Origin of the sequence: Mucilaginibacter phenanthrenivorans, assembly GCF_024721155.1 — a bacterium.
GTDB classification, from domain to species: Bacteria; Bacteroidota; Bacteroidia; order Sphingobacteriales; family Sphingobacteriaceae; genus Mucilaginibacter; species Mucilaginibacter phenanthrenivorans.
This window is the reverse complement of the sequence record NZ_JAHVAP010000002.1, coordinates 346,030-451,609: the sequence shown is the minus strand read 5'-3', so window position 1 is coordinate 451,609 and position 105,580 is coordinate 346,030. Positions and strand designations below refer to the sequence as shown.

69 protein-coding genes (1 of these 69 cut by a window edge) are annotated in these 105,580 nt (G+C 43.7%); 25 read left to right on the top strand and 44 right to left on the bottom strand.

Annotated features, from left to right (window positions below):
- Positions 1 to 118: 118 nt before the first annotated feature.
- Positions 119 to 454: a hypothetical protein gene (locus KXD93_RS06480; protein WP_258136115.1), complete on the bottom strand. Its 336-nt coding sequence runs from the start codon at positions 452 to 454 to the stop codon at positions 119 to 121.
- A complete protein-coding gene (locus KXD93_RS06475; protein WP_258136114.1) occupies positions 444 to 671 on the bottom strand; it encodes a hypothetical protein in 228 nt (75 codons plus the stop codon). The genes KXD93_RS06480 and KXD93_RS06475 overlap by 11 nt, the downstream gene beginning before the upstream one ends.
- Positions 672 to 1,102: 431 nt before the next feature.
- Here KXD93_RS06475 and KXD93_RS06470 point away from each other — a divergent pair, with 431 nt between their 5' ends.
- Both KXD93_RS06470 and KXD93_RS06465 read left to right on the top strand, forming a co-directional pair.
- Positions 1,103 to 4,261 (top strand): glycoside hydrolase family 31 protein, encoded by a 3,159-nt coding sequence (locus tag KXD93_RS06470; RefSeq protein WP_258136113.1) that lies wholly within the window; start codon positions 1,103 to 1,105, stop codon positions 4,259 to 4,261.
- Between the two features lie 211 nt (positions 4,262 to 4,472).
- A complete protein-coding gene (locus KXD93_RS06465) occupies positions 4,473 to 5,339 on the top strand; it encodes an OmpA/MotB family protein (RefSeq protein ID WP_258136112.1) in 867 nt (288 codons plus the stop codon).
- Between the two features lie 86 nt (positions 5,340 to 5,425).
- Here the strand turns inward: KXD93_RS06465 and KXD93_RS06460 are convergent, their stop codons facing one another.
- The 3 genes from KXD93_RS06460 to KXD93_RS06450 all read right to left on the bottom strand — a co-directional run bounded on the left by KXD93_RS06460 (position 5,426) and on the right by KXD93_RS06450 (position 8,115).
- Entirely contained in the window at positions 5,426 to 5,803 is a 378-nt protein-coding gene (locus tag KXD93_RS06460) for a response regulator (protein WP_258136111.1), read from the bottom strand.
- 116 nt (positions 5,804 to 5,919) lie between these two features.
- A complete protein-coding gene (locus tag KXD93_RS06455) occupies positions 5,920 to 6,999 on the bottom strand; it encodes a phosphotransferase enzyme family protein (RefSeq protein ID WP_258136110.1) in 1,080 nt (359 codons plus the stop codon).
- A gap of 69 nt (positions 7,000 to 7,068) precedes the next feature.
- On the bottom strand, positions 7,069 to 8,115 hold the full coding sequence (locus KXD93_RS06450) for a LacI family DNA-binding transcriptional regulator (protein ID WP_258136109.1): 1,047 nt from the start codon (positions 8,113 to 8,115) through the stop codon (positions 7,069 to 7,071).
- Between the two features lie 290 nt (positions 8,116 to 8,405).
- On the opposite strand from KXD93_RS06450, the gene KXD93_RS06445 reads away from it, so the two are divergent.
- The 7 genes from KXD93_RS06445 to KXD93_RS06415 all read left to right on the top strand — a co-directional run bounded on the left by KXD93_RS06445 (position 8,406) and on the right by KXD93_RS06415 (position 21,520).
- Positions 8,406 to 9,476 carry an aldose epimerase family protein gene (locus KXD93_RS06445; RefSeq protein ID WP_258136108.1) on the top strand — a complete coding sequence of 357 codons (1,071 nt, stop codon included), beginning with the start codon at positions 8,406 to 8,408 and terminating at the stop codon, positions 9,474 to 9,476.
- Positions 9,477 to 9,589: 113 nt separating this feature from the next.
- Entirely contained in the window at positions 9,590 to 10,897 is a 1,308-nt protein-coding gene (locus tag KXD93_RS06440) for a sugar MFS transporter (protein WP_258136107.1), read from the top strand.
- A 16-nt stretch (positions 10,898 to 10,913) separates the two neighbouring features.
- On the top strand, positions 10,914 to 12,248 hold the full coding sequence (locus tag KXD93_RS06435) for a Gfo/Idh/MocA family protein (protein WP_258136106.1): 1,335 nt from the start codon (positions 10,914 to 10,916) through the stop codon (positions 12,246 to 12,248).
- Positions 12,249 to 12,325: 77 nt separating this feature from the next.
- Entirely contained in the window at positions 12,326 to 14,611 is a 2,286-nt protein-coding gene (locus KXD93_RS06430) for a glycosyl hydrolase family 95 catalytic domain-containing protein (protein WP_258136105.1), read from the top strand.
- Positions 14,612 to 15,059: 448 nt separating this feature from the next.
- Complete coding sequence (locus tag KXD93_RS06425; protein WP_258136104.1) at positions 15,060 to 17,984, top strand: SusC/RagA family TonB-linked outer membrane protein; 2,925 nt, start codon at positions 15,060 to 15,062, stop codon at positions 17,982 to 17,984.
- A 10-nt stretch (positions 17,985 to 17,994) separates the two neighbouring features.
- A complete protein-coding gene (locus KXD93_RS06420; protein ID WP_258136103.1) occupies positions 17,995 to 19,521 on the top strand; it encodes a RagB/SusD family nutrient uptake outer membrane protein in 1,527 nt (508 codons plus the stop codon).
- A 145-nt stretch (positions 19,522 to 19,666) separates the two neighbouring features.
- Positions 19,667 to 21,520, top strand: a complete 1,854-nt coding sequence (locus tag KXD93_RS06415; RefSeq protein WP_258136102.1) for a glycoside hydrolase family 35 protein — start codon at positions 19,667 to 19,669, stop codon at positions 21,518 to 21,520.
- Positions 21,521 to 21,628: 108 nt separating this feature from the next.
- Here KXD93_RS06415 and KXD93_RS06410 read toward each other — a convergent pair whose 3' ends face one another.
- The 5 genes from KXD93_RS06410 to KXD93_RS06390 form a co-directional block, all read right to left on the bottom strand.
- Positions 21,629 to 23,941, bottom strand: a complete 2,313-nt coding sequence (locus KXD93_RS06410) for a hypothetical protein (protein WP_258136101.1) — start codon at positions 23,939 to 23,941, stop codon at positions 21,629 to 21,631.
- Between the two features lie 12 nt (positions 23,942 to 23,953).
- On the bottom strand, positions 23,954 to 24,481 hold the full coding sequence (locus KXD93_RS06405) for a hypothetical protein (RefSeq protein WP_258136100.1): 528 nt from the start codon (positions 24,479 to 24,481) through the stop codon (positions 23,954 to 23,956).
- 14 nt (positions 24,482 to 24,495) lie between these two features.
- Positions 24,496 to 25,044, bottom strand: coding sequence for a papain-like cysteine protease family protein (locus tag KXD93_RS06400; RefSeq protein ID WP_258136099.1), 549 nt, complete (start codon positions 25,042 to 25,044; stop codon positions 24,496 to 24,498).
- Positions 25,045 to 25,239: 195 nt separating this feature from the next.
- A complete protein-coding gene (locus KXD93_RS06395; protein WP_258136098.1) occupies positions 25,240 to 26,583 on the bottom strand; it encodes an APC family permease in 1,344 nt (447 codons plus the stop codon).
- A gap of 147 nt (positions 26,584 to 26,730) precedes the next feature.
- Positions 26,731 to 27,291 carry a peroxiredoxin family protein gene (locus KXD93_RS06390; protein WP_258136097.1) on the bottom strand — a complete coding sequence of 187 codons (561 nt, stop codon included), beginning with the start codon at positions 27,289 to 27,291 and terminating at the stop codon, positions 26,731 to 26,733.
- Positions 27,292 to 28,083: 792 nt separating this feature from the next.
- Between KXD93_RS06390 and KXD93_RS06385 the strand changes: the two genes are divergently transcribed.
- From KXD93_RS06385 to KXD93_RS06375, 3 genes are all read left to right on the top strand, one after another.
- Positions 28,084 to 28,704, top strand: coding sequence for a hypothetical protein (locus KXD93_RS06385; RefSeq protein ID WP_258136096.1), 621 nt, complete (start codon positions 28,084 to 28,086; stop codon positions 28,702 to 28,704).
- Position 28,705: 1 nt separating this feature from the next.
- Entirely contained in the window at positions 28,706 to 28,897 is a 192-nt protein-coding gene (locus tag KXD93_RS06380; RefSeq protein ID WP_258136095.1) for a hypothetical protein, read from the top strand.
- 79 nt (positions 28,898 to 28,976) lie between these two features.
- Positions 28,977 to 30,221 carry a Na+/H+ antiporter gene (locus tag KXD93_RS06375; protein WP_258136094.1) on the top strand — a complete coding sequence of 415 codons (1,245 nt, stop codon included), beginning with the start codon at positions 28,977 to 28,979 and terminating at the stop codon, positions 30,219 to 30,221.
- A 277-nt stretch (positions 30,222 to 30,498) separates the two neighbouring features.
- On the opposite strand, the gene KXD93_RS06370 is transcribed toward KXD93_RS06375, so the two are convergent.
- The gene (locus tag KXD93_RS06370) at positions 30,499 to 30,972 is read right to left on the bottom strand and encodes a hypothetical protein (protein WP_258136093.1); all 474 of its coding nucleotides are present in this window, start codon (positions 30,970 to 30,972) and stop codon (positions 30,499 to 30,501) included.
- A 932-nt stretch (positions 30,973 to 31,904) separates the two neighbouring features.
- On the opposite strand from KXD93_RS06370, the gene KXD93_RS06365 reads away from it, so the two are divergent.
- The 7 genes from KXD93_RS06365 (at position 31,905) to KXD93_RS06335 (ending at position 36,585) form a co-directional block, all read left to right on the top strand.
- Positions 31,905 to 32,468 (top strand): Crp/Fnr family transcriptional regulator, encoded by a 564-nt coding sequence (locus KXD93_RS06365; RefSeq protein ID WP_258136092.1) that lies wholly within the window; start codon positions 31,905 to 31,907, stop codon positions 32,466 to 32,468.
- Positions 32,469 to 32,588: 120 nt separating this feature from the next.
- The gene (locus tag KXD93_RS06360) at positions 32,589 to 33,125 is read left to right on the top strand and encodes a YceI family protein (protein WP_258136091.1); all 537 of its coding nucleotides are present in this window, start codon (positions 32,589 to 32,591) and stop codon (positions 33,123 to 33,125) included.
- Between the two features lie 11 nt (positions 33,126 to 33,136).
- The gene (locus tag KXD93_RS06355; protein ID WP_258136090.1) at positions 33,137 to 33,355 is read left to right on the top strand and encodes a tautomerase family protein; all 219 of its coding nucleotides are present in this window, start codon (positions 33,137 to 33,139) and stop codon (positions 33,353 to 33,355) included.
- Positions 33,356 to 33,359: 4 nt separating this feature from the next.
- Positions 33,360 to 34,094 carry an SDR family NAD(P)-dependent oxidoreductase gene (locus KXD93_RS06350; RefSeq protein WP_258136089.1) on the top strand — a complete coding sequence of 245 codons (735 nt, stop codon included), beginning with the start codon at positions 33,360 to 33,362 and terminating at the stop codon, positions 34,092 to 34,094.
- 73 nt (positions 34,095 to 34,167) lie between these two features.
- Complete coding sequence (locus KXD93_RS06345; protein ID WP_258136088.1) at positions 34,168 to 34,548, top strand: nuclear transport factor 2 family protein; 381 nt, start codon at positions 34,168 to 34,170, stop codon at positions 34,546 to 34,548.
- A gap of 11 nt (positions 34,549 to 34,559) precedes the next feature.
- Entirely contained in the window at positions 34,560 to 35,645 is a 1,086-nt protein-coding gene (locus tag KXD93_RS06340; RefSeq protein ID WP_308726281.1) for an NAD(P)H-dependent flavin oxidoreductase, read from the top strand.
- Between the two features lie 97 nt (positions 35,646 to 35,742).
- Positions 35,743 to 36,585 (top strand): SDR family NAD(P)-dependent oxidoreductase, encoded by an 843-nt coding sequence (locus KXD93_RS06335; protein WP_258136087.1) that lies wholly within the window; start codon positions 35,743 to 35,745, stop codon positions 36,583 to 36,585.
- Between the two features lie 46 nt (positions 36,586 to 36,631).
- Here the strand turns inward: KXD93_RS06335 and KXD93_RS06330 are convergent, their stop codons facing one another.
- Both KXD93_RS06330 and KXD93_RS06325 read right to left on the bottom strand, forming a co-directional pair.
- Positions 36,632 to 39,823 carry a glycoside hydrolase family 2 TIM barrel-domain containing protein gene (locus tag KXD93_RS06330; protein ID WP_258136086.1) on the bottom strand — a complete coding sequence of 1,064 codons (3,192 nt, stop codon included), beginning with the start codon at positions 39,821 to 39,823 and terminating at the stop codon, positions 36,632 to 36,634.
- A 21-nt stretch (positions 39,824 to 39,844) separates the two neighbouring features.
- Entirely contained in the window at positions 39,845 to 41,995 is a 2,151-nt protein-coding gene (locus KXD93_RS06325; protein WP_258136085.1) for a GH92 family glycosyl hydrolase, read from the bottom strand.
- 356 nt (positions 41,996 to 42,351) lie between these two features.
- On the opposite strand from KXD93_RS06325, the gene KXD93_RS06320 reads away from it, so the two are divergent.
- Positions 42,352 to 43,725, top strand: a complete 1,374-nt coding sequence (locus KXD93_RS06320; protein WP_258136084.1) for a sensor histidine kinase — start codon at positions 42,352 to 42,354, stop codon at positions 43,723 to 43,725.
- A gap of 75 nt (positions 43,726 to 43,800) precedes the next feature.
- On the opposite strand, the gene KXD93_RS06315 is transcribed toward KXD93_RS06320, so the two are convergent.
- From KXD93_RS06315 to KXD93_RS06300, 4 genes are read right to left on the bottom strand one after another with little or no spacing between them, the layout of a single operon-like run.
- A complete protein-coding gene (locus tag KXD93_RS06315; RefSeq protein WP_258136083.1) occupies positions 43,801 to 45,348 on the bottom strand; it encodes a serine hydrolase in 1,548 nt (515 codons plus the stop codon).
- Between the two features lie 8 nt (positions 45,349 to 45,356).
- A complete protein-coding gene (locus KXD93_RS06310) occupies positions 45,357 to 47,951 on the bottom strand; it encodes a M1 family metallopeptidase (RefSeq protein ID WP_258136082.1) in 2,595 nt (864 codons plus the stop codon).
- Positions 47,952 to 47,959: 8 nt separating this feature from the next.
- Positions 47,960 to 49,636, bottom strand: a complete 1,677-nt coding sequence (locus KXD93_RS06305) for a M56 family metallopeptidase (RefSeq protein ID WP_258136081.1) — start codon at positions 49,634 to 49,636, stop codon at positions 47,960 to 47,962.
- Between the two features lie 12 nt (positions 49,637 to 49,648).
- Positions 49,649 to 50,041, bottom strand: a complete 393-nt coding sequence (locus tag KXD93_RS06300) for a BlaI/MecI/CopY family transcriptional regulator (RefSeq protein ID WP_258136080.1) — start codon at positions 50,039 to 50,041, stop codon at positions 49,649 to 49,651.
- Between the two features lie 560 nt (positions 50,042 to 50,601).
- Here KXD93_RS06300 and KXD93_RS06295 point away from each other — a divergent pair.
- The 4 genes from KXD93_RS06295 (at position 50,602) to KXD93_RS06280 (ending at position 54,669) form a co-directional block, all read left to right on the top strand.
- The gene (locus KXD93_RS06295; protein WP_258136078.1) at positions 50,602 to 51,552 is read left to right on the top strand and encodes a pentapeptide repeat-containing protein; all 951 of its coding nucleotides are present in this window, start codon (positions 50,602 to 50,604) and stop codon (positions 51,550 to 51,552) included.
- 297 nt (positions 51,553 to 51,849) lie between these two features.
- Positions 51,850 to 52,740 (top strand): SDR family oxidoreductase, encoded by an 891-nt coding sequence (locus KXD93_RS06290; protein WP_258136077.1) that lies wholly within the window; start codon positions 51,850 to 51,852, stop codon positions 52,738 to 52,740.
- 60 nt (positions 52,741 to 52,800) lie between these two features.
- Positions 52,801 to 53,730 (top strand): NAD(P)H-binding protein, encoded by a 930-nt coding sequence (locus tag KXD93_RS06285; protein WP_258136075.1) that lies wholly within the window; start codon positions 52,801 to 52,803, stop codon positions 53,728 to 53,730.
- 12 nt (positions 53,731 to 53,742) lie between these two features.
- A complete protein-coding gene (locus KXD93_RS06280; RefSeq protein WP_258136074.1) occupies positions 53,743 to 54,669 on the top strand; it encodes a helix-turn-helix domain-containing protein in 927 nt (308 codons plus the stop codon).
- A 357-nt stretch (positions 54,670 to 55,026) separates the two neighbouring features.
- On the opposite strand, the gene KXD93_RS06275 is transcribed toward KXD93_RS06280, so the two are convergent.
- The 7 genes from KXD93_RS06275 to KXD93_RS06245 all read right to left on the bottom strand — a co-directional run bounded on the left by KXD93_RS06275 (position 55,027) and on the right by KXD93_RS06245 (position 63,370).
- Positions 55,027 to 55,803 (bottom strand): polysaccharide deacetylase family protein, encoded by a 777-nt coding sequence (locus KXD93_RS06275; protein WP_258136073.1) that lies wholly within the window; start codon positions 55,801 to 55,803, stop codon positions 55,027 to 55,029.
- A 237-nt stretch (positions 55,804 to 56,040) separates the two neighbouring features.
- The gene (locus KXD93_RS06270; protein WP_258136072.1) at positions 56,041 to 57,054 is read right to left on the bottom strand and encodes a zinc-binding alcohol dehydrogenase family protein; all 1,014 of its coding nucleotides are present in this window, start codon (positions 57,052 to 57,054) and stop codon (positions 56,041 to 56,043) included.
- Between the two features lie 11 nt (positions 57,055 to 57,065).
- Entirely contained in the window at positions 57,066 to 57,401 is a 336-nt protein-coding gene (locus KXD93_RS06265) for an L-rhamnose mutarotase (RefSeq protein WP_258136071.1), read from the bottom strand.
- A gap of 15 nt (positions 57,402 to 57,416) precedes the next feature.
- The gene (locus KXD93_RS06260) at positions 57,417 to 58,430 is read right to left on the bottom strand and encodes an aldo/keto reductase (protein ID WP_258136070.1); all 1,014 of its coding nucleotides are present in this window, start codon (positions 58,428 to 58,430) and stop codon (positions 57,417 to 57,419) included.
- Between the two features lie 18 nt (positions 58,431 to 58,448).
- A complete protein-coding gene (gene fucP / locus KXD93_RS06255; RefSeq protein WP_258136069.1) occupies positions 58,449 to 59,717 on the bottom strand; it encodes an L-fucose:H+ symporter permease in 1,269 nt (422 codons plus the stop codon).
- A gap of 45 nt (positions 59,718 to 59,762) precedes the next feature.
- Positions 59,763 to 61,718, bottom strand: a complete 1,956-nt coding sequence (locus KXD93_RS06250) for a glycoside hydrolase family 97 protein (protein WP_258136068.1) — start codon at positions 61,716 to 61,718, stop codon at positions 59,763 to 59,765.
- A gap of 5 nt (positions 61,719 to 61,723) precedes the next feature.
- Positions 61,724 to 63,370 (bottom strand): alpha-L-fucosidase, encoded by a 1,647-nt coding sequence (locus KXD93_RS06245; RefSeq protein WP_258136067.1) that lies wholly within the window; start codon positions 63,368 to 63,370, stop codon positions 61,724 to 61,726.
- A gap of 330 nt (positions 63,371 to 63,700) precedes the next feature.
- Here KXD93_RS06245 and KXD93_RS06240 point away from each other — a divergent pair, with 330 nt between their 5' ends.
- Positions 63,701 to 64,582, top strand: a complete 882-nt coding sequence (locus KXD93_RS06240; RefSeq protein WP_258136066.1) for a helix-turn-helix domain-containing protein — start codon at positions 63,701 to 63,703, stop codon at positions 64,580 to 64,582.
- Positions 64,583 to 64,725: 143 nt separating this feature from the next.
- Here the strand turns inward: KXD93_RS06240 and KXD93_RS06235 are convergent, their stop codons facing one another.
- The 20 genes from KXD93_RS06235 to KXD93_RS06140 form a co-directional block, all read right to left on the bottom strand.
- Complete coding sequence (locus KXD93_RS06235; protein ID WP_258136065.1) at positions 64,726 to 65,757, bottom strand: RagB/SusD family nutrient uptake outer membrane protein; 1,032 nt, start codon at positions 65,755 to 65,757, stop codon at positions 64,726 to 64,728.
- A 6-nt stretch (positions 65,758 to 65,763) separates the two neighbouring features.
- Entirely contained in the window at positions 65,764 to 66,342 is a 579-nt protein-coding gene (locus KXD93_RS06230) for a RagB/SusD family nutrient uptake outer membrane protein (RefSeq protein ID WP_258136064.1), read from the bottom strand.
- A gap of 23 nt (positions 66,343 to 66,365) precedes the next feature.
- A complete protein-coding gene (locus KXD93_RS06225; RefSeq protein ID WP_258136063.1) occupies positions 66,366 to 69,503 on the bottom strand; it encodes a SusC/RagA family TonB-linked outer membrane protein in 3,138 nt (1,045 codons plus the stop codon).
- Positions 69,504 to 70,075: 572 nt separating this feature from the next.
- On the bottom strand, positions 70,076 to 72,415 hold the full coding sequence (locus tag KXD93_RS06220) for a PDZ domain-containing protein (RefSeq protein ID WP_258136062.1): 2,340 nt from the start codon (positions 72,413 to 72,415) through the stop codon (positions 70,076 to 70,078).
- Positions 72,416 to 72,470: 55 nt separating this feature from the next.
- On the bottom strand, positions 72,471 to 74,609 hold the full coding sequence (locus KXD93_RS06215; protein ID WP_373417348.1) for an alpha-L-fucosidase: 2,139 nt from the start codon (positions 74,607 to 74,609) through the stop codon (positions 72,471 to 72,473).
- An 11-nt stretch (positions 74,610 to 74,620) separates the two neighbouring features.
- Positions 74,621 to 76,291 carry a GH35 family beta-galactosidase gene (locus KXD93_RS06210; RefSeq protein ID WP_258136059.1) on the bottom strand — a complete coding sequence of 557 codons (1,671 nt, stop codon included), beginning with the start codon at positions 76,289 to 76,291 and terminating at the stop codon, positions 74,621 to 74,623.
- A 145-nt stretch (positions 76,292 to 76,436) separates the two neighbouring features.
- Complete coding sequence (locus tag KXD93_RS06205) at positions 76,437 to 78,845, bottom strand: glycoside hydrolase family 2 TIM barrel-domain containing protein (RefSeq protein ID WP_258136058.1); 2,409 nt, start codon at positions 78,843 to 78,845, stop codon at positions 76,437 to 76,439.
- A 68-nt stretch (positions 78,846 to 78,913) separates the two neighbouring features.
- Positions 78,914 to 81,361, bottom strand: a complete 2,448-nt coding sequence (galA, locus tag KXD93_RS06200) for a beta-galactosidase GalA (RefSeq protein WP_258136057.1) — start codon at positions 81,359 to 81,361, stop codon at positions 78,914 to 78,916.
- A gap of 70 nt (positions 81,362 to 81,431) precedes the next feature.
- On the bottom strand, positions 81,432 to 83,477 hold the full coding sequence (locus tag KXD93_RS06195; protein ID WP_258136055.1) for a beta-galactosidase: 2,046 nt from the start codon (positions 83,475 to 83,477) through the stop codon (positions 81,432 to 81,434).
- A gap of 90 nt (positions 83,478 to 83,567) precedes the next feature.
- On the bottom strand, positions 83,568 to 85,157 hold the full coding sequence (locus tag KXD93_RS06190; protein WP_258136054.1) for a GH39 family glycosyl hydrolase: 1,590 nt from the start codon (positions 85,155 to 85,157) through the stop codon (positions 83,568 to 83,570).
- 60 nt (positions 85,158 to 85,217) lie between these two features.
- Positions 85,218 to 87,305, bottom strand: coding sequence for a beta-galactosidase (locus KXD93_RS06185; protein ID WP_258136053.1), 2,088 nt, complete (start codon positions 87,303 to 87,305; stop codon positions 85,218 to 85,220).
- Positions 87,306 to 87,524: 219 nt separating this feature from the next.
- Entirely contained in the window at positions 87,525 to 87,761 is a 237-nt protein-coding gene (locus KXD93_RS06180; protein WP_258136052.1) for a hypothetical protein, read from the bottom strand.
- Between the two features lie 95 nt (positions 87,762 to 87,856).
- Positions 87,857 to 90,022 carry a glycoside hydrolase family 3 C-terminal domain-containing protein gene (locus KXD93_RS06175; RefSeq protein WP_258136051.1) on the bottom strand — a complete coding sequence of 722 codons (2,166 nt, stop codon included), beginning with the start codon at positions 90,020 to 90,022 and terminating at the stop codon, positions 87,857 to 87,859.
- 3 nt (positions 90,023 to 90,025) lie between these two features.
- Positions 90,026 to 90,586 (bottom strand): helix-turn-helix domain-containing protein, encoded by a 561-nt coding sequence (locus tag KXD93_RS06170; RefSeq protein WP_258136050.1) that lies wholly within the window; start codon positions 90,584 to 90,586, stop codon positions 90,026 to 90,028.
- 238 nt (positions 90,587 to 90,824) lie between these two features.
- Entirely contained in the window at positions 90,825 to 92,393 is a 1,569-nt protein-coding gene (locus tag KXD93_RS06165; protein WP_258136049.1) for a cellulase family glycosylhydrolase, read from the bottom strand.
- A 57-nt stretch (positions 92,394 to 92,450) separates the two neighbouring features.
- Entirely contained in the window at positions 92,451 to 93,923 is a 1,473-nt protein-coding gene (locus KXD93_RS06160; protein WP_258136047.1) for a glycan-binding surface protein, read from the bottom strand.
- A 23-nt stretch (positions 93,924 to 93,946) separates the two neighbouring features.
- Complete coding sequence (locus KXD93_RS06155) at positions 93,947 to 95,533, bottom strand: RagB/SusD family nutrient uptake outer membrane protein (RefSeq protein WP_258136046.1); 1,587 nt, start codon at positions 95,531 to 95,533, stop codon at positions 93,947 to 93,949.
- A 27-nt stretch (positions 95,534 to 95,560) separates the two neighbouring features.
- Complete coding sequence (locus KXD93_RS06150; RefSeq protein ID WP_258136045.1) at positions 95,561 to 98,719, bottom strand: SusC/RagA family TonB-linked outer membrane protein; 3,159 nt, start codon at positions 98,717 to 98,719, stop codon at positions 95,561 to 95,563.
- A gap of 611 nt (positions 98,720 to 99,330) precedes the next feature.
- Complete coding sequence (locus KXD93_RS06145; protein ID WP_258136044.1) at positions 99,331 to 103,530, bottom strand: hybrid sensor histidine kinase/response regulator transcription factor; 4,200 nt, start codon at positions 103,528 to 103,530, stop codon at positions 99,331 to 99,333.
- Between the two features lie 291 nt (positions 103,531 to 103,821).
- Positions 103,822 to 105,580, bottom strand: the 3' portion of a protein-coding gene (locus KXD93_RS06140) for a glycoside hydrolase family 31 protein (protein ID WP_258136043.1). Its footprint extends 575 nt past the window's final position; 1,759 of the gene's 2,334 nt are visible here — the last part of the coding sequence; the start codon falls outside the window, past its right edge — the gene reads right to left on this strand; it ends in the stop codon at positions 103,822 to 103,824.

The following is a 105,580-nucleotide window of genomic DNA, read 5'->3' as shown; positions in this document are numbered from 1 at the left end:
TAACTTTTCAACAAAAATCAGTGTTATTAACAAAGAAAAAGAAGCAAAAAGAAAGCTTCAACAATAATAATAACATATTAATTCTTATTGAAGCTAATCTAAAGGTAAGTTTGTTTTGTTAATGGCCTATTGAAGATAATAAAGATTTCAGCTCTGATTCAGTAATAGTGCCCTGTTCACCTTTATCGTAGATCTTTAACAAGTAAAGTGTCTGGTTTTCAATAGTGATAAGCAAATGTGTTATCACCCTGGCCCCTCCGCTTTTTCCTTTGCCCTTGCTTGTAATAGCGAGGCGTATCTTAAAACAATTCTTTCCTATGGGCGTACCTAATTGAGGATTAGCTTCCATTTTATCTAACAGATCGGCGTAATCATGTTTAAGGGATGGATATTTCTTTAACAGCTTCTTCAACTCCTTTTCAAAACTGCTAAGGGGTATGACATTAAAGCTCATCAAGTAACTCCCTGGCGGTTTTTAATTGTACTTTACCTTCCTGGTGAAGCTTAATTTCATTAAAAGCTTCTTCCAGGTCTTTTTTCATTTTTTTTGCGGCAGGTGATAATTTATGAACATCCGGTTCTATCAGCTTAACTTTTCCGCCCAATTTTGAGATCACTTTCAAAATCATTTCGGCATCTTTTTCAGGAAGTTTGATCTGCGCGGTTATCATAAAACTAATTTTAATAAATATAACACAAATATATAAAAACAAAAAGGCGCTTCAGAAACAGAAAGGCATTTTAAAAATCTCCAAAACCATTTTCACCTTTTCTTATTAAATGATAAATACTGCCTTCCTGCATGTTGATGAAACGGCGGGGATCAACGCAAGCTTGGTAACAGCGCTTCTAAAAGTGAACAGAACAGGGTAAAGAATCAGGTGTTAGTTAATTATAGACAAGTGATTAGAGGTTAGGTAAATGGTGCTGAAACGAAGTTTCAAAAACTTCGCAAGTTTGGTGGGTTCGCAAGTTTGCCGCTGCATCTTACTATTTTGCAAACGTTTGCGTTGACTTTCGCAATGTATTTTTGTTCGATTGCTTATTAAAGTGGTAATTTTCATCTGCCAATTATATCCGGGCATTTAAATCCGCTTGATCCATGTTCAAATCGACAAAAAAAATTCTTCTAACTGCAATTATAACTATCAGTCTATTACATGCATTCGGTCAAAAACCGGTTGTTGATCCGAAGGTATTTTGGTCGGAGAGTTTTAAGACCAATAAGCTGCCTGATGGATGGAAAAATGTTGACAACAGCGGGCAAAACCTGGAATGGCTGGTAACCAATCAGCCTTATCCCGGTTCGTACCAATACCAGCAGCAAGCCCCTCCTATCGCCTCAAAAAGCCGGGGTTATCACCTGCAGTTCCAGGCGGGTTATTTTGTTGACGAGGATCAGCCAACATGGATAAAAAAGAACTGGCACCCGGATACCTGGATGCAGACCGGGGGTATAGATTGCTCAGGCAAATCATCTGTGATATTACGCTTTCAGCAAACTTTCAGGTATAATAATGACTCTGCCGCGCCCGGGGCAGGTTTATTCGTCGGCATCAGTACCGATGGTGAAAAATGGACAGATTTCAATGTGATGAACAACGCCCCGACAGCAACGGATATGTTCACGCCCATTTACCAGGAACTGAACATCACTAAAATAGCAGCAAATCAGCCGAAGGTATTTGTAAGATTTTACTGGAAGGGCTATTACAGCTGGTATTGGATGATAGACGATATTCAACTGGCAGAAGGTTATAAAAGCGACCTGGCAATTGGCCGCCTGCAATCGCATAACGAAGCAGACAATATTTTTAAAAAGGAAGATGTGTTAGCCGTTACAGTTAAAAATAGCGGGATAGAAACAATCAGATCAGCTTTTAAGCTAACCTGCAATCTCGATGGCAAGAAGGACATTTCTATTGATGTACCTGCAAACGAAACGGGAATTGCCCCCGGCGAGGAAATCACCGTTAAATTCCCGGCTACAGACCTAACAGGCAGACCAACCCATAGCCTTAAATTTAATCTAAATTTAGCAGGTGACGAAAACCCGGCGAACAATAAGCTGTCGATAAAAATTGACGCCAAAGAATCGCGCGTGGGGAACCTGACGGCTTTTAAAGCAAATAAAAATGAATTTGACGTAAAAGCAGGCCTATCCGCCTTTAAGGTTATTTTTTATGCTGATGATATTTTCCGCATCTGGATGACACCAGATGGTGAATTTACCAATCCCGCAGGTAATGATATTGTGGTAGATTACAATATTAAAAATCCAACGCTAGCGTCAACCGACAAAGGCAGCTATTACCAAATAAAAAGCAAAAACTGTGTAGTAAGGGTTTACAAAGCGCCATTACGCTTTGCAATGTATGATGTTACCGATACCCGCCAGATCTGGGAGGAAGCTGAGCCATTATCATTCGGCGCACATACCAAACAAATTATGAAACGCCAGACCAATGAATACTTTTATGGCTGCGGCATGCAGAACGGCTACTTTTCGCACCGGGATAAGGATATTTTGATTGAGAAAGGGAATGGCTGGGATGATGGCGGGCGCGCAAACCCTGCGCCGTTCTACATGTCGACCGCCGGCTATGGGGCATTCAGGAACACATTTGATGCGGGTGTATATTCATTTAAAAAGCAACTGGCATTTAGCCACAACGAGAACCGTTTTGATTGCTTTTACTTTTATGGGCCATCCTTAAAAAAGATCCTGGATGGCTACACCCAAATTACCGGCCGGCCATTTTTGATGCCGCGCTGGGCATTGAGCATGGGCGACGCCAACTGCTATAACCGCGGCATGAAGGGAAATGCCACCAAAAACTACACCGGCTCGGGTATTAACGGAACAACGCCGGATGTAATTAAGCTGGTAGCAGATAAATACGTAGAGAATAATATGCCGCGCGGCTGGATCCTGCCCAATGATGGCTATGGCTGCGGGTATGTAAAACTGGATTCAACCATTACGGAACTGCACAAGCGCGGCTTTTATACCGGTTTATGGACAGAGAACGGTGTAGAAAAGATAGCGAAGGAAGTTGCCCAATATGGTTCACGGGTAGCAAAGCTGGATGTTGCCTGGGTAGGGCCCGGTTACAAATATGCACTCGACGGCTGCAAGGCCGCCTATGAAGGCATCGAAAACAATAGTAACGCACGCGGTTTTATCTGGAGCGTTATGGGCTGGGCTGGTACGCAGCGTTACTCTACCGTTTGGTCGGGCGATCAGAAGGGGAATTGGGAGTATATCCGCTTTCATATCCCTACGGTTATCGGTTCTGGTTTATCCGGCTTTAATGCAGCCACAGGTGATGTGGACGGTATTTTCGGCGGCAGCGATTCCACCTACACTCGTGATTTGCAATGGAAATGTTTTACTCCTGTATTAATGGTGATGAGCGGCTGGGCAAAAAAGGATAAGCAGCCTTATGTTTATGGTGAACCTTATACTACCATCAACCGCAAATACCTGCAGCTAAAAATGCGCCTCACCCCGTATATGTACACCTATTGCGAGCAGTCGCATGAAACCGGCGTGCCAACAAGCCGGGGAATGGTACTCGAATTTCCGAAGGACAGCGTGACCTGGGGCAAGAAAACGCAATACCAGTTTATGAACGGCGAATGGCTGCTGGTTGCCCCTGTTTATAAAAGCGGGGCAAAACGGGATAGCATTTACCTTCCCAAAGGCACCTGGTACGATTACTGGAACGGCAAAAAACTTAATGGTAACGGCTGGTTGAATAATTACCCTGCATCCTTGGATAAACTGCCTTTGTTTGTAAAAGCAGGCGCAATTATACCTATGTATCCGCAAATGAATTACGATGGCGAGAAGAAAACGGATAGCTTAACGCTTGATATTTATCCCTTCCAAAAATCATCATTCAACTTATATGAAGATGATGGGTTGACGCGCGAATATAAAACCGGCGCATTTGCTAAAACTTTGATCGAGGTGACCGGAAGCAAGAATGTAGTGGTTAAAATCAATGCTGCAAAAGGCGATTTTAAGGGAAGAAACAAAACAAGGGTTTACTTATTGGAAATTCACCAGGACAAAACTCCCTTATCTGTAAGTTTGAACGATTTGAAATTAAAAGCTTTTACCAACAAGGAGCAATTTGACAAGGCTAAAACGGGCTATTATTTTGATAAAGACAACCGGAATGGTACTGTGCACATTAAAACAAATTATCTGAGTACGAGCGCCGGTCAACTTGTGCGCATAGCAAATGGCTAAATTCCGGCGCTAATTATTAATGGCCGATGCTGATTGGAATTTTTCATTGAAAAAACACGACCGCAAAAAGCTTGTTTTGATTAAATGAATGGCGTTTTACCCCATTCTACAACCTGAACGAGTAAAAAATGTAAACTTTTCATGACATCCTTTGTTAATCGTTTGTTGATCATAAATAAATTGTGATCCATCATTAACAAAATCGAATCTTATGAAAATTAAATTTTTGCTGCCGATAATCCTGTTGGTGGCGGTAGTTGCACAAAGTTGCGTTAGCAATAAAAAATACCAGGAACTTCAAACAAATTATAACAAATCAATTGACACGAACAGCAAGTTGAAACAAAGCTGGCAGGTTACGCAACAGGAGCTTTCGGGTTCGCGAGCAAGGGTATCAAGCCTTGAAGAGCAGATAGCACAAGCGAAGGCAAATTCCGCCGCTTTGCAAAACGCACTGAACCAGTGTTTGGCAGGTAACAACCAGGGTAATGTTAATATAGCCAAACTGGCAGACCAGATCAGCGCATCGTCGAAATACATCCAGGAACTGGTGACATTGAAAAATAAAAGCGATTCGCTTAACCTAATCCTGACGAACAATCTAACCCGCTCCTTAAACCAGGACGAGGTAAAGGATGTTGACATTAAGGTGCTTAAGGGCGTAGTCTACGTATCGCTGTCTGATAACATGCTCTATAAATCAGGTAGTTATGAAATTTCTCCAACTGCAGGTGATGTATTGAGCAAGGTTGCAAAGATCATCAACGATTATTCAACATACGATGTATTGGTTGAAGGTAATACGGATAACGTACCCATCAAACAAACAAACATCCGGAACAACTGGGATTTGAGTGCATTGAGGGCATCATCAGTAGTACAAACGCTGCAGACCACCTACAATGTGGATCCTAAGCGCTTAACTGCCGGCGGACGAGGTGAGTATAACCCGATAGCTGATAACAGCTCACCATCCGGTAAATCGCAAAACAGGCGCACACAGATCATCATCACACCAAAGCTCGACCAGTTTATGGGCCTGATTGGTAAGGACCCGAATAAGCCTGCAGGTCAGTAATTTAACAACTTGCAGTTCGTGATAAACAAAAAGGCCTCTCAATTTGATTGAGAGGCCTTTTTGTTAGCATGTTAGCTATAAATAATTTAAGCATGTGCCATCCGGCTTTCCAGGCAGTCCTTTACTTTTCGCAGCAGAACGGCAATATCGAACGGTTTTGCTATAAAGGCATCAGAGCCATAGTTCCCTAACGAATCAAGCACTCGTGGAAAGGCTGAAAGCATAATTACAGGCAGGCCACCATACTCTTTGTGCATTTTTATCTCGTGGCAAAGCTCTCCGCCGTTTATACCCGCCAACAAAAAGTCCAGCAGTACCAGGTCGGGCTGATGCTGGGTAATACTGTTGATAATAGAGTCGGTGTAGTTTAGCGCTGTTACCTCGTAGCCGTCCTGTTGCAGAACATCGGTTAAAATACCGAGAATATCGTGGTCATCTTCAACGATAAGGATTTTGTTAGACATAGAATTTGTAATTGGTACGGAATCAACAATTGCCCGGGAGATTTGTTTTTGCAAATTGAGTAATTATCTATGTCGTTAACATTAGCTCACGGTGAAGTTTAGGTACCGCAGAACGCTCATCGGGCGTTAGTACCGGCATAAACTTTCTCCAGGTCGTGAGCGGCTTGCTGCAAGGAGTTCTCCGATTCAAGATAACGCTTCAGCAAAGTGAGTTGATTTTGTGTGCGCAGCAGATTATGACCGGGATAAGAAGTATGGTAATAAATATCGCCGTTTAAAAAATCGGCTAAAAAGCGGATAGCCTGCATATAGATCATGAATTTGCCCGAATAAAAGAACAGGCTTTTTTCTGCGGGAGTTAACACGTCCCCCATTTCCTCCATGTAGCCCTTATAGATGGCGATAAAATAGTCTTCCCTTATCTTTATTTTATCAAGATCCCTTTCCTCCTCGTTTGCTGCTGACAGATAGGTGCGCATCATATCGCCCACATCGCTGATATAATAGCCCGGCATAACGGTATCCAGGTCTATCACGCAAAGGCCGTTGTTATCATCATCAAATAACACGTTGTTTATTTTGGTATCATGATGGATCACGCGTAAGGGAATCTGCTGATCACTTACTATTTTTTTATAGATGTCGGCTATCGCGATATGGGCTTCCACCTGCCTGATTTCTTCAGCCGCCTTTTCCAAAACCACCTTATCAGCATTAGCCAATGCGGCTTTAAATTGCTCAACGCGCAGGTTCAGGTTATGAAAATCCGGGAGGGTATATTTTAATTGCCGCGGATCAAAACCATTTAACAGCCTTGTAAATTTCCCAAACTGTTTGGCTGCCTCATAAGCCTGCTGCCCCTGGGTAATAAAATCGACCGTATGTGAGCCCCCGATAAATGGCAGCAGCCGGTAATAATTATCGCTGTCTTCAACTAATAGCTTACCGTTTAAAGCAGGCAAAGGAGCAGTAAAAAGGTAGCCGGGAGAAGTTCTTTTTAAGTAATGCTCAAGCGCAGACAGGTTGTCGGCAATATCCTGCGGATTTTTGAACACATTTTTATTAATGCATTGCAAAATGTACCGGCCCCGTGGTCCGGAAATCTCCCACGTGGAATTGATAAGACCTGAACCAAATGCTTTGGTGTGATAATCGTTATGGTTTAAGCCAAACGCGTCAAGAATATTCGGAGACATACTCAGTTAATAAAAATCAAACTTAAGCATTTAACACTGCAACAAATAGCGCAAACGTTTGCCTGTTTTTTATTTGGATCTCCCCGCATCTGTCCTATTGTTTTCAATCAACTGCGATTCAATAATAATTTTGTAATAAGCGGTTTGTTCGTCTACTCCCTGGTGCTTATGCCAAAGCAAGTCAAGTAATATATCTGCTGCCTTTTGCCCCTGCAAATACGGAAATTGCTCAACCGAGGCCGAGGGAATACTTTCCATGTAATTGATAAGTGGTAAATTGGCATAGCTAACAAATTCAAGATCTTTATTTACAGCAATCTTCAGATCTGTTGCATGCTTAATGGCAAAAAGTGCAACATAATCATTAAAGGTAACTACGGCGGTGGGCTTACGCTTGCTTGCCAGCAACTCATTCATAGCCGCTTTTGTCCCTTCTTCGGTTAAATCACACGGGACGATGAGCGATGGGTCAAACTTCAACCGGTTTTTCGTCATGGCCTTTATGTAACCTTCTTTACGTTCGCCGCTGGCAAACAAGGTTGCCGGGCCGTTTATCATTCCAATGGAACGATGTCCTTTTTTCAGCAGGTAACTTACCGCTTCGATAGTACCGATTTCCATGTTGCATGCCACGTAATGAATGTTTTGCATAGCAGGTATGCGATCGAAGAATACAACGGGGATATTATATTTCTTTAGATTTTCGAAGTGTTGATAAGATGAGGTGTTTTTACCTACGGAGACCAGCAGGCCGTCAACACGGTGATTTTTCATCTTCTCTACCAATTGCTTTTCTATGTGTTCATCGTCGTGCGATTGTGCCAGTAACACCGTATAGTTTCTTTTATAAGCGGTATCTTCAATAGCGCTGATGGCTGATGAAAAGAACGACTCGGAAAGCTCCGGCAATATCACGCCGATAGTAAGCGTGCGGCCTTGCTGTAAAAATATGGCAGTTTGGTTGGGCTCATAATTGAGTTCATCAGCCAGCTTTCTTACCTTTTGGCGCGTGGTGAGCCCAATGCTCGGATGATCGTGCAGGGCCCTCGATACCGTCGACACAGATATTTTCAATAACTGTGAAATCTCCTTTATAGTGGCCGGTTTATTACGCATTTACAGATGTCTTATATTTCTTATTTAGCTATCGCAACAGGCTATTAACACCTGCTGGCTGCTTTAGTTTATTTGATTTATATAATGATCGACAAAAATAGGTGGTAAAAACGAGTTTATGCAAACGTTTGCGTAATAAAACAGGCGATACTTAAGGATACAAAGTCATATTTTCATAAAAATTAAGGGATGAAGTAAAGGGTATTTGTAGATCGCCCCCGTCTTTTTTACCAACAGTAAGGGGAAGAAAATTATTATATAGAACATTACACAGGCTCGAACAATAAAGAATGAATCATTTATTAACTGAAACTAATTATTGGGGAACTATAGATAACCAGGAGATCTGCCTGTATCACCTCCGCAATGCGAATAACCTCCAAATTTCCATCGCTAATTTCGGCGCAACAATAACAGAAATAAACGTACCGGATAAGAGCGGCAACTTTGCTGACATCGCCCTGGGGTACGATGATCTTCAAGGATACATTAATGACCCTTATTATATGGGTGGGATTGTTGGTCGGTTTGCCAACCGCATAGCCGGCGGCTGGGTAGCCCTGGACGGAAAGGCATACCGCCTAACCGTGAAACCCGGCGGATATCATCACCATGGGGGAGACATTGGTTTTAATAAAAAGGTTTGGAACGCTAAGGCGATAGCAAATGAGGGCTTTCCCGCTGTAAAAATGCAGTATTTAAGCGTGGACGGCGAAGAAGGCTTCCCCGGAAATTTACTGGCAACTGTGATCTACACCCTGAACGATCAAAACCAACTGATAGTTGATTTTTCAGCTACAACCGATAAAACAACCCTAATTAATTTAACCCAGCATAGTTATTTTAACCTTGCGGGACAAGGCAGCGGGGATATTTTGGAGCATAAACTAATGATGCCCTTAACAGCGTACCTACCTGTAAATGAAAGCCAGGTACCTAACGGCGAGATAGCGCCTGTGGCGAATACGCCTTTTGATTTTACAGAAGCGAAAACCATCGGCGAACGGATAGATGCTGATAACGAACAATTGATATTAAGCGCCGGGTACGACCACAGCTGGGTAATAAAAGCTGAAGATTCGGATGAACTAAAACTTGCTGCCTTAGCGTCTGATGAGAAAAGTGGGCGAACCCTTAAAGTTTATACAACCGAACCAGCTGTGCATGTGTATACAGGAAATTTTTTAGGCGATGCGGCGGGCAAGGGCGGATATACTTACCCGAAACGAAGCGGTTTTTGCCTGGAAACTCAACATTACCCGGATGCGCCAAACCGCCCTAACTTTCCAGGCACAGTTTTAAAAGCCGGCGATACATTTAAGAGTACATCAATTTTTGAATTTGGAGTTGAAAATAATTAACGAAAATAAGCAAGGTGAATATGCAAACGTTTGCGTAGTATTAACCGGCTTAGTATGCAATATATAGGGAGTTTCGTTAAATTCATCGCTATAAAAATTAAATTTTAAAAAGCATGACTGAAGTAATTACCAACAGAAAAGAAAAGAGTTCGGGCATCAGCCCTATTTACATTATCGGTGCACTATTTTTTGTGTTCGGCTTTGTTACCTGGCTAAACTCGGTCCTGATTCTCTATTTAAGAATCGCCTGCCAGCTTAATAACTTTGAATCGTACCTGGTGGTGTTTGCCTTTTACATTGCCTACCTGGTTATGGGAGTGCCGTCGTCATGGGTATTAGCCAAAACAGGTTTTAAAAACGGCATGGCCGTGGGCTTATTAATCATGGCAATTGGCGCATTGATCTTTATCCCGGCTGCTTTAACCAGGATGTACCCACTTTTTTTAACCGGCCTATTTGTGCTGGGAACAGGGATGACCATATTGCAGACGGCATCAAACCCCTATATAACCATTTTAGGACCAATTGAAAGTGCCGCCAAGCGCATCAGCATTATGGGGATCTTTAATAAGGTAGCAGGTTCTATTGCGCCAATTATACTGGGGGCAATGATACTAACAGATGCAGACGGAATAAAAGCTCGCCTACTCACCATGACATCGGCACAAAAAGAAATTGAGCTTAATATGCTGAGCCACCGGGTTATTTTACCTTATGTGGTTATCTTAATTGTGCTGGTACTCCTGGCGGTATTTGTTTACTATTCAACCCTGCCCGAAGTTGAGGCCCAAAAGGATGATGACACTGCTGCACCGGCAGAGAGTGCGCAAACCAGCATATTTCAATTTCCGCATTTGCTGGTCGGTGTGCTGGCCTTGTTCTTGTATGTTGGTGTGGAAGTTATGGCCGGCGATTCTGTTATCAGTTACGCATCCAGCCAGGGGATCCCGTCTGCAATAGCTAAATATTTCACCACTTGTACGTTGATCTGCATGATAGCCGGTTACATTGTGGGCATTATTTGTATTCCTAAATACTTTACACAACAGAAGGCGTTGAAAGTATCGGCGTTTATCGGTGTGTTATGTTCTTTAGGGGCAATTTTTACTTCAGGCTATACATCGGTATTATTTGTATCGCTGCTCGGCATCGCTAATGCACTAATGTGGCCTGCCTTATGGCCGCTTGCCATAAACGGACTGGGTAAGTTCACCAAGATCGGATCATCATTGCTGATCATGGGGATCGCAGGCGGCGCGGTTATCCCTTTGCTATATGGGTTTATCGTCGACAAGCTGACTACCGGCGGCCAGCTAAAGAACATTGCAGCTACCGAGGGCTACTGGATCCTGGTGCCCTGCTATGTGGTAATAGCTTACTTTGCAATTGCCGGGCATAAATTGAAACCAAAAACTATTTAAAACTAATATACTAATTATGGAAAGAAGAGAATTTATAAGAGCAGGCGCAATAGCCGCAGCCGGTTTTGCAATTTTACCGTCAGGCAGCCTTTTTGCCAAATCGAACGGGAAGGTAAGATTGGGATATATAGGCGTTGGCGCCCGTGGTATGAGCCATATCTCGGAAGGTTGCCTGCGCGATGATGTAGAGATTGTAGCCATTTGCGATACGCAGGAGACGTCGTTAAAAAGATGCCGCGAATACATCGCTAAAAAAGGCAGGCCGGCAGCGAAGGAATTTACCGGCGGATTAGATGCTTATAAAGGATTGCTTGACATAAAGGATATTGACGCGGTGATCATCGCCACGCCATGGCAATTTCACCACCCACAGTCTATTGATGCCATGAAGGCTGGTAAATATGTAGGCTGCGAGGTTATTGCAGGCCTATCAGTTGAAGACCATTGGGACATTGTGCACACTTCCGAAAAAACAGGAATCCCCTATATGACTTTGGAAAACGTGTGTTACCGCCGCGATGTGATGGCAGCGTTAAACATGTCGAGACAAGGATTATTTGGGGAATTAGTACACGTGGAAGGTGGCTACCAGCATAACCTGCGGGAAGTTCTATTTAACGGTGCCGACCATGTTACCTTCGGACCGGATGCTACCAGCGAAGCGCAATGGCGTACGCAATTCAACATCGACATTGATGGCGATATCTATCCTACCCATGGTGCAGGCCCTTGTATGCATTACATTGATATTAATGCAGGGAACCGCTTTACCAGCCTGTCGTCATTCAGCTCAAAGGCGAGGGGACTTGCGGCTTTTGTAGAGGAAAAATCGCCCGGCAATAAAAACGCGAAGATCAATTATAAAAACGGCGATGTGATCCAAACGATGATCAACTGCGCCAATGGAGAAACTGTGTTGTTAAGTCATGACACGCACTTGCCCCGCCCCTATTCATTAGGCTTCAGGGTACAGGGAACGAAAGGGCTTTGGATGGATGTGGCGCAAAGCGTTTATATCGACCACAAATCAAAGGAAGATGATAGCTGGGACCCGGCACAACAGTGGTTCGAAAAATATGACCACCCGCTTTGGAAAAAATTTGAAAAATATGCCGAGGGCGCTGGTCACGGCGGTATGGACTGGTTTGTTTTTAACGCGTTTGTTGAATCGGTTAAACAAAAACGGCAAACACCTATTGACGTTTACGATTCTGTGACGATGAGTGTGATCACACCTTTATCAACAAAATCATTAAAAGAAGGCAATGCCCCGCAGGAATTCCCTGATTTCACCAAAGGAAAGTGGAAGCAAAGGAAAAATACCTTTGCACTGGACGATAGTGGGTTTTAAGAAATAAAACAAACCATACAATTTGTCATCCTATGCAAACATAGGATGACAAATTGTTTAAATAATTAGCGTCTTCCATGAAAAAACTCATCCTGCTCCTTACGCTTGTCCTGGCATCAATAGCCACATTCGCCCAACCCACCAACCACGACCTCCATTTCACTAAACTGGCAACACGATGGGATGAAGCAATCCCATTGGGTAACGGGATGATAGGTGCATTGGTCTGGCAAAGATCGGATCATTTGCGCTTTTCATTGGACAGGGCAGATCTCTGGGATCAGCGGCCGATGAAGGGATTGCACGGACCGGAATTCAGCTATCAGTATGTGATCGATCATGTGAATAGCAAAGACTATGCGCCGGTACAAAAGCACCTTGACGAACCATATGACAATGAGCCTGCCCCATCCAAGATCCCCGGCGGCGCGTTGGAGTTTGATACGAAAAGCTGGGGTGAAGTGCAATCGGTCAACCTGCATTTACCAGATGCGTTATGCGAGGTAAAATGGACAAATGGCGTTACCCTGAAAACATTTGTGCATGCAACAAAGCCGGTTGGCTGGTTCAGGTTCGAAAATATAAAAACTGGCTTTGCCCCGCAATTGATATCACCAAAATACCAGGGCGTAGTTAAAATAAAAGGCGACCCGGTTGGTGGCGATGATCTTTCAAGACTGGGATATTCACAAGGGACAATAAAGCAGTCGGGCAACAGCATAACCTATACCCAACAAGGCTGGGGCGGCTTTAGTTACCAGATAAATGTAAGCTGGCACAAAGTAAACGCCACTACTATCGAGGGCGTTTGGAGCATTTCATCGCAAAATGCCGGTAAGAAAACAAACACTACCGCCAGCGTAGTTTCAAAGGAAGCTTTAACTCATGCTTACACGAAGGATTATATTTCCCATAAAGCCTGGTGGCAAAACTTCTGGAGTAAGTCTGCTATTCACATCCCCGATACCTTGATAGAAAAGCAGTGGTATTTGGAGCAATATAAATTCGGCTCTGCTTCGAGACCTGGAGCACCGCCGATCTCCCTGCAAGCAGTTTGGACGGCAGATAATGGCAGATTGCCGCCCTGGAAAGGCGATTTTCACCACGACCTGAATACACAACTCAGCTATTGGCCTGCCTATAGCGGAAACCATTTAGACCTGGCAATGCCATACCTTGATCATCTTGATGCTAACAAAGCCAATTATGAGCGCTATACAAAAATGTATTTCAACAAGCTCGGGCTTGCCGTTCCGGGTGTCACCACGTTGAACGGTACAGAAATGGGCGGCTGGATCCAATATTCCCTGTCGCCTACGGTGTCGTCATGGCTTGGGCAACATTTTTATTTGCAATGGAAATACAGCATGGATAAAACGTTCCTGCAAAACCGGGCTTATCCATGGATAAAAGGTACAGCTACGTTTTTGGAGAATTTAACGGTGATAGATGAGAAGGGCCACCGCAAGCTTCCCATCAGCTCGAGCCCGGAGATAAATGACAATGACCTTACCGCCTGGTTTCATCAAAACACCAATTACGATCTGTCGCTTATGAAATTTACGTTTAAGGCGGCGGCTGAAATGGCAACAGTGCTCGGCAAAAAAAGCGAGGCCACACATTGGCAAAAAATCCTAAGCCAGTTTGATGATTTTGCATTAACCCCAGCTAACCAGCTGATGTTTTCGCCGACGATGGCTTATAACCAATCTCATCGGCATTTTTCACACATGATGAGCATTTATCCATTGGGACTGATCAGGTGGGAAGATGGCGCAAAATCTCAGTCTATTATCAGAAATTCCATTCATTTATTGGATAGCATCGGTCCTGATTATTGGTGCGGCTACTCCTACTCATGGCTGGCCAGTATGAAAGCCCGTGCTAAAGATGGCGATGGCGCGGCAAAAGAGCTAAGTATTTTCGCAAAGGCATTTTGCTCGGTTAACAGCTTCCATTTAAACGGCGATCAAACAAAATCGGGCTATTCAAAATTCACTTACCGCCCCTTTACGCTGGAAGGCAATTTTGCCTTTGCATCCGGCTTACAGGAAATGCTGCTGCAAAGCTATGCCGGGTTTATAGAAGTGTTGCCTGCAGTGCCATCCGCCTGGAAGGATCTATCGTTTGAAAACCTACGCGCTGAAGGCGCTTTTTTGGTGAGCTTAAGGCGAGCCGGCGGACAAGTTGAAGAAGTTAGGATCGTCTCAGAAAAAGGCGGTAATACCAAATTAAAATCACCATTTAAAACCTGGATCGCAGTCACAAAACAAGGCGTTACAATCAGCAATACCAATGACGGCTTTGTTAATTTAAGCTTTAAACAAGGCGGCGTACTTGTTTTGAAGAATGGGTATGAATGATTTTTTATAGCGATGGGTTTAAAACCCATCGCTATGGAAGAAGCTAATAACTAATATTTGTAGACCACCATTCTCTCCTTCCGCGCCGCCGATCCCACGCGCATATGTATTAAATGTTGTACCTGTAATAGATGACTAATTTCGGAGCCTTTTCCGGAACTATTTTCAATAGCAGTCTGTATTTTTCATCCACCAACAAACGTTTGCGTAACATTAATGCCATAACAGTTTAAATTCCAGGTTAACATTCTTTAGTTAAATAGATAACTAACTTATTATAAAGTATTTAAAAGAAAAATAACTCACTTTTCAGTAACTACCAATCAAACGTTTGCGTTGAGTTAGCACCTCCATTTATTAGGCTTTTCCTGCTCCCCTCACTACCTTGAGATCGGATTAGCAGTTGCTGATCAGCACATTATCTCATTAATCAACCATTCTTTAAACTATGACCAAATTGTACAAAAGACAAGCGTTCCTTACCTGCTTGCTGTTGATGTTTGCATCACTGGCTTTCGCCCAAACCCGGGTTACAGGTATTGTTAAGGACGCCGACGGCCAGCCGATGCCGGCCGTTACAGTTACTATCAAAGGCACCACAAATGCCGTAAGCACCTCAATTGATGGTAAATTCAGTATTAACGCACCTGCCGATGGTGTTTTAACATTTTCATTTATCGGCTACACCTCAAAGGACGTTAAGCTTGACGGGAAAACAGATCTGTCAGTCGTGCTCTTACCAGCATCAAAAGCCTTAAACGAAGTTGTGGTTGTGGGTTATACCTCAAAGCAGGTATCGCAATTATCAAGTTCTGTATCAGTTATCAGTGGCGACAAGCTGCGGGATGTAACATCTAACGATGTGGTGAGCTTATTGCAGGGCAAGGCTCCCGGCGTGGTAGTTTCTTCCGCATCCGGCGACCCTACATCAACCTCAAGCATCCTCATCCGCGGGGCAAGCAGTATCAATGCCAGCACCAGCCCGCTATTTGTTGTGGATGGTAACATTGGTGGAACCTACAATGCTTCTGATGTTGAGTCGGTAACCGTTTTAAAGGATGCAGCGGCTACGGGCCTTTATGGTTCACGTGCGGCAAACGGCGTTATTATTATTACCACCAAGACAGGTAAGGCCGGCCAAACAAAAATTGACATGAGCTCTGTTGTTGGATTTAACACCAAAACAACCGGTAATTTCCATTTGATGAATTCGCAGCAGTTGTATGATTATCAAAAAACTTTCGAAACTGTTACTCCCTCTGACCTGGACCACAACACAAACTGGTTTGACGTTGCATTCAGAACCGGGGTTACGCAAAACCATACCCTGTCTGTTTCCGGAGGCTCTGATAAAACACAATATTATATTTCAGGCAACTACTATAATGAGCAGGGAACTTTAATTGATAACGGTAACCGGAATTATAACTTCCGTACCAACATCACTACCAAATTAAATGACAAGTTAAAGCTAAGCGTGTTATTGAACACCATTTACACCCAGCAAACTTATCCAACCGATAATCTACTCTACGACGCTTATTTAAACCTGCCTTACGACCCGGCATTTAATGCAGATGGCACGCCGACTGATGGCCGTACCTACCCGGGATGGCAGGGCCGCGATAAAGAAAACCCTTTACAGGGCCTGCAGTATAATTTTTCAAACAGCCGCAGTATCAGTAACAACGGCGACTTAAATCTTGATTATAATATCACAAAGCATTTAAGTTTTGCCACCTATAACAGGATAACGCTGTACAATGATAAGTACATCAGCTATTACGATGCCCGTACCAAATCTGGCGGTGCAAATTCCGGCGAATTATACAACCAGGACGATTACAGCAGCACGCTGTTAACGTCAAACAGGTTAAAGTACGACAATAGCTTCGGCCAGCATAATTTAAGCTTATTGGCTGTAGGCGAAGGCCAGACGTATCATTTTGATGATGCATTGCTAAATGGCAAGGGGTTGCCTCCGGGCCGGCCAGTTATGTCGACCGCAAGCGATATTGTAAGCGACCCGAGCGGAGGTACCGACAATTATAACTTCAGAAAATACCTGGGCCAGGCCGATTACAACTATGCCGGCAAATACTTTGTGGTAGGCTCATATGTGCATGAATACTCATCACGTTTCGGAAGCAATAACCCAAGCGGTAACTTTTTCCAGGCAGGCGCATCATGGATCTTAACCAAAGAATCCTTTATGGATAATATTAAGCCTGTAAGCTTTTTAAAATTGCGCGCCAGCTATGGTACAACAGGTAACGCCGAAATTGGCAATTACCAGGCACTAGGATTATATTCCATTGATCAGTCGGCCAATTATGGCGGTATTCCGGGAGCCTATCCAACACAAAAGGCCAATCCGAATTTAACCTGGGAAAAAATAAAAACAGCCAACATCGGGCTTGATTTTGGTTTATTTCATCGAATTGATGTGAGCCTGGATATCTATCAAAAAACATCAAGTGCTCTATTGTTCCAGGTGCCGCTTCCTGCAACATCAGGCTACGATTATGAATTTGAGAACGTAGGTTCCGTACGTAACAGGGGGCTTGAGATCAACGTAACTTCAAAAAACCTGGTAGGCGAATTTAAATGGGAAACCAATTTCAACATAGCCTTTAACCGTAATAAAGTAATTTCGCTGGAAGCCGGCGAACCGTCTGTTAACCCGGCAGGCCCGCTTCCGATAGCAGTTGGACATGATATGAACGACTGGTATATGCCTATTTGGGCCGGCGTTAATCCTGCCAATGGCGATCCGCAATGGAAACAACAGGTTACCGATGCCAATGGCAAGGTTACCGAACAGCTAACAAATTCTTACGCCAACGCAACAAAGGAATTTACAGAAACTTCCGCTTCACCAAAGTTTACCGGCGGGATAACCAACACTTTTTCTTATAAGGGATTTTCGTTAAGCACTTTCTTCAATTTTGTGTACGGAAACAAAGTGTATAACGATAGTCGCGCATATTTTGACAACGATGGTTTATATGACAGCTACAACGCAATGGTTGCACCAAGCGGATGGACCCGCTGGACAAAACCCGGCGATATCGCTACCGAACCAAAAGCTGTACAAGGCGGTAACAATAATTCAAACCAGCAGTCAACACGCTATCTTGAAAACGGAAGCTACCTGCGCCTGCGCAACGCAACTTTAGGCTACCAGCTACCCGCAGCCTTTACCAGCAGCCTGAAAATAAGAAGCGCCAGGATCTTTATAAGTGGCGATAACCTGGTAACGTTCACAAAATTCTCGGGGGTTGATCCTGAGGTAGATCTTAGCTCAGGTACATCAAGCTTTAAATACCCCATCAGCAGGAAGCTATTGTTTGGTATAAACGTTGGATTTTAATTAAACAGACATGAAAAATATAAGATATATAAAATTATTAGCTACCATGTGTATTGCAGCAACGCTGTTTAGCGCATGTAAAAAAGTTGAGCCTTCAACAGCAATTGACGAACATTCGGCATTAACTAACCCTGCAGATATTTATACGGCCACAATAGGAAATTATTCTGAATTAAGAGATCCTAACTATACCAGGAGCGGGCATTTCCTGATGGAGTACACCACCGATGATGTTGCACAGGGACAGCCATCGTCTGATGATCTTTCCAGGTGCTACAGGTATGTTACACAAATCCCGACAGGCGCTCACGCCACTAATTTCTGGACGAAAGGATATCACCTAATTTTTGCGGCTAACCAGATTATAGGAGCAATACCTGATAACGCAAGCGCAGATCTGCGCCTGTTAAAAGGAGAAAACCTTTATATAAGAGCAATGGTTGATTTTAACCTGGTACGGATCTTTGGCCGCCCTTATACCCAGGGCGACGGCAATAATCCGGGTGTACCCTTATTAACAGAAACCAGTAAGGATGCTTCACCGGCAAGAAGCTCAGTAAAGGATGTATATGGCTCAGTTATCGCCGATCTGTTAAAGGCTGCAGACCTGATGACCTTACCGGCAGATGGAACCCCAAAGAGCGATATTTTTGCTTCTAAAGAAGTTGCCCTGGCTTTATTATCGCGCGTTTACCTGTACATGAATGATAATGCAAATGCTATTAAATACGCCGACCTGGTGATCAATTCAGGCCGTTATACTTTATTACAGGGGAGCGCCTACCAAAATTACTTCAGCGGTGTACCGGAAGATAATACGGAAACTATATTTTGTATCAGGCATACAAAAACCCAGGACCAGGGTTTTGGCGCTATCGGCTCCATGTACTACAGCGGCCTTGGCCCTGACGGAACCAGCTCATTGACAACCCCGGGCGGACAAGGAAATACCGGTTGGGGCGAGGTTTATGCTTCACAAACCTATGTTGCTGATCTGGATAAAAACCCCGGAGATCTTCGTCACAGCTTTATAGCGCCTTATACCATTAATGGTGTACTGCAAATGAATAAAAAACTTACGCCAAATACCCCAATGAACTATATTACAAAATATAGTTTCCAGGAGGGTATTGTAACACTAAGCTCACCGGTTTACCTGCGTCTTGCCGAAATGTATTTAAACAAAGCCGAAGCCAACGCAAAGCTTGGAAACAGCCAGCTGGCGCTGGATGATGTTAATACTATCCGTACCCGTGCCGGAATCCCGGCCTTGACAATTGCAAGCGTAGGTACAGGAAATGTGCTTGGCGCAGTGCTTGAAGAGCGCAGGCTGGAACTTGCTTTTGAGGGCCAGCGTGCATATGACCTCTTCCGCAATAATTTGCCCCTGGTGAGGAATTATCCCGGCACACATTCATTGAACAATACACCAACAACAAACATTATGCAAACTGTTTTACCTACAGACCCAAGGGTGGTATTTTACATACCGCAAACAGAAATAGCTATTAATCCAAAACTCACGCAAAACCCATAAAAACAACTACCATCAAAACCGTCTCATATTAATTTGTGAGGCGGTTTTTTTTATTTTCTGCGATTTTAACTTCAAACCAGATTTAATCCTGCTTAAAATCAGCTGCTAACTTGATATCTTTATGCCGATATCCAAATACGAAACAATGAAAAAAACGTTCCTTTTATTTTTGTTTATAACTTTAATTACGCTGCAAGGCATCGCGCAGCAAAAACACACCTTTGCGGTTAGTAACGGCTCCTTTTTGTACGATGGCAAACCGGTACAAATCCACTCCGGCGAAATGCACTTTGCGCGTATTCCAAAGGAATACTGGCGGCAGCGGCTTCAAATGCTGCGGGCCATGGGGATGAATGCCGTTGCCACTTATGTGTTCTGGAACCACCACGAAACCAGCCCGGGCGTTTGGGATTTTAAAACCGGCAACCGTGACATCCGCGAGTTTATAAAAACTGCGCAACAAGAGGGATTAATGGTGATCTTAAGGCCCGGCCCTTATGCCTGTGCCGAATGGGAATTTGGTGGTTATCCATGGTGGCTGCAAAAGGATAAGGAAATGGTAATCCGCAGTAAAAATCAAAAATTCCTTGATTCTTGTAAGGCATACATCGATCAACTGGTTGGCCAGGTTAAGGACCTGCAAATTACGCATGGCGGCCCAATCATTATGGTGCAGGCCGAAAATGAGTTCGGTTCGTATGTTGCGCAGCGTAAGGATGTGCCGCTTGCCGACCATAAAGCTTACAGCGCTGCCATAAAGGAACTACTATTAAAAGCCGGTGTTGATGTCCCATTGTATACTTCCGATGGCGACTGGCTTTTTGAGGGGGGAACAATCCCCGGTGCATTACCAACAGCAAACGGCGAAACAGATACAAAGAACCTAAAAAAGCTTGTTGCTAAATTCAACGGCGGCAAGGGTCCGTATATGGCAGCTGAATACTATCCAGGCTGGCTTGATCATTGGGGCGAAAAGTTTGAAAAGATACCGGAAGCCGGTGTGGTAAAAGAACTGGAAGCTTTCTTAAAGGATACCATTTCGTTCAATATTTATATGGTGCATGGCGGTACGAACTTTGGTTTCACCAGCGGCGCTAACTATGATAAAGAACACCCTATTCAGCCGGATATTACCAGCTATGATTATGATGCGCCGATCAGCGAAGCCGGTTGGGCAACTTCAAAATATACGGCGATCAGGAATCTGATGAAAAAGTATGTTACTTACTCAATTCCGGAAGTACCGGCACAGATCCCGGTGATCCAATTACCTCCCATCAAGCTAACAAAAACAGCAGACCTACTTGAACTGGCAAAAAACCAACAACCTGTTGAAAGTGATACGCCGCAGACTTTTGAAACCCTTAACCAGGGCCATGGCTACGTTTTGTACAGTCGCAAATTCACGCAGCCCATCAGCGGTACGCTGCATTTGGAAGGTTTAAGAGATTATGCAACCATCTACATAAACGGCCAAAAGGTTGCTGAATTAAACAGGCAAGCCAACAACTTTAGCTGCGCAATCGACATCCCTTTTAATGCCAGGTTAGATATCCTAGTGGAGAACCTGGGCCGCATCAACTATGGCGGAGAAATCATCCATAACCTGAAGGGCATTATCAGCCCGGTTAAAATTGACGATCACGAAATAACCGGCAACTGGCAAATGTACAAGCTGCCTATGGACAAGGTTCCGGCTGTTGCAGGCAACAATAACACTATTGGCAAGCCAACACTTTACCAGGGAACATTTAACGTAAGCAAGGTTGGCGATACGTTTTTGGATATGAAAAATTGGGGCAAGGGCATTGTGTTTGTTAACGGCGTAAACCTTGGTCGCTACTGGAAGATCGGTCCGCAGCAAACGCTTTATTTACCGGGTTGCTGGTTAAAGAAAGGTGTAAATAGCATTGTTGTTTTGGAACAGTTAAACGATGTGAAGCAAACGGTAGTAACTTCGGTGACTGTGCCGATTTTGGATGCTGCGGTGGGAAAATAAAAGCCAGCTTGACCTGAAATCAAGTTAATACCTATATGATAATAATGCGGGGAGAGTTTGTCTTTTTTACAGGCAAGCTCTCTCCGCATTTCCAGCAGTTTCATTAAATTAATTCACTGTCTTCTTTACCACAGATAAGTTAAATAATGGAATATCTACCGCCAGGAAAAGATTGAAGTGAGATTGAAGATGGATACTGTTACTGGTGGAAGTAACTGGTGAGGTCCATTGCCAGCCGCCGCCAACCGACAGGGGCAAATAACCTCCAAAACCATATACCAACTGCACACCAGGCGATACAAGCCCCGCAAAATTTATGTCCTGTTGATACTGCCCTTGGTTATCAAGTTTATACCTGATAACGCTCCCGATGTCAATTGCACTGATAAACAGGCTGGCACTGCCCGCTTTCTGAGCTCCTAAACTAAATGCAAAACCTATAGGTGCAGTTAGCCCGTATTGATTGGTAAACCCTTTACCAGTGTTAGAGGAGCGGTAAAAGCCACCAACATAGGCGTTAAGCGCTATATTGAAGAAAGCATCCTTTTTAACCCTTGAACTACCTGCCGGCAACGCGTAACCTTCAAGAATAGATTCTACTTCCTGGCTATTGTTTGCCTGGCTTAGTGATGCCAGCAGATCGATATAGCTCAATACTTTTGTTAAGCTGGTGAGTGCGTCCTTGCTGTTTTGGGTTTCCCAGGCAAGGTCCTGCAATTGCAAATTCAGCGCCACCTTATTTTGCTGGAGGTTCTGTATCTGCAATATAACCGCCGCTTTAACCTGGGCATCATTAATGTCCGCAATTTTTGGCAGTGTTTTTAGCGTAGCATTTATTGCGTCAATCTGCTTTGACAAAGCGGCTGCCCGGGTTGCCAGGTCGGCTGACAACTGGTCGCTAAGTTGCGAATTAGTCGTTTTATCATTCTTTAGCGAAGATAGATAGCCGCTTACGTTATTCAGCATTCGGGACAGATCAGTAATGGCCAGGTTGTAGTTTTTTGCGGAGATATTTTTTATCATAGAAATACCCGAAGTGGAAAATTGAGGCCAGTAGGTGCATATTGCTGCCAGTTGCTGTTTCCAAGGCATATCAGCAGCGTCCCCCTGTACAAACGGCTGTAACAATTGCATGTTGCCCACAATTAACTGGTTATAAAGCACAAACCTATCCGCTGAAACCACGTTCTGCCCGGAATTTTTCAGGGCGTCGTCCCTCTGCTTCAGAGTTGCCAGTTGTTGTCCAAGAGTGTTTAGCTTATCGGATGCTGTAACGAATTGATTAATAACAGTACTGGTCTGCGAAACATACCGGCCTATCAGATCTGATAGCTGATGGGCGCCATCTTTGTCATAAAACTGGTAAGTTGAGATTTGTTGCCAAAGCAATCCAAGGTAAAATTTGCCAAGTTGAGCAACATAAACAGGCTTTTGATGCGTGGCGAGCCCAATGTCCTGGGCTGTAAAATAGGGATAGTCGCCGTCATCACTATCCGAAAGCAGTTTTTTCCGGATAGAATTTGAGGTGATATCAGCCAGGTGGATCATTGTAGAATAATTGTTTTGTTCCTTAAGGAAGCCTGCCGTGTCCAAATCATTCAAACTTTTAGATAAGCTACTTTTGCCATGCAGTTCACTAAATAATTGCGCAGATGCAAATACCAATGTTAGCTCCGGAACCTGTTTGTTCAACATTTTATAACGCGGCAGTTGATACAACAGTGGGAGCTGTGCCGGTAATCCGTCCAGGTCGTCTTGTATGGCTGCCTTAAGGGCCACAAGCGTTTTGGCATAATCATATGGCTCAATGGGTTTCAATAATGCCCGGGTTTTAGGGAACAGGATATTAAACTCCGGGTAACGGTTGATAAAGTCCTGCAATTTGGCAAAAACCGAGGCAGACAACTCCTCACCGGCACGCTTTACCAGGAAATCGGCCACACCGTTTACCAGGTTGCCACCAATATTGCCTGCTACACCACCAGATTGTTCAGAGATCGTAATGCCGCTAAGGCCCGCAAGTGTTGCATCCTGGCTAATTTTGAAACCCGCTTTACTGTCATCAAATATGTCGCTGAGAAAAGGATTTTTGGCATAAACCTTTTTAAGATCATTGTAGGATGTGCCTGCAGGTAAATTTGCGTTCCTTATCAGAATAGCTATAATTATTTTTTGTGAGACATTTTCATTTTTTATAAAGCTATCTGGTGTCACTTGTTTATTTAGCAAGGGTTGGCTCTCTCCCAGGGGATCAATAATGTCAAAACCATGGGGGTGCGCGTTAAATATTGCATTGATGCCATTTTTGGCGTTCATCAGCGCGATGGCATCGTACATTGCTGACTGCGTGCTTTGCGCACAGCAAACGCCTGTTGAGAGCAGCAGGCAAAGCAGTAAAAAATAAGGCCGATTGTTTTTCATTTTTGTCTTGAATTAGGTTGTTCTGTTTCTTCCCAAATGCCCAAGTAGTTTTTTCAACTCCCTTTGTGGGATGCTGAGCAAGGTGCCTTTAAAATAGTTGTAGATATTTATCCGCCGGTTGTTATAAGCCAAAAGATACGGATGAGCAGCATAATGAAAATCGAGGCAAGCGATCTGAAATGTCGTCTTATCGTTATTGACGGATTGCTCAAGCGCGTTAAGGGCAGCAGTAAACTCCAGCAGGTGATACCCAGCAAGGCTGTGCGTAAACCTTATTTCATCATTCAAATAATAAAAATCCAACGCAGCCTCCACCCCACTGTCCCCAGCCACCATAATGCGGACGCCTTCAGGCTCCGTTGTTTTAATCCGTACATTCCGCAGGCTATTCAGTTGCTGTATATCCAACATTAATGAGATATGAAGATTGCCCGGGCTTGGGGATAACAATGGTATTAACCCTCCACTGAGTACGTCTGTGGTAGCTTTTTCCAGCTTTGAGATAAGTTCAGCAGGATAAGTTGTAGGTTGTATGGGCATTGCTTCTCTGTTTATCAATTAGTGGTGTAAGAGCGGTTCCAGGTTCCGCCGCCACCACGGTAATTGTCTCTCAATTCTTCATATAACATCGGGATGATCTGACCATTAGCCGGATCAGCCACCTGCAACATTACCTGCGAGTTACTTTGCCGGGCATCAACAATAATAACCACATGCCCGCCAATGCCCGGGATATCCATCTGGCAGCACACCGGCTTTTGAGCGGCCAGTTCATTAACAACTGTATCAACCGGCAATACATCATCGTAGGCCTGGTTAAGATGCCCCACCTCCGTTAAGGCGTCTGCGAGGTTACAGGTATCGTTACAAAAATCGGTTAAAGGCCCAAATGCGCATGATGGTTTATGATTCAATGTAGCCTCCAGTTCCGGTTGCGTTGGAACCGGGCTATCCTGATAAAACGCACAAATGGCAGCAGTACAGGCAGCCCAGCACCATTGGCTCATTTGCTGTTGCTGAATCGGAAAATCTGATAGATCTGCACCGGAAAGCCCATCGCCTAACTGATAGTTTGAATTGCTTAGGGTTTGAGAAAGCTCCATGAAAAGATAAGGTTATACCATTTCATTTTGAGAATGTTGATCTAAGTTAGGGTTATTTTTTTAAGGTTTAAAAAAATATTTATGTTTTATAAAATTCTATAATTGCATTCTATTTCAGATCCGGCTCAAAACAAAAAGGATGGCATCAACAGGCGTATTATCACATAGTAATATTGTGTAAGCCAAAAGTAAGTTCTATCCCTCCGCAAAAAACGGCCACTCCTGTTTCACCTTCGCTTTTACCAGGTAAACAATTCCGCCGGTACTAATGGCAATTAATGCCCCAAGGAATAAAGTTAAGCCTGTGGCAACAAGGATACATCCCCATAAAACAATAGCAATGTACACGGGCCATGGGAAGAACGGCATTTTGTAAGGAAAGTCTACTTTGGCACGGGCTTTTCTGAGCAGCAGCAGACCAATGGCCTGGGCAATAAACTGCACTAATATCCGCATGGCTAAAATAGCGCTGATCACCTCACTCAACTTAAACAGCAAGCTAAAAACAAAAGCAATTCCCCCGAGAAAAAGCAGGGAAACGTAGGGGAAGTTACCTTTTGGATGGAGCCGCGCGAAGATCTTAAAAAATGCGCCGTCGGCCGCAGCAGCGTAAGGAACACGACTATAACCCAACGTAGCTGAAAAAACCGAAGCAAATGCCACCACCAAAATTAAACCGGTAACTATTTTAGCGGCAACCGGCCCGGCCAGCTGCTGCATAAAAAGGCTGATCACAAACTTGCTTTCCTTTGCCTGTTGCCAAGGGATTACGCTTACCACGCTAACGTTCATACAGAGATATAAAACTGCAATCCCGATTATCGACATGAACATGCTGCGGGGGATGTTTTTTGAAGAATTTACAATATCGCCGCCTAAATGGCAAACGTTGTAATAGCCTAAATAGCTGTAAACACTTTTTACACATGAAAAGCCTAAAACTGATACAAAGGCATAGTTAAGTGTCAAACCATCGTTAATATGCTGCAGCGGCTGCAGGAAGTTACCGTGTGCTATGCCGCCGCCAATGATCCAGAATAAAGTAAAAAGAACCGCCACCCAAAGCACCACGCTGATCTTGCCTATCGCCTCAATTTTACGGTATAAAAGGGCTATAATGGTTATTACTACGCCTCCGCTCATAAGCTTGGACTCCAACCCGGTGAGCGGCACCAGGTAGGAAAAATAATACGAAAACCCGATAGCTGCCGATGCAATAACAAGGGGCGCCTGGATCATTGTTTGCCATACGAATAAAAAGCTGGTGAGCTTACCCCACTTATTTTCGCCATAGGTAACCTTAAGGAAGTTATATGAACCGCCGGCCATGGGGAACGCGGCACCCAGCTCGCTCCAAACCATGGCATCAACCAATGACAATACGCCGCCAGCCAGCCACGCATACAGGAAATAAGGCCCGTTCATTATGCCGATAACCATTGGCAATGTGATGAACGGCCCGATGCCCACCATATCGGTCATGTTAATTGAAGTTGCCTGTAAAAGGCCCAAACGTCTTTCGGGTAAAGTTTCCGCCATTCGTGCTATTGTTCCAATTCTCAATAATACGCAAGTAAACAGAAATTACCACGTCATTTCCAAATCATATTCATTATTGGAGATTTAGACAAAAAAATGAGCTCCCGCAAAACAGGAGCTCATTTCAAACGCTTCAACAGGCGTTATCTATCTTAAACTGGCGGTTGGTTTATCAACCAAATTTTTTATCGCGGCCAGCATTCCGTTAAACTCTTCTTTATCATACAAACGCGTGAGATAAACTATTTTACCTGTAGGGTCGATCACTACATTCCGGGTAACGCCGCTCTTCTTATTAGCAAACCTGCCGAATATATCCGCTTTGGGGTCAAGCGCCAACGGGTAGCTAAGCTTCATATCATGATGAAATTTCTTAACTGTCGGCATCGGCTCATCGCGGTCTACCCCTATTAATACCAACCCCCTGTTTTTATACGCCTTCCAAACATCGCTTTCCAAATGCGGCATTTCCTCGCGGCATACACTGCACCAGCTTGCCGTAAATTGTAATATCACAATTTTGCCACGCAGTTTTTTTAAGGATGTTGTAGTGCCGTTGGTTAACACCAGCTGGAAATCGTCCGGTGCCTGGTCGCCCACTTTTACTATGTAGCCGCGGTCGTCATCGGCTTTGGTGGTTTGCGCTTTTGATATGTTTATGAGTAAAAGTTGCAGTAAGGCTAATGCGGTATATTTAAATATTTTCATGATTTATCAAGTTGTTGTTTTTCAAATTTATTAAACTTAGACGTGGAAAAAAACAAATAACTGTAAACTTATTTCTTAGCTTCCTTAGTTGGGCTGTTAATAACAAACCTCTGATTTTTATAATATAAAATAGATCGGTTTGGCAGCATTAGCATTTTATAAATTACCATTTTAAGCCGCCCGACGGAGGATTCAAATAGAGAGAATAAATAAAACTAAAGACTATAAAAAATATAATTACAACGACAACCCACGCCCCGACCCTATTTTTTGCTTTCGACCAGCTACCAAATTCTTGAACATAGCTTTTCCATCGATCATCTTTTTCGAAAATAAACCACTTTATTACTAATAAAATAACAAAAGGTGCTAACCCGATGAAACTAAAAAAACTAATATGAGCATGGATATTAAAAAGATAGCCAGAATAGAGTACAACTGAAAATACCAGCCAGACTTCTATACCGAACATACATATCAATGCTTTTGTATTGGTTGAAAATGGCCCGGTAGCACCGAATGATTTATCGATCTTAAACCAACCTCTATAGAGGATGTAAAAAAAATAACAGTACAGTTGCTTAATACTCATTTTAACGTTTTCCGATTTTGTTAGTCTTGTTACCAACAAATCTGTAGTTTTTATACCATAGAATAGCCGGACAGTTTGGCATTAAGTTGCTTGCACAAAGATAACTCATCTGGCCGGATACAACTCCAACATGGGCGAAATCACTTTTTTATTTTAAAACAAGCAGCACAGCTTATCAGTTTCTTAATAAAAGAACGTCAATGAAAAACACAGCAGCCCCACTTCCGCAACAACAAACAGGGCGGGAAACCAATTTTACTCACAGCGAAACGTTTGATGATTTAAAAACTGCGCATACAGCTTTTAAAGAGTCGGCTGAAAGATTGTTGACGGTGAATAACTGGCATGAATATACCGGGACAGGATCGGCAAAGTTTACGCTGTGCAATAACCTGGGCGACGAACTTTTCGGCTTTGCTGCTGAAGGCTTTTATATAAGCATTGACCTGCCTGGCCCCGGGCCGGATGCAGGCGGAGGTCTGGAATGGGTGATGATAGAAAAGATAGAAACCGACGGTGATGCAGAAACCGCAGAAGAATATATAACAATGACCGCAAGACCCGTTCCTGATCCAAAAAAAGCGAACCCGGAAATCGCGCATTTTTATACCGATGCCTCTACGAATACCTTTGTTATCAGGCGCGACGGGCGGACGCTTAGCGTAGGCGCATACGGGCGAAACGAAGTCCCGAACAATCAAGATGTGGACCTGCACGACAAGATCAGGAATACCGCGATTGGTCTGATGGCGCGCGTTGGGTTATCCGGCGTGCAATGGCAGCGGCTTGTAGATGGATTAATAACTTATAAAGCTAAATAACATGGGCAAACAACACGACACCTTTCCAAACGAACAACCGGAAATGCCGGTACCGGAAAAAACGCCGGAAATTAATAAACCTGCCGACCCTCGTGAACCGGAAATACCAAACGAGGATCCGCAGGTAGTGCCGGATGAGTTTCCGCCGGAAGATAATCCACCTGAAGAATCACCGGCAAATCCGGGGATTTAATTCCATGTTGCAGGAGAGACAACTCCAAACAACACGAAAAAATTATTCAGATTGCCGTAAAATCTGATTAATTTGTAAAATGGAAAATTACAGCATCGTCTTATTTATCCTCGCCGTGATGATTGGCCTGTCTGCTGTGGCCGACAAGGTGAAGCTCCCCTACCCGGTGCTGATGACCGTTGCCGGCATTGGCGTTGGCTTTATCCCCGGCATCCCCGATATTACCCTGAACCCGGATATTGTTTTCCTGATATTTTTGCCACCGCTGTTGTACGACGCTGCCTTTAATATCTCGTACCGAACATTTAAAACCAATATCAATACCATTGGTACACTGGCCATTTCGCTGGTATTTGCAACAGCGTCAGGCATTGCGGTTTTTGCCCATTATGTAATCCCTGGCATGAGCTGGCCTTTGTCGTTTGTGCTGGGCGCCATCCTTTCGGCTACCGATGCCGTGGCGGCTATGAGCATTACCAAAGGGCTCGGCCTTTCACACAGCACCAATACCATATTGGAGGGTGAAAGCCTGGTGAACGATGCCTCGGCGCTGGTGGCTTACCGCTTTGCCGTTGCGGCAGTAACGGGCGCTGCCTTTGTGTGGTGGCGTGCCGGGCTGCAATTTGCCATCCTGATGGCGGGCGGCTTGCTCGTTGGCTTTGTGCTGGGCCAAATCCTGAGCTTTATCCTGGTGCGGATAAAGCAAAACAACCTAGTTATTATAAGCTTTATGCTGCTGATGCCATTTGTGACTTACCTGGTTGCCGAGGACCTCCATGTATCGGGCGTTATTGCTGTAGTGATCCTTGGGTTGATGATAGCCCGGTTTAAAAATAAGGATGTACCCGAGCAGTTAAAAAAACAATCGCGCGCTATCTGGGATATTATTATTTTCCTGTTGAACGGGTTGATCTTTATCCTGATAGGCCTGCAATTGCCATACGTTTTAAAAAGCATCAATAGCAGCGATGTGCTGCCTTTTATCGGCTATGCCTTTGTTATCACAGTAATAGCGCTCGTCATCCGCATGGCGCGGGTGTTTGCGCAGCGTACCAACCTGCAAAAAGCCTTTAAAAAAGGTAAGCATAAAATAACGGAAGATGCACTGCTTGATTTAAAAAGCAGCCTGGTGATCGGCTGGTCGGGGATGCGGGGTATTGTGTCGCTGGCTATTGCCATTGGTTTACCGGTAACGCTGGCCGACGGCAGTGCCTTCCCGCAGCGAAACACCATTATATTTATCTCGGTGGTAGTGGTATTGTTTACGCTGATTGGCCAGGGGCTCACCCTGCCGTGGATAGTGAGGCGGTTTAAAACGGATTGAGGGAAAGGATACCGATATAAATATTGGGGCGTTTCCCGCTGATAGAAGCGGGGCCGCGCTATACACTCATACTACACGGGCGTTAGCCGCAGGCCGGTAAACGTTTCTATCGCTAACGCATCATTTTGGTAACCATAAACTTTTCTTTTTTGCGCCCCATAGCATTTTTCAACATAGCATGTTGACTACCTAAACGCGGGCTACAAGGCAAGAGCCTTACGGCAGCGAAAAACGCTTGCGATTTCTATGATGCGCCAGGTTGGAAGCCTTGCATAATTTATCGAGAATGTATATCGATACCTTGCTGCACTCTTATTGGAGTTAAAAAGTTATGCTCAAAAGTTGTTACCAAAGAATCAACTCCCTTTGCGTTTTTTATATATCCTCCGATGTTATTAGTCTTATCATACGCCCCAGTTAACTCTATAATTATTTTAGATGGCGCGATGTTTGCGTCTTTTTTAAATTGTAGTGAATATTCAATATTTCGAGTTTCAGCAATTAACATAATATTCAATCTTATTAAATAACCATTCTCAGGATTTCCCACAGTATCGACAATTTTAAAGACAACATCCCGGTTGTTTTGGGCATATTTTTCAAAAGCAGAGATTAATTCATTTTTCTTACCCCAGTATTCATATTTTTTTACTGACGGATATTCATAGCTTACCCCAGTAACGAAATATATACATGCAAAAACAACTGCTAATAATATTAAACTAAAGGCAATCAGAAATATTTTTTTCATTTTAATTAATTTAAATGGTTATCTAGGGCGCAAATCTTTTTCTGATGCAAGTGCACCACTCCTTGCGCGTGAGTATCCAGGGCCAGCCCTTAGAGGTGGATTACTCCTGACCATTACAAAATGCTCATGGTTTGTACCCGCCAACCAATGTCCAAAATGCTTATGATTTACCTTACATCCGGATCAGCTAAATATCAAAATAAAATATTGCATTGCGTGTTATTTGGCAAGCGCAATTTTCGTTCATTTTGGGTCCGTAAAACATAGCATGTTGGCTACCTAAACGCGGTGTCACGAGTATACCTTTGCGCTTTGGCCGGCGCTGCGTGCTCGCAAGGGAGGGGATCGGATTTTTTTCCATTTACCGGTAAGCGCGTTAACCCCCTGTTTTTATAAGTATTTGATTAACAATAATTTAATCATTTAAAATTGAAATTATGTTAACCCTGTTAACCCCCGTTAGCTGGTGGGGGGGGTATACGCCTTTACGCTTTTGGCCGCCATTGCACCTCGCGCCAGGCTAAGACAGGCACGGAAGTTGCTGAGGCTGTATTGTTCCTGCCCTCCGATGACTCATCACATATGACCGGGGAACGACCCTGTTGATGATGGGTTGGCGCAGATTGATGACTATTTTCCATCCGCTTAAAGACCCTATTCGTCTATACATATCCCCTATTCACCGATACAATATTGACAGCGCAGAAATATTTAGCAGTTTTGGCCTTTCATCCGGGGATAAGGAATTGGAGAGTGACTTCCCCCGGTTTGTTCTGTTTCATGTTTGGGAGCGCCTGCTTGTCTGCAGGCGCTTATTTAAGTCCCTTTTCGTTATTGCAATTTAGAATACCTCGCAAAAACCTTGCATCGTATTACCCGTTATTTATATCTTTAGCCACATACTTAACAGGTGATTCATCACCTGCCTTTATATGGAAGCCAGGGAAATTTTAAAACAACACATCGCCAAAACAGCTTCACTAACCGATGAGCAGTTTGACTACGTATTTTCTCACTTTAAATCCCAATCCTACAAAAAGGGTCAATCGATCATAACAGCAGGCGATTCGGTGAACTGTGAGTATTTTGTGCTGTCTGGCTGCTTAAAAAGCTTTTTTATTAATGACGATCTGAAGATGTTTATTCTTCAATTCGCCATGCCGACGTGGTGGGCGTCTGATTTCAATGCACTTTATAGCAACACCAAAGCAACTATTAATGTGGATTGCATAACAGACACCGACGTACTATGCCTTTCAAATGCCGACCGCGAAAAACTCTGCAGCGAGATCCACCAGGTGGAGCATTTTTTTCGCTGGCGCACCAACAAGGGTTATGTGGCCGCTCAAAAAAGATTGTTGTCCTTTATGAACAACGATGCTAAACACCGGTACGAAGAACTGTTAAAACTTTATCCTCAACTTTATAATATAGTCCCTAAAAACCTCATTGCTGCTTATTTGGGGGTATCAAGAGAAACACTTAGCCGCCTTTAACGCACTTGAAAAGTGATGTACATCACATAAAAACAGCCTCCCCATATAAGTGACGTAGGTCACACAGCCTGCCGGGTTTTCCTCCTTTCCTTTGTATTGTAATTTAAAACACAAAGAAAAATGGAAACTCAAAAATTTAAAATCGTAAGTGCTCAAAGCAATATCGAATGGACTGGCCGCAAAGTAACCGGCGCACACAATGGCACCATCGCCATAAAAGAAGGCAGCTTAACATTAACCAACGGAAAGCTTACCGGCGGAAAGTTTATTATCGACACAACTTCTATCAAAATCCTTGATGTAACAGATCCTGCCACCAATGCACAGTTTGCAGGCCACCTGGCATCAGATGATTTTTTCTCTATCGAAAAATATCCTGAAGCAGTCCTTGAAATTACTGCAGTAGTAGATAACCACATTGAAGGCAACCTTGCTATTAAAGGGATCACCCATCCTGTTGGCTTTGATGCAGCCATCAACACAAATAATGACACATTAACCGCAACCGGCAAATTAGTGATCGATCGCACCAACTACAACATGAAGTTTCGCTCGGGTAATTTCTTTAAGGATTTAGGCGACACGCTGATCTATAATGATTTTGATTTGAATGTAAGTATCACCGCCAAAGCCGTAACTGAACCAGCTTTAGCTTAATAACCACAGCCATGCCATACGTAAAAATTGAAGTAACACGTGAAGGTGTTACCAGGGAACAAAAGCAAGCCCTGATTAAAGGGGTGACCGACCTGATGAGTGACGTATTAAACAAAGACCCTCAATTAACCTTCGTAGTGATCCAGGAATATGGCCTGGACGACTGGGGCCATGCCGGAGAACAGGTATCTGTGCTGAGAGAAAGAGGTATAACCGCTGAAAGAAAATAAAACCATGAAAAAACAAACCATAATAGTTACCGGCGCCTCATCTGGCATCGGCAAGGAAGTAGCCCGCCACTTCTTAGCAAACGGCGATAATGTAGTAATCAATTCGTTCACAGCGGACAAACTGGAACAGGTTTACCAGGAATTGGGCGCAGGAGAAAACCTGGCCATGGTGGCTGGTGATGTGAGCGATAAAAGAACCGGTGAGAGGCTTGTAGCAACAGCGGTTGAAAAATTTGGTTCCGCAGACGTACTGGTGAACAATGCCGGAATCTTTGAAACCAAACCTTTCCTCGAAGTGGATGAAGCATACCTCGACCGTTTTCTGAATACAAACCTGAAGGGCACCTACTTCACCACCCAGGCTGTTATTCCCCAAATGCAGAAGCAACGTGATGGCGTAGTGATCAATATCGGCACACCATTGGTAAACCACGCCCTTGCAGGAGTGCCCATCACTGCGCAAATGTCGTCGAAAGGGGCAATCCAGGCGCTTACCATACAGCTTGCAGCCGAGTTTGGAAAGGATAATATCCGGGTGAATACCATTGGGCCCGGCACCATCCGCACCCCAATGCACGGTGATAATGCCGATCAAACCGCGGGCTTGCACCTGCTGAACCGCGTTGGCGAAGTAGAAGACATTGCAGAAATGGTTTATTCTGTAGCAAAGAGTAACTTTATTACCGGCGCAATCATCAACGTTGACGGAGGCATAGGCGCCGGGCACAATTTGGGTTAACGTGAAAACGCTCTTATTAACTGCTTTTCTGTCCTGCATTTTGCCGGCATCAAAAGCACAAAACATTACTAAAATGAACACGCAGCAAACAGATTCAGTAGCCATTTCACAAGCGTTGGAAGACTACTACTTTAAGGGAATTTACGAGGGTGATGTAAATGTATTGGGTAAGATCTTCAACGCCGGAACTTTGCTGTTCGGTGATGTAAAGGGTCAGCCTTATGTCAAAACGCTCGATCAATACCTCGACGGGGTAGCTCATCGCCAAAGCCCGAAGGATTCCGGTAAACCATTTAAGGGAGAAATCCTTTCTATTAACGTGGTTAATTCTATCGGTGTAGCCGAAGTCAAGGTAAAAATGTACGAGTTTAATTACCATGAGTTTCTGTCGTTTCATAAAATTGATGGTAAGTGGCTCATTGTAAACAAAATGATCAGCGACGTTAGCGAATAAACTTAAAAGCCATGTGGTACAACACAAAAGCAACAGAAATGCTGGGGATCCAATACCCCATTATGCAGGGCCCATTCGGCGGCAACCTCTCATCGGTTGAGCTGGTGGCAACGGTATCAAACGCCGGCGGCCTGGGTGGTTACGGGGCTTATACATTAAGTCCGGAGGAAATTATTGCCGTTGACAAGCAGATTAAAGCTGCTACGAATAAGCCCTACAATATCAACCTGTGGGTTTCAGATACCGATGCAGAAAACGGCACGGTAACCGATGAGCAATATGAACAAGCCAAACAATTGTTCAAGCCCTATTTTGATGAAGCTGGGATTCCCCTGCCTGCAAAGCCAGCGCCGTTTAAGCCAAGGTTTGAAAACCAGGTTGAGGTGATACTGGACATTCGCCCGAAGGTGTTCAGCTTTATGTTTGGGGTACCGTCTGCCGAAATGCTGGAGCAATGTCGCAGGCTGGGCATCAAAACTGTTGGCGCCGCTACCACGTTGGACGAAGCTATTTTTTTAGAAAATGCAGGCGTTGATATGATCATTGCTTCCGGCTTTGAAGCCGGTGGCCATCGCCCATCGTTTCTTGCATCTGCAGAATCGTCAACCACCGGTACTTTTGTGTTATTGCAACTGATCAGGGAAAAGGTAAAAACGCCGGTGATCGCAGCCGGCGGAATTGCCAACGGCAAGGGCGTTGCAGCTGCGTTGGCACTCGGTGCCAGTGCCGCTCAAATTGGCACCGCATTCCTGGCTACCGATGAGTCAAATGCTTTACCTATCCACAGGCAAATGTTATTTTCCGATGCGGCAAAATACACTACCCTTTCAAGGGCCTTTACAGGCAGGTTTGGACGCGGAATTACGAGCAGGGTTGCCCGGGAAATGCTGGGGAAGGAAAAACAATTCCTGCCGTTCCCTTTACAAACAACGTTTATGTCGCCATTGAGGAAAGCCGCTTTGGAACAAGAGAAGTGGGATATGATCCTATTTTGGGGAGGGCAGATTGCACCCATCCTTAAGCACACCAAAGCCAAACAGCTGATGCAATCGTTAATTGAAGAAACCACAGCTTATTTCGACAATTTAAAAGCTTAAAGCTGAGAAAAACAAAGTGAATGCAAACTACAACGGCTTCATGTGCCCGAAAATAGCCCGGACAACGCGGCCCGTATGTATAAATCTTAAAAAAAAAATGAAAAGCTCAAAAGTGTGGTATATTACCGGGGCCTCCCAGGGATTAGGATTCACCCTTGTTAAAAAGCTGCTGGATAGCGGTTACCGCGTTGCAGCAACTTCGCGTAATGCCAGCACCTTACAGCATGCAGTAGGTTTGATAGATAAAACCAGATTTCTTCCGCTGGCAGTCGATCTTAACAACCCCGACTGTGTTGATGAATCTGTTCAGCAAACACTTGAAGCATTCGGGCAGATAGATGTGGTGGTGAACAATGCAGGTTACGGCATGGCCGGAACTATTGAGGAAATTCCCGAACAGGATATTAAAAACATCTTTAATGTAAACGTGCTCGCTGCTATTGATGTAACAAAGAGTATACTGCCTGTTATGCGTAAACAAAGATCAGGGTATATCATTAATATTGGTTCGGTCGCTGGTTTTGCGGGCGCGCCGGGTTGGTCGGTTTACTCGGCTACAAAAGCCGCCATTGCTGCATTTTCAGAAGTTCTGGCACTCGATGTAAAAGAGTTTGGGATTAATGTAACTGTGGTTGAACCATCAGGATTCCGGACCGGATTCCTCACCAAGGATTCACTGGCTTATATTGATAGCAAAATAGAAGGTTACAATGCTGTTAAAAGTACACAGGAGCGCTACCTTGCTGCCAATGGCAAACAGCCCGGCGATCCCGATAAGGCGGCCGAAATCATTATCGCCCTGGCAGAAAATCCCGAGCCGCCCTTGCACATGCTTTTAGGTGCGGACGCGGTTAACAGGGCATCACAAAAGATTGTTGAATTATCAGCAGAACTGGATAAATGGAAGTCGATCTCTATCGGAGCCGATTTTAAGGACTGAATTAACAGGGAAAATCGTTAAAAAGATTTTGCCCTGTTTGTTTGATCTATTTCTTCTTAAACAGCTCCAGCTTGTAACTAAAAATTGCCGGTTTTGCATATACCAAGTAGGGTTCCAGCGGCCTTGGCCCGCAGCCGTTTGAACCAACACCAAGCGTTTTATTGCTGATGCATAAAACAGTCCCTGTACTCTTTGGCAGATCGATCTTGTACTCTACTGGCTCCATCTCCTCATCACTGTACGGAAGTGCGGAAACCTGCATTAAGGCGGTATCCTGTTTAACGCTTATTCCTAAACCTTTTGATGAAGTTACGCTTGCCCAGCGCACATCCTCATGGTTGCCGCATTCCATCGGTTTTTCATAAGGGGTTAGCTGCTGACTAACGCTGCTGAAATAATGCCCGACATCAAAACCCTTTTTCCGGTCGGCATAATTTTCCATTGGGCCGCGGCCCAGGTAATCAAACTGATCAAGATCTTTATTTAAGAACATCCTCACGCCCAACCGTGCCAGTATTAGGGTTGGATCGCTAAAGCTTACCTTATTTTCAGCATTGATAACACCGTTACCGCTGATGGTATAAACCACATCGTGATGAACTGTGAAGTTACGCTTGCCGGTCCCGGTTAAACTTACTTTAACTTCAACTACCCCGGCGGATACTTGGTTGCTTTTCACATCGTTAACTACCCATTTAATGTTTCTTAAACCATTTTCCTCCCATCCGCGGTACGCCCACATATCGTCTATCCGGTGCGGTGCACGCCACAAGTGCAGCATCGGGCCGCCGTTATCCTTCAACACATTTTCACCATCCTTTTCTATTTTAGAGAATGTGCCTTTTGCCTTATTAAACTCAAGGCTAAAATCGGTTCCCTTTATGGTGATGTTGTCTTTCGAATCAGTCAAAGTAAGATCCCCGCCATTGCCTTTATCTTCAACCGCAGGAACAGACAACGGCAGTTCAATTTGCTGCGCGGCAATTTCAAATCCTTTTGGGGCCCACACCTGGTCATTCGCCAGATCAAACGAAACCCTTAAAAAATATTCTGCTCCTGGTTTTGGTTTGACGTTGTAAGGAATCTTTATGTCCTTTTCTGCACCAGGCTCAATCAGCCCTACATTTAAATTGCCAGAAGATATGATGGTTCCATTCTCACTTAAATCCCATTTGGCTGTAAAACCATTAAGGTTGATGAACTGGTACCTATTTTTAATGGAGAATGTTTTGCTTTTAAAATCTTTGACTTTTATGCTGATCCATTGGTAAGCGTGTTTTAATTCCGGGTAATGCGGCTTCAATGATCTATCTGAAAACACAACCCCTTTGTGGATAAAATACTGATCGTTAGGATATTCGCCGAAACCGCCGCCATAGGCTGTGATATGATGGTTTGGGTCGCGATCGTTATAGATCCCCTGGTCCTGCCATTCCCAAATAGCACCGCCCAGTAATGTCGGATACTTATCAAACAGGTCGTTGTAAAGATCCACCGAACCCATTGAGTTGAACATCGCATGCGCGTATTCGCATAAATAGAATGGCTTGGTCAAGCTATCGGGTTGGGCGTATTTTTCCACATCAGCCACCCCGGTGTACATATCGCTTTCTATATCTGCGGGATTATCCCTACCTACGCCGAAGCCCTGGTAATGGGTTGGCCGGGTATTATCAATCCCTTTAATAACCTTTAAAATAGCCTTGAAGTTTGAACCACCGCTACCACACTCGTTACCCAGCGACCAGATAATAACCGCTGGATGGTTCTTAAAATTCTCCACATTAGCTACGTTCCTGGCAATAAGCGCGGCCTTGATCCTTGGGTCCTCATTAAATTCATCCCATGAGCCATGGCTTTCCAAATTAGCTTCAGCAACCAGGTAGATGCCATACTCGTCGCACAACTCATACCAGCGCGGGTCGTCCGAATAATGACAGGTACGCACGTGGTTGCAGTTTGCCTGTTTGATCAGGACAATGTCCCTGATCATTTGCGCCTCGGTAATGGCATGTCCATCATCAGGCCAGTTTTCGTGGCGGTTTACGCCTTTCAGTTTTATCGGAACACCATTTACAGTAAAGATCCGCCCCTTGATCTCAATCTGCCTGAAACCAGTTCGTGACGATAAGGTTTCCAGTTTACCGCTGCTATCGTTAATGGTAAGTACTGTTGTATAAAGCTTTGGTGTTTCCGCTGTCCATTTTTCCGGGTTGTTTACATTGAAGCTCACATCCAGGGTAACTTCCTCACCGGGTTTTAATGCCGGAATTTCCTTTTTTACTACAGCACCAGGCACAGGTGCGTTGCCGTTAAACAAGGTTACTTCCAGGTCATGGGCTTTTACCTCGGTGGTGCTATAGTTTTTCACTTTGGCAGCAACGCTTAACTGTGCGTTACGAAATTGCTGGTCAAATGTTGTTTTTATAAAATAATCCCTGATGTGTTCCTGCGGTGCGCTCCATAAGGTAACATTCCTAAAAATGCCGCTTAAGCGGAACATATCCTGATCCTCCAGGTAGCTGCCGGTGGTAAAGCGGTAAACTTCGGCAGCTATCATATTGCTGCCCGGTTTTACATAGTTAGTAATATCAAATTCGGCAGCGTTGCGGCTGTTAACGCTGTAGCCAACCTTTTTACCATTTACCCAAAGAAAAAAGCCTGCATCTACCCCATCAAACGTTACAAAAATGCGACGACCGTTCCAGTCAGCTGGTACTTCAAAATTTCTGCGGTAGCTGCCTACCGGGTTTCGTTCCTGGTACGCGGTATATTTTACCGATGGCGTACTCATCACCCTTGGAAAATCCTTTTTAAAGATGTAGGTATAGTTGCTGTAATACGGCGTGCCATAACCCTCAACCTGCCAGTTAGATGGCACCTTGATATCTCTCCAGCCCGAAACATCATAATCGGTTTTATAAAAATTAACCGGGCGCTTTTGCGGCCAGTCGACCCAATTAAACTTCCATGATCCATTTAAGCTGCGGCTAAAGGAGGATACATGGCGATTAGCGGCCAGCGCTTCCTTTAACGATGCGTACGGCATCAACGTGGCATGATCCGGTTCCTTATTGATGCCGGTACACTCCGGGTCCTCTATTTCCTTCGGAACAAATGCCGTATCAGATTTTGAAAACAAGTGAATTTCTGATTGTTGCCCCAAACTTATTTTACAGCAACCAACCGCGAGCAATAAAACAATGGCAATTTTCTTCTTAAAAAGACTTTTGATCATAAAAACTAAACTATCAATTATTTATTTGGTAACAACTTCAATCCCGGCGCCATTCTTAAACAGGTCATGTTGTACAAAATAGCCCTTCATTACTTTACCATTAACTTTTATGGCGGTTAAATTACGACCAATTCCAGGCTTTTTGATGTCCAGGATTTTGCCGGTGCTGGTCTTCCATTTTACTTCATCAAATAAAGGCACAGTAACCAGGTAATGAGGATCGGTAGCCGAAAATGGGTACAAACCTAACGAACTGAAAACGTACCAGGCCGACATTTCGCCGGCATCGTCCATACCGCTAAGTTCAAGGCCCTCATCGCCTATCCCGTATAAATTATTTAAAATGTAGTCGATGATCTTTTGTGATTTTTCGGGCTTATCTACAAAATAATAAGCGAATGGAGCTTCGTGATCGGGTTGGTTGCCCTGGCAGTACTGGCCCACCATGGTTTCAACATTCCTTGCAATGTAATTGGGGTTCCATGGCACGGTGAACAATGAATCAAGTTTTGCCTCGAATTTTTTCTTACCGCCATACAACGCAACTAAGCCCGGCATGTCGTGCGGGGCAAAAAACGAAACCTGCCAGGCATTCGCCTCCCTGTACATGTACTCATAGTAAGGGTATTGCGGGTTGAAATTCTTCACCCAATCTCCATCCTCCAGCCTGCCGCGCATAAACCTGGTAGACGGGTCAAAAACATTTTTATAGTTTTTTGACCGTGCCATCAGGATCCGGTAGTTGGCCGTATCGCCTAATTTTTTTGCAAGCTGCGCAACTGAATAATCGTCATAAGCATATTCCAACGTCTTTGACACCCCGGCCTTTCCCTTTGTTTCTACAACCGGGTTTGCAACATCAGGATCCGAGATATATCCCTTTTTAATATATTCCGCGATAAAGGGCCGGGTGCCTCCCTCTATATTGGCATTTCTTAATAGTAATTTATAAGTTCCCTTTACATCAAAATCGTCGATACCTCTCAAGTAAGCGCCGGTGATGGATGATGCCGCGTGATCGCCATGAAAGAACGTTGGTATAAACCCGGTTTTATCACCCTTATCCTTTAGTGATTTAATTACGTTCAGCGTAACCTTTGGCGAAATGAGTTCTAAAAGCACATCCTTATTGCGATAAGTATCCCACAGCGAGGGTTCGGTATAATAATCAAACCCTGTTTTAACTACATTCTTTTTAACATCGGTAAACTCGCCGTTCACGTCGCTGCGCAGGGCTGGCCACAGGAACGAGCGGTAAAGGCAGGAGTAAAACATTTGCTTTTGTTTTGGGGTGCCTCCTTTTATTTGAATTGTTGAAAGCAGGTTTTCCCAATCCTGGTTGGCCTCCTTGCGTACCACATCAAAGGTTTTATTACCGATCTCTTTTTCCAAATTTTCCTTCGCATTGGCCACGCTTACAAACGACAACCCGATTTTAAGCTCAACCGGCCCCGTGCCGCCGTCGGCTAAATGAATGATGGCAAAACCGGCAGATTTACCTTCGTCATTTTTTTCCAGCTTATCGATATTGGTGTTCAGGCTGGCATAAAAATAAATGTTCTCCCCGCTTTGAAAACCTTGCACGGCATTATTACCTGCTTGCTCAATATTCCAGGTTGATACCCTGCTATTGGCTTTTGCCAGGTCGAATAAGATCTGCCTGCCGGTATTGTTCTTATATTCATATTTGTGGTATCCGCACCTTAAGGTTGATGTCAGGCTCACATTTACGTTATAATCATCAAGGTATACCTCGTAAAAACCGGGTGATGAGCTTTCCCTTTTATGCGAAAAGCGCGATCCAAACTTGCTACCGGGGTTTGATAGCGGCAGGATCGGAATATTACACAAATTCCAGTGCCCCTTGTTGGTGTGGGCAAATCCGTAAATAACCGTATCCTCGTATTGATATCCCGCACCTGATCCAAAAGCTGTTATCGGGCTTAGCTGCACCATTGCATTTGGCAACGAGCTGCCCGGGAACACCAGCCCCGCCCATGAACGCCAGCCCTTTGGCAACTGGTAGCCAAGCACATTGGGATCGTTTAGCGGCGCGGTGCCAATAAAGGTGTTTACATACTTTGTGTAGTTACCGGTTTGCTGTGCCCTGCCTGTATGGGAACTTAGCAAACTGATCAATAATAAACTTGCAGGTAGAATTAGCTTTTTCATGGTTTGGTAGAATTGGTGCAGCTGTATAGCGAACATTAGGGAAGCCCGTAAACAGCGTTTGCAAGATATAAAAAGTTCTGAAGGCAAGCCTTTTGAACTGATATTATTTTCGTTACACAAAGGATAAAGCAGTTTGATATGCTATCGTTTTATAAGCGGGTATCAATTTGTCCGCCCCGCCGACATCCCTGGCGGTAACGATCCAGGCTGTCTTCTGCCCCTTAGGAAAAACAACGTCATTTTTTCTTTTTAGTCAATCTTGGATAAATACCAAACATATTGAAAGAATGTCCCGTATTAGTACGATATCCAAAAAAGTCATCCGGTTGTTCAGCTTGTGCGGATGTTAATTTCTTATGCCACAATCTAAGTTCGCTGCTCCCAGCTATCCGATAATAAAAAAACTAAATAACCTGTGGTTCAGACTAACCGGGAGCCCGTCGGTTTTCTCTTTGGAAAGCAGGATCTTCCACTCGATTAGTATCGGCTTGATTATCCTTGGTGTTGTTTATGTCCCCTATAATTTTTTTGCTGGCCTGTATGTTGCCTCTTTATCAAGTTTTGTCATTGCTTCTTTTTTTTCTTACCAGTTTTATAATTCCCGCTTTCATGGTAAACCACACAGTAATGTATTGTTTGCTTTAACGGGTATCCTTATTTTTTCCGTCAACTATTTTGCCAATTCAGGCATTAATGGCTCTACCGACTTAATATGGCCGGCTTACCTGTTGCTGGTATTTGCCATTTCGCCCTACCGGCAACATATGCTGTGGTTAATCGTCTATATTTTATGCTTCTTAATTCTTCATATCCTGGAGTATTATCATCCCTTTTGGGTAAAACATCCTTTTGATGCCGGAAGGGGGCAGTTTATCGACAGGGTTACGGCATTCCCTATCCCGGTGATTGCAGTTTATATTATTGTCAAGTTCATCAGGAAAAGTTATGATAAAGAAAGAATTGCTACAGAAGAAAAGGCTTTGGCTATTGAAGTGCGGAACGAACAGATTTTGTTGCAAAAAAATCAGCTGGAACAAAGCGATGCCGAAAAGAACAAGTTAATGTCCATTATATCGCATGACCTGCGGGCCCCCCTTATTCATATCCAAAACTACCTCGAATTACTGAATGAAAATGAACTGGATAGTCAGCTACGCCCGGTATTGGAGAAAGATTTACTTATGGCTACGAATAATACCATGGAAATGTTATCCAATCTGCTGCATTGGTCGAGGTCTCAGATGGAAGGGCCAACCGTTAATTTATTAACAATAAACCTGCTTTCGGCCATAAAAAGCACATTGGATATGGGAAAGATGCAGGCTGCAAAAAAAGACATTTCCTTAAACTATAACATTGAACCCCAAATAGCGGTAGTTGCCGATATCGATATGCTGCAATTGGTGATACGAAACCTGGTCAGTAATGCCATTAAATTTACTCCAAATGGCGGCATCATCAATATCAATGCGCTAGAGATTCAGCATGAATGTAAAATAACCGTTAGTGATAACGGAAAGGGCATTGACCAGTGTAAACAGGATAAGATTTTTTCCATTAACACCGAACCAGCCTTTGGCACCAACAACGAGAAAGGCGTTGGTTTAGGTTTGCTTTTATGTAAAGAATTTATTGAACGGCAAGGTGGCAGGATAGGATTTGAAAGCATTTTCGGACAAGGTTCCAGCTTTTATATTTTCCTACCATCGTTTCCATCGCATAAGGATTAATATACAATTTGTAGCTGATATTGAAATGCACCCAGGAGTTTGGGGTTCCGCTGCGATCCCTTCCGCGACTACGAACTATTTTTTCTCCAAATCTGCTAAAGATTTTTTTGAATCATCATTTTTAGGATTTAACAATACCGATCTTTTATACATGATAATTGCGGCTTCCTTTCTTCCCGACTTAGCCAATATTTCTCCATAGCTGTTAAACAAATTATCGCTGTTGGGAAATACATATACCGCTGCACGAAAGGTTTGCAACGCCAGGTCGGTCTTTTGGTTGTTAAAGAATTCATAGCCGAGATCATTCATTTCATTTTGGGTCAGGCTATAGTTTGTGGTATCGGGGGCCATCGCTATTAGCCTGGCAAACGCCGCGTCTTCGCCTTCACTGATCAGCGACCGGGCATAGTGCGCAGCCGCCTGCTGTTTTGCTTTTTTAACGGCCGCAGTTCTGCCGTTAACAATATATAATGCACCAAAAATATTATCCATTGCCGAAGGACTCTCCTTGTTATCCAGCCAAATCAACAGCTGGTGTCTGGTGAGGTTTTGGATGATGTTAGCCCGGCAGCCAGGCTTCCCGCCACTTTCCCATACGATCTTTCCAAAAGTGCTGTCCACGTCAATGCGGTTGCCGAATCCCCAGTAAAAATCACCGATCACGCCGATTTCGGATTCTACACCATTTAAGGTAAATTTTTTTCCATTATTCCGGGTCGAAGGGATAAAAAGCAAACCAAGCGTTTTTTGCTTTAATAAACGCTCATTATTTAGCGACTCATTAAAATTCATAAGGTCCGATGTTGAGGCATAGATATTTCCATCACCTTCTGATGGCCAGGTTTTGTAATGCACCTTGTAATCATTTATTGCAAACGAATCCACCCGGGCAGGACTCATGGAAGATATAAAAGGCCAGGCATAGTTAAAGGCTACGTTTGGATGGGTATAAGGGTTCGTACCTGATGTTTGTTGAAAAGTACTTTTCATGCCCGCGGGTATAAAAATCTTTTTTGAAAGATAATCTGCATACTTTTCGCCGCTCACTTTTTCCACCAAAAGCGCCAGTAAACTGTAATTCGTGTTGGAATAATCCCAGCCCTCTCCGGGTTTAAAACCCAAAGGCAGCTTTTGCGATCTGAGCGCAGGGATGATATCATTCAAAGTAAAAATGGTGTCTTTGTTTAATTTCCAAAGCGGCACGAATACATCGCCCACATCAGGAATTCCTGATGTATTGGAAAGTAATTGTTTGATGGTGACATCCGGATAAGGAAAGTCCGGGAAATATTTAATGAACTTTTCGGTAAGATCTAACTTTTTTCGTTCGTACAATTGAAGAACGGCAATAGACGTAAATAATTTGGATACCGAAGCAATCTGGAATAGCGTATTGGCTGTGTTTGGAATTTTATGTTGAGCATCAGCATAGCCGAAAGATTTTTGATAAAGAACCTTTCCGTTTTCAGCCACCAGTACACTTCCGCTGATCTCGCCATTCCGGTTGATCATGGAAAAGAAATTGTCCAGCGCCTTTTCACGCTCCTGGGCAAGGGAAAACTGCGCCAGGCAGCAAATAAGGAACGATAGTAATAAAGCAGAGATTTGAATTTTATTCATTTTAAAGGTCAATTAAAAATATCATCAGACAGGTTCATATTCGCCGTGGCAGAAGTAACCTTATAAGTGATCGTGGCGCCACCTTTCATGTCCTGCTGGGTAAAAGGTATTTTCACGCCGGCGCCAACAGCGCGGTAGTCGCTGAAAGCCATATGGGTAACATCGGGTCTATCCACGTATTGCAGTACCTTAAGGCCGGTTTTCTGATCGTAAAAGCATTTCACCTTAATGCTGTCTGGCTGGCTTACTGTGACCATATAGGCCAGGGCGCCGTCAACAATGTGGTACCGGTCATCTAGCTGCATCGTATAACCGGCCTGGTTGAAATCCAGTTCAGGGAAAAGTTTAAAACGTGCTTTTCCTGCTGCATTTTCCTTCATCCCGGTTATGCGTTGCGTTTTGCCCTGTTGTACCACCGTAATGGTATCTCCGTTTACCGCAAGATGCAAGGTCTCGGTGTTGGACTTTGGTATCGAGACCACCTGCAGGAATTTGTCGCGCATTTTATATCGGTTCACTTTTGTGAATACTGTGCCTTGCACGGTATCAGCCAGATTCACCGTAAGGTCTTTGATCGCTTTAACCTTGTCTTCACCGCCGATGGCATCGAAATAGGATTTGATTACCGTTGCCGCTGTCACATTTTTATTCATCGCGAAGCCGCTTAAAGAATTATTATCCGGGTTCAAATCCGGCAAAGCATGGTCAGGATCAATCATGGCATAAACGAGTTTAGAAGTCGAGTTACACTTAAAGGTCCATGTGCCGCCGCGCTGCCAGATCTCGGCGGGGAGTTTTAGGCGGGACACTTTACCGCTCTCTTCCTTTACTTCAATAGTCACCGGCAACGCCATTTCTTCGTTGTTCATAATGGTGATCAGCGCGCCTTTTAAGGCGTCATTATCTACATAATCGATGGCTTTAACTGCCTGGTCCAGTTTCCAGGTAGTGAAGAACCATTCGTGCCAAAACCAACTCAGATCTTCGCCGGCGGCGTTATCCATTGAATGGAAAAAGTCCCAGGGTGTTGGATGTTTGAACGCCCAGCGCTTGATATAGGTGCGGAACGCATAATCAAAACGTTTTTCGCCCAGGATCTGCCCGCGCAATATGGTTAAACCCAGCGCCGGCTTTGCGTAAGCGGCATCACCAAGGTAATCGGGCTGAATAACGTCCGGCGTATTCATGATAGCATCGGCTTCGTTGGCGAACACGCGCTGTGCCCCTTTCTGTTCGTCGGTCGGCTCCCAATACTCGCCTTTGTTGAATACTTTGGTATCCACCTTATTGATAAAGGTATTAAAGCCCTCATCCATCCAGGCGTATTTGCGTTCGTTGGAGCCGACAATCATCGGGAACCAGTTATGGCCGAATTCGTGGTTGGTGACGTCCCATAACTCACCGTCCTTGTTATCAGAGCTGCAGAACACAATACCCGGGTATTCCATACCACCAACGGTACCCGCCACATTCGTGGCAATAGGATAAGTATATTCAAACCACTCATTTGAATACAGCTCGATTGCGTTTTTCACATACTCGGTGGAGCGACTCCAGGCGTGCTGCCCTTTAGCCTCAACCGGATAAACGGATTGCGCCAGTGCTTTTTTACCGCCCTGCAGGTTAATGCGGGCCGCGTCCCATATAAAGGCTTTTGAAGCCGCCCACGATAGATCGCGAGCGTTTTTACAGTAGAAGTGCCAGGTAAGGCTGGTTTTTGCCGGGTAGAAATTTTTATTGGTTAAGTCGGCCGAGTCTTTTATCATTACGGTTTTGTCACTGTTACGTGCTGCCGCCAGACGCCCGAGAACAACAGGCGAATAAACTTGGGCCGGGTTGAGCAATTCGCCGGAGCCCACTACAACCATATTGGCCGGCGCGGTAATGGTATAGTCGAAATTGCCATATTCCAGGTAAAACTCCGATGCGCCAAGATAAGGGATGGTATTCCAGCCGCTTACATCGTCATAAACTTCCATGCGTGGGTACCACTGAGCAATTTCGTATATCCAGCCATTTTTATACAACTTTCGGCCCATGCGGTCGGTGCCTTTTTCCGGGACCTTAAACGCGTACTCAATTTTGATCTGCAACTTGCTTCCACCGTTATGCAGGGTATCTTTCAGCCTGATCTGCATGCGCGTATCAGTAACCAGGTAGTCGGCAACCGCGCTTTTACCATTGCGGATGATATAGACCGATTTTATTTCATCGCCGGCCGTGAAGCTCTTGGTGTTAAAACGTCCGGCATCGACAGGGCTGGTCGCTTCACCACGGGAATCTTCGCGATAGATATTCTGGTCAAGCTGCAGCCATAGAAAATCCAGGCCATCGGGACTGTTATTGGTATAAGTGATAAGCGTAGTGCCGCTAACGATATGGGTAGCAGTATCAAGCCTTACATTTAGTTTATAATCAGCCCGGTTTTGCCAGTATTTGGGGCCTGGTGCGCCATTTCCACCGCGCAAAAGCGTACCGTCTGAAGGGTAAAACATTGCAGGGAACGTCTGGTGCTGATCGTACTTTGGGGCAGTATTTTGCGCAAATACAACGGACACAAAAAGGCATGCCGAGAAGCTCAGCGTGAGTTTTAGCAAGGTCATAGTTTTGTTTAGTTTAATTTACCCTTGAAGACACCGGTCGTTATATCGCCGGTTTGGGAATGATCCGTATTTTTTGCCGCGTTATATTTATGGGCAACGAGTAAATCCCACTTGTGTGTGTCGAACTGGTAATACCATATCCAATCGTCATGTCCATGTGGCTGGTCATTTACATACTTAGCGCGGTATTTTTGATAAACCAAATCAGGCTGTTTTTTATAGTTCACCACAAACTCATCCGTGCCGATCTTGAATGAGAGGCCGGTCGGACTGGCGATAATGCCGTCGTTCACCATGTCACTGATGATGTTCTTTACCCGGTCCGAATCTGTTTTTGCGACCGCACCGGCTTTATAGTTATTTCCCGCCGGTTTGTATTTATCGTTGTCGAACCGGTAATGCCAAATACGGTCGCCGTCTGGTTGAGCTCCAACATATTTAGCCTTATATTTTTGGTAGATATTTTCAGGCTGTTTTTTATAATTCACCACAAATTCATTCTTCCCGATCTTGAATGAGAGGCCGTTGGGACTGGTGATAATGCCATCGTTTATCATTTCGCTGATGATGCTCCTTGTTTTTTCGGCATCACTTTTAAAGTTAGCCTGTGTAGTTTTGGAAGCAGCCGTTACCTGGTTGTTCAACTTAACACCGCTGGTAAAGGCGGCAGTAAATATTCCCGTTGCAATCAGGCAAGCCGCAAGCAGGGATTTCTCTTTGCTGCTCAGCGCCAGGTTTTTGTTCGAAATAATGCGGGCCACCCGGTTTTTCAACCCACCATTGCTACCTTTTAAAGCCATTGCATATGCCGGCGATGGCTGCTTATATTCCTCACATGCTACCAGGGCTTTCAGATAATTGACCTTACCGCTGCGGGCCAATACCATATCGTCGCAGCAGTTTTCACGCTCGGCTTTGATGAGTGCCGACAGCCAAAGCACAGCAGGATTAAAAAAGAATACGATCTCAATCAAGTTTTGCAACAAATTTACAAGGTAGTCAGCACGCCGGATATGCGCCAGCTCATGCAACAGGATAGCTTCTGCTTCTTCAACGGATAATGAAGTAAACATACTAATGGGGATCAAGATCAAAGGCTTCAGGTAGCCGGTAACAACGGGGGTTTTAATCCTGCCTGACTCAATAATGCCAACCCTTCGTTTTATATCCATTTGGACACAAAGCTGCTGTACACGCTCTTCCCAATAACTGCCTATGCTGAATGTATCTTTATGGCGCAGGTAATAAACATCGCGCAGGCCGGTCAGCAACTGCACGCAGCGCGCGCACACGATTAAAAGCCATATCCATACGATGGTTGACGCATACCTGTTCAAATAAGAGCCGATCGTTTCTGAGATAAAAGAGGGTACCACCGCCGGATGCATTATTCTTTCGGACGGGACGGGCTTGGGATTAACTATAACCTGATCTGATGATACCGGCATACGCGCCCCTATCCTGTTAAACTCGAAGATAAACGTGCCAGCCACCAATACAGTAAACAATACCATTACCACCACTAATAAATTGTAGCGCCTGGCAGGCGATGATTTGCGCGTAAAGGTCATGATAAGTGCGGTAACCAGCGAAAGCAAGGCTCCCTGCCATAAAGAATGAACCAGTGTACGGCTAAAGGCAGTTACCAGGTGATCGGAAAAAAGGTTGGCGATGGCGTGGTACATAGTGTATGTTTTTTATTTTTCTTCCAGTTTTTTAATCATATCTTTTATGTCCTGCAGCTCCTGCAGGGATGTATCCTCATTGCCCAGCAGCTGCAATACCAGTTTACTGGCCGAACCTTTATAGGTTGAGTTTACAAATTTCTTCAGCAGTTGCCCCTTGATCGCTTGCTCTTCGACCGCTGCGCTGTAGATATGTTTCATTGGCCTGTCGTCACGACTGAGCATACCCTTATCAGCTAATAGCTGCATCTGCTTTAAGGTAGTGGTATAGTTCACCTCCCTTTGTTTAAGCAATTCGCTATTAACCTCGCGAACGGTTAATGGGCCGTTATCCCATAATACCTGCAGTATTTCAAGTTCCGATTTGGTAGGTTCCCCCGGTATATATTGATCTTTTAAATTCATAACTACACAAAGGTAAGATTAAAATCGTACGATACAAATTTTAGGTAATATTTTTTTCGTACCTATTGTTTACAACGATTATGGAGGCCGGCAAATCCCTGGTTATTGTTTTCAAATAGTTAATTTGGATATGATCTACCGCATCTTAAATTTCTAGAATACAGCAAATTGCGATAATGAAAAACGAGATAATCAATTTCGAACCGTTTCATTGAAGAATTGATTAAGACAGACGATTTTTCAAAAACTCTTAGAATCCAGGAGCAAATCTAAGTTACCAACTACGTCCGCAATAAAATCAAAGGTTGTGTTTAAAACAGTTTCTAAGTTCTTGCGTAAGTGGCCAACGTTGGTTAATTCCACCTATTTCTTATCTTATTTTTAAAGTTTATATTTTCAAATAAGTAGTTTGAATTCCGCAATGTGCCACTCATAGCTGTTAATAACAACTATAAGTAGCAGAAATACAACCATAAGTATTTGTATCTTTTTGATTCTGAAAGTGCACCCGGATACCTTTGCAGTATCGAAAAAATAAATAAAAATAAAAAGATAGCAATATGTTAAATATCAAAATGATCGGTAATAGAATCGCCGAAGCACGAAAGAAAAAAAATATTTCTCAAACACAACTTGCCGGGTTTCTATTTATCAGCCCGCAGGCGGTTGGAAAATGGGAACGGGGAGAATCAAGTCCTGACATCATTACCTTTAACCGGCTTTCGGAAATCCTGGATGTAGACCTGAACTATTTTTCAGAAAACTTCCAATCCTCGGACGATGAATCGGCCTCTAAAATGCCCATTAACAGTACAAGCGACATGGAGCAAACCACGCAAGAAGCTGCTAACCTCTCGGGCGCCGGGGAGCGCCAGGTGCAGATAAACCTCACTGCGGTCAATCTGCAAGGGAGCGACTTCGCAGGCGTTATTTTACACAAAGGAAAATTCAAAGCGAGCCCCTTATCCGGGGCCAACTTTGCCGGCGCCGACTTGACTAGCAGCACGTTTGAGGCCAGCGATGCGCGTAAAGTCAATTTTGATGGCGCAAATGTGACAGACTGCACCTTTTCCATCTCTGACCTCGCCGATGCAAGCTTCAGCAAATCCGTTCTTGTACGTACTAACTTCAACAAGTCGTCACTGGTTGGAACGAAATTTACAGATGTAGAACTCACCGATGTGAAGTTAACAATGATAGACCTTAGAAAAACGATCTTTGAGAACTGCATCTTTAATGGCGTGGATTTCAAATATTCCGACCTGCGGGGAATGCGTTTTGACGGGCATATCTTCATTGGTGTCCAGTTTGACAAGTCTGCACTGAACGACGTTTCATTTACTGGAGCAACACTCAGGAACGTGTCATTCCGTCTGCCTTTTTCCGTGACAAACAAATCTTACCGCGCCTTTAAAACCGTCTGTTTTGACGGAGCCATGATGGATAAGTTGACTTATGCCGGGCTTAAAGGCCTATGGATTGTTGATTTGTCAAAGGTTACGGTTATTTGAATTTAAGGGGAAATATGCAAACAAAGAATCGTGGTGAAAGGGCTAAAAAGAATCGTGTAATAATGGTGCAAGCTTCGAACCAATTAAATTTGATTTTAACATAATAGAAACTGATTTAAGCAGAAAAGAATGGCCAACGCAATCGACTGAGTATATCTCATTCAGAAATCTATCGACGAGTATAATCGGGTCTTTCTTCTGCATATGCTTTTGCCTTTTCGGCTAAATCAAACGCAGATTTGGATAAATCTTTTTGAATAGCGCGGACGTTCTTTGTATCAACAAAAGAAAATAATTATGCGCGTATTTGTCACAGGAGCCACGGGCTTCATCGGAACTGCCATTGTGCAGGAATTAATTAGCGCCGGTCACCAGGTATTAGGATTGGCACGCTCGGATGCATCAGCCAATAAGTTGATCGAAGCAGGCGCGGAAGCACATCGCGGAAGCCTGGAAGATTTGGATAGCCTGCGGAGCGGTGCCGCTCAATCAGACGGGGTGATCCATGCCGGCTTTATTCACGACTTTACAAGATTCAAAGAAGTATGCGAGGTAGATAAAAAAGCCATCGAAACCATCGGCGAAGTCCTATCTGGTTCTGATCGCCCGTTGATAGTTACTTCAGGTACGGCACTGGTGAGCCCCGGCACTTTAGCTACAGAAGAAATCATACCACCTTTTAATCCGGCCTGGCCGCGTGCCTCCGAGCAAACAGCAGATGCCCTGGTCGCGCTCGGTGTTCGTGCCGCGTCAATACGTTTGTCGCCATCGGTGCATGGTGAGGGCGATCACCATGGCTTTATACCCATTTTGGTCAATACCGCCCGCGAAAAAGGCTTTTCCGCTTACATCGGCGAAGGGCTTAATCGATGGAACGCAGTGCACAGGTTAGATGCCGCTCATTTGTTCCGCCTGGCTTTAGAACAGGCAACACCAGGCGCGCGTTATCATGGCTCGGCCGAAGAAGCCATTACTGTAAAAGCGATTGCTGAAGTCATAGGCAAACAACTAAATCTTCCGGTAAAATCAATAATCCCTGAAGCGTCACCTGAACATTTTGGCTGGTTCGTACATATGGCCGCGATCGATTGCCCGGCGTCGAGTCAATTAACACAAGAGCGTTTAAACTGGCACCCAACACATTCAACTTTGCTTGCCGATATTGAGAACGGTATTTACACTAAATAAAAAAATATGAAACCATCAGTTTACTGATAGCTTCATCACCATTAAAAAACAACTAAAAGGATGAACATTATTGTAACCGGTTCCCTGGGTAACATCAGCAAACTATTGACCGAAACTTTAATTGGCCAGGGGCACGATGTCACAGTAGTCAGCAGCGATCCCAAAAAAAAGGGGATTATTGAAGCACTCGGCGCCAGGCCTGCCATCGGATCAATCTCCGATGTCGCATTTTTGACCAACACTTTTAAAGGTGCAGACGCAGTTTACACCATGATCCCGCTGAGTTTTACCGAACCCGATCTGGGCGATTATTTGCGCCGGATAGCTCAAAATTATACGCAGGCATTAAAGGCGGCCAAGACCAAACGTGTCGTGCTCATGAGTGGCTGGGCGGCAGACCTAATCAAAGGCGAAAATATTGAGGACGTGTTTGATGGACTGGACGCTTCAATTACGATCATGCGTCCCGGTTCATTTTACACAAACTTCTACCAATCCATTGACCTGATCAAAGGCAAGGGACTGATAGGAAAATTCCTGACGCTGCGCTATTCCGGTCTTTGGGCCCTGCTGACCGGGAAAACCGGACTACTGATGGGTAACTATGGCGGAGAGGACCGGATTGTTTTTGTATCGCCGAAAGACATCGCCGATGCAGTGGCGGAAGAGCTATTATTACAGCCGAAAACAAACACTATTCGTTATTTGGGCAGTGAGGAAATGACCTGTAACGAAGCGGCCGGGATCATTGGTGCTGCGGTAGGCAAACCCTGGTTGAAATGGGTGCTGCTATCAGACAAGGAAATGTTGCAGGGATTAAAAATGGCCAAAATACCGGAAAAACTGGCGGAGACCTTAGTGGAAATGCAGGCAGCCATGCACAGTGGCAAGCCGCTGGAGAATTTTCACCGGAATAATCCAAAGATGGGCAAGGTAAAACTGGTCGATTTTGCCAAAGAATTTACCGTAGCGTATCGTCATCAAAAATAAGTAACTTGTATTATGAACAATAACAAGCTCTTTCGCGTCAGTACGATCACCGAATATCACCGCGCTGCGGGCCTGCCCAAGCCGGCGCATCCGCTGATCAGTGTTGTCCATATGAATGAGATTACGCTGCCCATCGCCGAAATCCCGTTTAGCCTGATCTTTGACTTTTATTCTATTTCCCTGAAAAAAATGCAGCACGCCAAATTCAAATACGGGCAGCAAGCCAGCGACTTTGACGAAGGGGTATTATTCTTCATGGCACCCGGGCAACTATTTGGTATCGACAGCATTGACGATATGGCTGAAGTAAAACGCCCCGAAGGCTGGATGATCCTCATCCACCCTGATTTTTTGTGGAATACGCCGCTGGCGAAAACAATCAAACAATATGAGTTCTTCAACTATTCGGTGTATGAAGCGCTGTATCTATCCGATAAGGAAGAGAACATGCTTGCCGCTATCACACAAAATATCGAGCAGGAATACCATGCCAATATCGACCGGTTCAGCCAAAACGTGATCATCGCACAGCTCGAACTCTTGCTGACCTATTCCGAACGATTCTACCAACGCCAGTTCATTACCCGGAAGATAGCCAGCCACGAACTGCTGACGCGCCTGGAAGATTACCTGTCAAACTATTTCAACAGCGGCAATCTGGCCAAACAAGGGCTGCCCAGCGTTACACATATTGCCGAAACCTTAAATATTTCTCCGGGCTATCTCAGTGGTTTGCTCAAATCCCTGACCAGCCAGAACACACAGCAACACCTGCACAACAAGCTGATAGAACTGGCTAAGGAAAAGCTGTCGACCACGAACCTATCCGTCAGCGAAATCGCCTATGAGCTGGGCTTTGAACACTTGCAATCGTTCAGTAAACTTTTTAAGACGAAAACAAGCCTATCGCCGATGGAGTTCCGGCATTCGTTCAATTAAAGACAGGTGTAATGCATGATCCTGGTTAGCTTAGGTAAATGAAAAAAGTTCAAAATAACATCATTTCATAAAGCGGCATGGTTAAACCAACGGTTTTAGAATACTTCACCACAAGTTGAAGACCTTTGGCACCTTGGGCCTTTCGGTTCCATAGGTCCTTATAACTCCAACATCGGCAATACCTTTGAGAGGATAAATTTCTTCTCTAAAGACACAGTTATGATCTCGGAGTTTATTCAAGATGATGGAAAAGAAAATTTTGTATATTGGTCTGAAGATCGTTGCAAGACCTGGCAAAAAAAATATTTGGAAAAAGCAGCGGGTTAGATGCCGCGTATATATTACCCCAAAAGGCAATTATCGTTTTGACAAGGTCATTGGGTTGGAGCGGCCGAAATCGCGTTTGATATGCTGGTCGAGTATTTGTGGGCTCCAGTAACCGGGTGTAATGATCCGCCTGATGGTCATGACCGGATCCGTGGCATCACGCGGTTGTTCCAGGGCAAAGGCAGCCTTGAATCCAAGCCGGTGCAGTTCCGGCAGGCCCGCCCGGTTCCACTCACCGAAAGGAAATGCGAAATAGCTGGCCGGTTTGCCGGTAATTCCTTCCAATTCATGTTTTGCATCCGCAATTTGAACCTGCCATTCAGCCCCCTTCAATTTTCTGAAATCGGTATGGTCGCGGGTATGGCAACCGATCACATTCCCTTCGTCCGATAGCTGTTTGACCTGCCGGCTGTTCATAAACCATTTGTGCGTACCGATCTTGCCACTGATAATAAAATAGACCGCCTTAAAACGATATTTCAGCAGCACCGGCCGCGCCGCCGTGAACTGGTCGGCGTTGGTATCGTCAAAAGTGAGCATGACGGGCTTGGACGGCAGCGGCTTTCCTGTCGTTAAATAATCATAAAGCTCATCGGGCAGAATAGGGTGATAACCGCTATCTGACAGCATTTTCATTTGCGCGCTGAACGTTGAAGGAGGTATAATATATGCTTTATCGGTCCTGCTGTCTTTAGCTTTCCAGTTGCGTACCTGGTGGTAGCAGAGGATGGGCACCTGTGAACGCTGTGCCGTTGCACCTAAACCCAACAATGTGAAAAGTAACAGAAAAATTAAGGACTTGAGCATTAGCACAAAGATGCCAAAACACGGACAGAAATTTTTAGTTATTTCAGGAAAAGCGGTCATACCGGCGGCGCCTAACACCAGAATGGCTAAGGAATAGCTATTGAATAGCTTTTTTGCGTTTGGAAAAATCAATGTTCAGCTCACAACCCAGAGCAAGGAGCCTTAACTGGATATTGCACCGTTATCAGCTCACAATCGGCAAAGCGGATATCCTGCGCAAACGATTCCCGGAATATTTCAGCACTCTATAATAGCTTTAATCACGCCGGTAGCCGGATCGAGCCATGATGCAAATTCGGCCGTCACATCGTCAAATTGTACACGATGTGTAATGTAATTACCTGGGTCTATCCAGCCTTTTTTTATCGAGTTGATAACGTGTTCAAAGTCAACACGGGTGGCGTTACGGCTGCTCATCAGCGTCGCTTCGCGTTTGTGAAACTCAGGATGACTGATACTGAGCAGGCCTTTTTGCAAACCAACCAATACGTACCGGCCTCCGTGTGCTATATATTCAAACCCATTATTGATAGCCTGTTGGTTTCCTGTCGCATCTATCACTACCGTAGGAAAATCGCTGTTGGTAATGTTTTTCAGCGCCTCAATAACATCTCCCATAGCTGGGTTGATGGTATGCTGTATTTTCAGCCTTTTCTCACAAAAATCAAGGCGTTGTGCATTAATATCCATAGCGATCACCTGTGCACCGGCTATTCGGGCAAACTCCATTATGCCGAGGCCTATCGGCCCGGCGCCGATAACCAATACAAATTCGCCAGGTTTTACATTTGCACGCCGGATACTGTGCGCGCCTATCGCAAGTGGTTCCACCAATGCCAGTTCATCATAAGTTAGACCATCCCCATGTACAAGCGTGTATGCCGGCACATTCAGGTATTCGGTCATTCCGCCATCCACATGCACACCGCAAACATTAATTTGTGTACAGCAGTTTGGTTTTCCCGATCTGCAGGCTATACAAAAACCGCAATTAAAATAAGGGATGAACGTCACGGCCTCTCCATTTTCAAACCCAGTTGCGCCACCCGTTTCAACCAACTCTCCGGAAAGTTCATGGCCGAGGATACGGGGATAACTAAAATATGGCTGTGTCCCTTCAAACGCATGAAGGTCCGTTCCGCAAATACCTATTCTCTTTATCCTGATCTGGGCATAGCCCTCTTTTATTTCAGGTTTTTCCTGTTCCTTAGAAACCAATACACCTGGCTGTTCACAAACTATTGCTTGCATGTTATTTATCGTTAAAGCTGAAAAATCTGTTCCATGATCACCCATTTCTCATTGTCTTTTGCCCACGGCAACGGTTGTTGAAATACCCACATTAACTGTTCCCATTCCTGTACCTTTGGGTTGAGCGCATCCATTTGTCCTTTTTTTACCGCATCGTAATGGTCGCTCGTTTCCATGATCATAAACAAGCGGTTGCCTGTGCGATAGATCTGCATATCCAGGATTTCTGCATCCAGTATACTTTTGCGAATTTCAGGCCAGCTATTTTCTGTTTTATGCCACCGTTCATATTCCGATATCAGTTCAGGATCATCCTTTAAGTCAAGGGCCAGGCAGTATCTTTTCATAATTGTATCTGGTTTTTATAAAGAGGCAAGATCATATGCCTCGTCAATTAATCCCCGTTCTTTCATTTCCATCCAAAATTGCATTGGAATTTTCAAAGAAGCGACAGCAACATTTTGTGCCACTCTACCCGCATTGGTGGTACTCAGGGCAATGCTCTTAACGCCCGGCGCGTTTAGTCCAAATGCCACGCACGCATCCGCCGGCTTAATTTTATAATTTGCACACAGCAGATAAAGCTCGTCACGCCAATGATATAAGCCTTTGTCTGTTATCGGATCAGTCAACCGATAGTTATAATAATCCGCCCCGGTTAAAAAACCTCCGTTAAAAACCGCGGAGTTGATGATTGGAATTTCCAGTCTCTCAAGCTCCTGCATAAACGCCACCAGTTCGCGTGGATGGCTGTGAATCGTCATGCTGTTGGCTATCATTACCCAATCCAGCTTTACATCCTGCGTTATTTTTTTTATGACCCGCCAATCCTTAGAGCCCACACCAATACCCTTTACCTTACCATCTTTCTTTAATTCATCCAACGCACGGTAAGCTTCCAATATATCCTGGTAACGCCGTGTTCGGTCCTGCTCATCCTTCGCTGCGGCAAGGTATTCATCGGGGTCATGTACAGATACCAGTTCCGCCCGGTAGTCGCCCAACAACTCATTCCCCTGTTCATAGCACTCCAGGATACCATCATAACTTATCCGCTGCACCGCATCATATTTCAGATTACGCCATACACCGGGTTCAAAAGTAGGTTCAGGCGTTTTTAGTTCGGTACGCAACCAACCGAGTTTATTGCTGATAAGTACCTCTGAAGGCTTCACATTCAATTGCGTTAAAGACCGTCCCAGCGATTCCAGCGCGAGTCCGGCACCATATTTACCGGCTGAGTCAAACATGGCCGGTTCAGAACACCTGACGCTTTCAGCAACAATTGCGCATTTTACCTCTTCGGAAAGAGCCACATATAAATTCCCTAAACCACTGGTCCCAAAAATCACTTTGGGTAAACTAATTTTTTGCATGTTCTGATAGATTATCTTCTAAAGAATTGCTGAAACCGGTAACTCTTCAATCTTCGCTTTCACACGATGGCCTTTAAATCCAAAATATGCCACCACCGCAAAACAGAGCAATGGCACCAAATACCCATACTGAATATTACCTGTCATATCGCTGATATAACCAAATACCCTTGGTAGTATGGCCCCGCCAACTATAGACATAATGATCAGGCTACTTCCAAATTCTGTATCACCCTTTAATTCCTTTATACCCAACGCAAAAATGGTCGGGAACATAATGGACATAAAAAAACATATACTGATAACTGCGTATACGGTGGCCATGCCGTGCCCTAAAATGGCGATGACGCAGAGCAAAATATTGATACCCGCATAAGCAGCCAGTAAAGCAGCTGACCGGAAATACCTCATTAAAACCGTACCAATAAACCTTCCGACCAAAAAAGCCAACCCACATAAACCTAAGTAGTCGGCCGCCTTTACTTCCGTAATTCCGGCAGATTTTGTCGCATAAAGGATAAATAAGCTGAATACAGAAACCTGCGCGCCTACATAAAAAAACTGTGCGGCAACACCCCAGGCTAAATGACGGTGCTTCAGGGCATGGAAAATATTTTTACTGGCAGCATGGCCTTCATTGTGCTGTAACTTGGGCAGGTGAGTAAATGCAAAAACAATGGCTATTAACACCAGTACGCTTCCGAGTATAAAATAGGGCATTTTCACGGAGGAGGCTTCAGCAGCAAGCGCCAGTTTGCGGCCTTCTTCAGTCATTGCACTCAATTGTGCCAAAGTATAACCTTTGGTGAGTATAATACGTGCACCAATTACCGGGGCCAGACTTGCGGCCAGCCCGTTAAATGACTGCGCAAAGTTAAGTCTTTGTGTAGAAGTTGCGGGATCGCCTAACGAAGAAGCATACGGATTGGCGGCGGTTTCTAAAATAGTTAGCCCGCAAGCAATGATAAACAAGGCAACCAGGAAAAATATGTATTGCTGGGTATTTGCAGCCGGTATAAAAAGGTAGGAACCAAATGCAAAAATGAGCAACCCGGTTATAATACCTGTTTTATAGCCATATTTTTTAATAATAACCCCCGCCGGTAAGGCCATTAAAAAATAGGCTATAAAGACAGCAGAATCCACCAGTGTAGCCTGAACGGTTGTAAGCGTAAATGATTTTTTTAAGTGGGGTATCAATATAGGGTCAAGGTTATGTGCAAAACCCCATAAAAAAAACAAACTGGTGATTAATATAAATGGGAAAAGGCTTTTATTTTTTGTCATGGGCGGATAATGTTTTATTTTTTTTGCTGGATGAAAGGCTGGTTATTAATGATTAGCTGTAATCTTGGCTACCCATCCCCCCGCAGTGTCCAAACGGATATTGATAACTGAACTTGCCGAAACCTCCCTTTTTGATCGGGTTAAGCCTTGCGGTGAGGATAACACGTCGGCCCATGATGACATTGTATATTTACCCGATGGTAAAAAATCCATTTTCAATTGAATTGACCTTTCAGCGTCGTTGGTCATTGCGCCAACGTACCAGTCCCTCCCACTCTTTTTGGCAATAATGACATATTCGCCCGGGTACCCGCCAAGCACTTTAATATCATCCCAAACGGTAGGCATATTGCTTAAAAAATCGGCCCCCGGCTTCCCTAAAATATGCTCCGGTGCATCACAATAAACTGTGAAGGGGCTTTCGTAAATTACAAATTTAGACAGTTCAGCGCATCGACTGTTCATTACCTGGGTAGGGCTGCCTTTTCTGAACTCCTTCTTTTTTACATTTAAAAAGCCACCGGGCGTATAATCCATTGGCCCGGCCAACATACGGGTAAATGGTAAGGTGGTATTGTGTCCGGCTGTTATCCTGTCTGAAAACTTAGCATATTCTTCGCCTAAAACCCCTTCCCGTGTAATCATGTTCGGATAGGTACGCGAGATCCCATCCGGCTTAAAAGCGCCATGAAAATCAACCATCAAATGACATTCTGCAGCTGTTTTAATAACACGACGGTACCAGTTTACCATTTGCTGATCGTCCCGGTCCATAAAATCAATTTTAACACCCGCAATACCCCATTGCTCATAAATTGGGAAGGCTTTTTCAAAATTATCATTGCGGTTTACATCCGAACTGTATAACCAAAGCCAGCATTTAACTTTTTTTGTTCTGGCGTATGCCAAAATCTCCGGCATATCTAATTGCGATGCGGGATTGGTGATATCAGCCTCCGGTTTGTTAAATGGCCCATACCATTGCCAGTCAATAAGCATATAGGGCCAGTGTTGTGCCGATGCCAGGTCTATATATTTTTTGATGGTTGGCATGTCCATCTTTACGTCGCCGCTCCACCAGTTATCCCAGGCGCTCATACCAGGCTTAACCCAACCGGCATCTTTTAGCGCACAGGGAGGGTTCAGGTTCTGAATCAGCTCCGATTCAATTAATTTACCAGGCGCATCGGCAAGCATCACCACCCGCCATGGTGTAAGGAGATTATTTGTGAACCGGGCTTTAACCCCGCTCTCTCCTTCGCCCGGCAAAGGCGACAACTTGGTGACCAGGTTGATTATGCCAGTTGCATTGGTATCTGTTTTTAGCGCCCCTATATAGAACCCGGGGTAATTATCAATATTTGCTTCTGTGATAGCTGCGTAATGCCGCTGATCCAATTCGATCAGTAAGGGTAAGCCGGCAATCGTTTTTTCTGTGATGTGATTCAGTGTTCGCGGCCAAAACTCGGTTTCCTGCGAGGAGGTATAGCTGCCATAATCCGCTACCCAAGCCTTTGCATTTGCCGATAAATTAAAACTGGTAAGTTCCCTGCTTATCTGCCGGTCGCCAATTTTATCCGCCCCGAATAACTGATAACGAAAAGCGAAGCCATCATTATAAACCCTAAAATAGATATTCATTCGGCGCATCTGTCCGGATTTCTCGACCAGCGACAACACCAATTCATTATAATGATCAGCTATCATCCGGTGCTTTGTTTTTACCACAGGTATCCAGGTTTGGTCAACGGAATGTTCCTCATGGCCGGTTACGCTCATATCAGTGCCGATAGCCGGCTCATCCTTAAACTCAAAACCAAGTGATGAGGGATGAATGATTGTTAAACCGTCACTGGAAACAGTGTATAGCAATCGGGCGTGGTTGTTTATCTCCACAACAGTTCTTTTATCCGGCGATGTCAGCTTAAAAGTTTGCCCGAAGGAAGGAACTGTCAATGAAACGACAGCAATTAAAACATAACAAAGCTTCAGATTCATCATATGAATTAAATAGCCCCTTCAATTTTTAAAACGAATGCATCTTTACCCGGTGCTTGTTCCGGCAATTTTACCTTCAGGCCGACTGCGGTTTGTTCAAAACTCAAATTATCGTTTCCAAGAAGCCTTACGCTGCTTATGTTACCCAATTGATTACCTTTTGCTAACTTTTTTACAAGGGCTTCGTTCCCGGCAGGCCAACCCAGCATAGTAGCGTAAAGGGTTTTACCTTTTGTAGTGAACCGGATATCTTCGGCCCCGAATGGCTTGCCTTTGCCTTCATTAAAGCCCTGCGCGTTGATAGGTGCCGCCGAATCTGTTGCCGGGCCTTCTCCAAATACTTTCCAGGGGCGGGTGCCGTAAATTGCCTCGCTATTAACCTGCATCCAGGCGCCTATACCTTCAACTATCGTACGTTCCTCGCTATCAATGGTGCCATCACCACGTACCGGGATGTTCAATAGCAGGTTGCCATTTTTACTTACTATATCAACCAGGGTATGTACGACTGTTCTGGCGCTTTTGTAGCCTTTACCATCAAATATACGGCGATTATAATGCCAGTCGCCAATACAGGTATCCGTTTGCCACGGTAAAGGTTCTATTTGGTTGCTTTGCCCGCGTTCAATATCCCATATCATACATTTGCGCTGTTGTTGATCCAATATTTTACCAAACAGTGCCGCTTGCAGCTTACCATGTTTTTTAATACTGGTATTGTACATATATGCTGCTATTTTTAAACCGGCATCACTTACAGGCCAAAGGGGTAACGCGGTATCGTCAAAATAAATCAGTTCTGGGCCATACTTATCTATCAGCTCTATGGTGCGATTCAAAAACTTATCACAATAAGCTTTATTGGGTACACTGGCGCCATTGCCCCAGCCCCATTGAGCGCCTATGCTATCGTCATTAAGACTATCTTTGCTTAATTCGTGATTTTGCGCATATAATTCCTGTGGATCATAGCCATTCCACCATTTGCCGGCACCATCCGCCTTGGTAAGCTTACCATCGTAGGGGATGCCTGCATAGGGGCCGGTTTTATCTGCGCGTTGGGCAACCTCATACCAGGTCCAGGGGTGCGATCCGTGTACTGTTACGCCAAAAGGCAGACCGTGTTGTTTGGCAGCTTTTGCCCAACCGCCAACCAGGTCTTTTTTGGGCCCCAGTTTGGTAGAGTTCCAGCTTTGATATTTGCTATCGTAGAGATCGAAGTTATCATGATGATTGGCCAGGGCCATAAAATATTTAGCACCGGCACGTTTATATAAGCCCAACAATTCATTGGGATCCCAGTTCTCGGCTTTCCATTCATTAATCACGTCCTTGAATCCGAATTTTGAAGGATGTCCATACTTTTGAACGTGGTAGTTATAGTGGTCGCTGCCTTCCTGGTACATACCGCGGGCATACCAGTCACCGTGTTCTGGCTGGCATTGCGGCCCCCAATGCGCCCACATCCCGAACTTGGCATCGCGAAACCAATCGGGAACCTGGTATTGGGCCAGTGAATTCCAGGTTGGCTGAAATGGCCCGGCGGCAATACCTGGTTTTGAATCGCTATGCAATAATTTACTGCCATAAAGTTTCGACAGGTATAAGGAGGATAATCCTGTGGCCAAACCTTTTATTAGTGTTCTTCTTTTCATGAATCAGACGTTAGTGTTTTATAAATCCCCATGCCAAGCCCTTTTGCAGGTCAGCGCCCTGCGTCGCAGGTTAAAAAATTCCAGGTCATGATCTATAATTGGTTACCAGCAATTATTACAATTGCTATCGATAATTGATACACCAAATTTACCTGCAAATAATTGCCAAATAATTGGCTTAACATGACTTTTTTTTATACAAAACCGACTTTTTGCGTACTATTGTTATCGCGGAAGCATGAAATACCTTAAGGGATCCAAAGGGAAAAATGTCTATGAATTATCTGTTTACGGAAATACAAATTAAAAGACAGCTTAATACAGCGTTTTATGATTAAAAGAGCATTAAAACACACCTTTACATTATTGAATGTAGACTATGTTTCCCTCGGTTCGAAATGGAATTACAAAAACGTGATAAGTCCCTATTTCAGGCTGTACTATATCGATGCGGGGGCAGGGGAAATCTCCGACATCTCAACGAAGCTGACGCTTGAACCTGGCTTCCTGTATATTATACCAAGTTTTACTTTATGTAATCTCTGTTGCCAGGATCATTTGGGTCAGTTTTTCATCCAGTTTTTTGAGGAGTCATCAGATGGTATCTCCCTATTTGCAAATAACCGGTCTATCTTTAAAGTAAAGGCTACTGCTATTGATATTATGAATTTTTTCCGGTTACTGGAAATAAATCCCGGAAGAGGTATCAATCGTTCCGACAATCCGAAAATATATGAAAAAAGCATCTTTTACCGCGAATACCAGGAACTTAATAACCGGCAGAATACGGCTGTATTTACGGAAACACATGGTATTTTGCTGCAACTTGTTTCACGTTTTTTGACACCGGAAATATTTCAGCATAAGGAAATTAGTCATATTCCGGTTAAAATCCTGGATGCTATTAGCTACATTCAATTGCACCTACACCAGGAACTATCAGTTACCGGCCTGGCGGAAAGAGCTAACCAGCATATCGATTATTTTTCACGTCTGTTTCAACAATACACGGGTGAGCGGCCGTTAAAATACATCAATGAAAAGAGGATTGAACGCGCACAATACCTAATGGTGACCACCCGGATGACTTACCCAGAAATTGCTGCACAAACCGGCTTCGAGAATATCTTCTATTTTTCCAGGATCTTTAAAAAGGTTACTGGCATGTCTCCAGGTCGGTATAAAAAACAAATTGATTTGCTTACTTTTTAAATGCCCTAAATAAGCAAAGGCCTTAGGGCAATCAATTCCTTGAAGCTTTGCTTCACTTGCCCCGCATGAAGTTGCCGGTTACTAAAAGAGTCTGCACACTCGACGCGGCAGACTCTTTGTCAATTAATTACATTGTTAAAATATTAATTCCAGTCACCTGCAACATCTTTAGCGATTGCAGAATTTGCATTCTTCTCGGCCAAAGGAATTGGGAATAAGACATTTTTATCTTGAAATGGCTGTGTGCCATCCTCAACTTGCCTTTCAGAATTTATTGTTTGCTTCGCAATGCCCCAACGTATTAAATCAAAGTAACGGCTCTGTTCACCAGTTAATTCTAGTTGCCGCTCGCGCATTAATATAGTCATAGCGTTTGTTTGCGACCCTAATGAAGTATAAAGCGGCGCATTGACACTTGGCCTGCTGCGCACCTGGTTAATCAATGCCAATGGCTGCGTTCCGGTATTTCCTTGCTGTATGTAAGCTTCTGCCAGCATAAGCAATACATCAGCGTAGCGGATTACCTGCCCGTTTATACCACTTTGCGGCCCGCCAAAAGATGCTACCTTGTTATAATATTCATATTTAAGCCACTCATACCCTTTTGTAGCGTAAGGATAAGCCACGGGGCCGGTAGAACATTGCTGGCAATATTGTGTTTGTCCGCCGCTTGCAGCATCGCCATAGAAGGTGAAAGCAGCACGGGGGTCTACGTAATTCACAGATGGGTTTTGTGGATTAGGGTAGGTAAAGGCTTTAACGGCTGTTGTAGTTACAAGTACATTGTTCCAATCATTAAACCCATATTCCTGCGCACGGGCTGAGTGTGTTGCTTTTCCGCCCCAGGTTTCCTGCCCCCCAAAAAGGTAGTACTGGTTACCTATGCCCCAATCTGTCCATTGTTGGTTCATCACCTGGAAAATAGTTTCAGGGTTTTTACTAGTATTATCCTGGTTCGGATCATCAAACAAGTCGTTGTACACGGGTGCAAGTGCATAGCTGAATGGTGCCTGGGTTAACTTAGTAAGTTCGGTTTGAGCCTGGCTCCATTTTTTCTCATATAAATAAGATTTACCTAAAAGCGCCACTGCAAAACCTTGTGTAGCACGCCCGTATTTAGTAGCCGCAACAGCAGCAGGATATGAAACAGGAAGGCCGGCCTCAGCATCCTTCAAATCCTGTTAAATAAACGCCCATACATCTGCAACGGGTGACCTCGCCAGGTTAATCTCTGCAGGTGTTGGCAGCGGTATATACTTGGTACGCAAAGGCACCCGACCAAAACAATTAACGAGTTGAAAGTAGGCATAAGCACGTAGAAATTTGGCCTCAGCAATATATTGCGTTTGGTCAGTTGCCTCTGCAGGTTTAGACGGATCAGGCTTCCATACCTGCGCACGATCAATAACCACGTTGGCGCGTGCTATTATCTGGTATAATGCTGACCATGTTTCGTTCATCACGTCAAGATCCGGACCAAAATTATATTGGGCCATTTGCAGCAGATCGCCTACCAGGGGTTGATTGTTTTTGGCATCATAGCCAAGCAAGTCAAAGGTATAATACCACTCCCGTGCCCACAAACCCTGATGCAGCAACCCGGCGTAAGTGGCCACAACAGCCTGGTTTAAAGCAGCATCGCTGGTAAAATAAGTATCATACGTGTAAGCGCTTTTATTTGGTAAACTTAAATCTTTTTTACACCCTATCGAGAGAATTAAAAGCCCCCCCGTCATAAGGAATTTTATATATTTTTTCATGTTTATATTTTTAAAAATGTTACTTAAAATCCTGCTTGTATCCCGAATAAAAATGTGCGCGGCTGCGGTATCTGGCCATTATCAATACCCCGGTTAAAAATAGTGTCGTGATTGTTATTATCCCCATTTACTGTGCTTAATTCGGGATCATACCCTTTATAGCCAGTTATGGTAAATAAATTTTCCGCAGCAATATATACGCGCAGTTTGCTTAAAACATTACCCGAAAACGATTGTAAGGTGGCTTTACTAAAGGTATAACCGAGGGTGATGTTACGGGCACGTAAATAGGCGCCGTTGTCTATAAAGAAATCTGATGGCCTTGTATTCCCGGATCCGGTTGCATCCTGGCCCGCTCTTGGCAAGGCGGCATTGTCGCCCGGCTTTTCCCACCTGTTTAATATGGCGGTTGAGGCGTTATGCCCTGTTGCCGCAAACTCCAAGGTGGATTTCAGGTTATTTCCAATTTGCACGCCCTGCACGCCTGATAACACTACATTAAGATCGAAATTTTGGTAAGTAGCGCCCAAATTAATTCCATAAATAAACTTTGGAATAGAACTCCCCAAAAACTGCTGGTCTTTTGTATCAACGGTCCCATCGCCGTTCAGATCTTTAAATATAAAGTCGCCCGGTTTTAATCCAGCCTGGTAAACCGCAGTCGGACTGCCGCTTTTCTGCTGCGCTATTTTATTTAATGCATCAATTTCAGCCTGATCCCTGGCAACATGCTCAACCCTATAACCATAGTATGACCCGATAGGGATGCCGGGCATAGTCATCGTCTCTACAGCACCGGATCCTTCAATTATCGGAGTTGGTGATTGGACACCCAGCGATATTGTTTTATTTTTGTTAAAAGCCCCGTTAACACTTATGTTATAGCTAAAATCCCGTTTAACTTCGGAATGATAACCTAATTGAAATTCGAAACCCTTGTTTTGTGCATCAGCCGCGTTAACAGTCTCATTACTGCTGCTTGTATTTATGCCTACACCTAAACTTGGCGGCAGGGGGATTTGCACTAACAAACCACTACTTTTCCGGTTATAATAATCGGCATTAAAAGTTAGCCGGTTGTTGAGAAATGAAAGATCAATGCCGGCATCGGTTTGATCAGTTGATTCCCAGTGTAATAATGGGTTGGCGATGGTAATAACTGTTGTTCCGCTAACGAATTGCTCAGGCTGACCAAAAGAATACGCCAAATTTCCGGCGGTCGATCCGGCAAAGGTAAATACATTTGTACTTGTAAGGCCGAAACGGTTGTTACCTGTACGCCCCCATCCAACGCGCAGTTTACCATCACTGATAAATGGAAGGGCTGCCTTTATGAAGTCTTCCTGGCTGAAGCGCCAAGCGAAGCCCGCGCCCGGAAAATTACCGTAACGGCTTAAAGGGCCAAAATTGGAAGACCCATCACGCCTTATACTGGCTGAAAAAATATACTTGTCATCATAAGAATAAATCAAACGTCCGTAATAAGATTGAGCATCGCCAAATTGAGTGTAATAGCCCGAAGAAGCGCTGCTGGTTATAGTTGTGGCTACAGCTATATTCTTTACAGCATCGGTAAGCATACCGGTACCTGTTGCACTAAGACTTTCAGTGTTACCTGCATCTATGTAACTCGTACCCGCGGTTAGCGAAATATTGTGTTTACCAAAGCTATGGTTATAAGATAAATAATTCTCAATGGTATAATTAGAGAAGCTGCCGGAAGAACGTCCCGCCTGGCGGTCAAAGGCCAGTTTATTAGAAGTTACATAGGGTATCTGATAAGAATCACTTACATTACTTCCATATACTCCTGATGCCTGCGAACGGAAGGTTAAACCATCAATGATTTTTATTTCGCCAAATACTTGCGGATATAATACCATTTCGCTGCTGCTTTCTGTTTTTATGCCTAAGTCCGCTAATGGATTTGACGCATTGCTATTGTCATCCACATTGGTGAGGATAGAGTAACCACCCGGGATTGATGCGTCATAAATTGGCTGATACGGTGCATAAGTAAGCGCATTACTTATACTTGCTGTTTGGCCATTAGTTTTGGTGTACCTTAAATTTAAAGTTTGCCCGAAATGAAAACGGCCTAATTTTTCGTCTAACGAGAACCTGTTATTAAACCTTTTAAACTGATAATCCTTAACTGTGGCTTGCTGTGTCACATACCCAGCTGACATATTATAGGTGACCTTTTCACCTCCGCCGCTTACACTTACATCATTTTGAGTTGACAAAGCTGTTTTAAAAATCTCGTTTTGCCAGTCGGTTCTATCAACCAAAACATACGGGGTATTAAGCTTTGCCGGTATTGCCTGATTGAGCGAAACATCAACATCTTTAAGGAGCTTTACATAATCGGCAGCTTTTAGCAGATCCAGTTTTTTGGGTATTGTTGAGAAACCTACCTGTGATGTAAATGATATTTGAGTGGCGCCGGCCTTACCTTTTTTAGTTGTAATCATAACAACGCCATTTGCAGCGGCTACACCATATATTGCCGTAGACGCAGCGTCCTTTAATATGGTTATGTTTTCAATGTCCAGTGGACTGATCGTATTAAAAAGGTTGGCATCGCCCTGGATACCGTCAATAACATAAAGCGGGCTAACATCAGTGAACGAACCTGTGCCACGTACAATAATTTGCGCTCCTGACCCGGGCACGCCATTTGCCTGCAATACCTGAACCCCCGGTGCCTTGCCAATTAACAATTGTGCGGGACTTGTTGATGTATTAGCACCGGCGTCCTTTGCAGACACGACATCGACAGAACTTACCAGGTCTTTTCTGCGAGCGGTACCATATCCAATTACAACAACTTCGTTGAGGCTATTGGTACTTTTAGACAGAGTTACGTTAAGTGTGCCAGGTGCCGAAACGACAATCTCTTTTTGTTCGTAACCAAGAAAAGAGAAAATTAAGGTACTCCCCTGAGCAGCATTTATGGAAAAAACACCATCTACATTCGTAACCGTGCCCTCAGACGTGCCTTTTATTCTAACCGTGACGCCGGGCAGGGAAAGCCCATCGTCCGAACCCGACACTTTGCCGGTAATTTTTCCCGTTTGGGAAAAGCCCGGTAGACTTATCATAATTGATAAGGCCATCCCGATAGAAATCAGGAATTGCTTTAGTAGTTTTCTTTTCATGAATTTAAAATTTAAGTGAAACAATTGGTTGATTATTAAGAAACGTTAGGAAAAGACTCGTTGCTGCAACGGAGTCGGAAATGCGGGCACATTATAAGCTGTGGTTCATTCTTGTGCCATCTCCTATTTTCACGGCGACAACTAATGCTTTGTTGATATGAAAAACTATACAATGGTTTTACATATGCAATCGATTGCAGAATATCACAAAGCTTATCACAGTTTTTTAGTGAATCTTTTAACATGTCATTAAAAAGCTTTAAACGCCGTTCAGCTAATTACTAAATCAAAAAATAAATTGAATCTTGGTTCAATGGATAATTGGTGGAATATTATTCAAACGCAGTATTTTTAAAACACTGAGTCGAAACTATTCTGAGAGGTGAAACTATCGTAACTTGGAAAAAGGGAGGGGGTAGGGATGACTAAAAATATAGACCAAATGTGCAATTCACAACAAGCAACTACAAATCAGTAAGTTACATTTAATAATTTATTAAGCTATTCCAATATAATGAGGCACTGTGTTGATTTTCACATGTGCAAAGTCGAACCGTAATCTTAAGCCGGGCTTACTTACGGCCGTCAAACTCGAGTTTTTTGGTATACGCATGTTGGTTACGGAAAATAACAATATCTGCTGATGTTCCAATCACCGACATTCTTGCTTTTTGCAAATCCTTCAAACTGTTCGTTGGCACACCATTTAGTGATATGATTACGTCATTTGCCTGGAAAAAAGCGGCGGCATGGCTGGGTATTATTGATATGACCAAAACACCCCGGATATCATCTATTCCAGTAGCGGATCGTTCTCCCAGTGTGGTCAACTTTTTCACCTTTGCTCCCATAAAATCAACAATTTCACTATCGACCGACGGGCCTGGCACCACAACCACAGGAAAATCAACTTGCTTAGCTATCGCCTTTAGCCTTGGGGAAACTACTCCAAAACTGTCCATTGAAATATTTTTGAAACCAACAGAAAATGCAGCAGCATCGGACTTTAGCCGAAAATCTCCTTTTGCCGGGTTTTCAAATATCTCCGGTTCGGATACTGAATGCATGTCAGTTCCCCTCCCCCGAGCCTCTGACAAGGATGCAGCGTCAGGAAACACGTTGTAGTCAACCTCCTTCCCCCATACCGAAATTCCGATCGGAAGATAGCCAGCACCGACGATGTTATGCCTGAATATGTCATTGCTGTTCTTAAACCATACGTGAGGGTGAAAAGTGTTATTTATCATAATATTATTTTCGACAACCCGGTTCACACCTTCTCTCAGCTTAATACCTCCGTTTAAACAAAGGTTATTGTAAATAATGTAATTGCTGGAGCCGTCATCAAGGTCAATATCCCACCCATGGTCGCAACGAAACCTGTTGTTGCGCAAAATGATGGGCTGTGTTACGTCAAGCAGTGCTAAATCCGGGTATGTTGCCACAATCGAATCCAATCTCGTTTTGTCGGGGTGCCAATAACGATCCCTGCCCCAGGAATTAAAGGATCCGTGGTCGCCGGTTTCCTTAACAGTATTAAAGACATCGTTGTACTCAATAACATGCCCACCCCATGTGCCTTCGCTGACGTTTATTCCTGCACGGGGGACATCGTAAATGGTATTGTGACTGACAGTGATGTTTTGGCACATGGAGAGCTCCACACCGGCAGATTGTTTTTCCACAAGGCCAAGGTTAAACATCAGGTTATCATATACCCTGCAATCCTTGGGATAATTGTCCGTTTTGGGTCCCGGCGTGCGGTCCATATTCGATATTGGAACAAACTCGTTATATTCAAAACTAGGGGAGCGAACTGCGTCCGGATCACCCACAAAACAAACTGCGCTTGCTCCTGCATCGGAAATCTGACATCCTGATACCACGCAATTACGGTTATACTTACTAAAAAATACAGCATTACCTCCAACATTAACCACCGTACAATTGAGCAGCCGGCAATTCACCGCCCCTTCATACACAACGGAGCCACCACGGTAAATAGTCCAGTCGCTTCTCAACAAAGGCTCCCTATTTTGCATAAAAGTCCTTGTCGTCTGTGTGATAACCAAACCAGACACTGTAATATTCTCAACGGGTTTTGTTTCCGTACCGCGGAATTCGAACAGGCTCGCAAGCTGTGGTGTCTCAAATATAGCGGCCCTGGGGTCAAGCCCTGCAGGTGGAAAATAATATAGTGTTTTAGCATTCTTATCATAATACCACTCGTTCGCCGTATCAAGTTCCTCAAAAACGTTCTCAACAAACCGGTATTTTTCACTCATCCCCATGCGGCGGTTGTTTTGCCATCCCCCTTCCAGCACAAGCTCCCCTTTATCATTTTTCCCGGTGATCCTGTAGTGAACATCCCCCCATTGGGACGGATGCAATGCGTGTACATATCCAGCCTCCGGCGATTTCCAACGGGCGATACGCTGTGGCGATAACACATCTTCTGCGGTTCCACCCAAATAATGAGCAGTGGGATCATAATTGGGATAGCGGGCCATATGCTGTAACTGGCCATTAACGAACAGTTCATCGAACTGAACATTTTGTTTTACGCTGGCCTTCCAAATGCCATCTTTATAGGGCGCCCATTTCAAGTGAAGCGCTTCGCCACCGGTGATAATTACTTTTTGTTTTTTGTAGCTCGTAAGGGTGAGTGTACTGCCATCTTGCCTTGAATCATGGCTCGTGAAAACAACGGGACGGTCTAAACGATAAGTCCCCCCCATTAGGTACACGTTAATTTTACCCCTTTGGCCCCGGGCTTTTTCTACCGCCCTGTAAATGGAGGCAAAAGGCTTTTCCTGTGTACCAGGGCCAGTATCACTTCCATGGGATGACACGAAATAGTTCGTCTGCGAAAACAATCGCGCCGGGCAAAGTAGCGTGATTGTAATCACCATGATTATTTTCAATGTATTCATAACTGTTTATCCAGCGTCTAATACTAAAACACTACTATTCTGTAATTATGTCTATTTCGGCATAACCAGCCTCATCACTATTCTCGGTATTCTTTATCGCTCTCAATTTGATATAACGGGCTTTTTGTGCAGCAAACTTTATGGTTTGCCACAAAGGGTTGTTTTTTATATTAGGAAATTCGCCGTGACTAACCAGTTTCCAATCTGCACCGTTGTCCGAAATATAAAACTCGTAGCCTGCAATAATAGCAGGTCCCCATTGGCCTTGGTCCGGCAAATACCTGAAACCGGATAGGTTTTCTTCTTTTCCCAAATCAATCACCAAATCAACCGGCATTTTTTTGTCTTTGCCCTGGTGCCATGCTGTAGACGGATCGCCATCTAAAACAGCATCAGCTTTTTTATCATCGATGCCAATAATTTTCCAGCCCTTCCTTGAAATATCAAATTTCTCATGCGTTTCAGAGCTGCTTTGATGCTTAGAAGCGTCGTAACAGATCGCTCGTATCTGTGGCTTACCGCCTGCGAGGAATGGCCCATTATATTTTTTCTTTCCAGGGGTCGGGGCTGTACCATCTGTTGTATAATAAATGAGCGATTCTTTATCAGTTGGCGTTATAGTTATTTCGCCCGCCTGGTTCCTGGTAATTAACGGGGGCGTTAGTATTTGCGGAGCATAATAAACTCCAACGTTGGAAATAACCAGGCAAGCCTTCGCATCGATGATATGCAGCCGCACTTTCCTGGCAGTTACAGTTGGAAAGCTTACTATACGCTTATATCCGATTGTTGTCCCTTTTGCCAGTTCCCGCCACTTGCCATCAACAAGCGCGTCAACGGTAAACCCTTTTACCCGCTGCCCTAACCGAATGTATTCCTGCGCCGAAAAACGGTTAAACTTGGTCGGCTTGTCCAAATCAATTGTAAGCGAGGCCGTTTTAACATTGTCGTCTGTGGCCCAATAAGTATTTTCATCACCATCGGTCACTTTGCCTGCACTAAAATCGTTGCTTCCGGCGCGTACATTGGATGCCGTTGCCGGCTTGTTTTTCGCCAGGTTTACCGAGAATGCCGCTTTTACTGTTTTGGCAAAATCCAACACATTTTTTTCATCTGTTGGATGGATAAGTCCGCTCGGCATAATCGGGAAATTTAGCAGCAAGTTACCGTTATGACCGATAGAATTGTAGTAGATATCCATAAGCTGAGGCACAGACTTTACTTTTTTATCTTCATTGGGGTGGTAAAACCATTCCGGTCGGATGGATGTATTTACTTCCGCAGGCACCCAGGCATTGCCATCCTCCACCCCGTAATGCAACATGTTGTATGGTACGTCACCGGTGGCATTAAGCAGGCTCCAATTTGTCTCACCCACAGATCCGCCCTCAGTTCCTACCCATCGGAGGTCGGCCCGTTCCCCGCCATCATTCCAGATGACAATATTGGGTTGGAGTTTGCGCACAAGCTTATAGGTATTGGCCCAGTCGTAATAAGTTTTACGGTCAATCATACGGGTTTCGTTTGTACCGCCATAATAGCCGGAGCCGCCGTTGGCGCCGTCAAACCAAATCTCGAAAATGGGGCCATAGTTGGTAAGCAATTCCGTAAGCTGGTTGCGGAAGTAAGTAATATATTCCGGCTTGCCATAGTCTGCCCGGTTTCGGTCCCAGGGTGATAGGTAAATGCCGAGCTTTAAACCATACTCCTTACAGGCATCTGCCATCTCACGGACCACGTCTCCCTTACCGTTTTTCCAGGGGGCATTTTTCACAGAGTAATCGGTGTACTTTGAAGGCCAAAGGCAGAAACCGCAATGGTGCTTAGCGGTAATAATAATTCCCTTCATCCCGGCATTTTTACAGATTCGGGCCCATTGGCGGCAATCCAATGCCGTTGGGTTGAAGAGTTTAACATCTTCATTACCGAATCCCCAGGACTGATCGGTATAGGTATTCAACGATAAATGCACGAACGCATAGTATTGCAGTTCCTGCCATCTAATTTGATTTTCCGAAGGGACAGGTCCGCACGGCGCCGGGGCATTTTTTTGCGCACGGCTGCTAAAACAACAAAGGAAAAAGAAGGCTGTAAATAAACAGTCTTTAACAATTTTATGAGTTTTCAATTTTTTACTATTTAGATTTTGAAATTGATATTGACTTTCTGATATGTAGGATATTTTTATTTCATTGCATAGGTAATCACTTTATAAACCGCAGGAGTTTGAACTTCTATATTCTTAGCTGATTCTAATGCGGGTTGATTTGGTGCTGGCTGAGGAGGAACTATTTGTCCATCTAAAGCTTGAGAAATCATCGCTTTGCGCCCTGTTATAATCAGACATTCATTATGCCAGGTTTCGTCACCATTAAGCATACGGGTAGTTACCCACTGTTCTCCCTCAAACCTTCCTTCAAACACCTGGCCAATGCGCATTTTTTTTGATGGATTTCCCGATTCAAATTTTAGTCGTGCTGTAATGCCTGCTACTACATATTCATCCGGGGCAGTTTGAATAACAAGGCCATATCCTGTATTATCCCAATTGTTATATTCTACAATTACTTTATCTTCCCCAAATACAAGCGTGTCGGTGGTCCTGTTTTTAGTGCGCATAAAACCACGCATTTTACCTGTACCCTGATATTTTAGTATGTATGGCATTAATTCATTTATCACAGAGATTGCCTGCCGATAGGCCAAATTGGTATAAACATCTTCAATCCCAAAAGGAGAAAAGCAAATGGCGTCATGTTCTGCATAGGCATAAAATGCCCGGGCCTGGTCGGTAGTGCTTTCGGGAATAAAAACCGGGTTATCGGCACGATGATACATCGACAATATTTCTTTAAAGTTTGGTGCATAAATATCAGGTGCACATATATCGATATCAGGCGCAATGGCTTTGTAAATATCAATTACCCTTGATGCCGGTCCTCCGTTTGGATATACCCCGGGTAAATCAGTAGATTTTTGCACCAGCCAGGCGTTTACATACATTGGAAGGTTTAGTTCTTTTTTGCCTAAGTGGCATATTTCATTTATATATTTGGCATATTGCCAGGTCATGAAGAAGTTTTGTGCACTTTTCATTGAATCAGCAAACATTTCAGACCATGTTCCTTTAGTTTTGCTTCCATTTTTTTGCCAAACATATTTGATTTCGGGGCTCAGATTGTTTGTGTGTGTTTGCAAATACCGGATCAAGGTTTCGGGAACCTGGGAATTAAACAAGTCAAGTGCTTGTTTATTGTAATCTATATCCTGGAATGCCCCGACTTCGTTTTCGGCTTGAATCATTACAACAGTATGTTCTTTGTCTATTTCTTTTATTCGTTTCATTAATTGTACAAATGCCTTAGCATCTGCAATTTGCGCTTCCTTACAAAAAGGTGAAATTACTTCGCCGGTGCTCCCGTTACTTTGCTTCAATTTAAAAAAACGCTTCGAATCTTTTTTTACCCAAAGTGGCGGATAAGTGGAAAGTCCATTTTTCCAACTCGCAAACCATATGATACAAAGTTTTAATTTGTTTTCGCGAGCCTGGGATATGATCCCGTCAATAAGAGAATAATCAAATTTACCCTCCTGCGGCTCAAATTGTTCCCATGCAACAGATGCGATAACGGAATTAAGTCCCATTTCCTTTAATTTGGGGAAAATGGGTGCCAAATATGTTAAATTGGATGAAGTAGAGTTGTGCAACTCTCCGGCAACCATGATAAATGGCTTGCCATCAACATACAACCTGGTTTTATTACCCTCTTTTTTTAATTGAGGTAATTCCTGCGCGTGTAAATAAAATTGTATAGCTGCAGAAAATAAAAGAGTAAGTTGAATTAATTTTTTCATAAAATAAATCTTCCTTGTGATTTCAACAAAATATAAAGGCTTGTTGAACGCTTGATTTACAATGCAATTTATTTACCATCAACGCCTTGCGTTCTCTATTTAAATATCGAATGACTGATTTTTATCATTTAAACTTTAATTAGTGCTAATGCTTAAATGATCTAATATTTAAATTAGCAGCTGATAAACCAGGTGAACTAACTGTAAGTTTAATAACCCCGGCTTCGTGAGTGCTTTTAATTACAACCAACGCACGCCCATGCCATGTTTTACGCGTATTTCCAATATATGGATCTGTGTCTTTCATATCCGCATTTGCGACTCCTGCAATTGTACCAGGCCCTTGAATTTCAAAATGAAGGCGGTTTGCGGCATTTGGTTGAAATATATGATCATTATCAGTTATCTCTATGGTTACATAGGACAGGTCCTGCCCATTCGCTGCAATTTCTTTTCGATCAGCAGTTAGTTGAATTTTTGCAGCATCGCTGGAAGTTTTCAAAATAGTGGATTCAACTTCCTTATCATTATCCACCCCTACGGCTTTAAGCACACCCGGCGAATAAGTCACAGCAAATTCAGCTTTAAATCCCTGTTCTTCCGTAGTTGATTTTTCGCCAATGAGTATGTTGTTAAGGTACAGTCTAACTTTTGGATACTTTGAATAAATTTCTACCTGGATATTCTTTCCTACATACTCCGGCCAGGTCCAGCTTTCCCAGGTTGGCCATACAGACCACAGTGTTTCTTTAATTTCACCTGAAGGCGGGTTTGGCTCTTTAACCGCCATATAGATTTTTTCGCTTTCGTTGTAAAGCAAACTGCGATAATGCGAAATCGGTTTCCTCCATCCTATCAGATCAACATCTCCGCAATAAGCGCCATGAAAGGGATAAAAATCGTGCTCCCAATGTTCTCCGGCCGTTTCGCCGGGATAATAATACCGGCCAATACCTGATTCACCCAGGTAGTCTATCGCTGTCCACACAAAGTCGCCAATGATATATTTATTTTTCTGAACAAGTTGCCAGTTGGCAAGTGCGTCGCGCGGATAGGATTCCGTTTGCACAATTACGCGGGAAGGAACTCTTAAATGATCGGCGGCGGCGCGAAACAGCTGATAATTATACCCGCATACATCGTGCGCCGCCATCAGCGGATCGAATATATTCCAGTCCTGGTCCCAGGTTGTCATAGCCGATGTTACAGGACGGGTAGGATCAAGCTCATGGATACAACCTGCGAGCATCTTAGCCGTAGCTACAGCTTGTGGTTCCTTTCGTTCAATGATCTCATTGCCAATACTCCACATGATAACAGATGGATGGTTAAAATCCCGTTTTACCATCGAAGTAAGGTCGCTTTTCCACCAACGGTCAAAATAAACTGAATAGTCATATTTGTTCTTACCTGTTCTCCACCCATCAAAAGATTCATCTATCACCAACAGGCCTAATCTGTCACAAGCGTTTAAAAAAGCTTCAGAAGGAGGATTATGAGAAGTTCTTACAGCATTGAATCCAGCAGCTTTTAGTAGCTCAACCTTCCGTTCCTCGGCACGGTCAAAAGCTGCTGCGCCCAGGCATCCGTTATCATGATGAGCACACCCTCCATTAAGCTTAACCGTTTTCCCATTAAGTTGAAACCCGTTTTCGGCAGAAAATTTGAGGGAGCGTATGCCAAAACTGGTTTCAGTCTCGTCAACTATATTTTTAATTTTGATGATATGTATTTGCGCATCGTATAAACGGGGTGTTTCCGGCGTCCATAGCAAGGGAGCCGCTACCATTATAGTTTGCGTAACCTCCTTTTCACTATTCGCGGCCAGTTCAACCTTCATTTGGCTATTTCCCGCATTTTTAGAATTTACATCCTTTAACCAGGTACTAACGGCAATATTTTGAGGCAAACCAGTTTCGTTTTTTATTAATGTTTTAATTTGAACAGTTGCTTTTTCCGACGAAACATGGGGGGTTGTGATTGTAACGCCCCATTTAGCAATATGCACGGCATCGGTAACCATCATCCAAACATGGCGATAGATGCCGGAGCCACTGTACCACCGGCTGTTCAGTTGTTGCGAATTGTCAACCCTTACAGCTATCACATTTTCACTATTAAAATTCAAATAAGGCGAAAGGTCATAACTAAACGATGAGTAACCGTAAGGATAGATCCCAAGCGATTTTCCGTTAATAAAAACCTCGGAATTCATATAAACCCCTTCAAAATAGATAGAAACTTTTTTGCCCTTCCATCCCTCAGGGGCCTTGAAGGTTTTCCGGTACCAGCCAATACCCGCAGGAAAGTACCCACCTGCGCCACCGGTTGGATTTTTAGGACCTATTTTCCCTTCAATACTCCAATCATGCGGTAAATCAAGGCTTCGCCAATTTATATCGTTAAAATCCCTTGATTTGGCTGCTGCCGTATCTCCCTGGTAGAATTTCCATTTATAGTCAAATAGCTGTTTTCGCTCAGTTTTCGCGGGGCTTTGCGCGTTAGATAAAATATTGACAGTTAAAAGCAGGATAGCTGTAGCGATCGTTTTCATGTAATATCTCATATTGTAAATATAATGCCGTTTCATAGTGTTTTTGTATCATCGAAGAAATGACAGACTTATTCAACCTTGATAACCACTTCGTCTCCTTTAAGCTTTTCAGAAGAGGCTTTTAACCGGATTTCCCCCGCCTGTTTATTTGCCTGAACCAGCACCAGGCAATAGCCGTTGAACGCCATCCGCTGACTGGCTTTGTCGGGCTCGTGGCTGCTGGGGTTACCGTTGCCTGTACCAATAATTCGCCCCGGGCCTTCAATGGAAAATGTTACCAGGTTCGCGGCTGTCGGGTTAACCCTTCCTTTACTGTCTCTAATTGCCACCCGTATTACAGCCACATCGCAACCATCGGCTTTAAGAACCTTGGTATCGCTCCTGAGGCTTACCTGTGCCGGGGCTGATGTTGTTTCAACAACGTCTGTGGTTACCAACCTTCCGCCTTTATAACCCCTGGCTTCCAGTTTGCCGGGCTTATATACAAGCTTCCATATCAGTTTGGTATAGGGAACTGCTTTTTGCGCCCCCACTTTTTTACCGTTGAGCAGCAACTCTACCTCATCGCAATTGGTGTAACAATGCACCTGTATGCTGTCTCCTTCTTTGCCGGGCCAGTTCCAATGCGGAAAAATATGGACTACAGGTTCGTTTGTCCAGGCAGCTTTATACGCATAGTAGCCGTCTTTGGGGAAGCCGCATATATCCATAAATCCGAAATGAGAGGTAACGCACGGCCATTGGTACGGCGTAGGCTCCCCCCGGTAATCGAAACCCGACCACACGAAAAGTCCACCGAGGTAAGGGTATTTAATAATGTCCGCCCAGTCTTCGCCGGGCAATGGCCCCCAGTTGGGCTGCCATAGGCCGAGGTTTGAAACATAACCTTTTCCCCAATCGTTCTGGTACTCTCCGCGAGTTGAAATGAAACTTGTGGATTCTGTACAAAACTCAATCCGTTGTGGATATTTTTCATGGTCATTCACATAGGCCAATCCCTTGTCTCCATAGTTATACCCTACAACATCCAGCACATCGCTATACCCGGCTTCGTTCCTTGCATGATTCATGGCGGCAGTTACAGGGCGCGTAGGATCAATTTTATGCGTGATGTCAACCAGTGTTTTAAGTATCCTGGCCCCTGTTACCGTGCCTTGGATCCATTCTTCATTCTCCATACTCCACATAAAAATAGACGGGTGGTTGCGATCCCGGTATAGCATCGTTGTCAAATCCTTTTTCCCTTCTTCAGAACTTGATAACATGCGATTTTCGTCCAGTACAAGCAAACCCATTCTGTCGCACATGTCAAGCAGTTCCGGGGTTGGGGGATGATGGGAACAACGATAAGCATTGCACCCCACTTCCTTCAGCAACTTTAATTTGTATTCGTTTATTTTATCGGGAAGGGCGACACCAATTCCGGCAAAATCCTGGTGGTTGCAGGTACCCTTCACAGGATAAAGTTTTCCGTTTATAAATACCCCGTTTCGGTTTATTTCGATTGTTCTTACTCCAAAAGTGGTTTCGTAATTGTCGATGACAATCCCGTTTTCAGAAACTTCAGTTAGTACTTTATAAAGGTTCGGTGTTTCCGGCGACCAAAGCAAGGGCTTTTGAATAGCTCCTTTTTGCGAAAACTCAGTTGTACTAAACGGCTCAATTGCCTGCGAAGAAGTTTTTGTGTCGAGTACAACGCCTTTATTATCTACAATCTTAGAAATGAGCGTAATATTTTTAGCTACGCCGTATTCGTTTTTTATATTGATTTTTACGTTTACAGCTGCTTCATCCCGCGAAACTGAGGGTGTTGTAACATAGGTGCCAAATCGGTCAACGTGGACGCGGGCGGTTTTATTGAGCCAAACATGCCGGTAAATCCCGCACCCTTCATACCACCAACCTTCGTATTCGGTGGCGTCAACCTTCACAAGAATTACATTTTTCCCTTCGTTGCCGTAACGCAAAACGTCCGTCAAATCATAGTTTGAAGGTGTGTAGCCGCTTTGGTGGTTACCTATAAGCTGACCATTAACCCAAATTGTACTGTTTCTAAAAATCCCGTCAAATTCTATGGAGATCTTTTTTCCTTTATCGGTTTCGGGGATTTCAAATTCCTTTCTATAAAAACCTATTCCGCCGGGCAAATATCCGCTTACGGCAGGTGAGCTCCCGATTGATTTATCATTAACAAAAGTCCCCTCCACGCACCAATCGTGTGGAAGGTTTACTTCCTTCCAGTCTTCGGGTTTGAAGGTAGCTGCCTTATCAACATCGGTGTACGCAATAACGGCGCTTTTATTTGTTTCAACTTTTACGTTGATATCGGTTAAACCGCCATAACCGGCTGCTTTTACCGCCCGTTTGATGGCTATATCGCCTTTATGAAACTGCCAGTTAAAATCAAAGCACTCCCTCGATCTTTTTGAAAGACTTGTTTGCTGCGCTATTCCCTTTATTGCGCACAACAATAAAAACAAGCAGATGCCGCAGTATCTTAATAATCTTTTAAACATTTTAACCTATATAAGTTCTTATTATCAATTCAGCGCCCTTAGATCTTATTGTAATATATTCTAAAAGCGATCAGTCGATTTCGATAAGTTCCGGCTCTTCTGACGGTAACGTAAAGCTATCGACAAATTTTTTACCGGTAAGTATGCCTTTAAAGGCACCTTTCAGCTTGATTTCAACTGCATTTCTGCTGGTATTTAGATACAAGATATGTTTCGCATCGATTTGACGAGCCAGGACACCATCGGGTACCTGGGGTCCCTTTTTAATACCCAGTTTATCTACCAGTTCGTCAAGCAACGGCCCAAGTACCTCGCCACTGGCAGGCAAGCCGATATAAATTGCCCTGCCTTTGCCATATTGGTTAGCGGTAATAATCGGATAATCTTTATCCAGGCTGGTGATACTCCCGAGAATTTCAGCGCCTTTGGACTCGATAACATCATACCGGGTCGATTCAGTTCCAATAGTTTTCCCCTGATAATTTAATTGAATTTTTTTGCCTGTCAACGATGCACGGGATATTTCGTTCATCGGCTCTGTTTCTTCATAACCTGCGACGCGTATTCCAAACACATCGCTTAAACGCCCGGGGTGTGTTGATGCAAATGCCTTCCCGGTTTCATCAACCACGGCGGAATTACTCGTCATAACAACAGTCCCTCCATTTTTTACAAAATCCCGGATTTTATTGGCAGTTGTTTCGTCCATTACTGTTACACCTGGCACAAAAAGTAATTTATAGTTTAATGAACTCTTGCTGATCTCAACAATGCGGGAATCCATATTGCGGTAATAAAACAAATTCCAGCAGGCCTGTAATTGTTGATCCTGCGCTTCCGGGAAAGAACTGCTGGCTATCTGGCTGGGAAAGGATGATGCCAGGCCAACTTCCGGGCTGGGTTTGTAAGGCAGGAATTTTTCGATCTTTTTAAACTCGGTAGCTATCTTTTTGTATTCATCATATTTGCGATTTGGAATTCCGTCCCAATCAAGCATCCCTTCCAGGTATTGTTCTTCGCCCGACCACATACTTTGCCAGGTCCATCCGCAAACCGCTTGATTGCCATACATCAGTGTGGCATAGGCCGATTTCCGGATGGAATTGGGCACCGCCGTCATTGTAGTAAACTCGCTGCACCAAAAAGGGGTTGTACTTTCAAACTGAATACGGGAAATCCCAAACAGGGCATTCATGATCCCCCAGTTTGTTATCAACGAATTTCCGGGATAAAAGCCTGCCCCTTCACGTGCCATTTTGCCGGAATAGGCAATCTGTGAATAATCAAAATATTTCAAAGCACTGTAAAACCAGGCATTGGTATTGGTAAGTACACCGGGAGCATTTGCATTAACCTTGTCGAGTACCTTAAATAAGATCTTGTTGACCTCGTCTGAAATAAAACGCCTGAAATCTAATATTTTCTCAGGGGCGCCATTTTTTTCGCCTGTTACGGGTAGCCCAACTTCATCAAATTCATTAATCCGCCTGGACCAACGTTGTGTAGCCCATGCTTTGTTTAAATTATCAAGGTTCGAATATTTATTAGTCAGCCAAACAACGAACCTCTTTCTTACCGTTTCTGAGTATGAAATAGGGCCATCACCGGATTCGTTATCAATACCAAAAGCTAACAGAGCTGGATGTTTTCCGTAATGTTTTGTGAGTGAATCCGCATAGCGTACAGCATATTTTTGATACATCGGATCACCTACATCATCCATGTAGCGATGGTTGGGATATTGCGCTACGCCACCTGGGCTGGTAACATCAATTGAGGGGTACTTATGGTGCAGCCAGATAGGTGCCGGGCGAATCGCAATATCAAGTATTACCTTAATCCCGGCCTTATTCATCATGTCCATCACCGCATCAAACCATTGAAAATCGAACTTGCCTTCAGAAGGTTCATAACTATCCCAGGCTAAATGGCCCATCCTAACCACCTTAAATCCGGCCGCCTTCATCAACATGATGTCTTTTTTTATTTTTTCCGGATCTTTATTATCGTGCGGATGATAATTAGTACCGACGTATAATGTTTGGGCCTTAACTGACAAACCGGCCAGCAACAGGATATAAAACATCAAAAAAGATTTATTCTTTATTTTTCTCATTAGAAGATATTTGTAAGGTATATAGTTAATGTCCTTTTATTTTTTGTCGCTTACGGATTCAGAAATGATTTCGTTAAGTGAATTCTGCTCTTAATGTCTAATCAGATTTATCAACAGGACATCATTTTCCCGTATATCAAATTCTCGGGAAAACGCAGTGCCGGGCTTTATTTCAATTTGCTGTATTGCCACAGGAGAACCATTTTGAGCCTTTAGTTTTTTGACCTGCTGCAAGGTTAGCTGTCCCGGCCTGCCCATATCCACATAGCTTGTATATGCGTCGTTAACCCGGTATCCTACTTTATAAATTTCCATCGTGTACCTCCCAGCCGGTATATGCGATAAGTTTACCTTTACTTTGCCTTTTGTTTTGGCAGGCAGATCTTTAATATAATATGCCTGGTTGTTTACTGAATCGGGCAAAGTATAGGTATAATCCCACAACAACATCTGTACGCCCCCTTTTTTATCTTTGCAGGCCCACGAAGAACTGTCGCGATTGGCGAGCTCAGTTTCGCCCAGTTTGTTTAAAAAGGAATAGGCGAAAAATGCAGGCTTTTTGATCCCTTCGATGTTCATTAAACCAAATCCGCCGTGAAAGGGGGTAAAACGTGGCCCTGATTCTTCAAAAATGTCAGTAAACGTCCAGTACGACATTGAATTGGCGGCAGGTTCAGACTGTTTTAATTTTTTAAGTATGTACGCTGCTTCGTGGTAACTATCATGAAGCGGGTCGGCAGGCGTGTACGACGAACTCCATTCGGTATAATGCAGCTCGAGGCCTGGAATAGCTGAATTTTGAATTTGCTTACGCGAATTTAAAACATCGCCACTAACGCTCCATTCGTTTTTATCAAGTACAGTTCCAGACGATCCATGTTCATCCAGAAATCCTTGTTTTACGCCATAGGAATGTGTGCTGATAAAATCAATAGGCACCGAATTATTTTTACAAAAGGCTATCATCTCAGGCACCCATGCTGCACCTGCCGTTGCCGGGCCGCCAACTTTATATGCCTGGTTTACGCTTTTAACTGCTTTTGCGCTGTATTGGTATAGTTTGAAATAATCTGCTTGCGAACCGGTCCAGAAACCATCCTTCAAATTCGGCTCATTCCAAACTTCAAAATACCATGTCTTAACTTCACCGGCTCCATATCTCTCGGTAAAATGTTGCGTGAGGTTACGAATTAACCCCTCCCATTTTTCATAATCTTTGGGCGGTGTTACGTTGCCCCGCCACCAAAAAATTGTTTTATTTCCACTGGCAAGTGCTCCCGGCATAAAGCCTAACTCTACAAATGGCTTCATGCCAATACTAATAATGTAGTCATATAAAGCATCAACATACTGGTAATTATATTGCGGCTTACCGTTTCCATCCTCACTGTAAACAGCCATATCATCGGTGAGCAATCCGTGCATCCGGATATATTTAAAACCGCATTCCTTCCTCGCAATGGCTAACTGCTGTTGCCAGTCGGCCCTTAGTCCTTCATTTGCGCGGCCGGCACCCACGCACGCTTTAAATGAAGTATTCAAAGCCCCTTTTTCTTTACTAAAATCAAGACTGATTACTCTTTTTGGTTCAACCAGGCTCTTTGGGTGTTTGCTTTGGGCAAATACATTACTTAGCAGCAAGCCCCCTAAAACGATTGTGAAAATTGATTTTTGGTACATTTGATTAAATTATAATGACTGGATTATGGATTTCATTTATTGATAATTTTTCTATTTCACTCACTCGCTCCAAACCAATACACCGGCTGGTTTCAATGTTTTCTCCCCAATAAGAATTTTAGAGGATCCGGGAATATTCACGGTATAATCGGTAGAAGAATAATTCATGGCCATATAAAAACCATCTCTCCAATAAACATAAACACCTTCCGGATAGTCTTCGGTTGTTGCTCCGGCATCTGCATAAATGTCGCGTAATAAGTCCTTTTCCAGGCTGGAATCACCTGTGTTTGCGCCTATGTAGGTTACTGAACCCTTACCAATTTTATGTTTTACAACAGCTGCCCTTCCCTTATAAAACTGGTTGTCATAGGTTGCCAATACCTCTGTATTTTGATCAGGCACCAGCAAGTCCGCCCAGGTGTTCCAGTTGTAATGTTTCGACTTCATTTGAATATCCCCTTTGGCATAAGCTGAAAGCATATCGGTTGCCTGAACATGAGCTCCGATAAGGCCGGATATTGGCGCTGCCAGCTCACCCTCCCAGAAATGCCCCATGCGGTCTTTGGTTGCTGTGCGGCAGGTAATGATTAAATGACCGCCACCGGCCACATACTCTTTCCATTTCTTTACGGTAGCAGAATCAACCATTTCGTAAGCAGGAATAATTACCACCTTATATTTCGCCAAATCGCTGGTTCCAGGTATTACATCAACCGGGGCCCCTAAAGACTTCGCCATTTCCATGAACTTAACAGGATAATTCCACGTATCCCATTGCGAAGTCTGCTTTTGTCTGTCAATGGTCCAGTAATTTTCCAGGTTCCAAAGGATTGCAGTTGACCGCGCAGCCAGTTTTTCCGGCATTTTAGCCCCGGGCTTATATTGTTTGCGCAATTCCTTTATTTCCTTCATAAACTGCATATACTCCTCACCCCCGGGCGAAGGCGTTACCCCATCTGTTAGTATGACGCCTGCATGGTATTGTTCTGCGCTGTATAAAATCTGGCGGAACCGGTAGGAACAGGCCAGTTTCCCGCCTGCTGCAAAAGAGTGGTACAACCACATGCGCACTGTTCCCGGCAAAAGAAGCGGGTTATACGATCCCCAGTTTACAGGGCCGGGTTGAATTTCCATCACCCCCGATACGCCGCCCACTTTTTTATAATATTCTGATGCAAAAAGGATCACTTTGCTATTTCCTAACCTAAATCCAAGCTCACCAATATTATCGCTGCCACCATTAGGATAAGCTGTATAGGCCGCAAAATCGAGCTTGCTTGTTCGCCCCGGATCAGAGCCAGTAGAGACTGCCGTATAATTAGTGGTAATGTACTGATTATCGGAAATATAACTCCGCAAGGTGCCGGCCTGAAAATCTAGAAATTCAGCCTGGGTATCTGCTGAATAGCGCTTAAAATCGAGCAGGGCATGAGGGTTGTTACCCCACCAGCCTACTAAATTTGTATTCGGAATGATCACCTGATCGAAATTATTGAACCATTGGCTCCAAAAGGCGGCTCCCCAAGCTATATTTAAAGCATTAATGGTTTTATATTTATTTTTCAACCACGTTCTGAATGCTTCCTGCGACGATGGGCTATAATCTGTAACTGCACCCGGTTCATTATCTATTTGCCACCCGATAACGTTTTTATTTTGACCGTAACGCATTGCCATTTCCGACACGATTTTTTTGACAAAACCGCGATACTTCGCATTGACAATTGATCCTAATCCCCGTGTGCCATTCTCCGCTCGGATATAATGACCATCCATGATAAAGGTCTCAGCATAATTAACCCTCATCCAGGTGGGGGTAGTGGCTGAAGGCGTACATAAAAGTACCTTAAGATTATACTTTGTGCAAAGGCCCACCACCTTATCCAGCCAGGTAAAATCAAATCGTCCTTCTTCCGGCTCCATTTTAAACCAGGCAAATTCAGCAAGGTGTACAAACTCATACCCCATATCCGAAATCTTCTTAATATCACGCTCCCACTGGCTTTCCTTCCAGTGTTCCGGATAATAGTATATTCCGGTAGTAATCAAATCCTTTTCAGGAAAAAAACGGTTCGCGTCCTGCGATTTTACGTTTAATACCGATATAAGTATTGTTAATATGATTAGTGGTATAGATTTTTTCACCGTAATAAATTGTTTGTTATATTCCAAATTGTTTTAAAAGCGTAAATGCCAGAATTACAAGTACCATGTGAGGACGCTATTTTCACAGGGGCATCTATCAAGAATTGAGTTATTAATATTTAAGTTGTATCAATACAATTGGTAATAACAAATTTATTAGTCAGCCTTACGTCTACCATTGTATTAAATAGACTTTGTTTTATATAAATCCGACTTTTTTCAAAGAAGGCAAGATGCGACACCCGGTTCACGATGCAAACCCCAACCTCGTTGTTCTTTGATGGCTTTACCCACATTCCGGGCAGTCAAAGCACAATAACAGTAAGCTTCTACACCCAGCGAATCCTGATCAACAGTGATCAAATCCGATGTGTCTGTATTTTCATTTCCTACATGCACCCGGGCATTGATATAAAGTGTAAATGCCAACAATAACAAAGAAAGAGTAAATGCCAATTTTCTAATTTTGAGTATCTGAAATTTATTATATATTGTTTAACGTAAGTCATTCATAATGCGCACATTACCGTATATTTATCGGCAGTTGTTGTTTATCTGCTTATGTGAAAGGATGCCATTTGTCTGATATCTTTTGAAGACGAGGCAGCCAGTATTTTATACTGGCCAGGTTCAACAATCCATTTGCGTAATTTAATGTCAAAATAGGCGAGATCATTTACATCGATGTTCATCGAAACAGCGGCAGTTTCACCCGGCGCGACCATAATCTTTTTAAATGCCTTTAGTTCTTTGCCAGGACGCAAAACCGAAGAGTTTAGTTTGCTGATATAAAGTTGAACAACTTCTTTGCCTGCTACGGCGCCGGTGTTCTTAACCTTTAAGGAAACTGTTATTTTATCACCCTTTTTATACGCTTTCTTGTTGGTAGCCAAATCAGTATAAGTAAAATTGGTATAAGACAATCCATAACCAAAACAGTACAAAGGATTTATATTTTTTGTATCATACCAACGATAGCCAACCAATATTCCCTCTTTATAATCAGCCGTCATATTGTTACCAGGATAGGTATTTAAGCCGGAAGCGGGTGAGTCTTTTAATGAGACGGGAAAAGTAAACGGTAGACGACCGGATGGGTTTACAACACCTTTTAAAACGTCGGCAAGTGCATTCCCCGCCTCCGAACCGTTAAACCATGACCAGACAATAGTATGATTTGACTTGTCGATTTCGTTCAGAACGTAAGGAGCGCCAGCCATAATTACAATAATTGTATTAGGGTTAACTGCGCTAACCGCGTTAACCAATGCCCGCTCTCCAAAGGGCAGGTCCAGATTTTTACGATCATGGCCCTCACTTTCATATTCACGATTTGAGCCAACACACAAAATGGCAATGTCAGTTGTTTTTGCAAGCGTTACGGCTTCGTTAATTAAGGTTTGATCCGGCTGATCGGATCCGGCGTTTTGCGCATCAGTTTTGCTTGCCGAATAGCTGGCCTTATAACCCTGCGCGAACTTAATTTCAGCTGTTTTACCAAATCTTGATCTTATCCCCTCTAATGCCGTTATCTCATATTTAGCTTTTACACCGGCGCCATAACCGCCCGAAGCAAATGTACGTGTAGCATTATCGCCGATAACTGCGATGCTTTTTATATTAACTGCCTTCAAAGGCAATAAATGAGCGTCATTTTTCAACAGAACGATGGATTCTGAGGCAATATCATATGCGGCTTTGGCATGTGCCGGTGTAGCAATGGATCCTTTAGGGTGATTTGTACTCATGGAAGTATGATACATCAGCCACAATATCCTGCTCACCTTATCATCAATTGTTCTTACCGGAACCTGGCCTGATTTTACGGCCTCAAGCAGTGGCTTTGCAAAATACCACTGTTCATACGGCCCGCTTGATCCCATTTCAATGTCCAGTCCATTGTTAGCGGCAGCAACGGTATGGTGCACGCCTCCCCAGTCTGAGATAACAACCCCCTTAAAACCCCACTCGTTTTTTAACACCTTATTAAGTAAAAAATCATTCTCCGAACACCAATACCCATTTAACTTATTATAAGCCGACATAACAGTGTAAGCATTTCCTTGCTGTACAGCCGCTTTAAATGCCGGCAAATAGATTTCGCGCAGCGCTCTTTCATCAACCAGCGTATTTACGCTATCACGATTCAGTTCCTGGTTATTGGCGGCAAAATGTTTTATGCAGGCTGCTACGTGCTGACTTTGAATCCCCTTTACTGATTGAATAGCCAATTGGCCGTTCAAATAAGGATCTTCTGAATAATATTCATAGGTACGGCCGCAAAGTGGCATCCTGCAAATATTGAATGCCGGTGCAAGCATTATGTTCTTTTTACGGGCGTTGGCTTCCTCCCCTATAACTACGCCGTATTTGTGTGCCATCGCCGGGTTCCATGTGGCCGCAATTGCCGAACCATTGGGTAAAAACGTGGCCGAATCGGTTGTCCAGTTGGCTGAGGCCCAGTCGAAACGTTTTATCTCTTCACGCACGCCTAATGGGCCGTCGTCACACGTTAACTCAGGAATACTTAAACGTGGCACGCCTGCTGAAGAAAATAAAGCGTTGCCATGAATCATCTCAATTTTTTCTTCAAGAGTCATTTTTTTTATAATGTTGCTGATCTTGGCTTGCAGCGCAACCTCCTTTTTATTTTGCGCTGAAACATTGCCAAACAAAAACAGTACAGCAACCGATACTATAATATACTTTATACGCATTGATTATTTAAAAATTAAATTTTGTGATTTATTGTCTGTGCTCTGATTATTAAAATCTGCTTTTTTAATCGTACCAGCCAGCCCATAGGCCTTTAATATTTTCTGGGCTTTAGCCATACGGGCAAAACGGACGTAAGCAGAGGGCAGTATATCGTATTCGTTTTTAAAAAGTTTTGAAAAATGCTGAGGTGTTTCAAATCCAACTTCGCTGGCTACCCGGCTGATTTTCATTTGTGTATTTTCGAGCAATTGAATGGCTTTCTGTAGCCTGATTGCGCGTATAAATTCAACAGGCGATTTACCGCTAAGCATTAAAAGTTTTTTGTACAACCACACCCGGCTCATTTTCATGTCACGGCTTAGCGTTTCAACAGAAAGATTGGGATTTGATATATTCTGCTTGATGTACTCAACTAATTCGCTCAAGAATTTCTCGTCCCCGGTTTGTATATATACATTTTCACTGTTCATCCTTGTCTGCCCTTCATAAGTTCGTTTAAATGTTTCCTGAAGCGTTTCAGGATCGTTAATGGCACTTCTTCTTTTCGTTTCTTTATGCAACATCTATTAAACTGTCAATAACCTTCAAAATCAACCACTCATTGCCTCCTGTTTTTATGACAAGTAAACAACACTATTATTTATTAAAAAAATGCCCGGACCTCCTTTTGGAAGGTCCGTGGCATATCATAAACTAACCAAACACTGCATTAATTAATTTTCAGCATCCGGATATTTCTATTGCTGCGATAAACCGTACGCTGATCTTTTATCATTAGATGCCTCTAAAAACGCAGCATGCTTATTGAAACTTTACGCCTGAGCCATATTTAGCAACGCCTGCGTTTACGCCAAGTTTTACAGCATTCATTGTTGCCGTGTCTCCTACAACTGTGGGCCCTTGCGGAACCCCGTTCACACCTCGGCGGTCAAATATGCCTGCCCATAAAAACGGTATTACGCCATTTGCTTTGGCTTGTTGTGCAATATAAGCGATGAAATGCGTCGAAGACTTTACTGCCAATATCGAATCTGCCTTATACCCTGTTAGTTTACCAGCATGATAATTCGGCGCGTATTCGCCCATAAACAACGGGATACCCTTAGCAGCAAATCTTGTTTTCACGGTACTCATTATCGAATCTGCATACGCTTCCTCCGTTGAAGCTACACAGTTGCGGTCCAGGAAAAGCGGGTTTGTTGTATGAAAGTCTTTTCCCCAGAAATACAACTCTTTTCCCCAGCTTGCATCATTAGGTGTGGTGCCTGAACCTCCTAATATGCAAAACTGCGATGGGGTATAATAGTGGAACTCAACCATCATTTTATGAGGTGTAGGGTCGGTAGGTAGCGTCGGTGTTTTATACACATTAGCCGGATTGAGTAATGAGTTAGCCGCATCTATTGATGCAGAAGGCGACTGAATAACTAAAGTACGATAAGTATTTTTACCACCAGTACTACGCACCGCGTTAATAAACGATTGGTGATATCGCATTAAGGTAACTGTTGATGTTGCATCGACAGCACTAGTTTCGTTGAGGCTGGCAAACATCAAATGCTCGTCAAAATCGCGCATAGCTGTAGCTATTTGCTCCCAATATGCTTTATGCTTAGCATTGGCGGTATCCTGTTTAGCACCTGTAAGTGTAGTACCGGGGTCATAATGGATATTAATTGTCACATACATCCCATCGTTAATGCCATATTGAACTACCTGGTGAATACGGGCAAGCCAGACGGGATCTATTTTTGCAGTCGCAGGGTTAATTAAATGGTCAGTATACTGAATAGGTATCCTTACGGCATTTACACCAGTTGATTTTATCAAATCAAACATTTGCTGGGTAATTGGCGGGTTTCCCCACCCGGTTTCGCTACCGGGGGCTTCCATTGTGTTATAGAAATTCCAGCCATAGGTAATATTTGCAGCTATTTGCGCGGCAGTACTACCCATACCAATTGCATCAGGTGCTTTGGGCGATGCATTATAGGATGGATAAATAATGGCATCCTGCCACACTGTAATCCGCCTGCTTTGACCGTTAGTTGTATTTAAAACTAAAACCAAAGTACGACTCGCGCCCGATTTATTATTTACCATACCTGTTAAAGTAACGGTAGCGGCGCCGCTACCACCTGACGTTTGGCTTAATTGCAGCCATCCAATACCGATAGTATCAATACTCCATGCAGCATTGGACGTAAATGTTAACGTTTTAGTCCCGCCATTTGCCGGTATGGTATCTGTAAGATTAGGCTGAGTAAGCTGTGGCCCGTTTGTAACCGTTTTTTTGCAGGAAACGACAGCTAAAACCACTACAAATATTACAGCAATCTTGTACGCCGTCTTAATTTTTTTTATCATCATTTTCATATTCAAGTTATTTAAATGCCCCACAGCGATATGCTACTGTGGGGCTATAGTTTATTTAATTTTTACGACCCGGATATTATCAAAAGCACCATAAAAGTCCGTTGCTGTAGCCGAACTGCTATAGTTATGAATTTCAAAGAAACTTTGAGGATTATTTCCTGAAGCACCTGTTAGATCGGAAATTTTCGTTAAGGCAGTTCCTTCACCATCGCCGAGCGTAGGATCTGATGCCCTGAATGATGATAAAGGAATCGTTACTGTTATCCAGCCCTTTGTTTTGTACGGTGCCGTTTTAGTTGCAGATATCTGCCATGGTTCCCATCGGTATATATAGCTACCGAAGTCAGTCATAATAGCAATTGTACCCCCATTCCAGGCTTTCGGGATACTTACTTCAAATTTAAGTGCCCAGTTCCTTGGTGGGTCATTGAGATTGGCTGCTGGTACCCACGGTTCGTTTTGCAGGCGTATGGCATAGTTTGACCAAAGAACCCCTTCGCCAGGATTCAGTTTAGTATGGCTTAACACAAAGTATTGGGTTGAATTACCTGGAAAATCGGCATTGCCACTTGAAAGAGAAGCACCACCCCAATATTGCCAGCCCGTATGAGCACCCCATTCCCCATCTGATATTATACCCGTTAACCGATCGTTCACATTGTACACAGTAGTACCTGTACCAAACTTAGTTGTAACAGATACCGGCCCTGCTTGCGATAGAGAAGGCACAACAAAACCAACAGAACTTGCAGGACTTGTTAACGAAAAGGTTGATTTAAAGTCATTAATTGCGACGCCGGCAAAAGTAAACGCTTGAATGTTTCTAAGATAACTGCCGTAAATATAAACTGAATCGCCAGGGCTGGGATTTTCGTTAGAAATACTGGTAATAATTGGTGTGGCACTTATTGTATCCAGAACAGTACCAGCCTTCGCGGTTACTATTACCTGACTGGTGGGAGTTGCATTCGGCATTAAAAAACCAAGGGCTGTTCCATCAAGACTTGATTTATACGATGGAATCGTGGTTCCTCCATATACAAGGTGTTGAACCAATACTAAATTTGCGCCATAAAGAAAAACCGAATCGCCAGGGTTGGCAAATACATTGGATATTGAGGTAATAGTTGGCGCCGCAGGGCCCAGTTTAAAACCAAACGTTGTTACCCCCCCTGTTGTAGCATACCTTATTGTATAGAGTTTAGTGGTATCAACAGTTGAAAACACTATTGCCGGTATTTGAACCACCGCGCTGTTCCGTGCAAATAAAGCCACGTTAAAACTTGCAGCCACCCCATCAAAACTAATGCTGGTTGCATTTTGCAAATTTTGCCCGGTTATAACTACCCACTGGCCATTTGCTATAACACTGTGCAGCACCGTATCGTTCGGTGAGGCAGCATAACTCCTTACGCCTGAAATTGTAGGAGCGGCCTCGTTGTTTTTCTTACAAGCAGGGAATAAAGCCACCACCGCGAGGAGAAGCAGCAATAAACACAAGCCGATAAATGATTTCTTTTTCATAATTATAATATTTTAATTGTTAATTAATAATAAGGAACCGGTGGCTGCGCCAATTTCGGGTCGGTGGATAGCTCAGATGCCGGAATTTGCATTGTAAAAGTATTGATGGTTGCCGGAATCGCAGATGGAGCCGCAGTAGTATCCCTTGTAGCTATACGTGTTTTAGGATCGTAACTAAACTGCTCCCGGGCGTGATGCAGATCCTGATCATTGAGAATTTTGACAGCTCCAGCCGGATCGTAATAAGAACGCCTTACCAGATCTATCCAATATTGACCTTCAAAGGCCAATTCAACCCTTCTTTCCCTTAATATGGTGTCAGCGGTTAACATCGGAGCAGGGTCAACGCCGGCCCTTGCCCGCACTTTGTTAAAGTACAGCAAGGCATCACCGTTGGCCGTGGAGGAATTGTTGCCCAAAATAGCTTCGGCATATACCAAATACACATCGGCCAACCTGAGCATTGCAGGGTGTTCCGGAGATGACCACATAGTCATTTGTGGAGAGCCATTATCCTTTTCGTTGCCAACGATGTGTTTTTTCATAGCATTCCCGCCTGCCGTATAACCGCCACCTGCAGCATTTAACTCGGGGTAATAGTCTCCGGTGAGCATAATGGTAGCTTTGCGCCTTACCGTATCCTTAGCACTGTACATACTATACAAGTCCCAGGTTGGCTGTAAGGTCTGCCATCCGCCGCTTTTTTGTGCATTTATAATGTTACTTGGCGAATAATAGGTTTCCAATACGTTACCATTTCCGTAACCCACACCTGCGGCCCATTGCAGCGCAAATAATGATTCGGGGTTATCATTGTATTGCGTCCTGAAAAGATCATAATAGCTGGAAAACAGCACCAACCCGCTATTCTTACACACATTGCCTGCGTATTTTTTGGCGCTGTCCAGCAATGCCTGGTCACGCGAGCCGCTGTGGCCCAAACCTGACATGGTTAAATATACCTTGCCCAGCATCCCTTGCGCCGACCATGTGGTTACCCGGCCCTGTTCATCAGTAAGAGGAAGGTTTTGCGCTGCAAAAGTCAGGTCTTTGGTAACGAATTTATAAACATCCGGAACCGTATTACGATAAAGCAAGGCATTTGTCAGCAATTTGTTGTTATCCTCAATAATAGGCACAGCACCCCAATAAACCGCCAAATGATAATAAGCCATGGCGCGGATAAACCTTGCTTCGGCAATGGCCTGGTTTTTTACTGTGGGCGATAAAGAAGCAGAAGACTGATTATTTATGGCATAAATAACCATATTACACTGTCCAATAACATTGTACAGACCTGACCAGGCGCTCGACACAATACCATTTTGCGATGTAATGGTACGCGTATAAAGTTGCATTAAATCGCCATAATAGGAGTAAAAGGCCGTTCCGGGCAATACATCGCCAAGTAGTAGCCAGGGTTGCTGCCATTGAAACCAGGGGGCGCCTCCATATAAACTCGCGGTAGCCAGTCGTAAATCGGTGGAGCTTTGGTAATAATTCGTAGCACTAATTTTCTCGACGTTCGGACGGTCCAGAAAGCTCTTTTTGCACCCGGCAATTGCTGCGCCAAGTAGCAAAATAATTACAATTTTATTAATTGGTTTCATAAATATCTTTTTTAATCAATGATTATTTTATTTGCTAAGGGTTATGTTTGCGCCGAAGGTAAATCCGCGTGGCTGAGGATAATAACCGCTATCCCAGCCTGCCTGGAGAGGGTTCCAGGAACCAATTTCGGGATCCATGCCGGCATACTTTTTAATGGTAAACACATTAGTTACATTAGCATATACCCGGATTGAATGCACGTATATTTTCGACAAAATACCATCCTGCATACGGTAACCCAGGGTAATATTTTTACACTTCAGGAATGAACCATTTTGTATGTAGATATTAGAAGGGCGGTTGTTTTCGTTGGTATTATCGTTTCTCAAACTCACAATATTTGTATTCGGGTTTGTAACGTATACATTGTTAACATCGGATGCAGAGCCATTTGGGTTTATTAAACCCAAATGCGAGTAATTTAACACCGATGTAAACCAGGCTGTACTTTTTGACGGGTCGGTTTGGTTTATAGATACTTGATTGAATACTTTGTTGCCATAGTCGCCGCTAAAGAAAATATTCAGGTCGAAACTTTTGTAAGTGAATGTATTGCCGATACCATACTGGAATTTCGGGATTGGCGAGCCTAAGAAAGTTTCATCTCTTGAGTCGATAATACCATCCCCATTCAGGTCTTTATACATACGATCGCCGTACCAAATACCGCCGCCATTCGGAGAAACCGGATAAGGCGTACCGCTTTGATCAACTGGCCTGGCGTGTGTTTGAAAATCACTTGGCTTTGCAAATATTCCATCAAATATATAGCCGTAAAACTCGCCAATTGGCTGACCTACAACTGTTTTTTCGGCTACCTGGCCGCTGGTGCCATCTGTTTGGGATAAGTTGGCATCAACTCCGCCATTACCTAAGCTGAGTACTTTATTAACATTCCGCGATAGGGTAAAGTTACTTCTCCAGGTGAAATCTTTATGGTTAATATTGGTAGAACCGATCTGGAGGTCAAACCCTCTATTGCGTACATTACCAACATTGGCATAAGGCGCCACCAAGGCCCCTGGTGAATAACCGGTGGTAGTTCCCGAATATAATGGAAGCGGTTCCTTCAATAAAAGCCCGTGTGTTTCACGGTCATAAACATCGAACGAAAAGTTGAAGCGTCCGTTTAAAAACGTGCCATCAAGCCCGGCATCATAATAATGCGTTTTTTCCCATGTTACGTCGGGATTCGCCAAATTGGTTTGAAACTGCGCAATGCCTGATAAACCGTTAGCCACTGTTGTAAGTTGTGTTACATAAGTATTACCTGGTATCCCCTGGTTGTTGGTAAGCCCATAACTAACTCTCAGTTTCAATTCATTTATAGCTTTTACATTCTTCAAAAATGCCTCATTACTGATTTTCCAGGCCAATGCACCTGAATAGGTAACACCCCAACGATGGTTGGATGGAAAATTTGAAGAACCATCGTCACGTACGTTACCGGTGATCAGATATTTATCGTCCCATGAAAAATTAACACGACCGAAATAAGATTCCGATGCACCACCGAGCCCAACACTACCTGAGTTTGTAGCCGAAATGGGATTGCCGTCATTAAGGGATACAACAGTATTTGAAGGGAAATTTGTACGGCCGCCGCCTACATTTTCATTCCATCCCGAGCTCGCTTCGTGCCCCCCTAAAACGTTAATTTTATATTTATTAAAATCATGGTCATACGTTATAAAATTGCGTATTGTCCAGTTAATGTCCTGCGACATGCTTTGGCTGGCACTGTTAATGCCATTAACAACCTTACCAAAAGTATAAACCGGGCTAAAACCATTTGAGGCATTAAAATCGAAATTACCCGATAGTTCCGTCCGAAATGAAAGGCCTTTAGTAAAATGTATTTCGGCATACGTGTTGCCAAACACCTGGTTTCGCGTTTGATTGTTTGTTGTAATTAAGGCTATAGCTACAGGATTTGCAGTACCAGGCACCCAACCCTCCTGGTTGGTAACTCCCCCATAGGAACCATCGGGATTACGTACCGCAATATCGGGTGTCATGCTTAATGCGGCGCTTATTACACCGCCGGCAGTAGAATTTTGATTTTGATCACTGTGTACTAGTTGAAGACTGGTCCCAATTTTTAGCCAATTAGTGGTTTTATTGTCCAGGTTCAACCGTACAGAATATCTTGTAAATTCGGATCCTTCCACTATGCCCTTCTGGTTGAAATAAGAAGTTGATAGTAAATATTGGGTCCGGGGATCGCCACCGCTTATCGTTATGGTATGGCTTTGTTCCGGTGCGCTCTGAAATAATGCTCTTTGCCAGTCGGTACCCTTTCCTAAATATTGTGGGTTTTGGAATTCGTCATGATTCGTAGAGAAGCCCCACTCTTGTGAACGTGCGTTGATTACAGTGGCATACTGCTGCAAGTCCATGGTAGGGAGTTCCTTTGGCCTCAATTGATTTTCGGCAAAGAAATCGTAACTTATTGTGGGTGGCCCAATTTTGCCTCTTTTTGTGGTGATAACAATAACGCCATTGGTTGCCTGCGAACCATATATGGCAGTTGCAGATGCATCCTTTAATACGTCTATTGATTCTACGTCAGCAGGATTGAGTGAATTTAATGGGTTGCCGCCATTACCAGGGTCGGAAACCGGAGGAATATAAACACCATCTATTACATATAACGGCGAATTAGAACCACTTATTGACGATACGCCCCGTATTTGAATAGATACACCGCCACCAGGCTGACCTGAGATCTGTTGAACCACAACGCCTGCAACTTTTCCCTGTAGGGCCTGGTCAATAGTAGTTGGTTGTGTTTGGCGCAGGTCGTCCCCTTTTATCGAACTTATAGAACCCGTATTATCCTTTCTTGGTTGCTTAGCATACCCAATAACAACCACTTCATCCAGGTTGCTGGGCGTCGAGATTAGCTTAACATCAATTACGTTGCTTTTTTTTACCGGTATTTCCTGGGCTGTATAACCTACATAGCTAAACACGAGTATATCGCCTGGCTTTGCCATTATTACATAACTCCCGTCAACAGCAGATAAGGCTGCGGTTTTTGTACCCTTAACTTTAACGTTCACCCCAGCCATCGGTTCAGACTTGTCGGCGTCTGTTACCTTTCCGGAGATACCGAAGGTTTGGGCGAAGCCAGTAAGACATAGCAACATGCTTACTATTAATAACGAAATATGGTATCTCATTCTCTTTTGTAAATTTTTATCCATTTTATAAAGGGATTTTAATGTTTTTTAATAATTGGTTCATTGGTTTTTGGTTGGTGATTAGTTGGATTTAACTTTCATTCATAATTTATTTTGGTTTTAATATTGCAGTTGATAAACAAGTACTCAAAACCAATCTGAATTCTACCTTAACGGAATTCCTTTGCATACGCTGCCCGAACTGCCATTGCAAACAGATTTAGCCACAGGCAAATCTGTTAACTGTCCCGAAAAAATAAAGTAGTCGTGTTGGTCTATTACTATAATTGGGGAATAAGGCTCGAATGATTATTTTACACATCACATTGAGCGGATATTCTTAGGAAACGAAGCTATGTTTAGTTATAAAGGAGCGGGTGGCAGAGTTGAGCAAAAATATAGACCAAATGTTTAAATTAATTTAACATTCTATAAATGAGATATTTACACATACACAATCAACAAACTGAGCCATTTAACTAGCTGTATGCGGTTTTTTTGGGGGGGGGCGCGCGAAAACGCTGCTGTTTGTACATTTCTTTAGGATTTATAACAAACAAGCCCGAATACCGGATTTGGAAGAGAAGGGCTAAACGAGAATATTTAAGTTATTATTCTTTATTCCCGGTTAAATTTTTCTTTTGGCGGATGGAATTGGTATATGCTGACGGAAGGATATTATACTCATCCTTAAATAGTTTTGTAAAATATTTGGGAGTATTAAAGCCGACTTCGTAGCATATTTGGCTTATTGTCAGCTGGCTATTTTCAAGTAAATACACCGCTTTTTTTAGTCTTATGGAACGGATAAATTCAACAGGAGATTTACCCGTAAGCATCAAAACTTTATTATACAGCGATCCCCGACTCATGTTCATCTGGCGGCTTAATTCTTCGACGGACAGATTCTCATTTAGTATATTGAGTTCTATATACTCAACTATACTCCTTAACAGTTTCTCATCCTCATTTTGTATAGGTGCCTCCTGCAACTGCACATCCATTTGCTTTTTATACGTCCGTTTATAGGTATCCCGGAGAATAAGGATATTCTTGATTTTTGAGAGAAGTATTTCGAAATTGAAGGGCTTTGTCATATAATCATTGGCTCCAATTTCCAGACCTTTTAATTGTTCTGTTTCACCTGTGAGGGCTGTTAACAGAACAACGGGAATATGCGATGTGCGTTTATCGCCCTTTAGCTTTTTGCAAAGCTCAATACCTGTCATTTCAGGCATACTGATGTCACTTACTATAATATCCGGATGTTGAGAAAGCGCCTTTTGCCAGCCGTCCTTCCCGTTTGAAGCCTCGACGATAAAAAATATATCTTTTAAATTGTCCTTAAGGTAAAAACGGAAATCATCGTTATCCTCAACCAGAAGAACCACCGGCTTTTTAGTTGTGTGGTGTTGTGTGGGCGTGATTTTGTCTTCATTTTGACTAATAACGTCCGGCTTCTCACCATCAGCACCAGCGTTGACCAATCGATCCGTTTTGGGTTGCTGGCATATAACAAGCGGTAGTTTAAACATAAAACAACTGCCATGGTCCGGCTCGCTTTCAACCATTATTTCTCCACCATGCATCTTCACAAACTCACGTGTAATCGCAAGGCCGATACCGCTTCCCTGGTTAATCATCGACTCCGGAACATCATGCTGAAAAAATCGCTCGAAAATTTTATCCTGCTTTTCAAATGGAACGCCAATACCTGTATCTATCACCTTGATTTCGAGAAAAACGTCGTTGCCATCCTGGTTGCTTTCCGCCACATTTAGTAATACGCTTACGTGACCGCCGGCCGGGGTGAATTTAAAGGCGTTTGATATCAGGTTAAATAATATCCGCTCTATTTTGTCATGGTCAAAACTGGTAAACAGGGAATCGACGGCAGTGTCAAATATAAAACCAATCTCTTTTTCTTCTGCAATATCAGTAAAGGATAGAGAAATTTCCTTGATAAATTTTACGATATCTCCGGTTCGGCTATGAAGCTTCAATTCCTGTACCTCCATCTTACGAAAATCAAGCAACTGATTTACCAGGTTTAACAGCCGTCTGGCATTTTTTCCTATCATATTGAGCTGTTGTTTCTGCTCCTGGTCGGCACGGGTAAGCATTTTGTCAACCGGCGCCATAATCAATGATAACGGCGTTCTAAACTCGTGGCTCACATTCGTCAAAAATTTAGTTTTCAGATGGTCGAGCTCTTGCATCCGCTTAACCTCCTTGCGCTCCTGTTCAATTAACAGTTTGGCTTCCTCCTTTTCCTTTTCAACCGCAAATTCCCTTCTTATTTTTTGTATTCCCCTTTGTCGGATAAACAAGAGAATACCAATAACCAGTGCCGCGTAAATAACATAAGCAAACGTTGATTTCCAGAATGGAGGCAGTATTTTGATTTTTAAAGAAATATAATCCGGGTTCCACACCCCGTCTGAACTAGATGCCCTTACTTTAAACACATAATCACCCTCGTCCAGGTTGGTATAGCTGGCTTTTCGCGTTCTATTGTCTGCATTTACCCATCCTTTATCGAAACCCTCAAGTAAATACTGATATTTTACCTTGTCGGAATTAAAGAAATCAAGGGCAGCAAATTCAATAGAGAAGACATTTTCACTGTGATTAAGTGTTAGTCCGTGTGTTACAGTTATAGCTTTTGAGAGTACCGCATGGCCATTAATAGATTCATTGGCTGATACGCTCTTGTTGAACAGTTGAAAATCGGTAAAGACTAACTGGAGCTTATTTGTAATGGGTTCTACACTTGCTGGATCGAAAATATTAAAGCCATCACCGCCGCCGAATATCAACTCACCGCTGCGTGTCTTTAGCGCAGAATTTATATTGAATTCCCGCCCCTGCAGGCCATCCATTTCGTCAAAGTTTTCGAAGCTAAAATTAAAGGTATTTGCTGTGGCTGTTAAGCTGACACGGCTTAACCCATTCGACGTGCTCAACCACATCGCTCCCTTGTAATCCTCTTCTGCAGCCAATATTGAATTAGCGGGTAGCCCGTTTTTTTTTGTCAGTGATGTAAAAGTATTTGTTTGGGGATTGAGAATGCTCACCCCGCTTGGTGTAGCTATCCATATTAACCCGCGGCTATCCTGGTTAATACTGTTTACCGTATTGTCAATCAAGCCATTCGCAGCGTTTCCATTTGAGACATAGTGAATTACCCGCCCATTATTTTTCATGATGACATCTACCCCTAAAAAGCCGCCTGTCCATATGTTGCCCTGTTTATCTTCAAAGATGGAAGATATCAACCGCGACCTTATATCACCTTGTTTAAAAGGATGGTAAAATATTTTTTTTGACCGGTCGAAGATTTCCAAACCGCCGTCAAAAGTTCCTATCCATAAACGATGCGAGGAATCTTCCAAAATACTCCATACCCTGTCATCAGCGATACTTGTGGCTATTTTATCGTCATGCCTGTAATGCGTAAAAGTTTTCCCGTCAAAGCAGTCCAGCCCGCCCAGGTAGGTACAGATCCATAACTTTTGATCATGGTCAATAAACAAGTTAACAATTACATCGTTACTCAGACTATTGGGGTTTGCCGGATCGTGTTTATATTGAATATACTTTCCGGTTTTGCGGTTGAAATAAATCAGGCCGCCCCCGTTGGTGCCAATCCATAAATTGCCCGGCTTGTCTTCGGCAAATTTGTCGACATCGTTAAAAGGTAAACTACCTGGATCTGACGCAAAATGGCGGTAAAACGGAAACCGAATAATATTATTATGGTAATAACTTATCCCCTTTTTAAAGGTGCCTGCCCAAATAATACCTAAGTTATCCTTATAAAGCACCGCGCTGTTTTGCTTTAGCGACTTAGGGTCGTCTTGCCGGTTTAGCAAATAAACAATCTTGAAATCTTTTTTATCCAGTACGTTTATGCCTCCGTGGTCGGTAGCAATCCATATCAAGCCATCATCCGCCTGAATAATATTGCTTATGATATTCGTGGTTAATTTTGCTCCGGCTGATTCTTTGTCAAAGTGTCGGAGGGTCCCTGTTGAAGGTTTGTAATAAAATGCGCCTAAATCACCATATGAGGCGTAAAACCACAAATCATTATCACGATCAACTATTAATGAATAATTACCGCTTTTGCTATTTGTTACCTTATTAAAAACATCCGTATGATAAGTAATTTTATTAGCCTTAATATCCAACATCTCAACCGTTCTATCGCTATATGTTATCCATATATTGCGTTTAGAATCCAAGGTGATATCTGCTACGGAATTTGAATATAGAGATGGATTGGGATTAATACCATGAAAATAGCGTTTTGTCTGCTTGCTTAATGTATTATACCTGTAAACACCGGAATCAGGATATAAAAACCAAAAATCTACAGCACTTGTTCGCACTATCTTAACAACATTCTGATAAACAGGGAGTTTTAAAGGACGCAACAATAATGACATATCGCTGTTAAATTGCTCTGTTTCAGGATCGTAAAAACAGAATCCAATTCGTGTTGATATCCATAACTTATTATCAGGGCCTTCAAAAATTTTCGCGATAAAGTCATCACTGACCGATTTTTTATTATTAGCGTCATGCCTGAATATTTTAAAGGTATAACCATCAAATCGATTGAGGCCCGATGCAGTACCAAACCACATAAAACCTTGTGAATCTTTAAAAATACAGTTAACTTGATTATGAGACAGCCCATTATTTACATCAAGTTGTGAAAAGCGGTACTGGATGCTTTGACCGAAAGCATTGCTCCATGCAAAAATCAGTGTAACTGCAAGAAGATAATAAAATTTTACGCACATCGGGGTATCATTGAAAAAGCTCAAAATCAAGAGGGTGACTTTTAGAGCCAGTACACTAAGTTAATGTAAATGTTACATTAACTTATAATTTATGATTAACAAAACGGAGTTTTTTCCCACCTCCTGGTTAAACCCTTGAATTATTCAATAAAAAATGCGCTCCGTATCTCACCCCAGAACGCATCAACCCGTCTTTACCAAATAAATTAAGGGTTTTCATCAACTAAAAACTATCTTTTATTACAATATGTGATGCAGCAACTAATCCGCCGGAATATTGCGAAGCGTTTCTCATCGCAATTTCACTACCGTTGCTTTACCGTTGTAGCTAACTGTTTTGTCAATATTCGTCGATGCCACTGAGCCTGAACCATGTTTGCCGTCAACCACAATAATATCGAAGGTATGCTGGTTTAACATACCGCGGAAGCTGCCTTTGGAGCCTGATATGCTTAGTTCCTTCTGTTTGTCATTCCAGGCGAATGTAAAAGTTGAATACCGGCCCCTCTCATAATTGTAGTTATCATTCTCGTCCTCATAAAAGGTAAACCGGCCATTGGCACCAGGATAAATCCGCAATTCAATAACGCCATTGTTTTTTTGAGTAGCATATTCCATTTCAGGGCCCATCGGAACGATGGAACCGGCGCGCACATACAGCGGCATCACATCTATCGGCGCCGCTGCATCAATTATTTTACCTCCGCCTGTCTTTTCTCCTGTCCAGAAATTATACCACGGCCCCTGTCCCGGCAAATAAACTTTTCTACCTGCTTCGCCTTTTGAGGTAACCGGGTTAACCAAAAATGCCGGGCCAAACATATACTGATCAGGTATTTTATAAACATTGGTATCATTCCTGAAATCAAATGTAAGCGAACGCATCATGGTATAATTCTCCAAGGTGGTTTTTGCGGCAAGCGAATAAATATATGGCAACAGGCGATAACGCAATTTGTCGTATTTTAAAAGGATTGCTCTTGTGCCTTCGTCCCAGTTCTTTGAAAATATAGCCCGTTCACCATTGCCGTGGATGCGTATAATGGGACAAAATGCACCGAACTGGAACCAGCGGGTAAACAGTTCCCTAAATTCCGGTTTCGACCAATCGGGAATGGTCCAGTTGTACTGGAATCCGCCTATATCCGAGGTCCAGTAAGGAATGCCGGATACACAGGTATTGATGCCTTGCGGTACCTGGCTTTTTAACGCGTCAAACGAGCAGGAAATATCCGATGTCCATATCACCGCAGCATTTCGCTGCTCGCCGGCAAAGGTCTGCCTGAGCAGAAAAAAGCCTCTTTTATTGGGAATATCCCGCCGCCAGCCCTGGTAGATGCCTGTAGAATGCTCCAGCGAATAGGTGTTAAAATAATCAATGCCCTTACCGGTCCAGAAGTCGGCTTTCCTGCGTTCGTCCAATAACAGGCCGTTGTCCGGCTCACATTGATCAACCCACCATGCATCCCAACCATATCTTTTAACAAGGCTGTCGCGGGCCATGTCCCAGTATAGTTCTCGTGCTTTTGGATTGTGTGCATCATAATAGGTATCAAAGGTATGACTGACAACATTATCCCAGGTAATACTGGTTAATCCGCCCATTTTTTTCAGGGTATCAAAGTCTTTTGTTCCTTTACCGAATACAGGCCAGATGGATATCATTCCATGAATATTTGCTTTGTGCAATTCATCGACCAGATTTTTGGGATTTGGATAACGGTTCGGGTTCATTATATGGGAGCCGATCGGGAACGGGTCCCAATAATACCAATCCTGCACGATAACATCTACCGGGATGTGATTATTGCGGTACCCATCCTTTACCGAAAGTATTTCATCCTGGCTCATATACCTGTTCTGCGACTGGAATAAGCCAAATGCCCATTTGGCAAACATGGGGGCCTTGCCGGTGGCTGTACGGTATAGGTTGATGATCTGATCGAACCCGGGGCCATAGAAAAAGTAATAGTCAACCTGCCTGCCACTTTCGGATACATATTTGAATTTAGTATTGCCTGCTTCGGCGCCATAAAAATTTGATGCCGAA

Coding starts and splice junctions, on each gene's coding strand:
- KXD93_RS06480 (WP_258136115.1), bottom strand. CDS start 454: ATGAGCTTTAATGTCATACCCCTTAGCAGTTTTGAAAAGGAGTTGAAG.
- KXD93_RS06475 (WP_258136114.1), bottom strand. CDS start 671: ATGATAACCGCGCAGATCAAACTTCCTGAAAAAGATGCCGAAATGATT.
- KXD93_RS06470 (WP_258136113.1), top strand. CDS start 1,103: ATGTTCAAATCGACAAAAAAAATTCTTCTAACTGCAATTATAACTATC.
- KXD93_RS06465 (WP_258136112.1), top strand. CDS start 4,473: ATGAAAATTAAATTTTTGCTGCCGATAATCCTGTTGGTGGCGGTAGTT.
- KXD93_RS06460 (WP_258136111.1), bottom strand. CDS start 5,803: ATGTCTAACAAAATCCTTATCGTTGAAGATGACCACGATATTCTCGGT.
- KXD93_RS06455 (WP_258136110.1), bottom strand. CDS start 6,999: ATGTCTCCGAATATTCTTGACGCGTTTGGCTTAAACCATAACGATTAT.
- KXD93_RS06450 (WP_258136109.1), bottom strand. CDS start 8,115: ATGCGTAATAAACCGGCCACTATAAAGGAGATTTCACAGTTATTGAAA.
- KXD93_RS06445 (WP_258136108.1), top strand. CDS start 8,406: ATGAATCATTTATTAACTGAAACTAATTATTGGGGAACTATAGATAAC.
- KXD93_RS06440 (WP_258136107.1), top strand. CDS start 9,590: ATGACTGAAGTAATTACCAACAGAAAAGAAAAGAGTTCGGGCATCAGC.
- KXD93_RS06435 (WP_258136106.1), top strand. CDS start 10,914: ATGGAAAGAAGAGAATTTATAAGAGCAGGCGCAATAGCCGCAGCCGGT.
- KXD93_RS06430 (WP_258136105.1), top strand. CDS start 12,326: ATGAAAAAACTCATCCTGCTCCTTACGCTTGTCCTGGCATCAATAGCC.
- KXD93_RS06425 (WP_258136104.1), top strand. CDS start 15,060: ATGACCAAATTGTACAAAAGACAAGCGTTCCTTACCTGCTTGCTGTTG.
- KXD93_RS06420 (WP_258136103.1), top strand. CDS start 17,995: ATGAAAAATATAAGATATATAAAATTATTAGCTACCATGTGTATTGCA.
- KXD93_RS06415 (WP_258136102.1), top strand. CDS start 19,667: ATGAAAAAAACGTTCCTTTTATTTTTGTTTATAACTTTAATTACGCTG.
- KXD93_RS06410 (WP_258136101.1), bottom strand. CDS start 23,941: ATGAAAAACAATCGGCCTTATTTTTTACTGCTTTGCCTGCTGCTCTCA.
- KXD93_RS06405 (WP_258136100.1), bottom strand. CDS start 24,481: ATGCCCATACAACCTACAACTTATCCTGCTGAACTTATCTCAAAGCTG.
- KXD93_RS06400 (WP_258136099.1), bottom strand. CDS start 25,044: ATGGAGCTTTCTCAAACCCTAAGCAATTCAAACTATCAGTTAGGCGAT.
- KXD93_RS06395 (WP_258136098.1), bottom strand. CDS start 26,583: ATGGCGGAAACTTTACCCGAAAGACGTTTGGGCCTTTTACAGGCAACT.
- KXD93_RS06390 (WP_258136097.1), bottom strand. CDS start 27,291: ATGAAAATATTTAAATATACCGCATTAGCCTTACTGCAACTTTTACTC.
- KXD93_RS06385 (WP_258136096.1), top strand. CDS start 28,084: ATGAAAAACACAGCAGCCCCACTTCCGCAACAACAAACAGGGCGGGAA.
- KXD93_RS06380 (WP_258136095.1), top strand. CDS start 28,706: ATGGGCAAACAACACGACACCTTTCCAAACGAACAACCGGAAATGCCG.
- KXD93_RS06375 (WP_258136094.1), top strand. CDS start 28,977: ATGGAAAATTACAGCATCGTCTTATTTATCCTCGCCGTGATGATTGGC.
- KXD93_RS06370 (WP_258136093.1), bottom strand. CDS start 30,972: ATGAAAAAAATATTTCTGATTGCCTTTAGTTTAATATTATTAGCAGTT.
- KXD93_RS06365 (WP_258136092.1), top strand. CDS start 31,905: ATGGAAGCCAGGGAAATTTTAAAACAACACATCGCCAAAACAGCTTCA.
- KXD93_RS06360 (WP_258136091.1), top strand. CDS start 32,589: ATGGAAACTCAAAAATTTAAAATCGTAAGTGCTCAAAGCAATATCGAA.
- KXD93_RS06355 (WP_258136090.1), top strand. CDS start 33,137: ATGCCATACGTAAAAATTGAAGTAACACGTGAAGGTGTTACCAGGGAA.
- KXD93_RS06350 (WP_258136089.1), top strand. CDS start 33,360: ATGAAAAAACAAACCATAATAGTTACCGGCGCCTCATCTGGCATCGGC.
- KXD93_RS06345 (WP_258136088.1), top strand. CDS start 34,168: ATGAACACGCAGCAAACAGATTCAGTAGCCATTTCACAAGCGTTGGAA.
- KXD93_RS06340 (WP_308726281.1), top strand. CDS start 34,560: ATGTGGTACAACACAAAAGCAACAGAAATGCTGGGGATCCAATACCCC.
- KXD93_RS06335 (WP_258136087.1), top strand. CDS start 35,743: ATGAAAAGCTCAAAAGTGTGGTATATTACCGGGGCCTCCCAGGGATTA.
- KXD93_RS06330 (WP_258136086.1), bottom strand. CDS start 39,823: ATGATCAAAAGTCTTTTTAAGAAGAAAATTGCCATTGTTTTATTGCTC.
- KXD93_RS06325 (WP_258136085.1), bottom strand. CDS start 41,995: ATGAAAAAGCTAATTCTACCTGCAAGTTTATTATTGATCAGTTTGCTA.
- KXD93_RS06320 (WP_258136084.1), top strand. CDS start 42,352: ATGCCACAATCTAAGTTCGCTGCTCCCAGCTATCCGATAATAAAAAAA.
- KXD93_RS06315 (WP_258136083.1), bottom strand. CDS start 45,348: ATGAATAAAATTCAAATCTCTGCTTTATTACTATCGTTCCTTATTTGC.
- KXD93_RS06310 (WP_258136082.1), bottom strand. CDS start 47,951: ATGACCTTGCTAAAACTCACGCTGAGCTTCTCGGCATGCCTTTTTGTG.
- KXD93_RS06305 (WP_258136081.1), bottom strand. CDS start 49,636: ATGTACCACGCCATCGCCAACCTTTTTTCCGATCACCTGGTAACTGCC.
- KXD93_RS06300 (WP_258136080.1), bottom strand. CDS start 50,041: ATGAATTTAAAAGATCAATATATACCGGGGGAACCTACCAAATCGGAA.
- KXD93_RS06295 (WP_258136078.1), top strand. CDS start 50,602: ATGTTAAATATCAAAATGATCGGTAATAGAATCGCCGAAGCACGAAAG.
- KXD93_RS06290 (WP_258136077.1), top strand. CDS start 51,850: ATGCGCGTATTTGTCACAGGAGCCACGGGCTTCATCGGAACTGCCATT.
- KXD93_RS06285 (WP_258136075.1), top strand. CDS start 52,801: ATGAACATTATTGTAACCGGTTCCCTGGGTAACATCAGCAAACTATTG.
- KXD93_RS06280 (WP_258136074.1), top strand. CDS start 53,743: ATGAACAATAACAAGCTCTTTCGCGTCAGTACGATCACCGAATATCAC.
- KXD93_RS06275 (WP_258136073.1), bottom strand. CDS start 55,803: ATGCTCAAGTCCTTAATTTTTCTGTTACTTTTCACATTGTTGGGTTTA.
- KXD93_RS06270 (WP_258136072.1), bottom strand. CDS start 57,054: ATGCAAGCAATAGTTTGTGAACAGCCAGGTGTATTGGTTTCTAAGGAA.
- KXD93_RS06265 (WP_258136071.1), bottom strand. CDS start 57,401: ATGAAAAGATACTGCCTGGCCCTTGACTTAAAGGATGATCCTGAACTG.
- KXD93_RS06260 (WP_258136070.1), bottom strand. CDS start 58,430: ATGCAAAAAATTAGTTTACCCAAAGTGATTTTTGGGACCAGTGGTTTA.
- fucP (WP_258136069.1), bottom strand. CDS start 59,717: ATGACAAAAAATAAAAGCCTTTTCCCATTTATATTAATCACCAGTTTG.
- KXD93_RS06250 (WP_258136068.1), bottom strand. CDS start 61,718: ATGATGAATCTGAAGCTTTGTTATGTTTTAATTGCTGTCGTTTCATTG.
- KXD93_RS06245 (WP_258136067.1), bottom strand. CDS start 63,370: ATGAAAAGAAGAACACTAATAAAAGGTTTGGCCACAGGATTATCCTCC.
- KXD93_RS06240 (WP_258136066.1), top strand. CDS start 63,701: ATGATTAAAAGAGCATTAAAACACACCTTTACATTATTGAATGTAGAC.
- KXD93_RS06230 (WP_258136064.1), bottom strand. CDS start 66,342: ATGAAAAAATATATAAAATTCCTTATGACGGGGGGGCTTTTAATTCTC.
- KXD93_RS06225 (WP_258136063.1), bottom strand. CDS start 69,503: ATGAAAAGAAAACTACTAAAGCAATTCCTGATTTCTATCGGGATGGCC.
- KXD93_RS06220 (WP_258136062.1), bottom strand. CDS start 72,415: ATGGTGATTACAATCACGCTACTTTGCCCGGCGCGATTGTTTTCGCAG.
- KXD93_RS06210 (WP_258136059.1), bottom strand. CDS start 76,291: ATGAAAAAATTAATTCAACTTACTCTTTTATTTTCTGCAGCTATACAA.
- KXD93_RS06205 (WP_258136058.1), bottom strand. CDS start 78,845: ATGAAAACGATCGCTACAGCTATCCTGCTTTTAACTGTCAATATTTTA.
- galA (WP_258136057.1), bottom strand. CDS start 81,361: ATGTTTAAAAGATTATTAAGATACTGCGGCATCTGCTTGTTTTTATTG.
- KXD93_RS06195 (WP_258136055.1), bottom strand. CDS start 83,477: ATGAGAAAAATAAAGAATAAATCTTTTTTGATGTTTTATATCCTGTTG.
- KXD93_RS06190 (WP_258136054.1), bottom strand. CDS start 85,157: ATGTACCAAAAATCAATTTTCACAATCGTTTTAGGGGGCTTGCTGCTA.
- KXD93_RS06175 (WP_258136051.1), bottom strand. CDS start 90,022: ATGCGTATAAAGTATATTATAGTATCGGTTGCTGTACTGTTTTTGTTT.
- KXD93_RS06170 (WP_258136050.1), bottom strand. CDS start 90,586: ATGTTGCATAAAGAAACGAAAAGAAGAAGTGCCATTAACGATCCTGAA.
- KXD93_RS06165 (WP_258136049.1), bottom strand. CDS start 92,393: ATGATGATAAAAAAAATTAAGACGGCGTACAAGATTGCTGTAATATTT.
- KXD93_RS06160 (WP_258136047.1), bottom strand. CDS start 93,923: ATGAAAAAGAAATCATTTATCGGCTTGTGTTTATTGCTGCTTCTCCTC.
- KXD93_RS06155 (WP_258136046.1), bottom strand. CDS start 95,533: ATGAAACCAATTAATAAAATTGTAATTATTTTGCTACTTGGCGCAGCA.
- KXD93_RS06150 (WP_258136045.1), bottom strand. CDS start 98,719: ATGAGATACCATATTTCGTTATTAATAGTAAGCATGTTGCTATGTCTT.
- KXD93_RS06145 (WP_258136044.1), bottom strand. CDS start 103,530: ATGTGCGTAAAATTTTATTATCTTCTTGCAGTTACACTGATTTTTGCA.